Genomic DNA, 112,816 nt, shown 5'->3' with positions numbered 1-112,816 from the left:
CAGAGGATGGCGTATTCGAAATCGGGGCGCAGCGCCAGCGTGGCCTCGGCGGCCTGCGCGGCGTGCATGTCCACGGCCATCAGCGGGCTGTGCACCTGCGCCGGCGAGGCCTGGCCCAGCCACTCGCCGGCCAGCACCGTCATCGCCAGGCCCTGCTCCTGCATCTGCGGCAGCACCGGGTAGTGCTGGAAGCGCGGCGCCATCAGGCGCTCTTCGCGCGGCAGCGCGATCCACAGCTGCACGGCGTGGAAATCCGGGTGGCCCAGGCTCTCTTCGGAATGGGCGATGCCGCGACCGGCCGTCATCAGGTTGACCTGGCCGGGGCGGATCACCTGCTCGCTGCCCAGGCTGTCGCGGTGCAGCACCTCGCCGCGGATCATCCAGGTGAAGGTCTGCAGGCAGGTGTGCGGGTGCGGGCCGACCTGCATGCCCGGGCCGGACTCGAAATGCGCCGGCCCCGCGTGGTCGAGGAAGCACCAGGCCCCCACCATGCGCCGCCCCTTGGTGGGCAGGGCGCGCAGCACCGGGATGCCGCCGACATCGGCGATGCGGCTGGGGTACGAAACGGCGGTGGGGGATTCGGGCATGGCAGGCTCCTGTTCAAGCTGCCTGCAGTCTACCCCCGCGCGCTGGCGATCGCGTGGCGCTGCAGGGTCTTGCGCGCCAGGTGGATGACGGGTGCGTCCACCATGCGGCCATTGACCACGCAAACGCCGCCGTGGGCGGCCTCGAAGGCCGCGAGCACCTCGCGGGCGGATGCCACCTGGGCCTCGGTGGGGGCGAAGGCGGCGTTGACCTGGGCCGGCTGCATGGGGTGGATGCACAGCTTGCCGCCGAAGCCGCCACGCAGGCTGCGGTCGGCATCGGCGCGCACCACGCTGGCGTCCTGGGTGTTGACGGTCACGCCGTCGATGGGCGCGGGCAGGTGGGCGCGGCGCGAGGCCAGCACCACGGCCAGGCGCACCGGCACCAACTCGGTCTCGTCGGCCGCGCAGGCCATGCCGGCATCGACCTGGAAGTCGAGGTGGCCGAAGGCCAGGCGCAGCACGCTGGGGCCTTGCGCCACCGCGTCGATGGCATCGAGCCCGGCCACCGATTCGATGATGGGCACGACCACGCCGGCCGCGCCCAGCGCGGCATGCACCCGGGCCAGGGTCAGCGCGTCCTCGGCCTTGGGCAGCATGGCGCCGGCGCAGCCCTGGGCCACCAGGGCCTGCACCGCCTGCAGGTCCTGCGCGAACCATTCGGTGCCGCCGCTGTTGATGCGCACCAGGATGCGCGCGCGCTCGGCCGCCGAGAGGGCAGCGAGCGCCGCCGCCAGCCCGTCGCGCGCGGCGGGCTTGTCCTGCGGGGCGACGGCGTCCTCCAGGTCGACGATGACCCCGTCGGCGCCGCTGGCCAGGGCCTTGGCGATGCGCTCGGGGCGCGTGGCGGGAACGAACAGGAACGACGCGGCGGTGGCCAGCGGGTGGGCTTGGTGGCTCATGGATCTGGAGAGATGGCTAGAAACTACTGCTGCTCGACATGCGCCTCGCGCATCACCTTGCCCCAGCGCTGCACCTCGGTGGCGAGCTGCTGCTTCAGCGAGGCGGGCGTGGCCTTGTCGGGCGTGGCGAGGTCGGAGCTGAGTTCGGCGATGCGCTTTTTCACCGTCTCGTCCTTCAGCGCCGCGAGCAGCGCCTGGTTGAGTTTGGCGATCACCTCGGGCGGCGTGCCCTTGGGCGCGTACATGCCGTGCCAGACCTTCACGTCGAAGCCCTTGAGGCCCTGCTCGTCGAGCGTGGGCACGTCGGGCAGCGTGGACAGACGCTTGGGCGTGGTCACACCGAAGACCTTGACGCGCTTGCCATCCTGGATCACCGGCACGGTCTGCGTGGTCTGGTCGCACAGCAGGTCGACCTGGCCGCCCATCAGGTCGTTCATCGCCGGGCCCGCGCCCTTGTAGGGCACGGTGGTGAGCTTGACGCCCACCTGGTGCATGAACAGCAGGCTGCACAGCTGCGACACGGCGCCGGTGCCGGCATGGGCCATCGACACCTTCTCCTGGTGCTGCTTGAGGTAGTCGAGCAGCTCGGGCAGCGTGTTCGGCGGGAAGTCCTTGCGCGACAGCAGGGTCATGGGCACGTCGAGCACCTGGCCGATGTACTCGAAGTCCTTGAGCGGGTCGTAGGGCAGCTTCTTGTACAGCGCGGGCGCGGTGGCCATGCCCATGTGGTGGATCAGGATGGTGTAGCCGTCGGGCTTGGAGCGCACGATGCGCGCCGGCGCCAGCGTGCCGCCCGCGCCCACGGTGTTCTCGACGATCACCGTCTGCCCCAGCGACTGGCCCATGGGCACGGCCAGCAGGCGCGCCACCACGTCGGTCGGGCCGCCGGCAGAGTACGGAACCACCAGCGTGACCGGCTTGGCGGGCCAGGTCTCGGCGGGAGCATTCAGGTGCAGGCCCAGGGCGGACAGCCCCGCGAACAGGGCGGCGCCCAGGCGATGCCAGCGTTTTTGCATGTCTTGTCTCCTTGGTGGTTCTTGTCTCGGAATGCCGGGCCGCGGGCTCAGCGGGCCAGCAGCGTGCCTACACGCGGCCAGTCGCGCACCTGCCAGGCCGCGGCCACCGATTTTTCCATGCGCTCGGCGGCGACGGCGTTACTGAATGCACCCAGGCGCAGCGCCTTGTCGGTCAGCTCGGCGCGGCTCAGCGTGTTGCCCGGGTCGCCCTTGGGCTCGTCCACGCGGCCCTTGAAGACGCGGCCGTCGTTGGTGGTGACGGTGACCTTGCCGATCCAGCGCTGGGGGTAGGCGCCGTCCACCTCGGGGTCCAGCTCCATGCTGACCTTGTCGCGCAGCGCCATCGTGGCCTCGGCGCGGAAGTCGTTGTCGAACTCGGTCAGGCCGGCAAAGCCATGGCGCGCGGCCAGCGCCAGCACCGTGCCCATCGAGAACTTGCTCTGGTGCACCGTGCTCGGGTCGACCACGGGGCCCAGCACGTCGATCGCGCCCTGGTGCACGTGGGTGACCACCTGGGCGATGTCGCCGGCCTGCAGCTGGTTCAGCTGCATCACCTGCAGCAGCGCATCGGCCGCCGGGTGCGTGTGGCGGCACGAGGCATGCCACTTGAACGAGGTCTCGGCCGTGGCCCAGCGGGTGCCCAGACCGTCCGTCAGCTTGGCCGGGTTGGCGTCGGTGGACATGCCCGCCGCCAGGCCCTGCGGACCGCAGAAGATGTCGGCCGCGCCGGTAAAGCCGTCTTTCGCCAAATAGGCCGCCATCAGGCCCGCGCCAGCGGCGTGGGCGGTGTGCAGCTGCTTGCTGTCGGCGGCGGTGCGCAGAAACTCCCACAGGCCGGCCGACTGCGTGCCGGCCGAGCCGAAGGCGTGCAGCATCTGCGCCGCATCCAGCCCCAGCAGGCGGCCCACGGCGGCGGCCGCCGCCAGCGTACCGGCCGTGCCGGTGGTGTGGAAGATGCGGTAGTGCGAGCGGCCGAGGAATTCGCCGACGCGGATGCCGACCTCGTAGCCTGCGACCACGGCGGTGAGCAGGTCGCGGCCGCTGGCGCCCAGCGCCTGCGCCACGGCCACCGCCGGCGAGAACACCACGGTGGCCGGGTGGAAGACCGAGCCGTTGTGCACGTCGTCCTGCTCCACCACGTGCGACGCGGCCGCGTTGGCCATGGCCGCCGCATAGGGGCTGGTGGTGCGGGTGTCGCCGATCACCTCGCTGGGGCCGTCCTGCGGGCCCATGGCCAGCGCGAAGCGCGTGATGCACTGCACCGGCCGCGCATTGTGGCCGGCCACGGCGGAGCCGAACCAGTCGATCCACAGGTCCTCGGTCTTTTGCAGCACCGGCTCGGGGATGTCGCTGAACTGCAGCTCGGCCGCGAAGCGGGCGAGCTGGGCGGCGGCGGTGGTGGCGGTTGCGTTCATGAAGGGCTCTCTCGCGGTCATGGGGGTTCTCAGAAGTCGGAGGGCTTGTCGATCTGCGCCAGCTCGGCGGCGGACAGGCCCAGGTCGGCGAGGATGGCGCGCGTGTGCTCGCCCACGGCGGGCACCGCGTCCATGCGGTAGTCGTAGGCGCTGTTCACGCCCGGCGGCAGCAGCGCGGGCACCTCGCCCACGGGCGTGGCCACGTTGCGCCAGCGGTTGCGGGCCTGCAGCTGCGGGTGCTCCCACAGCCCGGCCATGTCGTTGACGCGGGCGTTGGCGATGCCGGCTTCGTCCAGCCGGCGCACCACCTGCGCGGCGCTCAGGCTGGCGAAGATGCGCAGGATCTCGTCCTGCAGTTCCTCGCGGTTCTCGTTGCGCTTGGCGTTGCTGTCGAAGCGCGGGTCGCCGGCCAACGCCGGCACCATCAGCACCTGGTCGCAGAAGGCCTTCCACTCGCGCTCGTTCTGCAGGCCGAGCATGACGGTGCCGCCATCGCCGGCCTGGAAAGGGCCGTAGGGGTAGATGCTGGCGTGCGAGGCGCCGGTGCGCGGCGGCGGCGGCGCGCCGTCGAAGGCGTAGTACAGCGGGTAGTTCATCCACTCGCCCATGGCTTCGAGCATGGACACATCGATGTGGCTGCCCGCGCCGGTCTTGCCGCGCAAGAGCAGCGCCGACAGGATGTTGCTGTACGCGTACATGCCTGCGGCGATGTCGGCCACCGAGATGCCGGATTTGCTCGGCGTCTCGGGCGTGCCGGTGACGGAGAGGAAACCCGCCTCGCTCTGGATCAGCAGGTCGTAGGCCTTCTTGTCGCGGTATGGGCCGTCGGCGCCGTAGCCGCTGATGTCGCAGACGATGAGGCGCGGGTTCAGCTCCTTGAGCGCCTCGTACGACAGCCCCATGCGCGCGGCGGCGCCGGGCGCGAGGTTCTGCACCAGCACGTCGGCGCCCGCCAGCAGCTGCTTGAGGGCCTTGAGCGCCACCGGGTTCTTCAGGTCCAGCGCCAGGCTTTCCTTGTTGCGGTTGAGCCAGGTGAAGTGCGAGGACTGGCCCCGCACCCGGCCGTCGTAGCCGCGGGCGAAGTCGCCGCTGCCCGGGCGCTCGACCTTGATGACGCGCGCGCCCAGGTCGGCCAGCTGCCGCGTGCAGAAGGGCGCCGCCACCGCGTGCTCCAGCGAGACGATGGTCAGGCCGTCCAGGGGTCGGGTCATGGGCATTCCTCTCGGTCAGTGGTTATCAAAAGCCATAGCTGCTGGCGCTCATCTGCAAATGATTTCAATGCGAAAACCATCTGAAATCCTTGCATACCGAGTGCCAACAGCTCACTTTTTAGAAGGAGCGCGGCAGGCCCAGCACGTGCTCGGCGACGAACGAATAGATCAGGTTGGTGGAGATGGGCGCCACCTGGTACAGGCGCGTCTCGCGGAACTTGCGCTCGATGTCGTATTCGCAGGCGAAGCCGAAGCCGCCGTGGAACTGCAGGCAGGCGTTGGCCGCCTCCCAGCTCGCCTTGGCCGCCAGGTACTTGGCCATGTTGGCCTGGGCGCCCATGGGCTCGTGCTTGTCGAACAGCTCGCAGGCCTTCCAGCGCATCAGGTTGGCGGCCTCGACCTCGATGTAGGCGTCGGCGATGGGGAATTGCACGCCCTGGTTCTGGCCAATGGGGCGGCCGAAGACCTGGCGGTCGCGCACGTAGCTGGTCACACGGTCGAGGAACCAGTAGCCGTCGCCGATGCACTCGGCGGCGATCAGCGTGCGCTCGGCGTTCAGGCCGTCGAGGATGTACTTGAAGCCCTTGCCCTCCTCGCCGATCAGGTTCTCCTCGGGGATCTCCAGGTCCTCGAAGAACAGTTCGTTGGTCTCGTGGTTGACCATGTTGGGGATGGGGCGCACGGTGAGGCCCTTCTTCTGTGCCTCGGCCAGGTCCACCATGAAGATGGACATGCCTTCGCTCTTCTTCTTCACGTCGGCCAGCGGCGTGGTGCGCGCCAGCAGGATCATCCAGTCGCTGTGCTGCACGCGGCTGATCCAGACCTTCTGGCCATTGACCACGTAGCGGCCGTCCTTCTTGACGGCGCTGGTCTTGATCTTGGTGGTGTCGGTGCCGGTGGTCGGCTCGGTCACGCCCATGGACTGCAGGCGCCATTCGCCCGAGGCGATCTTGGGCAGGTACTTCTGCTTCTGTGCCTCGGAGCCGTGGCGCAGCAGCGTGCCCATGTTGTACATCTGGCCGTGGCAGGCGCCCGAGTTGCCGCCCGCACGGTTGATCTCTTCCATGATGACGCTGGCCTCGGTCAGGCCCAGGCCCGAGCCGCCGTACTCCTGCGGGATCAGCGCGGCCATCCAGCCCGCCTTGGTGAGCGCGTTGACAAAGGCCTCGGGATAGGCGCGCTGCTCGTCCACCTTGCGGAAGTACTCGTCGGGAAACTCGGCGCACAGCGCGCGGATGGCGTCGCGGATCTCGGGGTAGTTGTTGGAGCTGGTTTGTTCGATCATGGTTTTTTCAGAAGAATGGGTGGCTGGCGCTTATGCAGCAAGCGCCAATAGCTATTGTTTTCAGAGCACCTTAGCCGTGGCCTGCATGGTGAGCCAGCCTTCGTGGTCGTGCGCCCAGAGGCGGATGGTCTTGCCGTCGCCCTCCGGCTGGCCGAGCACCGTGAACGGGTGCCGGTCGTAGGTGGGGCGCACCGCCTTGAAGGAGAAATCCGTCACCACCGCGCCCGGCGCATTGCGGCGCAGCAGGTCGATCAGCAGCGTGGCGATCAGCGGGCCGTGCACGACGAGGCCGGGGTAGCCCTCCTCCTGCGTGACGTAGCTGCGGTCATAGTGGATGCGGTGGCCGTTGAAGGTGAGCGCCGAGTAGCGGAACAGCATCACCGGATCGGGCGTGATATCGCGCTTCCACGCGGCGTTCTGCTCGGCCGCCGTGGGCTGGGGCGCGGGCTCGCCCGGCTGGGCCGCAGCGCGGTAGACGATGTCCTGCTCCTCGGTGATGGACACGCCGCGCGCATTGCCCGACTCGTGCCGCACCTGCACGAACAGCAGCTCGCCCGAGCGGCCCTTCTTGTGATCCACCGACAGGATGCGCGAAGTGCGCTGCACCGCCTCGCCCACGCGCAGCGGGTTCTCGGGGTTCCACTGCACGCGGCTGCCGGCCCACATGCGGCGCGGCAGCGGCACCGGCGGCAGGAAGCCGCCGCGCGCCGGATGGCCATCGGCGCCGAGCTGGCCCTGGCGCACCACATGGGCAAAGTTCATCCAGTGCCACAGCGGTGGCAGCTCGGTGCCGGCCGCGGGCAGCAGGTCGTCGTCGCGGTCCAGCGTGGCGGACATCCCGCCCACGGCATGGGCGGAAACCAGGTCGCCCAGCGACTCGGACTTGCCGATCCACGACTGCAGGTGTGCCACCTGCTCGGGCGTCAGCGAGGTCACGGGAGTGGAGGTATTGGATTGCATGGTCGGCATGCTCGCAGGCAATGCCGGGCCACGCAATCCGGGAAATTGAAACGGCTCCTTTGGCCGCCGTGAAGGCAGCTGCTGTTGAGAAACTGCAGACTGCGGGCTTTTCCTAGGACAGAGGCCGGGTCTCGCCCCGGCAGGCGACCTACTTTCTTGTGCGTACAAGAAAGTAGGCAAAGAAAACGCCCCGACTGTCTGCGACCCCAACGCCTTGCGTTGGGGCAACCTGCGGCGTGACGTTTGCGGGGTGCGCCGCAGAACTCTCTTCGCGCCGAAGGCGCTCCGTTCGGACAACCGCGGCGAGTCAGTTCACGAAGCATGCGCGCTCCGACGCGCATGCCCACCCCGCAAACGCCACGCCACAGGCGCAGGCAGAAGGGGGTGGGGAGACTGGTCGGGCCATCGCTACGCTCGGCCCCAATGGACTGCCGAGCGAAGCGATGGCCCGTGTGGCTGTGTCCTTCCCTTCTGTCCGTGCCGAGAAGCACAGGGCGCGGGGCCGCATGCGCGTCGGAGCGCGCATGCTTCGTGGTCTGACTTGCCGCTTCTGTCCGAGCGGAGCGCGCCTTGGCGCGCGGAGTCGAGTTAAGCGGCAGGCCCCGCGCCCGCGCATCGCAGGTTGCCCCAGCGCCTGCAGGCGCTGGGGTCACGGACAGCAGGGCGCGCTTCTTTTGCCTACTTTTCTTGCGCGCGCAAGAAAAGTAGGTCGCCCGCCGGGGCGAAACCCCGGCCTCCACCCTTAAAAAAGATAGCAACCCGAGGCCTCCATCCAAGCCCCTGAAGCCCCCGCTTCCATGTTCCCAAACACCATCCTTGCCAATCCCTAATTGGCAAGCGCAGCCTCCGGCGGCATCCTTGCGGGATTCCCTGAAACACACTCCCCCACATTTCCAAGGACACATCCATGAGCAAGATGCTTGAAGGCAAAGTAGTTGTAGTGACCGGCGCAGGCGGCGGCATCGGCCGTGACCTGGCCCTGGCCTGCGCGGCGCAGGGCGCCAAGGTCGTGGTCAACGACATCGGCACCTCCACCACCGGCGAAGGCTCGGATGCCGGCCCCGCCCAGAAGGTGGTCGAGGAGATCAAGGCCGCCGGCGGCCAGGCCGCGGCCAACACCGACAGCGTGTCGGACGCCGCCAGCGCCGAGCGCATCGTCAACTCCGCCGTGGACACCTTCGGCCGCATCGACGGCGTCATCAACAACGCCGGCATCCTGCGCGACCGCTTCTTCCACAAGATGAGCCTGGACGAGTGGGACGCCGTGATCAAGGTCCACCTGTACGGCAGCTACTACATGAGCCGCGCCGCCGCCAACCACTTCAAGGAGCAGAACAGCGGCGCCCTGGTGCACATGACCTCCACCTCGGGCCTGATCGGCAACCTGGGCCAGGCCAACTACAGCGCCGCCAAGCTGGCGCTGACGGCCCTGTCCAAGAGCATCGCGCTCGACATGGCCAAGTTCAACGTGCGCTCGAACTGCATCGCCCCGTTCGCCTGGAGCCGCATGATCGGCTCGATCCCCACCGACACGCCCGAGCAGCAGGCGCGCGTGGCCAAGATCCAGCAGATGACGCCCAACAAGATCGCCCCGCTGGCCGTGTACCTGCTGTCCGACCAGGCCAACGACGTGAACGCCCAGGTCTTCACCGTGCGCAACAACGAGATCTTCCTGATGAGCCAGCCGCGCCCCCTGCGCTCAGTGCACCGCGGCGAGGGCTGGACGCCCGAGGCCGTGGCCGAGCACGCCATGCCCGCGCTCAAGCGCTCGTTCGTGCCGCTGGAGCGCTCGGGCGACGTGTTCTCCTGGGACCCGATCTAAGCCATGGCGATCGACTACCAGCACCTGAAGCAGCGCCCCTTCGCACCGGTGCGCCAGCACTACAGCGAGCGCGACACCATGCTGTACGCGCTCAGCCTGGGCCTGGGCAATGACCCGCTCGACGCCGCCGCGCTGCCCTTCGTCTACGAAGGCGCGCAAGGCGGCCTGCGCACCCTGCCCACGCTGGCCGTGGTGCTGGGCTTTCCCGGGTTCTGGGCCAAGGAGCCCGACACCGGCATCGACTGGGTCAAGCTGCTGCACGGCGAGCAGCGCATGCGCATCCACCGCCCGCTGCCGGCCAGCGCCGACATCGTGGGTCTGAACCGGATCGAGCGCATCACCGACAAAGGCGCTGGCAAGGGCGCCATCATGGTGAACGAGCGCCGCGTCGAGACCAGCGGCGGCGAGCTGCTGGCCACGCTGCAGCAGGTGGTCTTTTTGCGCGGCGACGGCGGCTACAGCCAACTGAACGGCGGCCAGCCCAGCGACGAGCCCCTGCCCGCGCTGCAGCCCACGCCCGAGGACCGCGCCCCCGACTTCACCGACACGCAAGCCATCCGCCCCGAGGCCGCGTTGCTGTACCGCCAGATGGGCGACACCAACCCGCTGCATGCCGACCCCGCCGTCGCGCAGGCCGCCGGCTTCGAGCGTCCCATCCTGCACGGCCTGGCCACCTACGGCCTCGCCGCCTATGCGGTGCTGCGCCAGTGCGCCGGCAGCGATCCGTCGCGGCTCAAGGCCTTTGATGTGCGCTTCACCTCGCCGGTGTTCCCCGGCGAGACGCTGGAGACGCAGATCTGGCGTGTGCCCGGCCAGCCCCACCAGCTGCAGCTGCGCGCCCGCGTGGTCGAACGCGACAAGCTGGTGCTGAGCCACGGCTTCGTCGAACTGGCATGAGCGATCTGCCGTCCCAGCTGCAGGCACAACTGCAAGCACTTGTGCGCCCTGGCGACACCTTCTGGTGGGGCCAGGCCACGGCCGAGCCGCTCACCCTCACGCGCGCACTGGTGGAGCACCGCCATGCGCTCGCGCAGGGCGGGCGGCTGCGCGCCTTTGTCGGCATCGCCGCGTCGGACACCCTCAAGCCCGAACAGGCCGACGTGTTCGACTTCTTCGGCTACTCGGGCGGCGGCGCACACCGCAAGCTGGCCCAGGCCGGCGTGCTGGACATCGTGCCCAGCCACTACTCGCACCTGCCCGGGCTGATCCGCGCGGGCGTGCTGCCCGCCGATGTGGTGATGCTGCAGGTCTCGCCGCCCGACGAGCAGGGCCGCTACAGCCTCGCTACCGTGCACGAATACCTGCCCGCCGCCATCGAGCGGGCGCGCGTCGTCATCGGCGAGGTCAACCCCGACGTGCCGTGGACGCATGGCAGCGTCTACCTGCGGGCCGAGGACTTTGCGCTGCTGGTCGACGCCGAGCACCCGCCCTTGTCGCAGGCGCGCTCCGCGCCCGGCCTGGCGGAACAGACCATTGCCAGCCACATCGCCGCGATGGTCGAAGACGGCGCCACGCTGCAGGTGGGCGTGGGCAACCTGCCCGAGGCCGTGCTGGCCGCGCTGCGCAGCCACCGCGACCTGGGCCTGCACAGCGGCGCCGTGGGCGACGGCATAGCGCAGCTGGCCGAGGCCGGCGCGCTCACCAATGCCCGCAAGACGGTGGATACCGGCGTGGGCATCGGCGGCGTGCTGATGGGCAGCGAGCAGGTGCGCCGCTGGGCGCACCGCAACCCAGGCTTCGCGCTGCGCGGCACCGACTACACCCACGACCCCGACATGCTCGCGGCCAGTCACAAGCTGGTCGCGCTCAACTCCGCCATCGAGGTGGACCTCACCGGCCAGGTGAACGCCGAAGTCGCCGCCGGCACCTACATGGGTGCCGTGGGCGGCGCGGTGGACTTCCTGCGCGGCGCCGCGCGCAGCAAGGGCGGCCTGCCCATCGTGGCGCTGCCCGCCACCGCCAAGGGCGCGACCCGCATCGTCGCCCAGCTCTCGGGCCCGGTGAGCACGCCGCGCTCCGACGCGGGCCTGATCGTCACCGAACACGGCGTGGCCGACCTGCGCGGCCAGACGCTGTCGCAGCGCGTGCGCCGCATGATAGCCATCGCCGCGCCCGAACACCGCGCCGAGCTGGAGCGCCAGGCCCACGCCCTGTTGCGCCAGCAAGGCGCCGCTTTTCCTTCCTGATTCCCGAATCCTCTTTCCCCTAGGAGACCCCCCATGCGCCGAGCCGCCATCGTCACCCCCCTTCGCACGCCCGTCGGCACCTACGGCGGCAGCCTGCGCCCCGTGCCGGTCGAGGAGCTGGCCGCCATCACGGTGCGCGCCGTGGTCGAGAAGAGCGGCATCGACCCCGCCCGCATCGACGACGTGGTGTTCGCCCAGTCGTATGCCAGCAGCGAGACGCCCTGCGTGGGCCGCTGGGCCGCGCTGCAGGCCGGCCTGCCGGTCGAAGTGCCCGGCATGCAGCTCGACCGCCGCTGCGGCGGCGGCCTGCAGGCGATTGCCACCGCCGCGATGATGGTGCAAAGCGGCGCGGCCGACGTGGTGATCGCCGGCGGCGTCGAGAGCATGAGCAACATCGAGTACTACACCACCGACCTGCGCTGGGGCAAGCGCGCCGGCAACGTGACGATGTTCGACCGCCTGGACCGCGGCCGCGAGCGCTCGCAGCCGGTGAGCCGCTTCGGCGCCATCTCGGGCATGATCGAGACGGCCGAGAACCTGGCGCGCGACTACGGCATCACCCGCGAGGAGGCCGACGCCTTCGCGCTGCGCAGCCACCAGCGCGCCGCCGCCGCCTGGGCCGCGGGCAAGTTCGATGCCGAGACCGTGGCGGTGTCGGTGCCGCAGAAGAAGGGCGACCCCAAGCTCTTCACCCGCGACGAAGGCTACCGCGAGGACGCCACGCTCGAATCCCTGGGCAAGCTGCGCGCGCTGATGAAGGGCGGCACCGTGACGGCCGGCAACGCCAGCCAGCAGAACGACGCCAGCGCCGCCTGCCTGATCGTGGCCGAGGACAAGCTGGCCGAGCTGAACCTCACGCCCATGGGCGCGCTGGTGGGCTGGGCCGCGGCCGGCTGCGAGCCCTCGCACATGGGCATCGGCCCGGTGCCCGCCGTCAAGAAGCTGATGGCGCGCCTCAAGCTCAAGGTCGAGGACATGGACCTGGTCGAGCTGAACGAAGCCTTCGCCTGCCAGGCGCTGGCCGTGCTCAAGGGCTGGGAGTGGAACGACCGCGACGCCATCGAGCACAAGCTCAACGTCAACGGCTCGGGCATCTCGCTGGGCCATCCCATCGGCGCCACCGGCGTGCGCATCCTGGCGACGCTGCTGCACGAGCTGGATCGCCGCAAGGGCCGCTACGGCCTGGAGACCATGTGCATCGGCGGCGGCCAGGGCATTGCAGCCGTGTTCGAGCGTTACTGATAAACAAGCCACAGGAGACCGATATGCGCAAGCTCTCTCGCCGCATCCTCTGCCGCACCGGCCTCGCGGCCGCGGCCCTGGCCCTGTGCGGCCTGGCCCAGGCCCAGGGCGGCGCGCCCATGCGCCTGCTGGTGGGCTATTCGGCCGGCGGCCCCGTGGACCAGGCCGCGCGCCTGCTCTCGGTGGCCCTGGGCAAGGAGCTGAACCAGTCCGTGATCGTGGAGAACAAGCCCGGCGCCAACGCCACGCTGGCCGGCAACGAGGTGAGCCGCGCCAAGGCCGACGGCCTGACGCTGTGGTTCGCCGCCAGCCCCACCATCACCATCACGCCCAACGTGATGCGCAAGATGCAGTTCGACCCCGCCAAGGACCTGACGCCCGTCGCCCCCATCCTGAGCTACTACAACGTGCTCGTGGTCAACAACGACGAGCCGTACAAGACCACGCAGGAGCTGGTGAACTACGCCAAGGCGCACCCCGGCAAGCTGGCCTATGCCTCGGCCGGCGTGGGCGGCTCCAACCACCTGGGCGCGCTGCTGTTCGCCAAGCGCGCGGGCATCGAGATGAACCACGTGCCCTACAAGGGCAACGCCCCCGCGATGACCGACGTGATCGGCGGCCAGATCAACATGATGCTCGACATCATCAGCACCGCCAGCACCTACATCAACAGCGGCAAGGTGCGCGCCATCGCCGTGACCTCGCCCAAGCGCAACGCCTCGCTGCCAAACGTGCCCACGTTTGCCGAATCGAAGATCGACGGCCTGCAGGGCTTCGACGTGGGCGGCTGGTACGGCGTGTACGGCCCCAAGGGCATGGTGCCGGAGCTGGCCGCCAAGCTCAACAAGGCCATCAACGCCGCGCTGGCCCAGCCCGAGCTGAAGAAGAAGCTGGTGGACCTGGGCTACGACGACTGGACCGGCGCCCCGCAGCTGCTGGCCGACCGCGCCGCCAAGGAACGCGCCATGTGGTCCACCGTGACCCAAGGCATCGAGGTGGACTGACGCCCATGGCTGAACGCATCCACGAACTGCTGGACCGCTGGCTGGCCGAGGCGCCCGAGCGGCCCTTCATCCACCTGCCCGGCCGCACGCTGAGCTATGCCGACCTGGGCCGGCTGGTCGATGCGCTGGAGCAGGAGCTGCGCGCCGACGGCGTGCGCCCCGGCGACCGCGTGATGGTGGTGGCCGAGAACTGCCCCGAGCACGCGGCGCTGCTGCTGGCCGCGAGCCGCGTGGGCGCGTGGTCGTGCGGCGTCAACGCCCGCATGGCGCCCGGCGAGGTCAAGGCCTTTGCCGACAAGGCCGACGCGCGCATCATCTACTTCACCAACACGGTGTCGAGCGCCGCGGCCCAGCATGCCGAGCGCTACGCGGCGCGGCCCTCGTGCGTGGGCGGCCTGCTGCGCAGCCCGGTGTTTGCCGAGGCCCGCACCGAGCCCGATCCAAAACACGGAAATGAAAGCAAATCCGTGGCCGCCATCATCTTCACCTCGGGCACCACCGGCGCGCCCAAGGGCGTGATGATGAGCCACCGCGGCGTGCTGCATTTCGCCCGCGTGTCGGCCGAATCGCGCCAGCTCGGCCCCGCCGACAAGTCCTACGCCTTCGCGCCGATGACGCACATCTTCGGCCTGGGCACGGTGCTGCTTGCGTCGCTGCACGCCGGCGCCGCGCTGGAGATGCGCAGCCAGTTCGAACCCGCCGATGCGCTGCACGCGCTGGAGCACCTGGGCATCACCCAGCTGCAGGGCCCGCCCACGCTGTTTGCGCGCCTGCTGCAGCACTGCGAACAGCACGGCATCACCCAGCCCGCCACGCCCGCGCTGCGCTACCTGTACACCGGCGCAGGCCCGCTCGACCTCGTGCTCAAGCGCAAGGTCGAACAGCTCTTCGGCCAGACCCTGCACCACGGCTACGCGATGTCGGAATACGCCGGCTCGCTGCACCTGACGCGCCTGGGCGAGAGCCGCACCGATACCAGCGCCGGCTACGTGATCGAAGGCGCCGAGCTGAAGATCGTGGACCCGAGCACCGGCGCCACGCAGCCCACCGGCGAGCGCGGCGAGATCTGGGTGCGCGGCACCGGCCTGATGCCGGGCTATTTCCGCGATCCCGAGTCCACCGCGGCTGCGCTGCGTAACGGTGACAGTGGGGGCGGCTGGTACGCCACCGGCGACCTGGGCGAGCTGCATGCCGACGGCGCGCTCTTCGTCGTGGGCCGGCTCAAGGAAATGATCATCCGCTCGGGCTTCAACGTCTACCCCAGCGAGGTCGAGCACGCGCTGGGCAGCTTTCCGGGCATCCAGCGCTGCGCGGTCGTGGGCCAGAAGGAGGCCGACGGCAACGAGGCCGTGATCGCCTTCGTGGTGCACACGCCCGGCGCCACCATCGACGAGGCCGCGCTCAAGGCCCACCTGCGCGAGCACCTGGCGCCCTACAAGCGGCCGGCGCGCATCATCGCCATCGCCGAGCTGCCGGTCAACGCCAACGGCAAGGTGATGAAGCGCGAGCTGCAGCAGCGGCTGGAAGCCGAGTAGGCCCATAGCCCGCCACCGGTATTGCTCCCTCTCTCTCAGGGAGAGGGTTGGGGTGAGGGTCAGCGCAGGGTGAGGGCCTGCGGCGCCCACTATTCATCACAAAAACCATAGCTGCCAGCGCTCACCGGGTGGGCGCTGGCATTATTTTTTGCATGAAATCGCCCAGGCTGGCCACCGACAGCTCGCCCACGCGCACGCCCTGCAGCTGGCCCTGCGCGTCGTAGAACAAGGTGGTGGGCAGGGCCCGGCTGCCGGCGACCTCGCTCATCGCATTGCGCGGATCGAGCAGCACCTGCGCCTCGGGCAGTCCAAAGCCGCGCGCCGCCTGCAGGGCCACCTCGGGCTTTTCCTGCTGGTTGATCCACAGGAACTGCGCCTGCGGATGGCGCTGCTGCGCCTCGCGCAGCGCCGGCATCTCGCGCACGCAGGGCGTGCACCAGCTGGCCCACAGGTTGATGACCACCGGCTTGCCCTTGAACTGGTCCAGCGTGTGCGTCTTCGCATCGAGCGCCACCAGCGACAGCTGCGGCAGCGAACGCGCGCTGGCCGAGAAGCTGTTCACCAGCCCCAGCCCGCCCAGCCACACGGCGGCAAACAGCGCCGCTGCGCCCGCCAGCGGCTGGAACGCCGGCTTTTTGCGCAGCCACAGCCACCACAGGTAGACCAGCGCCACCGCCAGCGCCGCCCACGGCTCCCAGCCGCCATCGCGGATATTGAAGATCGACAGCGGCTGCGCCAGGTACTCATCCGCATACCGCGCCACAAACCCCAGCCGCGCCGCCACCAGCGCCAGCACCGGCAGCAGCCAGGCATGCGGCGCAACGGCTATCTCCCGCTTGCGCGCCCAGCGCACCAGCACCAGATCGGCCAGCACCCAGGCCACCAACAACACCAGCAAAGCCCAGGGCAAGGCAAACGGACCGATCTGCAGACTAGCGCTCATGCATGTTCTTTCTCTCAGGAAAAGGGAAAGGGGGCGGCGGAAGAAGTCCACGACACAAATGGCCTCGCACGGCCTTGCAGCAATTCCATTGTCTCCTGGCTACAAATGCAGTCATTAGAACATCGACATCATCACGTCTCTTTCTCTATTAAAAACATGAAATTTAGCGCCGAATTGTTTTTTTGCCTTGACCATTGCCAACTGAACTGAGGTGTCATGCGCTGGAAATCGAGAGCAAATTATTAAAAATCCCAACTTCCCATTCAAATAAGGACGGATTTTTTCATGTTTTGCCGCCGTAAATAATTGCTCGCATGCATGAGTCAGGTCCTTCCCCTTTAATTCCACAAAAACAAATTTTCCCTCGCCAGAGACAAAAAATCTGCACGAACCCCCTCTTTAATAAGACATTTGTCAATTCTACCCTTTTTATAAAGATTTTTTTCAGGATTAAGAAATATTGCTTTCTTCCCGAACTCCTCAACCTTTACTCTAGCATGTCTAATATTTTCAACACATTTATTTTCATCACACATCTCAAATAGTCTCCTCCAAATCCAGAAGATCAGAAAATTGTCCAGCAGTAATATTGGAAATTTCATCCAAAAATACCGCATCAATTAATTCTTCCGACTCATTTATAATAGATCCAACGACACCATTTTCTATTTTTAAAGCAGCCACATCATTCATTTGCAACCACCTTGATCTCTCAACAATTTCGCCCAATTCTTTATTTTTCTTCTTACGCCTAGAAATCTGCCCCGCCTTTAGCAACACATTTAATTTAGACATGATATATGGACTATGGGTCGTAATAATTAAACTTCGCCCTGTTTCTTGTCTCAAAACGACTTCCACCAAAATATCCAAAAGCATACTTTGTGCCTCTGGAAAAAGATGAGCCTCCGGCTCTTCAATGTAGATTAGCTGCCGCTCACGCTCACTCGAATTCTTTCTTGATCGATAAAAAGCCATCGAATCCTGGAGCATCAAATTATCCAGAAAGTACCAAATAGGCAGCAACTCTTGCTGGCCACTTGAAAGTGACGAAAACGGTACTACTCGACCATCTGACATTTCAATATACTCAGAATCTCGTTTAGCCAGCACCACCCCACCAAAGAGCTGCCTCATTATCTTATTTCGATTTCTACGATAATCCTCCATCCCTCCTATATGAGAGAAGTACGTATCAAGCTGATCACGCCAGTTAGCAAAGATTTTTGCAAATCGCAAAGTCGCTGGATCCAAATTTCCTGCGTGTTCGATACCAGCAACCAATCGACCAATACTTGTGAAAAAAGCTCTCCCCGCAGGAATAAAAGTCTGCGAAGAGATAATATCACCCCCCAACGCCTTACGAAATTTCAGCCACACCTCACGCCGAGTTCTCCACGCCATTTCCAAGCTATCATGCGTAAATGAGGCATCTGTTGCTTTAGTTTTCTCAAAATCTTTTCTCTTATACTCCGCAAATACCTTGACCGCAGCGTTATATGCATCTTCAAAATCACTGGAGAACTTAACAGTAACCTCATCAACAGGCTGCCCGCCTGCCGTTCTTCGCATCACCCTTACTGTTAAATTTTTATCAACATAATTAATTAGAAAACGTTCCCCACCCCATGCAGAAGGTGGAAACCAAATGGCAAAATTTTTTTCTATACGTTTTTTGTATTCGGAATAAGAAAATCCATCTTCAGCGCATCTTATTGCATCCTGATTAATATCAGAGAAAAAATATAGCAACTTTGTCGTTACACTTTTCCCCGCCCCCTGTGGGCCAATAATTACATTTAATCGCTTGAGCTCAATATTGGCCAGCTTTACACATGAGAAATTTTTAATCGATATTTCAGCCATATATCCTCGTAGTAATCACCTCTTCGAAGAGGTTCAGAAGATTTCACCCGATAATAGCGTAACCAAGAATCTTTTTGCAATCATAAGTTACCCTATCCGTCCCAACTGAGAGATCCGCTAATTCACCACCGCAGACGATTGCATACGAACCGTATTTGTTTTACTCTAGCATACACAGAATTGCTGCGCCAGCAACGCGCCGTCAGCATAGCAAGAGGACAAGCAGAGGCGATGCATAGTTGCGAATTTCTTCTCGTGTATAAGCCAAGATCATGAGCATATCCGAGGGTTGCCACATTCAGTCTGCAGAACAATGGCTGAATGATTAGAAAGCAGAGTATTTCAAGGTGATTTCAGAAGCCATGCCTAGTAGATAGTCTCAAAAAAACAATCAGCAATCGACCTATCCTAGAGATGAATATCATTTGGCGAGGGTCATTGTTTTAATCGGGGGGCGAATTCAGCTTCGATTTTCACAAATTCCTCAGCACCAGGAGAACTCTATCTGGCAAATATTCCCTAATTTCCCATCGCACCTCAAGCCGCTCACTAACCCCATGCTGGCTCGCATTTAGCAGTCGTAGGTAACTAAGCAAAGGGCAGGAAGACGGTTGAAGTTCCCCCGCAGGGCGGGCACTCTACAACAATGTGGCGTGCGAATAGCCGTCCCGCGCTAGCAGCAGAAGAGCTTCTGCCAATTCACTGAAATGCCACGGCTTTGAGCACGTTGCCTCACGGTGCTAGAGACGTCAGCGAAAACGATGTAGACGGTCTTCAGGACTTAGCAGTAATACACGCCAGCGAGCAGTAGAAACGGCGCATTGACTAAAAGACATTCAAAAAAAAGAGCTGCCAGCGCTTACCAATCAAGCATTTCAACCCTATTTCATATTGAAACGCCCAACAAACAATTGCCAGCAGCTCTTCTTTCAATAGCAATCCCTACTGATCCTCACTCACCAGCTTCACATTGCAATACGCCTGCAGCCCCTCCAGCCCGCACTCCGAGCCCCAGCCGCTTTCCTTGACGCCGCCGAACGGCGCCTCGGGCATGGAGATGTTCAGGCTGTTGATGCCGAGCATGCCGCTTTCCACGCCCTTGGCGAGGCGCTGGCGCACAGCGCTGTCCTGGGTGAAGGCGTAGGCCGCCAGGCCGTAGGGCAGGCGGTTGGCGCGGGCGATGGCCTCGTCCAGGCTCTGCACCGGGTTGATGAGGGCCACGGGGCCGAAGGGCTCCTCGTTCATCAGCGCGGCGTCCTCGGGCACCTTGCTCAGCACCGTGGGCTCCCAGAAGTAGCCGGGGCCGGCGATGGGCCGGCCGCCGGTGTGCAGCGTGGCGCCGCGCTCCTTGGCGTCGGCGATCAGGCGCGTGAGCGCGGCGATGCGGCGCGGGTTGGCCAGCGGGCCCATGTGGCTGGATTCGTCGAGGCCGTTGCCGACCCTGAGCTTTTCCACCCGTTCGACGAAGGCCTGCACGAAGGCATCGAAGCGGCTGGCATGCACGTAGAAGCGCGTGGGCGCGATGCAGACCTGGCCGGCGTTGCGGTACTTGCCGGCGACCAGCATGTCGGCGGCGCGGTCCACGTCGGCATCGGACCAGACGATGACCGGTGCGTGGCCGCCCAGCTCCAGCGTGGCGCGCTTCATGCTCTTGGCGGCGTGCGAGGCCAGCAGCTTGCCGACGGCGGTCGATCCGGTGAACGAGAACTTGGCCACCTCGGGCCGGTCGAGCAGGTAGCCCGAGACCTCGGCGGGCACGCCGAACACCATGTTGAGCACGCCGGCGGGCAGGCCGGCGTCGTGCAGCGCGCGCACCAGCTCCTGGCCGGTGGCCGGGGTTTCCTCGGCGGGCTTGAGGATGAGCGTGCAGCCCGCGGCCAGCGCGCCGGCGATCTTGCGTGCGGGGGTGATGGACGGGAAGTTCCACGGCGCGAAGGCTGCGCACACGCCCACGGGCTCGTGCAGCACCGAGATGCGCTGCGTGGGCGTCTTGCCGGGCACGATGCGGCCGTAGTTGCGCCGGCCTTCCTCGGCATACCACTCGTAGGTGTCGGCGGCGGCCAGCACCTCGGCGCGGGCCTCGCGCAGCGGCTTGCCCTGCTCCAGCGTCATGCAGCGGGCGATGTGGTCGGCGCGCTCGCGGATCAGCGCGGCGCCCTTGCGCAATAGGTCGGCGCGTACCAGCGGCGAGGCATCGCGCCACGCGGGGAAGGCCGCCTTGGCCGCGGCCAGCGCGGCCTGCAGGTCAGCCTCGCCGGCATGGGGCAGTTGCCCCAGCACGGCTTCGTCGGCGGGGTTGATGACGGGCTCGGTGGCGCGGCCGCCAGCGGCGAGCCATTCGCCGTTGATGTAGAGCTGGAGCTGTGGATAAGTCGATGCGCTCATGGGGTTCAACCTTTCTTCACCAGCGGGCACTTGCCGTCTTCCAGGGGGCGGAAGGCCTTGTCGCCGGGGATGGTGCCGATGATCCTGTAGTAGTCCCACGGGCCCTTGGATTCGGCGGGCGACTTGACCTGGGCGAGGTAGAGGTCGTGCACCATGCGGCCGTCCTCGCGCACCCGGCCGTTCTGGCTGAAGAAGTCTTCGAGCCTGGCGGACTTGAGGTACTTGGTGACGGCCGGGCCGTCATCAGAATTGATAGCTGCCACCGCTTTCAGGTATTGGGTTACGGCCGAATATGTGCCTGCATGCACCATCGAGGGCATGGTCTTCTTGCCCATGCGCTCGTGGAAGCGCTGCGCGAAGGCCCGGGTCTCGGGCGTGCGGTCCCAGTAGAAGGCGGTGGCGAAGGTCAGGCCCTGCGCGGTCTTGAGGCCCAGCGAGTGCACGTCCTGGATGAACATGAACTGCGGCGCCACGGTCTGGTTCTTCATCAGCCCGAACTGGTTGGCCGACTTGATGGCGTTGATGGTGTCGTTGCCCGCGCTCACCAGCGTGACGACCGGGGCCTTCGACTCCTGCGCCTGCAGCACGAAGGACGAGAAGTCGCTGGCGTTGAGCGGGAAGTTGGTGCGCCCGGTGACCTTGCCGCCGTTCTTGCTGACGATGTTGGTCACGGTCTCGGCGCCAGCCTTGCCGAAGGCGTAGTCCACGGCCATGATGTACCAGTCCTTCTTGCCCTGCGCCAGCAGCGCGTGCGCCACGCCGCTGGCCATGGCGTAGGTGTCGTAGGTGTAGTGGATGGCGGTGGGGATGCAGGCCTCGCTGGTCAGCGCGTCCGAGGCGCCGCCCGAGGTGAGGATGAGCTTGTTGCGCTCCTTGGCCAGGTTGTAGACGGCCATGGCCACGGCCGAGTTGTTCAGGTCGACGACCACGTCCACGCCGTCGGTGTCGAACCAGGTGCGCGCCTTGCTCGATCCCACGTCGGCCTTGCCCTGGTGGTCGGCGAACACGACCTCGATCTTCTTGCCGGCCACCGTGCCGCCGAAGTCCTCTACGGCCAGCTTCGTGGCCTCGACCGAGCCGCGGCCGGCGGTGTCGGCATAGGGGCCGGACATGTCGCTGAGCACGGCGATCTTCACCACGTCGCCGGAGATGCCCTGGGCCTGGGCGGGCAGGGCGGCGGCGAGGCTAGCAGTGGCGGCGGCAAGCAAGGTCAAACACTTCATGGCAGGTCTCCTCAGGATTTCTTCACCAGGGCACAGGTGGACTTGGACAGCGGGCGGAAGGCCTGGTCGCCGGGGATGGTGGACAGCACCTTGTAGTAGTCCCACGGGGCCTTGGACTCCTCGGGCTTCTTGACCTGCACCACGTACATGTCGTGCACCATGCGGCCGTCCTCGCGCACGTAGCCGTTCTGCGAGAAGGCGTCGTTGATCTTCATGCTCTTGAGCTGTTTGGCCACGGCGGGGCCGTCGTCGGTGCCGGCCGCCTGCACGGCCTGCAGGTAGGTCATGACGGCCGAGTAGTCGCCGGCCTGCACCATCGACGGCATCTTCTTCATGCGCTCGAAGTAGCGCCTGGACCAGGCGCGCGACTCGGGCGTGCGGTCCCAGTAGAAGGCGGTGGCGAAGGTCATGCCCTGGCCGTATTTGAGACCCAGGCCGTGGATGTCGTTGATGAACATCAGCTGCGGCACCAGGATCTGGTTCTTGGTCAGGCCGAAGTCGTTCGCGGCCTTGATGGTGTTGACCGTGTCGTTGGTGGCGTTGGCCAGCGTCACCACCTGCGCCTTCGAGGCCTGGGCCTGGGTCACGTACGACGAGAAATCGCTGGCGTTGAGCGGGTGCGCCACCTGGCCGGCGATCTTGCCGCCGCCGGCCTCGACGAACTCGGTCGCGGTGGCCGCCATGGCCTTGCCGGCGGCATAGTCCACCGCAATGATGAACCAGTCCTTCTTGCCCTGCGCCAGCACGCCGGTGACGGCGGCATTGGTCATGGCGTAGGTGTCGTAGGTGTAGTGCACCAGCGTGGCGCTGCAGTGCTCGTTGGTCAGCGCGGTGGAGACGGCGCCGGTGTTCATGATCATCTTGTTGCGCTCGCGCGCCAGGCCGTTGACGGCGATGGCGACGGCGGAGTTGTTCATGTTCATGACCATGTCCACGCCTTCGCTGTCGAACCACTGGCGCGCCCGGGTCGCGGCCACGTCGGCCTTGTTCTGGTGGTCGGCGAAGACGAGTTCGATCTTCTTGCCGAGCACCGTGCCGCCGAAGTCGGCAATCGCCATCTTCGCGGCCTCGACCGAGCCCTTGCCCGAGGTGTCGGCATACAGGCTCGACATATCGCTGAGCACGGCGATCTTCACCACGTCACCCGACACCCCCTGCGCCTGCGCCGCGATGGCCGCGGCCATGGCAGCGGCGCCCAACAGACCCTGAACTGGTTTCATTGGCTTGTCTCCATAGTTTTTGTTGAACCCACGCAAGGCACCGATGCTATGGATTTGCCTGCGGGCTGCTTTTGCTTTTGGCAAGCCCTCCCTTTGACAGAGCCAAAGCCATACAAACCCGCATCCACACCCATCCAGCTATGCATTCATCAAATGGTGCTGAAGGCCCCCTTTGCGATTGCCCAATTGCCTCGCCCCGCGAAATCCCCGATGCTGGCGGCCATTCACATCAAAAATGCGAGCATCCGGCGGCCCTGAGGCGCCCGCCGGCCGCCGCCCTCCGAGGACCACCCATCCATGACCCCTTCGATGTCGAGCTACTACCAGGCCGAGCTGGACGCCGGCCGCTTCCAGATCCAGCGCTGCAAAGGCTGCAGCCAGGCGATCTTCTATCCGCGCGAAATCTGCCCGCACTGCGGCAGCGACCAGCTCGCCTGGGAGGCGCCGTCCGGCCGGGGCACGGTGTACTCCACCACGGTGATCCGCCGCAAGGCCGAGGCCGGCGGCGACTACAACGTCGCGCTGGTCGACCTGGCCGAAGGCGTGCGCATGATGGGCCGCGTGGAAGGCACGGCGCCCGCCGACGTGAAGATCGGCCTGGCGGTCCGGGCAGAAGTGATCCAGCAGGGCGGCAAGGGCCTGGTGGTTTTCAAGGCAGCATTGGGGGCATGAGCATGGTGCAGATCCGAACGAACAGCAGCACCGGCCTGCAGGCCCTGCGCGGCAAGGCCGCCATCACCGGCGTGGCCACCTACGGCTGCGGCGAAGCCCCGGGCATGGACGACATGACCCTGCTGGTGCGCGCCGCCCACGCGGCCGTGGCCGATGCCGGCCTGACCATGCAGGACATCGACGGCCTGTGCACCGCCAGCGTCAACGCCACCATGTGGCCCATGCCGGTGATCGAGCACCTGGGCATCAACCCCAGCTACGTGAACGGCACCATGCTGGGCGGCTCGAGCTTCATCGCGCACCTGCTGCCGTCCATCATGGCGCTGGAGGCCGGCCAGTGCAACGCCGTGCTGGTGTGCTACGGCAGCGCCCAGCGCTCGGCCGTGTTCGGCCGCAAGGAATCGGGCGCGGCGCGCAAGTTCATGGACCCGCAGCCCTTCGAGCATCCGTATGAACCGATGATGCCGGTGGCCGCCTACGCGATGGCCGCCGCGCGCCACATGCAGCAGTACGGCACCACGCGCGAGCAGCTCGCCGCCGTGGCCGTGGCCGCACGCCAGTGGGCGCAGAAGAACCCCGAGGCCTTCATGCGCGACCCGCTGACCATCGAGGATGTGCTCAAGTCGCGCATGGTGGCCGACCCGTTCACCGTGCGCGACTGCTGCCTGGTGACCGACGGCGCCGGCGCCTTCGTGCTGACCCGCGCCGACCGCGCCAAGAGTGGCCCGCAGGCCCCGGTCTATGTGCTGGGCAATGCCACGGCCTGCTGGAACCGCCAGATTTCGAGCATGCCCGAGCTGACGGTGACGGCCGCGGCCCAATCCGGTGCCCAGGCCTTCGCGATGGCGGGCCTGAAACCCGCCGACATGGACGTGCTGGAGCTGTACGACGCCTTCACCATCAACACCCTGCTCTTCCTCGAAGACCTGGGTTTCGTGAAGAAGGGCGAGGCCGGCGCCTTCGTGGCCAGCGGCGCGATCGCCCCCGGCGGCAGCCTGCCGGTCAACACCAACGGCGGCGGCCTCTCGTGCGTGCACCCGGGCATGTACGGCATCTTCGCGCTGATCGAGGCCGTGCGCCAGCTGCGCGGCCAGGGCGGCGAACGCCAGGTGGCCGGCGCACAATTGGCGCTGGCCCACGGCAACGGCGGCACGCTGTCCAGCCAGGCCACGGCCATCCTGGGCACGGCCGCCACCCTGTAATCCTTCTCACCGAAACACCGACACCATGATCCGCGATCCCCAAATCCTGGAAGCGCTGCTCGACAGCGTGCGCCGCTTCGTCAACGAACGCCTCGTACCCGCCGAGAACGAAGTCGCCGAGACCGACTCCATCCCCGAATCCATCGTGCAGGAGATGCGCGAGTTGGGCCTGTTCGGCATGACCATCCCCGAGGATTTCGGCGGCCTGGAGCTGACCATGGAGGAGGAAGTGCGCGTGCTCTTCGAGCTGTGCCAGACCTCGCCCGCGTTCCGCTCCATCATCGGCACCACGGTGGGCATCGGCTCGCAGGGCATCCTGATGGACGGCACGCCCGAGCAGCAGGCCCAGTGGCTGCCCAAGCTGGCCACCGGCGAGGTGATCGCCTCGTTCGCGCTGACCGAACCCGAGGCCGGCTCCGACGCCGCCTCGCTGCGCACCACCGCCATCAAGGATGGTGACTTCTACGTGGTCAACGGCACCAAGCGCTTCATCACCAACGCGCCGCACGCCGGCATGTTCACGCTGATGGCGCGCACCGACCCGAGCAACAAGGGCTCGGGCGGCGTGTCCTCGTTCATCGTCGATGCCAAGTCGCCGGGCATCAGCTTCGGCAAGAACGACGCCAAGATGGGCCAGAAGGGCGCGCACACCTGCGACGTGATCTTCGACAACGTGCGCGTGCCGGCCGCCAACCTGATCGGCCTGAAGGAAGGCCAGGGCTTCAAGACCGCGATGAAGGTGCTGGAGAAGGGCCGCATCCACATCGCCGCCGTGGCCGTGGGCGTGGCCAAGCGCATCCTGCGCGACGCGCTGGCCTACTCGCTGGAGCGCAAGCAGTTCGGCCAGCCGATCTGCGAGTTCCAGCTGGTGCAGGCCATGCTGGCCGACAGCGAGGCCGAGATCTTCGCGGCCGAGTGCATGACCATCGAGGCGGCACGCCGCCGCGACGACAAGAAGAACGTCTCCACCGAGGCCTCGTGCGCCAAGATGTTCGCCACCGAGATGTGCGGCCGCGTGGCCGACCGCGCGGTGCAGATCCTGGGCGGCTCGGGCTACATGGCGGAATACGGCATCGAGCGCTTCTACCGCGACGTGCGCCTGTTCCGCCTGTACGAGGGCACGACGCAGATCCAGCAGATCATCATCGCGCGCAACATGATCCGCGAGGCCCGCGGATGACCGGCACGCACGAGCGCCCCAGCCAGCAGCGCCTGAGCATCGACGACATGAACAGCCGCGTGCCCTTCCTGCGGCTGATCGGCGCCTACCAGGACCCGAACTTCGAGGACGGCATCGTGCGCCTGCACCTCAAGGAGCTGCGCGAGGACCTGTGCAACCAGCTGCCCGCCGCGCACGGCGGCGTGCTGATGACGCTGCTGGACGTGGCCATGTCGCGCGCCGCGGTGCTCGCGCCCGGCGCGCCCGCCAGCACGGCCGTGACGGTGGAGATGTCCTCGCGCTTCATCCGCCCCGGCCGCGGCCAGCTCGTGGCCGAGGGCCGGGTGCTCAACCAGGGCCGGTCGCTGTGCACCTGCGAGGCCAACATCTACGACCAGGACCGCAACCTGCTGGCCACCGCGCAGGGCACCTTCAAGTACTGGATGGCGCACGCCTACGCGGATACAGCCAAATAAGCCTCCAGGGCATATGTAGCAAGCGCAAGCAGCTATATTTTTGGAAGCAAAAGAAAAGCGGCTCCAAGGAGCCGCTTTTTGCTGCGCAGGTGAGCGCCTACTTACTCGCCATCATCTCTGGCAGCTCGATCTTGACCTCCAGCACCTCCAGGTTGTCCTGGCGCTCGAGGTTCACGCGCACGTCGTCGGGGTTGATCGACACGTACTTGGCGATCACCGCCATCAGCTCCTTCTGCAGCGCGGGCAGGTAGTCGGGCTGGTTGTTGCTGCGGCCACCGCGCTCGTGGGCCAGGATGATCTGCAGGCGCTCTTTCGCCACCGAGGCGGTCTTCTTCTTTTCTCCAAGGAACAGGGACAGCAGGGACATGGCTTACCTCCCGAAGATGCGCTTGAAGAAGCCGGGCTTCTGCGCATCGATGAAGCGCATGGGCTTGTCTTCGCCCAGGAAGCGCGCCACCACGTCCTTGTAGGCCTCGGAGACGTCGGTGGTGGACAGGTTGATCGCCGGCGTGCCCTGGTTGGAGGCCTGCAGCACCGATTCGGACTCGGGGATCACGCCGATCAGCGGGATACGCAGAATGTCCTGGATGTCGGTCAGCGACAGCATCTGGCCGTCTTCCACGCGGTTGGGGTTGTAGCGGGTGATGAGCAGGTGCTCCTTGATCGGCTCGCTGCCCTCGATGGCACGCTTGGTCTTGGAACTGAGCATGCCCAGGATGCGGTCCGAATCGCGCACCGACGACACCTCGGGGTTGGTCACGACCAGCGCCTCGTCGGCAAAGTGCATGGCCATCAGCGCGCCGCTCTCGATGCCGGCGGGCGAGTCGCAGACCACGTAGTCGAAGCCCATGTCGGCCAGCTCCTTGATGATCTTCTCGACGCCTTCCTGCGTCAGCGCCTCCTTGTCGCGGGTCTGCGACGCGGCCAGGATATGCAGGTTGTCGAGCTGCTTGTCCTTGATGAGGGCCTGCTTGAGGTTGGCCTCGCCCTGGATGACGTTGATCAGGTCGTACACCACGCGGCGCTCGCAGCCCATGATCAGGTCGAGGTTGCGCAGACCCACGTCAAAGTCGATCACCGCGGTCTTGTGGCCGGCGAGTGCCAGGCCTGCCGAAAAGCTTGCGCTGGTGGTGGTCTTGCCGACACCTCCTTTGCCGGAGGTCACAACGACGATTTTGGCCATGTTTTCCAGTTTCCCTTCAAGGTTCCATTGAAGCCGTATGCCTGCCGCCGCTTCGGCGGCCCCGGGCTTACAGCGGCTCGATCACAATCTTTTCGCCTTCCAGCCGCACCATGGCGGGCTTGCCGGCAATGTCGGGAGGCAGTTCCGTCTCCACTGTACGGTAGATTCCGGCAATCGACACCAGCTGCGGCTCGAAGCAGGTGCAATAGATGCGTGCACTCACATCGCCGCGCGCGCCCGCCACGGCCCGGCCCCGCAGCGGGCCGTAGACGTGCAGGTTGCCGTCGGCGATCACCTCGGCGCCGTAGCTGACCATGCCCATCACGATGAGGTCGCCGCCCGGCGCATAGGCCTGCTGGCCGGAGCGCAGCGGCTTGTCCACCCGCATGGTGGGGCGGGCCGGCAGCTGCACCTCGCGCACGACTTCCACCTCGTGGATGACCTCCTGCACCACCGGCTCGGCTGCCGGGCGCGCCGGCGGCGCCTCGGGCGCGGCCACGAGGCCTGCGGCATGGGCCGCCGCCATCTGCAGCGCATTGCCGCCGCGCACGGCCACCGGCTGGGTGCGGTAGCGCCGCAGCAGCTGCACGATGGACTCGAAATCGATGTCGTCCTCGGCCTCGCGCACGGGCAACAGGTCGATCAGCACCGGGTCGTTGTCGAAGAAGGCCGAGGCATCGCCGAAACGCTGTGCGAACTCCTGCTCCAGCCCGGCCACATCGGTGGAGCGCAGCGCAAATGCCACCACGGGCAATTGGGCGCTCTTCATATCAAAACCGCTGCGGTGCGTCGTTTCGCCGGACATGGGGTGTTTTGCAAGGTACTTCGGGAGGAATCGCCGAAGTGTACCCTCCCCGGCCGATGCTGACTTGGGCTGCCATTATGGGGGGCCGGCCCAGCCGAAGATGCAACAGTTCTTAACCTTGCGCAATGAGTTGCTGCCGCTGCCAGTGCGCAAAAAGGGCGCCCGAAGGCGCCCCATTTCCCCATTCTGGAGCGGTTTTACCGGAGCTTGTGCCCGCAATGGCCACAGAACTGGTCATCCGGCCCCACGACCTGGGTGCAGGCCGGGCAGTGCGGCTGTGCCGCGGGGGCGGCCGGCGGCTCCACCACCGGAGGGGCGGAGACGGGCGGCGCGGATTCCGGGGCGGGCGGGGTCGCCTCGCCCGTAGCCGCCGCAGCTGCGGCGGTGCCGGCCTCGGCGGCGCCGGGGCGCTGCTGGCGCAGGCGCTCGGCCGCCTCGCGGGCCTTCTGCTGGGCCAGCTCCTGCGCCTGGCGGGCCTTTTCGCGGGCCAGCGCAATGCCGGCCTGCAGGCTGGCCTCGGAGGCTTCCTCGTCGAGGCCGTCGGAGACCATCAGGTAGATCAGGTTCGTGCCCATGAACATGACCTGGGCCAGCAGCGTCATGATGACCGCGAACATGATCACGGTGGACAGCGAGCCGGCGACCACATGGCCGCTGCTGTAGGCCGCGCCCATGCCGCCGCCCAGCGGCGCCAGCATGCTCGGGCCGATGATGCCGGCGGCCAGCCCCGTCATCGACGAGAAGCCGGGCACGAAGCCGCTGAGCAGGATCAGCGCGATCACGCCCAGCACGAAATACAGCGCCAGCAGCATCACCACCACCGGCACGATGCGGCTGCGCGCAATCGCCACCACCAGCGCCACCGCGCTGCGCAGCGAGCGCCCGTCCCAGATGGCGGGCGCCAGCAGCGGCGCGGCCACCCAGTACAACGCGATGAACAGCACCGAGGCCGCCACCACCAGCACCGGATGGGCAAAGAAGAACAGGATCGGCCCGACGATCGGCAGCTTGCAGACGAAGTAGACGATGGCCGCGACGAGGTACAGCACCAGCATCACCGCCACCAGCAGCAGCGCGAACAGGATGAACTTGGGCACGCAGCGCAGGCCGGCCGAGAACGCCTCGCCCACGCCGCGCGGCTCCAGGCCCTTGGCGCGGTCCTGCAGCAGGATGCCGACGGCCGAGATGCCGGCCGCGAACACCACGCCGGCGAGCAGCGCGAAGACCAGCCCCACGAACACGCTGCCCAACGCGCCGGCCAGCATCTGCCCCAGCGCCATGACCAGACCGCTCGCCATCCAGGTGACGAAGGACAAGCCCATGGCCCGCCACTGCGTCAGCCCCTCGGCTGCGCGCAGCAACTGGCTGAAGTCGATCGATTTCAAGATGGCCTTCGCTGTCATGCACTGCTCCTCTTATGGATGTATCGGTTCGGCCCCGCGCGGGCAGGGGCCTGGCTCCTGTGCCTCAGTCGAGCTTGCGCGGCAGGGCGGCGCCCTGGATGATGAAGCGCTCGATGCCCGCAGGCACCGCCTTGTCGGCGGCCTTCTTCACCTCGACCGGATGGCCGGCCTCGGTATCGGCCGTGCCGGCCTTGAGGTTCACGCGCTTGGCGCGCAGGTCGGTGGGCGAGACCATCACCTGGATCGTGGCGCTGCCGCGCTCGTCGGCCAGCAGCGTGGCGATGTCCTTGATCGCCACCATCGCGTTCTTGTGCTCGTCCCGGGCCTTGGCCGCGAGCGGCAGGTCGATGGCCACGGCATCGAGCACCTTCACGGACTGCACCTGGCCCGAGGCGGACTCGAACTGCTGCATGCGGGTGCGGGTTTCGCTCTTGTTGATGCGTTGCTTGGCGGGCAGCTCGGCCATGGCCTCGACGGCGCGCTGGCGCACGCCGTCGGCCGCATCGATCTCGGCGCCCATCTTGCCGCCGAACACTTCAAAGGGATTGGGCGGCACCGGCGCGGCGATCGGCGCCTTGGGCATGGGCTGCGGCTGCGGCTCGGGTGCCGGGGCAGCACAGCCTGCCAGGGCGGCGGCGATGAGCACGGCAGAGAGCTTGAAATAGGTCATGGTGGTTCCTCCATCAATCCAGTAATTCGTCGAGAGACCGCTTGTAGGCCGGAGGCCTGGCGGGACGCGGCTCGGCGGCGCGCTGTCGCGGCGCAGGGGGCGCAGGCGAGGCTGCGGCCGGAGCCATGTCCTGCACTATAGCGGCAGCAGGCGGCGCCACCGTGACGGGCTGTGCCGCGGTTTCCCCGGGCCGCGCCACGTCGGCCGCGGCCGCCTCCAGGGCCTCGCCAGGGGCCAGCGCCGCATCGGCGGGAACGGCATCGGCCGCCGCAGCACCGGCTGCCGCAGCATCGACCGCCGGGCCGGGATCTTCGGTGGCGGGCGCGGCCACGTCGGCGCCGGCGGCGGGCATGGCAGGCGCCGCCTCGCGCCCCGACCACCACCACCAGCCGACGCCGGCGGCCAGCAGCAGTGCCAGCAGCACGGCGCCCAGCCACAGGCCGGCGCCGCGCGAGGGCGGGGGTTCGTCGAACAGCGGCGGCAGGCCGGGCGCTGCGCCAGGCATGGCGGGCGGGCTGGCCACGGCCTCGGGCGCGTCCTGCACATTGCCGAACACGATCACCGCCGCGTCCTCGTCGGCGGGCGGGGCCGTGGCCGCCGTGGCCTGCAGCGCCTTTTCGTCGAAGCGGCAGCCGCAGCGCGTGCAGAACGGGGCCTGCGTGGCGCAGAGGTGGCCGCAGTCCGGGCAGGTGGTGTAGGTGGGCGCCACCGCGGGCGGCTGCTGGTCGCTCTGCCGGGCCCCGCACTTATTACAAAATTTTGCACTGGCAGCGAGCGCATGCCCGCAGACGACACAGTTCATGGCTGATCCCTCGGATGGCTGCGTTGGCGTCGAAAGTTGTCCACGCAATCGATTATTTCGCGCATTGTCCACCAACGGGGCATCCGCGCCGTTTCAGCGAGGCCGGCAGCTGCGCACCAGGGGGCCGCGCAGCACTACAACTTGCAACGATTTCACTATGATGCAGCACCTCCTCATTCGAACCCCATCATGTCCGACCCCCTGATCCCCCACTGGCGCGAAGTGCGCCCCGGCACCGGCGACGTCGTGGCGCCCGACGAGCGCCTGCCCTGGCCACAGACGACCATCATGGGCGTGCAGCACGTCATCGCCATGTTCGGCTCCACCATCCTCGCGCCCATCCTGATGGGGTTCGACCCCAACGTGGCGGTGCTGATGAGCGGCGTGGGCACGCTGCTGTTCTTCCTGCTCACCGGCGGGCGCGTGCCCAGCTACCTGGGCTCGAGCTTCGCCTTCATCGGCGTGGTGATCGCGGCCACGGGCTACGGCGGCAGCGGCGCCAACGCCAACATGGCAGTGGCGCTGGGCGGCATCATCGCCTGCGGCCTGGTGTACACGCTGATCGGCCTCATCGTGCAGGCCGTGGGCACGGGCTGGATCGAGCGCTTCATGCCGCCGGTGGTCACCGGCGCCATCGTCGCGGTGATCGGCCTGAACCTGGCCTCCGTGCCGGTCAAGAACATGGCGGCCAACAATTTCGAGAGCTGGATGCAGGCGATGACCTTCGTCTGCGTCAGCCTGGTCGCCGTGCTCACGCGCGGCATGGTGCAACGCCTGCTGATCCTGGTGGGGCTGATCGCCGCGTCCATCGTCTACGCGGTGCTGACCAACGGCATGGGCCTGGGCAAGCCGGTGGACCTGTCGGGCGTGGCCGCCGCCGCGTGGGTGGGCCTGCCGCACTTCGTGGCGCCGAGCTTCACCGCGCAGGCCACGGTGATGATCGTGCCGGTGGTCATCATCCTGGTGGTCGAGAATCTGGGCCACATCAAGGCGGTGACGGCCATGACCGGCCAGAACCTGGACCGCTACATGGGCCGCGCCTTCATCGGCGACGGCCTGGCCACCATGGTCAGCGGCAGCGCCGGCGGCACGGGCGTGACCACCTACGCCGAGAACATCGGCGTGATGGCGGCCACGCGCATCTACTCGACCGCGGTGTTCATGATGGCCGGCGTGATCGCGCTGCTGCTGGGCTTCTCGCCCAAGTTCGGCGCGCTGATCCAGGCGATTCCGCTGCCCATCATGGGCGGCGTGTCCATCGTGGTGTTCGGCCTGATCGCCATCGCCGGCGCCAAGATCTGGGTCGAGAACCGCGTGGACTTCTCGCAGAACAAGAACCTGCTGGTCGCGGCCATCACCCTCATCATCGGCACGGGCGACTTCACGCTGAAGTTCGGCGACTTCGCGCTCGGCGGCATCGGCACCTCGACCTTCTGCGCCATCCTGCTGTACCAGCTGCTGGATCGCCGCGGCTGATCTTCTCGCCATTAAAAAAGAGAGCTGCTCGCGCTTGTTGCCATTGGATTTCAAAGAAATTTCTTCTTGAAATCCTTGCACAACAAGCGGCAGCAGCTATCTTTAGGGGAGCAGCTAACCTCGCGTCGGCAGCCCCTGTTTCCTGGCTAGAATACGCGGCACCAAAGCTGGGGCCATCCAGCCTGCCGACCCGCTTCCCCGCGGGGCCCGCAGGCTTCAGGTAACGCCAGTCCCGATACCCAGCTGGATTTCTGCCGCTCTCGCGGCCCTCCCCGCGCATTCCGCGCACCCGCTTCTTCCCCGTCCCCCGACGCCAGGCCGCCCGCAGCGCAGCCGGCGCATGCTCGTCTTCGCCCCTGCCGGGAGCGGAAGGCCGTCGGCATGGGGAAGGCGGATTCCACCCCCTTCCCGGAAAGAGAACCCCCGACCATGATCATCCGTTTGTCCAAAATCTCCATGGTGCTGGCGATGGCCTTGTTTGCCTCGCTGGTCAGCTTCGGCAACATCACCGACTACGGCACCAACTTCGCCTTCGTGCACCACGTCTTCCTGATGGACACGACCTTCCCCGGCAACCAGATCATGTACCGCGCGATCGAATCGCCCGTGGTGCAGCACGCCGGCTACATCTTCATCATCGCGCTCGAAACCGCCACCGCCGTGCTTTGCTGGATCGGCGGCGTCAAACTGCTGAAGGCGCTCAGGGCCGACGATGCCACCTTCCGCCGCGCCAAGCGCTGCGCCATCGCCGGGCTGACGCTGGGCTTCCTCACCTGGCAGGTGGGCTTCATGTCCATTGGCGGCGAATGGTTCGGCATGTGGATGTCCAAGCAATGGAACGGCGTGCCCGACGCCAGCCGCTTCTTCACCACGCTGCTGCTGGTGCTGATCTATGTCTCGCTGGCCAACGACCAGGTGGACGCCTAGGCTGCAAAAAAATTCACGCATGGCCCGGGCCTGAAAAAACTTTCACTGGGCCGGGACAGCCCTTGCCCGCTACGATTTTCGCCAGGCGCTGCAGCCGCAGCGGCCCGCGATCTTCCCGAGGAGCTATCCCCCATGTCGTTGAACGACCGCGTCCGCTGCAGCGCGCTGCAGTCCCGCACCATGAGCGCCGCCGAGGCGGCCGCCCTGATCCCCGCCGGTGCCAACGTGGGCATGAGCGGCTTCACCGGCGCCGGCTACCCCAAGGCCCTGCCGCAGGCCATCGCGGCCCGCGCCCAGGCCGAGCATGCGGCGGGCCGGCCCTACCGCATCAACGTCTGGACGGGCGCCTCCACCGCCCCCGAATGCGACGGCGCGCTGGCCCAGGCCCACGCCGTGGGCCAGCGCCTGCCGTTCAACACCGACCCGGCCGCGCGCAAGGCCATCAACGCGGGCGAGATCGACTTCATCGACATGCATTTGTCGCACGTCGCGCAGCACGCCTGGTTCGGCTTCCTGGGCCGCATGGATGTGGCTGTGGTCGAGGTGCTGGGCGTGACCGCCGACGGCCTGCTGATCCCTTCCACCGCCGTGGGCAACAACAAGACCTGGCTGGAGATCGCCGACCAGGTGATCCTCGAGGTGAACACCCGGCTCCCCGCACGCATGGAAGGCATGCACGACATCTACTACGGCACGGCGATCCCGCCGCGCCGCGTGCCCATCGACATGACCGACGCCGACGACCGCATCGGCCAGCCTTACCTTCAGGTGGACCTCGGCAAGGTGGTGGCCGTCGTCGAAACTCACCAGGGCGACCGCGACAACGTGTTCGCCGCGCCCGACGCCCACTCCAGCACCATCGCCGCGTCCATCATCGACTTCCTCTCGCACGAGATGAAGATGGGCCGACTGCCCAAGGAGATGCTGCCCATCCAGTCGGGCGTGGGCAATGTGGCCAACGCAGTGCTGGCGGGCCTGCTGGCGGGGCCGTTCGACAACCTGCTGGGCTTCACCGAGGTGCTGCAGGACGGCATGCTCGACCTGCTGCGCGCAGGCAAGATGACGCGCGCCTCGGCCACGGCGATCTCGCTGTCGGGCAGCGCCTTCCGCGACTTCGAGCAGCACCTCGACTTCTACCGCGAGCGCATCATCCTGCGCCCGCAGGAGATCAGCAACCACCCCGAGCTGGTGCGCCGCCTGGGCGTGATCGCGATGAACTCCATGATCGAGGCCGACATCTACGGCAACATCAACTCCACCCACCTGATGGGCTCGAGCATGATGAACGGCATCGGCGGCAGCGGCGACTTTGCGCGCAATGGCTACCTGTCGTTCTTCGTCACGCCCTCGGTCGCCAAGGGCGGCAGCATCTCGTGCATCGTGCCCATGGTCTCGCACGTGGACCACACCGAGCACGACACGCAGATCATCGTCACCGAGCAGGGCCTGGCCGACCTGCGCGGCCTCTCGCCCAAGCAGCGCGCCAAGCTCGTCATCGAGCGCTGCGCCCACCCGGACTACCGGCCGATGCTGCACGACTACTTCGACCGCGCGCTGCGCCAATCGGCCGGCCTGCACACCCCGCATATCCTGACCGAGGCGCTGTCGTGGCACCAGCGTTACCTGGACACGGGCAGCATGCGCATGGCGTAGGCCGTCAGATCTGGAAATCCACCGACGCCACCTCGGCGGCCGCATCGCGCTGCTGCTGCGCCGGTTGCGGCGCGGGCTCGGGCTGTGGCCCGCCTCGGCGCAGCGCCACCGCGGCGTTCTCCAGCGCCTTGGCGCAGCTGGCCGCGAACAGCAGGATGGCCGACGAGAAATAGATCCACATCAGCAGCACCACCAGCGAGCCCGCCGCGCCATAGGCCGAGACCACGGCCGCGGTGGACAAATACCAGGCCAGCACCTGCTTGCCCACGGTGAACAGCAGCGCGCCTATGGCCGCGCCGGCGATCAGGTAGCGCAGCGTGGGCTTGGCGCCCGTGCCTATGCGCATCATGCCGACGAACAGCGTGACGGTGATGGCGAACGCCACCAGCTCGTTCACGCCGCCCAGCACCGGCGCGGGCGCCGGGATGTGCAGGTAGGTGCCGGCCCATTTCGCCGTGAGGTTGATCGCCGTGGTGATGACCAGCGAGATCAGCATCAGAAAGCCCAGCACCATGATGTAGCCCAGGCCGCGCATGCGCTGCACCAGCGAGTACCACCACGGCGTGCCATCCTTGGTGCCCGGCAGGCCGTGGTTCCACAGCCGCTCCAGCGAGTTCTGCAGCTCCACGAACACCCCGGTCGCGCCCGACAGCAGCATCACCAGGCCGGCGACCGATGCGATCCAGCCCTGCGACGGCGTCTTGGCGCTGATCAGCGCGCCGCGCACCACATCCGCCACCTGCGGGCCGATGACGGAGCGCACCTGCGCGACCAGGGTCGACTCGATGTAGTCGCGATCCAGCCACCAGCCCAGCAGGCCCACCAGCAGCAAGAGTAGCGGCGCCAGGCTGAGCATGCCGTAGAACGACATGGCCGCGCTCATGCGCAGGCCGTCGGCCTCCAGCCACAGCTGCACGGCTGAATAAAAGGGCCGCAGTGGATGCAGGCGGTCAAGCAGCCGCTGCCAGACGGGTGGGGACGAAACAGGCATGGCCCGATTCTGGCATCCCGGCCGGCCGCCGCCCTGTCAGCCGGCTCCGCAAAGATGTTTTACATCCTGCGCGACAGGCACATAGGGCACCAAGCCGGTAAATTAGCGCCACAAAACCACAACGAAGGAGACTCCATGCCCAGGCACCTGTCCGTTCCCGCGCGCATTTCGCTGCTCGCCCTCGCCGCCCTGCTGGCAGCCTGCAGCACCACCGGCCCCGGCAACGCCCCCTCCAGCCAGGCCAGCGTGCCGGGCCTGGCCCAGCCGGCCGAGTTGCTGATCGACCGCTGGGGCGTGCCGCACATCTACGCCGCCAACACCTACGACGCCTTCGTCGCCCAGGGCTATGCCGCCGCGCGCGACCGCCTGTGGCAGATGGACCTGTGGCGCAAGCGCGGCCTGGGCCAGATGGCGCAGGACTTCGGCCCCGCCTGGGCCGACAGCGACCGCGCCGCGCGCAGCGTGCTGTTCCGCGGCGACATGTACCGCGAGTGGCTGGCCTACGGCTCGGATGCCAAGCGCGTGGCCGAGGCCTTCGTGGCCGGCGTGAACGCCTTCGTCGCCGAGACCGAGCGCGATCCGTCGCGGCTGCCGATGGAATTCCGCCTCATGGGCTACAAGCCCGCGCGCTGGGCCGCCGAAGACCCGGTGCGCATCCGCCACCACGGCCTCACGCTCAACTTCAGCGGCGAGGTGGACCGCGCCGCCGCCTTCTGCAAGGGCCCGGACGGCGTGCGCGCCGACGCGCTGCGCCGCGAGACCGTGCCCGACACCACCGCCCAGGTGCCCGAAGGCCTGAAGCCCTGCGCCATCGACGGCGCGCCGCTCAAGCGCGCCTACAGCCTGGCCACGGCCGCGCCGCGCTTCACGCGGGAGAACACCAAGGTCGCCGTGCTGCCGCCGGACACCTCGCCCGATGCGCTGGAGAACGCGCAACTGCCCGACGCGCACACGCTGTCGAGCTACGGCAGCAACAACTGGACCATCGCGCCCAGCCTCACCAACACCGGCCGCCCCATCCTGGCCAACGACCCGCACCGCTCGCACGGCGCGCCCAGCCTGCGCTACATCAGCCATCTGTCGGCGCCGGGCATGGACGTGATCGGCGCGGGCGAGCCCTTTTTGCCCGGCATCTCCATCGGCCACAACGGCAAGATCGCCTTCGGCCTGACGCGCTTCTACATGGACCAGGAAGACCTGTACGTCTACGAGCTGAACCCGGCCAACCCGCACGAATACCGCTACCAGGGCCGCTGGGAGCCCATGGTGCGCGTGGTGGAAAAGATCGCCGTGAAGGGCGAGGCCCAGCCCCGCGAGGTGGAGAACTGGTACACCCGCCACGGCCCGGTGCTGCACAGCGACGGCAAGGCCACCGCGTATGCGCTGCGCGCCGCCTGGCTGGACCTGGGCATGGCGCCGTACTTCGGCTCCATGGACTACATGCGGGCGCAGAACTGGGACCAGTTCCGCGCCGCGATGAACCGCTGGGGCGCGCCAGGCGAGAACCAGGTCTATGCCGACGCGGCCGGCAACATCGGCTGGATTCCCGGCGGGCTCACGCCCATCCGCCCCAACTGGGACGGCCTGCTGCCCGTGCCGGGCGACGGCCGCTTCGAGTGGACGGGCTACCGCAACGGCGACGAGCTGCCGTGGGAGTTCAACCCCGCGCGCGGCTATGTCGTCACCGCCAACGAGAACAACGTGCCGCCGCAGCACCCACTGTTCCGCCACGGCATAGGCTACGAATGGTCCGATCCGGCGCGGGCCCAGCGGCTTCATGGTGTTTTCGAGTCCCAGGTGGCTTCTGGCAAGCGCTTCACGCTACAGGATTCGGAGCGCATGCAGAACGACACCATGGCCGTGCCCGCGCAGCGCCTGCTCGCGCTGCTGCGGCCACTGCAGGGCCAGGGCAACGCAGCGGCGGCGCTTGCTCTGCTGAAAGGCTGGGACGGCAATATGACAGCCGACAGCGCCGCCGCGGCGCTGTTCAACGTCTGGCTGATGGAAAGCCTGCACCCCGCCGTCGCGGCCGCCCTGCCCGAGGCCGTGCGCCCCGTGGTCAAGACCGAGTTCAGCATCGAGCGCCTCGTGGGCTGGCTGGAACAGCCCGAGCGCCACGGCATGGCGCCGGCGCAGCGCGACGCGCTGCTGCTCGCCAGCCTGTCGACCGGCTGGGACGCCGCGGCCAAGCGCCTGGGCGCCGATGCCGCCAAGTGGCAATGGGGCACCGTGCACCAGGCGCTGTTCAACCACCCGCTGGCCGCCGTGGCCGACGAGGCCACGCGCCAGAAACTCAACGTGAACGCCGGGCCCATGGGCGGCTCGCCGTCCACGCCGATGGCCGCCAGCTACAACGCCAACTACCAGCTCACCGCCGGCGCCTCCTTCCGCATGGTGGTGGACGTGGGCAACTGGGACGCGACCCGCGTGGTCAACACCCCCGGCCAGTCGGGCGACCCGGCCAGCCCGCACTACCGCGACCTGGCGCCGCTGTGGGTCAAGGGCGAGTACTTCCCGCTCGCCTACAGCCGCGCCGCCGTGGAACGCGTGGCCACCGAGCGCATCCGGCTGGAGCCGGCGAAGTAGACGGAACGGTCAGCCGATCCGCGCCAGCACCGCGCCAGCGGCCTGCATGCCGCCGGCCTGCGCCAGCAGGCGGATGGTGCCGGCGCGGTGCGCATGCACCTGCATCTCCATCTTCATCGCCTCCATCACCGCGATCAGGTCGCCGGCCTGCACCAGGTCGCCGTCGGCCACCTTCCAGGCGCTGAGGTTGCCGGCGGCCGGGGCGGTGACCGCCTGCTCGTCCACCGGCTCGGCGGGTGCAGCCAGCGCCACGCCTGCACCGGGCTGGGCCGAGGCCAGGCCGGCCAGCAGGCTGGCGGGCAGGCCGAGCTGCACGCGGCGGCCGTCGATCTCGATGGCCGTGCGCACCAGGCCGGCACTCGGCTCGGGCTCGGCGCGCGCGGCGGCGGCCAGCGCGCCCGCGAACTCGGTCTCGATCCAGCGCGTGTGCACCTTGAAGCCCTGTTCGCCGATGAAGTCGGCCTCGCCCAGCACCGCGCGGTGGAAGGGCAGCACCGAGGCCACGCCTTCGATGCGGAACTCGGCCAGCGCGCGCCGCGCCCGGGCCAGCGCCTGCTCGCGCGTGGCACCGCTGACGATGAGCTTGGCCATCATCGAATCGAAGCTGCCCGGCACCACCGAGCCGGCCCGCACGCCGGTGTCCAGCCGCACGCCGGGGCCGCTGGGCGCATCGAAGCGCGCCACCGGGCCGGGCGTGGGCAGAAAGCCCCGGCCCACGTCCTCGGCGTTGATGCGGAACTCAAACGCATGCCCGATCGGCGCCGGCGTGGCGCTGACGGACAGCGGCAGGCCATCGGCCACGCGCAGCTGTTCGATCACCAGGTCGATGCCCGTGGTCTGCTCGGTCACGGTGTGCTCGACCTGCAGGCGCGTGTTCACTTCCAGGAAAGAGATCGCGCCCGACTGGCTCAGCAGGAACTCCACCGTGCCCGCGCTCACGTAGTCGGCGGCGGCGCAGATGTCGCGCGCCGCGGCATGGATGCGCTCGCGCTGCGCATCGGACAGGAAGGGCGCGGGCGCCTCTTCCACCAGCTTCTGGTTGCGCCGCTGCAGCGAGCAGTCGCGCGTGCCGAGCACGACCACGTTGCCGTGCGTGTCGGCGATGACCTGGGCCTCGATGTGGCGCGGCTTGTCGAGGAACTGCTCGACGAAGCACTCGCCGCGCCCGAAGGCGGTGACGGCCTCGCGCACGGCCGAGGCGTAGAGCTCCTCGACCTCGTCCATGCGCCACGCGATCTTCATGCCGCGCCCGCCGCCGCCGAACGCGGCCTTGATGATGATGGGCAGGCCGTTGTCCTGGGCAAAGCGCAGCACTTCGCCGGCGTCCTGCACCGGGTCCTTGGTGCCGGCGACCAGCGGCGCGCCCACCTGCAGCGCGATCTTGCGCGCCGCGACTTTGTCGCCCAGCTGGGTGATGGTGGCGGGCCTGGGGCCGATCCAGGTCAGGCCGGCATCGATCACCGCCTGGGCGAAGCCGGCGTTCTCGGACAGGAAGCCGTAGCCGGGATGCACCGCATCGGCGCCGCTCTTTTGGGCCACGGCCAGCAGCTTCTCGATGTTCAGGTAGGTGTCGGCCGGCTTGTCACCATCCAGGCCGTAGGCCTCGTCGGCCATGCGCGCGTGCAGCGCGTCGATGTCGGCATTGGCATAGACGGCAACGGACTGCACGCCGTAGTCGGCACAGGCGCGGGCAATGCGGACGGCGATTTCGCCCCGGTTGGCAATCAAAACTTTTTTCATGACAGTCATCCTGCAATTTCGGCGAACGGCGCCAGCGGGTTGAAGCGGATCCATGCGCCCGGCGGGATCTGCCCGGCGAGGTCGAGGTGGTGCGGCGCCACGCAGCCGATCACCGGGTAGCCGCCGGTGAGCGGGTGGTCGGCCAGGAACAGCACCGGCTGGCCGCTGGCGGGCACCTGGATGGCGCCCAGGGCCGTGCCTTCGCTGGGCAGCTCGTGGGTGATGCTGCGGGCCAGCGCGGTGTCGCCCGCCAGGCGCAGGCCCACGCGGTTGGACTGCGCGGTGACCTGCCAGCGCTGCGCGGCCAGCAGGGCCAGGGCCTCGGGGGTGAACCAGTCGGTGCGCGGGCCCAGCACCACGTCGAGCGTGACGGTGTCGCCGGCCGCGGGCAGTGGCGGCAGCGCCGCGTCGGCCTCGCCGACGGCCGTGTGGGGCGCAGAGCCAATCGCCAGCCGCTGGCCCACGGCCAGCGCCGCCGGGCCGACCTTGGCCAGCGTGTCGGTGCTGGCGCTGCCGAGCACCGGCTCGACGACGAAGCCGCCGCGCACCGCGACGTAGCTGCGCAGGCCGGCCTCGGGCTCGCCCAGGGCGAGCACGTCGCCGTCGGCCAGCGCCACGGGCTGGTGGCGCGGCACGGCCCAGCGCCGGCCGTCGGCCGCGGTGAGGCTGAGCGCGCCGCTGGCGCCGGTGACGGCCACCACGGTGTCGCCGTGGCTGTGCAGCTGCAGCCCGCCGGCCAGGGCTTCGAGCACCGGCAGGCCGGCGGCGTTGCCGACCAGGCGGTTGGCGCGGCGCATCGCACCCTGGTCCATGGCGCCGGCGGCGGACACGCCCTGGCCGGCCTGGCCGAGGCGGCCGCCGTCCTGGAACAGGGTCTGCAGGCCGGTGGCGCGCACTTGCAAAACAGGAGCACCTGACGCTTGTTGCACGCCAGTTTCAATGGTATTTACAGCCACATTCGGCTCGGAATGAGCGCCAGCAGCTACGTTTGTAGTAGCGGCATCGACAAAGCGCACGCGCATGCCGGGCTGCAGCAGCGCGGGCGGATCGCGCCGCAGGTCCCACATGCGCACGGCCGTGGTGCCCAGCAGCTGCCAGCCGCCGGGGGTTTCGTCGGGGTAGACGGCGCTGAAGTTGCCGGCCAGCGCCACCGAGCCGGCGGGCACCTTGGTGCGCGGCGTGCTGCGGCGCGGGATCTGCAGGCTGTCGTGGCCGCCGCTCAGGTAGGCAAAGCCGGGCGCGAAGCCGGTGAAGGCGACGGTGTAGTCCTGTCCGGTGTGGCGGCGGATGAGTTCGGGCACCTCGATGCCGAGCAGCGTGGCCACCTCGGCCAGGTCCTCGCCGTCGTACTGCACGGGGATCTCGACACGCGCGCCGCCGCCGTCCTGCCGGGCGCCGATGCGCAGGCCCTCGATGGCCTGGCGCAGCGCGGCGGCGCTGGTCTGCCAGGGGTTGAAGTAGACCAGGATGGTGCGCGCGGCGGGCACCAGCTCGCTCACGCCGGCCAGCGGCGCCGCCTGCAGCGCGGCCAGCAGGTCGAGCGTGCGGGCCAGGTCGGGCAGCTCCACCAGCAGCGCGTTGCGGCTGACCGGCAGAAAGCGCATCGGGGTGGCGCTCATGCGGGCTCCATGAACGAGCGGATGGCCACGCCGCTAGCTTCGAGCCGCTGGCGCACCGCGCGCGCCATATCCACCGCGCCGGGACTGTCGCCGTGCACGCAGATGGAGTCGGCCTGCACGCGCACGGTGCTGCCGTCCACCGCCTGCACCGTGCCCTCGGTGGCCAGCTGCAGCATGCGTTGGGCGACGAGCGCCGGGTCGTGCAGCACAGCGCCGGGCTCGCGGCGCGACACCAGCGTGCCCTGCGGCGTGTAGCCGCGGTCGGCAAAGGCCTCCTCGACCACGCGCAGGCCGGCGCCGCGCGCCCATTGAACCAAGGGAGAGCCAGCGAGCACCACCAGGGCCAGGTCGCCCACGGCCTTGACCGCCTCGATGACGGATTTCGCCTGGCGCTCGTCCTGCGCGATGGTGTTGTACAGCGCGCCGTGCGGCTTGACGTAGCGCACCTCGCTGCCCGCCACGCGGGCCATGGCCTGCAGCGCGCCGATCTGGTAGATCACGTCGCCCACCAGCTCGGCGTGCGGCACGTCCATGGGGCGGCGGCCAAAGCCCACCAGGTCGCGGTAGGACACATGCGCGCCCACGGTCACGCCGTGCGCCTGGGCCTCGCGCAGCGTGGCCAGCATGACGACCGGATCGCCGGCATGGAAGCCGCAGGCCACGTTGGCGCTGCTGACGATGGACAGCATGGCGGCGTCGTCGCCCATGCTCCAGGCGCCCAGGCTCTCGCCCAGGTCGCTGTTGAGATCGATCGTGGTGGTCATGGTTGGTTTCCCCTCAACGGAACATCAGGAAGTTCAGCAGGAAGATATTGCAGATCAGGATGCCCAGCGCCGTCGGGATCTGGGCGCGGATCACCGCGTTCTGGTCGGGCAGCTGCAGCAGCGCGGCGGGCACGATATTGAAGTTGGCCGCCATCGGCGTCATCAGCGTACCGCAATAGCCCGAGAACATGCCGATGGCCGCCATCACCGCCGGATCGCCGTGGTACACGCCCACCAGCACCGGCACGCCGACGCCGCCGGTCATCACCGGGAAGGCCGCGAAGCCGTTGCCCATGATGACGGTGAACAGCGCCATGCCGACCACGTAGACCGCCACGGCCACGAAGCGCAGGTCCATGTTGATGTAGGTGGTGGTGACGTGCGCCACGGCCTTGCCCACGCCGGCATCGCTGAACACCAGGCCCAGCATGCCCAGCATCTGCGGCAGCACCAGGGCCCAGCCCAGCGCGTCGATCAGGCGGCGCGATTCGCGCAGGCCCTGCACCGGCGTCTCGCGCGTCAGCCAGCAGGCCAGCGCCAGGCCGATCACGCAGCCCAGGCCCAGGCTCACCAGCGTGGCGTTCTTGGGGTCGATCAGGAAGGCGCCGCCGAGCTTGAAGTCCTTGAGCAGCACGCTGCCGATCACCGTCACCACGGGAATGGTCAGCGCCGGCACGAAGAGCTTGTTGCCCAGGCGCAGCGCGCTGGCCTGGTAGTCGGCCTCGGGCCGCTCGACGTGCTTGCCCGAGCCCACGCCCTTGCCCAGCACGACCAGGGCCAGCAGCACCACGCCGGCGCCCACCACTTCGGGCGGCAGCTTGTCGCCGATGAGGAACATCGCCGCATACACGCCCCAGAACAGGCCGGTGCTCCAGCGCTTGGGGTTGCCCGCGTCCAGCAGGTTGAACAGCGCGGCGCAGGCCAGCAGGAAACCGGCCAGGTAGTACAGATGGTTGATGGAGAAAATCATCGCTGCCCCTGGTGGTTATTGGCCGTTGCCGGTGTTGGTCTTGTCGCCGCCGACGGCGGCGTTCTGGGCCTGCCAGGCACGCATGTCGCGGTCGATGGCGCGGTCCAGGCGGTGCAGGCGGAAGGAATGGATCAGGAAGGCGCAGATCGCGGTGGGAATGCCCCACAGCGCCACGTGCAGCGGCTCCACGTCGATGCCGGCCTCGTGCAGGAAGGTGGTCATCAGCACGATGGCGCCGAAGGCCACGAAGATGTCCTCGCCGAAGAACAGGCCCACGTTGTCGGTGGCGGCGCTGAAGGCGCGCAGGCGGTAGCGGATGGCGTCGGGCAGCTTGCCGTAGCGCGTCTCGGTCGCGCCCTCGGCCATGGGCGCCAGCAGCGGCCGCACCATCTGCGGGTGGCCGCCCAGGCTGGTCAGGCCGGCGGCGGCGGTCAGCTCGCGCGCCGCCAGGTAGACGATGAGCAGGCGGCCGGCCGTGGCCGACTTGACCTTGCCGATCCAGTTCTGCGCGTGCTGGCGCAGGCCGTGGCGCTCGAGCAGGCCGATCACCGCCAGCGGCAGCAGGATGATGAGCGGCAGGTTGCGCGTCTTCACGAAGCCGGTGCCGATGGTCGCCAGGACTTTCTGCACCGGAAAGCCCGCCACCGCCGCCGTCACCAGCGCGGTGACCACGACGACGACGAACGGGTTGAAGCGCAGCACGAAGCCGGCAATGATGACCGCCACGCCCACCAGGGGCCAGAGATTGACCAGTTGGGTATCCATATCCACTCCTGAACGCCGCGCGAGCCACGGCGCAATCACCAAGAAAGCAGAGGCCGCTGGCCTCCAGTTTTGTTCAACAAAGCACCTTGTGTGTTTGTTACACCCGTATTATTGTTGAACAATAACTGGATTTAGCCTGACAAAACACGGAAAATCATCAGCACAAACCCGTAAGCCGCCGTACCGAATCCACCCTTGGTCACCCGGGCGGCCGGCCGCCTGTGGGGCGCCGGTATGATGGCGGCGCACCCCGCGCGCCTTGCGGGCGCCCAGCCGTTTGCCCCATGTCCGCCTCACCCGCCACCACCCTGAATGACCGCGTTGCCGAACAGATCCGCCAGCAGATCGTGCGCGGCGAGTTCCAGCCCGGCCAGCGCCTGTCGGAGGTGGCGCTGAGCGAAAGCCTGGAGATCTCGCGCAACACGCTGCGCGAGGTGTTCCGCCTGCTGACCAAGGAAGGGCTGCTGCGCCACGTGCCCAACCGCGGCGTGTTCGTGGCCATCCCCAGCATGGCGTCGATCATGGACATCTACCGCGTGCGCCGCATCGTCGAGTGCCAGGCGCTGGCGCAGGCGATCCCGCAGCACCCGGCGCGCCAGCAGATGCGCGACGCGGTGGCCGAGCAGCGCCAGCTGCGCGACGCGGGCCGCTGGACCGAGGTGGGCACGGCGAACATGCGCTTCCACAAGGGCGTGGTGGCGCTGGCCGACAGCGAGCGGCTGGACACGCTGTTCTCGCACATCCTGGTGGAGCTGCGGCTGGCCTTCGGCATGCTGAGCAATGCCGAGTTCCTGCACGCGCCCTACATCGACATGAATGCCGCGATCCTCGAACGCTTCGAGGCCGGCGACATGGCCCAGGCCGCCGCGCAGATGCGCGACTACCTGAACCACTCGGAGCGCGTGGTGCTCAGCGTCTACGCGCGGCGCATGAGCGAGGCGGGCATGGAGCTGTGAGGCGGGGGACTTTTCCGCTCCTGAATGGATAGCTGTCAGCGCTTGCTAATCCATGGATTGGTATTGATTTCATATCAAATCCCCGGACAGTCAAGCGCCAGCAGCTATCCTTTTTGCATCAGATGACCTGCTCCCGGCGCAGCTGCGCCAGCTCCGCCTCGTCCAGCCCCAGCGCCCGATAGATGGCGGCGTTGTCCTGCCCGGTCTCGGGCCCCACGGCCGGCGTGGGCGCCGTGCGGCCGGTAAAGCGCGGCACGGCCGCCGGCGCGGCGAGGGGGCCCAGCACCGGGTCCTGCAGCGCGATGAAGCTGCCGCGCGCCGCGAAGTGCGGGTCCTGCAGCGCATCGGCCGCCGAATAGACCTTGCTGAACGGCACGTCCTCGGCCGCCAGGGCCGCCGCCACGGCGGCGAAGGGCCGGCCCCGGCACCAGGCGGCCACGGTGCCGTCCAGCGCCTGCAGGTTCCGCATGCGCGCGGCATTGTCGGCAAAGCGCGCGTCGGCCGCCAGCTCGCCGCGGCCCATGGCCCGGCACAGGCGCGCGAAGATGGCATCGCCCGTCGCCACGACGGTGATCCAGTCGCCATCGGCCGTCTGGTAGACGTTGGAAGGCGCGGTGTAGGTGGCGCACGAGCCCGCGCGGCCACGCGCCTGGCCGCTGAGCTGCGCCTCGGCCGCCAGCGGATCGAGCAGGCGCAGCATGGCCTCGGTGGCCGACAGGTCGATCTCCACGCCGCGCTGCTGCGCCAGCGGCTGGGCGTTGCGCTCGGCCAGCGCGGCCGCGATGGCGAAGGCGCCGAACAGGCCCGCCACCGCGTCGCCCAGCGGGTAGTTCATGTGCTGGGGCGGGCCGCCGGCCTCGCCGGTCAGGTGGGCGAAGCCGCTCATGGCCTCGAAGATGCGGGCAAAGCCGGGCCGCCCGGCGTAGGGGCCGGTCTGGCCGAAGCCGGTCACGCGCAGCACGATCAGGCGCGGGTTGTGGGCGTGCAGCGTGGCCAGGTCCAGCCCCCAGCGGTCCAGCGTGCCGGTGCGGAAGTTCTCCACCAGCACGTCGAAGTCGCGCACCAGCCGCAGCAGCAGTTCGCGGCCGCGGGGCTTGCGCACGTCCAGCGAGATGCCTTGCTTGCCGCGGTTGGCCGTCTTCCAGAAGACCGGCTGGCCCTGGTGCACCGGCGCCAGGCTGCGCAGGGTGTCGCCGCCCTGGGGCAGCTCCAGCTTGACGACCTCGGCGCCGAGGTCGCCGCACAGCGTGGCCGAGAAAGGCGCGGCCAGCACCGTGGCCATGTCCAGGATGCGCACGCCCTGCAGGGGATAGCCGCCAGCATGCATCACAGGCCTTTCAGGTCCACGCGCTTGAGCACCGGGTCCCAGGCCTGGCGGTCCTTCTGCACGCGCTGGCGGAAGGCCTCCACCGTGCCGGGCAGCGGCGTCGCCCCCAGCCGGGCCAGCTTGGCCCGGGTCTCGGGCTGGGCCACCACCTTGGCCAGCGCCTGGTTGATGGCGGCCACCACCTGCGCCGGCGTGCCCTTGGGCGCGACGATGCCCATCCACAGGCCGGCGTCCAGGCCGGACACGCCCAGCTCCTCGAAGGTCGGCACGTCCGGCGCCGCGGCGGAGCGCGCCTTGCCCGTCTGCGCCAGGATGCGGATCTGCCCGCCCTGCATGTACGGCAGGGTGCCGCCGAGGTTGTTGCACATCACCGGGATGTGGCCCGCCATCAGGTCGTTCACCGCCGGGGCGTTGCCCTTGTAGGGCAGGTGCTGCATCTGGATGCGCAGCTGGTGGTTCACCATCTCGCACACCAGGTGCGAGGGCGTGGCCACGCCGGCCGAGCCGAAGGACAGCGCGCCGGGCTTGGCCTGCTCGGCCGCCACCAGCTCGGCCAGCGTGCGGTAGGGCGTCTGCGCGCTCACGGCGATGACGTTGGGCAGGTCCGCCACCAGGCCGATGTACTCGTAGTCGGTGAGCGGATTCCACTTGAGCTGGCGGTGCACATAGGGCAGGAACACATTGGTCAGCCCGGCCATCAGCAGGGTGTAGCCGTCCGGTGCCGCGCGGGCCACCTGCTCGGAGCCCACCAGGCTGCCCGCGCCGGGCTTGTTCTCGACCACCACGGGCTGGCCCAGGGCCTGGCCCAGATCCACCGAGATGGCCCGGGTGACCAGGTCGGTGCTGCCGCCGGCCGGAAAGGGGACGATCAGCCGGATCGGACGGTCCGGGTAGGCGGCGTGGGCCGCAGCCATGGCGCAGCACAGCGCCAGCGCGGCCAGCCTTGGCATCGCGGTGGATTGCATGAGAGTGTCTCCTAGTGGGTCTTGAGAAAGCGCCGGCCCAGCGTGGCCCGGTGCAGCTCCGAGGCGCCGTCGTAGATGCGGAACGGCCGCAGCTCGCGCAGGATGGGCGCCAGCGGCGCGTCTTCGTCCATGCCGTAGGCGCCGCACAGCTGCGCCGCGCGGTCGGCGACGCGGTTGAGCGCCTCGGACACGAAGACCTTGGCCATCGCGGACTCGGTCTTGACCGACAGCCCGGCATCCATGCGCGCCGCGCAGTCGCGCACCATCAGGCGGCTGGCGTACAGGTCGATGTGCGAATCAGCCACCATGGCCTGGACCTGCTGCAGGTCGGCCAGCAGGCTGCCAAAGGATTGCCGCTGGTTGGCATAGGCCTGGGCGATTTCCAGCGCCCGCCGCGCGCGGCCCATCAGGCGCATGCAGTGCGACAGGCGCGCCGGCTCCAGGCGCTGCTGCGCGTATTCGAACCCGCGGCCGATGCTGCCCAGCACGGCCCCGGCGCCCACCCGGCAGTCCTCGAGGCGCAGCTCGCCATGCCCGCCGACGGCGAACGGGTCGCTGGAGCGGATCTCGCGCACCAGCCGGATGCCCGGGTTGTCCATGTCCACGATGAACTGCGTGGGGCCGTCCTCGGTCTGCGCCAGCACGATGGCAAAGCTGGCACCGACCGCGCCGGTGATGAACCACTTGTGTCCGTCGATCACCCAGCCGCCCGCCTCGCGGCGGGCCGTGCTGCGCAGCATGGCCGGGTCCGAACCCGCGCCCGGCGCCGGCTCCGTCATCGCGAAGCACGAGCGCAACTGCCCCGCGGCCAGCGGCGCCAGGTAGCGCTCCTGCTGCGCGGGCGTGCCCTGCAGCGCCAGGCTGATCATGTTGGGCTGGTCGGGCGCGGCGCAGTTCATGGCCGCCGGCCCCAGGTAGCTGCGGCCGGCCTCTTCCAGCAGCGCCGCCCGCGCCTCCCAGCCCAGGCCCAGTCCGCCGGAACGCACCGGCAGGTGGGGCAGGTACAGGCCATGGGCTTGCGCCAGCGGGCGCAGCTCGGCCAGCGTGGCATCCAGCGCCTGCGGATCGTGCAGGTGCCGGGCGCTTTCGCGCGGGATGCAGCAGGATTCCACGAACTCCCGCACCTGCTGGGGCGTGGGCGCGCTCATGCGCCGCTCCGCTCGCGCAGCGCCAGCTTGGCGATGTTCAGCTGGTGGATCTGGCTCGTGCCCTCGTACAGGCGGAACAGGCGCACGTCGCGGAAATAGCGCTCGATCGGGCTGAAGTCGGCCACATAGCCCGAGCCGCCGAACATCTGCACCGCGCGGTCCGCCACCCGCCCGCACATCTCCGAGGCGAAGTACTTGCACATCGACGCCGACAGCGCCACCTCCTCGCCACGGTCGCGCGCCCGCGCCGCCTCCAGGATCATGGACTGCGCCGCGAAGATCTCGGTGCGGCTGTCGGCGATCATGGCCTGCACCAGCTGGAAGTTCGCCACCGGCTGGCCGAACTGCTCGCGCCGGCTCACATGCTCCATGGCCAGGTCCAGCATGCGGATGGCCGGGCCGGTGCACAGCGCCGCCAGGTGCAGCCGCTGCTTGTTCAGCACCTTCATCACCGTCTTGAAGCCCATGCCCTCGCGCCCGCCGATGATCTGGCTGGCATGCACGCGGCAGTTCTCGAAATGCACGTCCGACACCGGCGAGCCGGCCTGCCCCATCTTGCGGTAGGCCGGGCCCGTGCTCAGCCCCGCCGAGCGCTCCACCAGAAAGGCGGTGAGCCCGTCGCTGCCCGCACTGCCGCCATCGGTGCGCGCGATCACCGTGAACACGTCGGCCAGCGGCGCATTGGTGATGAAGCGCTTGGTGCCGTTGAGCACATAGTGCTCGCCCTCGCGGCGCGCGGTGGTCTGGATGTTGGAGGCCTCCGAGCCCGCATCCGGCTCGGTCAGCGCCAGGCAGCCGGTCAGCTCGCCCCGCGCCATGCGCGGCAGCCAGCGCTGCTTCTGCTCCTCGGTGCCGTCGGCCACCAGCGCCTCGGAGCCTATTCCCGTGTTGGTGCCAACCCGCGCCCGCAGCGCCACCGAGGCCTGCGACAGCTCGAAGGCGCAGCGCACCAGCTCCTCGGTGCTCAACCCCAGGCCGCCATAGGCCTCTGGAATGCTCCAGCCAAAGTAGCCCTTGTCGCGCAGCATCTGCACCGTCGCCGGCGGGATGTCGTCCTCGCGGTCGATGCGCGCTTCGAGTGGGTGCCAGTGCTCGCGCACAAAGCTGCGGATGTCGGCCACCAGGGCCTGGAGTCGGGTGGGGTCTTGGATCATGCTTCGCACTGTAAAAAGCACGGCGCAAAAACCGAAACCAAGTTTCAAATATTGAAATATGGATTCAAATCCATCGCTCCTGCCCGCAGAATACCTGCATGAAAAAAGCCTCGCCCGTCCACCAGCTCCGCGACCTGCAGGACGTGCACCGCATCCGCGAGGACGACCCCTACTTCTCGGGCACCCTGGCCAAGGGGCTGATGATCCTGGAATGCTTCGTCCGCGACCCGCGCCCCCATGCCAACAGCGAACTGGCCCAGCGCCTGGGCCTGCCCCGGCCGACGGTGTCGCGCCTGTGCCGCAGCCTGCAGACCCTGGGCTACCTGGACCACGACGAGCGTCTGGACCGCTACTTCGTCGGCCCCGCCGCCGTCGCGCTGAGCTATCCGTATGCGATCAACACGCCCCTGCTCGGCCAGCTGCGCGCGCCCATGCAGGCCCTGGCCGACCGCGTGCAGGGCGCCGTGTCCGTCGGCGTGATCATGGACCTGGATGTGGTCTACGTGGAAACCTGCGCCTACCAGGACGGCACGCTCAAGCGCCCCGGCGTGGGCGCCGTGCGCGGCGTGCTGGAGACGGCCATGGGCCGGGCCGGCCTGGCGCAGCTGCCGGCACCGGCGCAAGGCCAGTTCCTGCGCCGCGCGCGCCGGCTGCGGCCCGAGGAGTATGCGCGCTGCATCGATGCCACCCGCGACAGCCTGGCCCACTATGGCAGTCGGGGGTTTTCCGTGAACCTGGGCGATACCGGCTTCGGGGTCTTCGCCGTGGGCGTCGCTTCGCGCATCCACTACGGGCCGCGCCAGCTGCTGTTCAACTGCGCCGTGCCCGGCATGCAGGTGCATGCCCGCGAACTGCTGGAGCAGGTCGGCCCCAGCCTGGCCCACCTGGTGGGCGTGGCCAACCGGCTCGCCACGAGCAAGTAAGAAACGTGTTTACGAGCTGAAGCGCTGGATCAGCGCACGCCGCACACCAGCATGCCCGGGTCGTTGGGCGCCAGCTCGCGCTCGTTCTTGGCCTGGCTCACGTCCACGTCGCGCGGCAGCGCGACGCCGTTCTTCACCGCGAGGATCTCGGCCATCACGCTGACCGCGATCTCGGGCGGCGTCTTGCTGCCGATGTAGATGCCGATGGGGCCACGCAGGCGCGCCAGGCTGTCCTCGGTCTGCTCGAAGTGCTCGATCATGCGCTGGTGGCGCGCCTCGTTGTTGCGGCGCGAGCCGATGGCGCCGACGTAGAAGGCCTCGGTCTTCAGCGCCTCGAGCAGCGCCAGATCGTCGAGCTTGGGGTCGTGCGTGAGCGCGACGACGCAGCTGCGCCGGTCGGGCCGGAAGGCCAGCACCACGTCGTCGGGCATGTCGGCCACCACGGTGGCGCCGGCCACGCTCCATGCGCCGCGGTATTCCTCGCGCGGGTCGCAGACCGTGACCGCGAAGCCCGAGAACAGCGCCATCGTGGCCAGGTATTCGGTGAGCTGGCCCGCGCCGATCAGCAGCATACGGTATTCGGGGCCGAAGGTGTTGACCAACTCGGCGTCGGTCAGCGCCAGCGCCTCGGGCGCGGCGGCCTCGGCCAGCTGCACCGCGCCGTCGGCGATGCGCACGCGGCGCTGCATCAGCCGGCCGGCCTCGAGCGAGCGCACCAGCTCGGCCAGGCTGGCCGCGTCGGGGTCGTATTCGAGCAGCAGCTCCAGCGTGCCGCCGCAGGGCAGGCCGAAGCGGTGCGCCTCGTCGGCGGTGATGCCGTACTTGACGAAGCCGGGCGCGCCCGAGGGCATGGCGTGGTCGCCATCGGCCGGGTTCGGCGCGGCCTGCGCATAGGCCTGGGTGAAGCGGTAGATCAGGTCGTCCTCGATGCAGCCGCCCGACACCGAGCCCACCACCGCGCCGTCTTCGCACAGCGCCATGATCGAGCCGATCGGCCGGGGCGACGAGCCCCAGGTGCGCACCACCGTGGCCAGCAATGCCCGCCGCCCGGCCTGCCGCCAGTCGCGCAGCTGGCGCAACACCATCACATCGAGGTTTTCCACGGCTTCACGTCTCCTTCTTGCCCAGGCCGATCTTCTTCATCAGGCCCGACATCATGCCAGCCTTGGCCTCGGCCTGCTCGCCGTCGCCCGGCTCACCCTCTTCGGGCTGCGGGCCATGGCGGCGCTGCATCTCCTGGTCGAAGCGCTTGAAGAAATCCTCGGCCAGCGACTTGGCCGCGCCGTCGATCAGGCGCTGGCCGAGCTGCGCCACCTTGCCGCCCACCTGGGCGCTGACGGTGTAGGCCAGCTCGCAGCCGGCGTCATTGGGCGTGAGCATGACCTGGGCGCGGCCTTTGCCGAAGCCGGCCGCGCCGCCCTGGCCGTCGAAGGCGATGGTATAGCTGCGGGGCGCCACGATGTCCGACAGCGTGATCCGGCCCGAGAATTTGGCCGACACCGGGCCGATCTTGAGCGCCATGCCCACGGCGTACTCGTGCTCGCCGCTGGCCTCGACCTTGTCGCAGCCGGGGATGCAGAGCTTGAGCACCTCGGGGTCATTGAGCGCATCCCAGGCCTGCTGTTGCGTGACGGCCAGCTGGCGGCTTGCTTGCATGTCCATGGTGGTGGTCCTTGTGGATAAGTGTCAGCGGGAGGCCAGCAGCCGCTGCAGGCTGCCGGCCAGGTCTTCGAGGCTGCCGAGGTTGTGCACGGCCAGCATGGCGTCGGCCTGGGCGTGCAGCGCGGCCGCGCCGCGCGCCAGCGGCGCGTAGCCTTCGTAGCGCAGCAGCGGGTTGAGCCACAGCAGCTGGCGGCTGCGCCGGCGCAGCCAGGCGAGTTCGGCCGCGAGCTGCGCGGGCTCGCCGGTGTCGAGGCCGTCGCTGATGAGCAGCACCAGCGTGCGCCGGCCGACGAGGCGGCGCGCATGCTGCTCGCGCAGCGTGGCCAGCGAGGCGCCGAGCCGGGTGCCGCCGCCGAAGTCGTCGATCCGCGCGCTGGTGGCGAGCAGCATCTCGTCCACGCCGTGCAGGCGGAAGGCGGGGGTCAGGTCGGTCAGGCCGGTGCCGAAGGCGAACACGTCGCGCCGCACGCGCTGGCCCTCCACGCTGTGCGTGGCGGCGTGCAGAAAGGCCAGCAGCAGCCGCGCGTAGCGCTCCATCGAGCCCGACACATCGACCAGCACCAACAGCGGCAGCGGCTGGCGCCGGCGGCTGAGGCGCGGCAGGCACAGCAGCTCGCCGCCGGTGCGCGCGGCCTGGCGCATCACGCCCGGCCAATGCAGGCGCGCGCCGCTGCCGCCGGGGCGGGTGCGGCGGCCGGGCAGCTGCGGCACGGGCAGCGCCAGCTCGCAGGCCTGGCGCTCGACCAGGCGGTATTCGCTGGCGCTCAACTGGTTGAAGTCGGCGTGCTTGAGGCGGCGCAGCTCGCTGGCGGTCATCGCGGCGTCGAACTGCAGCTCATCTTCGACCACTGCCTGCCGCCGGCGCGGCGGCGCCAGCGCCTCACTCACGCGCGGGCGGCGCTGCTCGGGTTCGGCGCCGGGCGCCTTGGGCAGCATCTGCGCCAGCAGCTTGTTGGCCAGCTCGGGGTTGCGGAACCAGGCGTCGAACAGCTCGCGGAACACGGCGCGATCGGGCTCGCGGCTGACGAGCACGGCCTCCAGCGCGGCACTGAGGTCATCGCGGTCGGCCACGCCCACGGCCAGCGCCGCATCCACGGCCAGCGCGAGGCGGCTGGCGTCGGTGCGCACGCCAGCGCGGCGCAGCGCGCGGCCGAAGCCGACGATATTGCCCATCAGCTTGCCGGTGCGCGCGTCGCCGAGCTGCATGGGATCACACGGGTTCAGGGGCGAACAGCTGCGCGGCCAGATCGCGGGTGAGCGCGGCCACGTCCTCGCGCTGCTTGAACAGCACGCCGGCGGTGCTTTCGACCAGCTCGGGGTCGAGCGCCAGCGTGTCCAGCGCCACCAGGGCCTTGGCCCATTCCACACTCTCGGCGATGCCGGGCGCGCGCTGGAAGGCGCTGGCGAAAGGCTGGCGCCGCAGCCGGCCGACGAAACCGGCCACCTGGGCCGACAGCGCGGCGCTGGCCTCGGGCACCTGGGCGCGCACGATGGCCAGCTCGCGTTCGCGCTCGGGGTAGTCGAGCCAGTGGTACAGGCAGCGGCGCTTAACGGCGTCGTGCAGCTCGCGCGTGCGGTTGCTGGTGAGGATGGTGACCGGCGCGGCGGCGGCGCGCACGGTGCCGATCTCGGGAATGCTGACCTGGTACTCGCCCAGGTATTCGAGCAGGAAGGCCTCGAAGGGTTCGTCGGCGCGGTCCACCTCGTCGATCAGCAGCACCGCACCCGGCGCCGGTGCCTGCAGCGCCTGCAGCAGCGGGCGGCGGATCAGGTAGCGCTCCTGGTAGACCTCGCGCTCTACGGCATCGGTGCTGGCATGCGTGGATTCAGACGCGCGCATGTGCAGCACCTGCGCGGCGTAGTTCCACTCGTACAGCGCCTCGCGCAGCTCCAGCCCGTCGTAGCACTGCAGGCGCAGCAGCGCGCGCTGCAGGGCCTGGGCCAGGGCCTTGGCCAGCTCGGTCTTGCCCACGCCGGGCTCGCCTTCGAGCAGCAGCGGGCGCTGCAGCTTCAATGCCAGGAAGACCGCGGTGGCCAGGCGCCGGTCGGCGTAGTAGCCCACGCCCTCCAGGGCCTGGGCCGTGGCGGCTATCGAATCAAAAGGTGCATTCATCAAAACCATAGCTTCTTGCGCTTGACTGGCAATGGTTCTCAATGGTTTTGATATTGAAAACCTTACCCATCAAGCGCCAGCAGCTCCTATTTTTGCAGCATCTGCGCCACGGCCCGCTGCGCCTGCACGCTGATCAGGTTGGCGCGGTAGGCGGCCGAGGCGTGGATGTCGCTGCTCAATTCGCTGTCATCGACAGGCACAGCCGCAGCCGCCTCTGGGGTGAAGTTCTGCGCCAGCGCGGCCTCCAGCCCCGCATGGCGGAACACGCCGCTGCCGCCGCCGGTGACCGCTACACGCACATTCGGCACGCCCTGCGCCGTCTGCGCCACGAAGACGCCGATCAGCGCAAAGCGCGAAGCCGGCTGCTTGAACTTGAGGTAGGCCGCGCGCCGCGGGATCGGAAAGCGGATCGCGGTGATCAGCTCGCCTTCTTCCAGCGCGGTGGCGAACATGCCCTGGAAGAAGTCGTCGGCCGCGATCTCGCGCTGCGTGGTGACCACGGTGGCACCCAGGCCCAGCACCGCGCTGGGGTAGCAGGCGGACGGGTCGTTGTTGGCCACCGAGCCGCCCAGCGTGCCCATGGCGCGCACCTGCTTGTCGCCGATGTGCGCGGCCAGGTCGGCCAGCGCGGGGATGGCGGCCTGCACCTCGGGGCTGGCGGCCACGTCGGCATGGCGCGCCATGGCGCCGATGACCAGCGCATCGCCGTCGCGGCGGATGCCGGCCAGCTCCTTGATGCCGCTGAGGTCGGCCAACGCCTCGGGGCTGGACAGGCGCAGCTTCATCGAGGCCAGCAGGGTCTGGCCGCCGGCCAGCGGCTTGGCATCGCCGGCGGCGAGCTTGGCGGCATCGGCCAGCGAGGCCGGGCGTTCGAAGGTGAATGCATACATGGCGATCTCCTCAGCGTGCGGCCTGGATGGCGGCCCAGACGCGGCCGGGCGATGCGGGCATGTCGAACTCCTTCACGCCCAGCGGGTGCAGCGCGTCGAGCACGGCGTTGATGACGGCCGGCGGCGAGCCGATGGCGCCGGCCTCGCCGCAGCCCTTGGTGCCCAGTGGGTTGTGCGTGCACGGCGTGCAGACGTGGCCGAGCTGGAAGGTCGGGAAGTCGTCGGCGCGCGGCATGGCGTAGTCCATGAAGCTGCCGGTGAGCAGCTGGCCCGTCTCGCGGTCGTAGACGCAGTTCTCCAGCAGCGCCTGGCCTATGCCCTGCACCAGGCCGCCATGCACCTGGCCCTCGACGATCATCGGGTTGATGATGGTGCCGAAGTCGTCCACCGCACTGAAGCGGTCCACCCGCACCTGGCCGGTGGCGGGGTCGACCTCGACCTCGCAGATGTAAGTGCCAGCCGGGTAGGTGAAGTTGGTCGGGTCGTAGAACGCGGTCTCGTTCAGGCCGGGCTCCAGCTTGTCCAGCGGGTAGTTGTGCGGCACGTAGGCGGTGAGCGCGATCTGCGCGAAGGGCAGCTTCTTGTCGGTGCCTTTCACGGTGAACTCGCCGCCCGCGAAGTCGATGTCGGCGTCGCTGGCCTCCAGCAGGTGGGCCGCGATCTTCTTGGCCTTGGCCTCGATCTTGTCCAGCGCCTTCATGATGGCCGCGCCGCCCACGCTGATCGAGCGCGAGCCGTAGGTGCCCATGCCGAAGGGCACGCGGCCGGTGTCGCCGTGCACCACGTCCACGTTCTCGACCGGTATGCCCAGCCGCGCCGCCACCACCTGGGCGAAGGTGGTCTCGTGCCCCTGGCCGTGGCTGTGCGAGCCGGTGAACACCGTCACGCTGCCGGTGGGGTGCACGCGCACCTCGCCGGCCTCGAACAGGCCGGCGCGCGCGCCTAAAGCGCCCGCCACGTTGCTGGGCGCGAGGCCGCAGGCCTCGATGTAGCTGCTGTAGCCGATGCCGCGCCTCAGGCCCTTGGCCTCGCTGGCCTGGCGCCGGGCGGCGAAGCCGGCCACGTCGGCCAGCTGCTCGGCCTGGTCCATGCAGGCGTGGTAGTCGCCCACGTCGTACTGCAGCGCCACCGGCGTCTGGTACGGGAACTGGGTGATGAAATTGCGCCGCCGGATCTCGGCCTGCGACAGGCCCAGCTCCCAGGCGCAGCGGCTCACCAGGCGTTCGAGCAGGTAGGTGGCCTCGGGCCGGCCCGCGCCGCGGTAGGCATCGACCGGCGCGGTGTTGGTGAACCAGGCATCGACCTCAACATGGACCTGCGGGCAGGTGTACTGGCCGGCCAGCAGCGTGGCGTAGAGGATGGTGGGGATCGCCGTCGAGAAGGTGGACAGGTAGGCGCCCAGGTTGGCGTCGGTGTGCACCCGCATCGCGAGGAACTTGCCGTCCTGGTCCATCGCCATCTCGGCGTGGCTGACGTGGTCGCGGCCGTGCGCGTCGCTCAGGAAGGCCTCGCTGCGGTCGGCCGTCCACTTGATGTTGCGGTTGAGCTGCTTGCTGGCCCAGGTGAGGGCCACGTCCTCGGCGTAGAGGTAGATCTTGGAGCCGAATCCTCCCCCCACGTCGGGCGCGATCACGCGCACCTTGTGCTCGGGCAGGCCGAGCACGAAGGCCGTCATCAGCAAGCGCTCCACATGCGGGTTCTGGTTGGCCACGTAGAGCGTGTACTCATCAGTGGCGCGGTTGTAGCTGCCGATGGCCGCGCGCGGCTCCATGGCGTTGGGGATGAGCCGGTTGTTGACCAGGTCGAGCTTCGTGACATGCGCGGCATTGGCGAACGCGGCATCGACGGCCGCCTTGTCGCCGATGGCCCAGTTGTAGCAGTGGTTGTCGGGTGCGATGTCGTGGAGCGCCGGGCCGTTTTTCGCGTCGCTCACCGCCACCGCGGCATCGAGCATCTCGTAGTCCACCTCGACCGCCTCGGCCGCGTCGCGCGCCTGCTGCAGCGTCTCGGCCACGACCATGGCCACGTGGTCGCCCACGTAGCGCACCTTGCCCTGGGCGAGGATGGGGTGCGGCGGCTCCTTCATGGGCTCGCCGTTGGTGGAGGTGATGAGCCAGCCGCAGGGCAGGCCGCCCATCTTGCCTTCCACGTCCTGGCCGGTGAAGACCCGGATGACGCCGGGCATCTCCGAGGCGAGCCGGGTCGATATGCCCTTGATGGCCGCATGCGCATGCGGCGAGCGCACGAACACCGCGTGCGCCTGGTGGGGCAGCACGATGTCGTCGGTGTACTGGCCCGCGCCGGTGAGGAAACGGTAGTCCTCCTTGCGCAGCACGGCCTCGCCGATGTACGGCAGCTTGGAAAAATCGGTGGCACCCATGGTGATTTCTCCTTTATTTGCCGGCCATCGCGGCCTGGCCCTGCTGCACGGCCTTCACGATGTTCTGGTAGCCCGTGCAGCGGCACAGGTTGCCCTCGAGCAGCTCGCGGATCTGGGCCTCGCTGGCCTGCGGGTGCTGGCGGCACAGGTCCACCGCGCTCATCACCATGCCCGGCGTGCAGAAGCCGCACTGCAGGCCGTGGCACTCCTTGAAGGCCGCCTGCATCGGGTGCAGCGTGCCGTCGGGCTGCGCCAGGCCCTCGATGGTGGTGATCTCGGCGCCCTCATGCTGCACGGCCAGCGTGTTGCAGGCCTTGATGGCGCGGCCGTTCACCACCACGGTGCAGGCGCCGCACTGGGCCGTGTCGCAGCCCACATGGGTGCCGGTGAGCTGCAGGTGCTCGCGCAGCGCGTGGACCAGCAGCGTGTTGGGAGGAACGTCGACGGTCTGCGCCTGGCCGTTGACGGTGAATCGCACTTGCATCGTGGGTCTCCTTTCGGGCGGCCTCTGGCGGGCCAGGAACCTGTTCATTGTTGAAGTGGGTGCGCCCAACCACGCCAGGGGAAACCCTAGGGCGATTGCGTCATACGCCTGAAATTCTCAAAATGGAACACTTCGCCCCATGCGACCCCACCACCCCGCCCCGATGAACCTCGCCACCGACGCATTGGCCCGGCAGCGCCTGCTGCAGATCGAGCGCGCGCGCCATGCGGTGATGGACGAAGGCGGCTCGCTGACCGACGCGCTGGTCGGGGCCTGGTATGCGCAGGCCCAGGCCGACCATGCCTGGATCACGCGCTCGTGGCAGCGCTGCCTGGCCCAGGGCCAGCGGCCCGGGCAGCGCGTGGCCTTCGATGTGGTGCCGGCCGCGGCCATGCGCCGCGCCGGGGAGGCCAACCACGCGCTGGTGCAGGCCGCGCGGCCGGTGATCGAGCACCTGTGCCGGGCCATCGCCAGCACGCGGTATTTCGCCATCCTCACCGACGCACAGGGCACGGTCATCGACGTGGGCGGGCCGGTGGACCGGTCGGACCCGCGCGCCGAGGCCATCGCCCGCGTGGGCGTCGACCTGTCGGAGCGCAGCATAGGCACCTCGGCCATCGCTGCGGCGCTGGCCGAGCGCCAGCCGGTATGGCTGCACCGCGGCGAACACTTCTTCGACGACACCTCGGCCTACAGCTGCGCCGGCGCGCCGCTGTTCGGCCCCGACGGGCACTGCGTGGGCATGCTGGACCTGACCGGCATCGAGACCGTGGAGCGGCCCGAGCTCAGGCACCTGGTGGCGCAGTCGGCCAGCAGCATCGAGAACGCGCTGCTGCTGGCCCGGCCGCACCGGCTGTTGCTGCAGCTGAACTGGCCGGGGCGCCTCGGGCCGCTCGGCGGCGCCAGCGCCGACGGCCTGGTCTGCCTCGACGCCGACGGCCTGGTGGCCGGCGCCAACCAGGCCGCGCGCCAGATGATCCCAGCGCTGGCGCCGGGCCAGGCGGCCACCGGTGTGCCGCTGCACTGCGACGAGCTGTTCGCCGCGCCGCACCAGATGCTGTTCGACGCGGCACGCCAGCATGGCGCCGAGGCACCGCCGCTCGATCTGCCGCTGTGGTCCGGCCTGCGCCTGCACGCCCGGCCGGTGCCGGCCGGCGCCGCGCCGGCACGCGCTGCCGGCAGCCGGGCAACCTTGGGCCACGCTCCGCTCAAGGACGTGGAGATCGCGCTGATCCGCCAGGCCGTGGCGGACGCGCGCGGCAACGTGATGGAGGCGGCGCGCACGCTGGGCATCAGCCGCGCCACCGTCTACCGCAAGCTGGGCCGCAAACCCTAACGCTGCTGGAACAGCTCCTGCACCAGCGCCCGCAGCCACAGGTTGGCCGGCTCCTGGGCGAAGCGCCAGCTCCAGTGCAGCGAGACATCGAAGCCCTTGCCGGGCAGGTCGGCCTCCACGGCCGCATAGCTGCCCTGGGCCACGAACGAAGCCGCTATCTCGGCCGGCATGACGACCGCCAGATCGGTCTGGCGCACGATGGACGGCACGGCCATGAAGTGCGCGGCCGACAGGCGCACGCGCTCCTGCAGGTCCAGCGCCTGCAGGATGCGCAGCGTCTCCGAATGCGAGCGCACGGCCACGAACTCCAGCCGGCGCAGCCGCGCCAAGCTCAGCCGCTGGGCCGCCAGCCCCTGCAGCAAGGGGTGGTCGCGCCGCAGCAGCACCTGGTAGTGGTCCGACAGCAGCACCGTCTGCTGGGTGCGCGTGACGCCCGGCAAAAAGCCGATGGCCATGTCCAGCGAGCCGCGGTCCAGCGCGTCCGCGATGTCGTGCATGGGCACGGGCAGGGTCTCGAGCTGCACGCGCGGCGCCCGCTCGCGCAGCGCCTGCATCAGCGGCGGCAGGAATCGCGCCTCGCCGATGTCGCTCAGGTGAAGGCGAAAGCGCTTTTCGCCCGCCTGCGGGTCGAAGTCGTGGGCCTCGGCCAGCGCCACCTCCAGCATGGCCAGCGCCGTCCGCACCGACTGCGCCAGCCGCTCGGCGCGCGGCGTGGGTCGCACGCCGCCGTGCATGCGCTCGAACAGCGGGTTGCCCAGCAACTGGCGCAGCCGCGTGATCGCCTGGCTGGCCGCCGGCTGCGACAGGCCCAGCTCATCGGCCGCGCGGCTGACGCTGCCGTGGCGGAACACGGCATCGAAGACGCGCAGCAGGTTAAGGTCCAGGCCCGATATATCCATGAGGTGAATATCTCTTAGATGGTTTATTCAATTGCTGGAAATTATGGCGCAACGCAAGATGCGCTCCATTGCATCCAGGAGACCGTCTTGCCCGCCCCCGCCAGCCCCCCACCGACCCATACCGTGCGCCACGCCGTCATCAACATGCTGCGCGAGCTGGGCATGACGCGCATCTTCGGCAATCCCGGCTCTACCGAGCTGCCGCTGTTCCGCGACTACCCCGAGGATTTCTCGTACGAGCTCGGCCTGCAGGAGGCCGTGGTCGTGGGCATGGCCGACGGCTACGCCCAGGCCACGCGCAACGCCAGCTTCGTGAACCTGCACTCGGCCGCTGGCGTGGGCCACGCCATGGCCAATATCTTCACGGCCTTCAAGAACCGCACGCCCCTGGTCATCACCGCCGGCCAGCAGGCGCGCTCGCTGCTGCAGCTCGATCCCTTCCTGCATTCCCGCGACGCCACCGACCTGCCCAAGCCCTATGTGAAGTGGAGCTGCGAGCCCGCGCGCGCCGAGGACGTGCCCCAGGCCCTGGCACGCGCCTACTACATCGCCATGCAGGAGCCGCGCGGCCCGGTCTTCGTCTCCATTCCCGCCGATGACTGGGACCATCCCTGCGAGCCCGTGGCGCTGCGCCACGTGGGCTTCGAGACCCGGCCCGATCCGCGCACCCTGGCCCTGGCCGGCGAGGCGCTGGATGCCGCCCGGCGCCCCGCCTTCGTGGTGGGCGCGGCCGTGGACCGCGGCCAGGCCTGGGATGCCGTGGTGGCGCTGGCCGAGCGCCACCAGGCCCGCGTCTTCGTGGCCCCCATGAGCGGGCGCTGCAGCTTCCCCGAGGACCACCCGCTGTTCGCCGGCTTCCTGCCCGCCATGCGCGAGCGCATCGTGCAGCAGCTGGACGGCCACGACCTGGTCTTTGCCGTGGGCGCCGCCGCCTTCACCTACCACGTGGAGGGCGCCGGCCCGTTCATCCCTGCAGGCACGCAGCTGTTCCAGCTCATCGAGGATCCGGCCATCGCCGCCTGGGCGCCCGTGGGCACGGCCGCCGTGGGCAATATCCGCATGGGGTTGGAGGAGCTGCTGCAGCGCCCGCAGGCCGTACAGCGCCCGGCGCCCCAGCGCAGGCCATCGCCGCCGGTGCCGGCCGCACCAGCAGCATCAGGTACCGGCGAGCGCATGTCGGTGGCCTTCGCCATGCACACGCTGGCCGGCGTGCGCGATCCGCACAGCATCATCGTGGAGGAGGCGCCCAGCTCGCGCCCCGTCATCCAGACCTACCTGCCCATCTTCCACAGCGCCACCTTCTTCACCATGTGCAGCGGCGGCCTGGGCCACAGCCTGCCCGCGGCCGTGGGCATTGCCCTGGCCCGGCCGGACGCCAAGGTCATCGCCGTGATCGGCGACGGCTCGGCCATGTATGCGATACAGGCGCTGTGGAGCGCCGCCAACCTGCGCCTGCCCATCACCTTCGTGATCCTCAAGAACCGGCGCTACGCGGCGCTGCAGGACTTCTCCCAGGTCTTCGGCTACCGCGACGGCGAGAAGGTCGAGGGCACGGAGCTGCCCGACCTCGACTTCGTGGCGCTGGCCCGGGGCCAGGGCTGCGACGGCGTGCACGTGGAAAACGCGGCGCAGCTGGCCTCGGTGCTGCGCGACGCCATCGCCCACCCCCGCCCCATCGTGGTCGAAATCGAAGTGGCTTGAGCGCGCCCGCGCCAGCAATATCAGGAGACACCCATGGCATCCATCCTTTTCCTCCGCCGCGGCCTGCTGGCCCTGCTCGGCAGCCTGCTGGCCGCGCCGGCCCTGGCCAGCGACCCGTGGCCGCAGCGCCCCATCCGCCTGGTCGTCAACTTCGCCCCCGGCGGCGCGGCCGACGTGATGGGCCGCGCGATCTCGCCCACCATGGGCCAGGCGCTGGGCCAGCCCGTGGTGGTGGACAACAAGCCCGGCGCCAACGGCAACATCGGCATCGCCGAGACCGTGCGCGCGCCCAAGGACGGCTATACGCTGCTGCTCAGCTCAGGCGGCGGCATCAGCATCAATCCGCTGATCTACGGCAAGCTGCCCTTCAACCCCGAGAAGGACCTGATCCCCGTGGCCGCCGTGGCCCGCGTGCATGTGTTCCTGGAGACCCACCCCAGCCTGCCGGTGAAGAGCGTGCAGGACTTCATCAAGCACCTGCAGGCCAACCCGGGCAAGCTGTCCTATGGCTCGCCGGGCCCGGGCAGCTCACCCCACCTGGCTGGCGAGATGTTCAAGCGCGCGGCCCAGGTCGATGCCATCCACGTGCCCTACAAGGGCGCCGGCCCGGCGCTGACGGATGTGCTCAGCGGCCAGCTGCAGTACTGGTTCGATCCGGGCCCGGGCCTCAAGCAGGTCGAGGCCGGCAAGCTCAGGCTGCTGGCCATCGGCAGCCCGCAGCGCTCGCCGCTGTACCCCCAGGTGCCCACGCTGGCCGAAAGCGGCCTGCCGGGCTTCGATGCCGACACCCTGTTCGGCGTCTATGCGCCGGCCGGCACGCCCGCGCCGGTGGTCGAGGCCGTGCGCGCCAGCGTGATCAAGGCGCTGGAGCAGAAGAACGTGGTCGAGGTGATCCAGGGCCTGGGCGCCACGCCCGAGCCGCGCATGGGCCGGCAGGATTTCGTGGACCACCATGCCCGGGAGCGCGCGCGCTTTGCGCCGCTGATCCAGGCCATCGGCCTGAAAGTGGATTGAAGGAACGAGGAGAACCCGCAATGATTGAACAGAACATGCTCATAGGTGGCCAGCCGTGCCAGGCTGGCAACGGCGCGAGCTTCGAGCGCAAGAACCCGCTCGACGGCTCGGTCGCCACCCGCGCGCCGGCCGCCACCGTGCAGGACGCGGTGCACGCCTGCGAGGCCGCGGCCGCCGCCTTTTCCGCCTGGTCGCAGCTCGGCCCTGGCGCGCGCCGCGCCCTGCTGATGAAGGCGTCGCAGGCGCTGGAGGCCAAGGGCGAGGCCATCGCCGCCGCCATGGCCGCCGAGACCGGCGCCTCCGGCATCTGGGCCGGCTTCAACGTGCACCTGGCCGCCGGCATGCTGCTCGAGGCCGCGTCGCTGACCACGCAGATCGGCGGCGAGGTCATCCCGTCCGACGTGCCCGGCAGCCTGGCCATGGCCGTGCGCCAGCCCGCCGGCGTGGTGCTTGGCATCGCGCCCTGGAATGCGCCGGTGATCCTCGCGGTGCGCGCCATCTCCACGGCGCTGGCCTGTGGCAACACCGTCATCCTCAAGGGCTCGGAGCTGTGCCCCGCCACCCACGGCCTGATCATCGAGGCGCTGCAGGATGCCGGCCTGCCGCCCGGCGTGGTGAACTTCGTGACCAATGCGCCCGAGGACGCGGGCGCCGTCGTCGAAGCCATCGTGGCCCACCCGGCGGTGCGCCGCGTCAGCTTCACCGGCTCCACGCGCGTGGGCCGCCTGATCGCGCAGACCTGCGCCAAGTACCTCAAGCCCGCACTGCTGGAGCTGGGCGGCAAGGCGCCCTTCCTGGTGCTCGACGATGCCGACCTCGATGCCGCGGCCCATGCCGCCAGCTTCGGCGCCTTCGCCAACTCGGGCCAGATCTGCATGTCCACCGAGCGCTTCGTGGTCGACCGCAGCGTGGCCGACGCCTTCGTCGCCAAGCTCGCGGCGCGCGCCCGCGCGCTACCGCTGGGCGATCCGCGCCGCGGGCCGGTGGTGCTGGGTTCGGTGGTCGACCGGGCCACCGTCGAGCGCTGCAATGCGCTGATCGACGATGCCCTGGCCCGCGGCGCCACCCTGGTCTGCGGCGGCAAGGCCGACAGCACGCTGATGCCCGCAACGCTGCTCGACAACGTGACGCCCGCGATGCGCATCTTCCACGAGGAGACCTTCGGCCCGGTCAAGGCCATCGTGCGCGTCAGCGGCGAGGAGGAGGCGATTGCCTGCGCCAACGACAACGAGTTCGGCCTGTCATCGGCGGTGTTCACGCGCGACACCGCGCGCGGCTGGCGCGTGGCCGCGCGCATCGAGGCCGGCATCTGCCACATCAACGGCCCGACCGTGCACGACGAGGCGCAGATGCCGTTCGGTGGCGTCAAGGCCTCGGGCTACGGCCACTTCGGCGGCCGCCAGGGCATAGACGCCTTCACCGACACCCGCTGGATCACCCTGCAGACCACCGAGCGCCACTATCCGTTCTGATCAGAACGCGTGGCCCAGCCCCACGCCGAACGCCGTGCGCGAGGGCTGCTGCGCATAGCGCTGGTGCCCCAGGCTGGCATAGGCCATGGTGCGCTTGGACAGCGCGTACTCCGCGCCGAGCGACACCATCTGGTTGGTCTCGCCGTTCAGGCGCTGGCGCCCATAGCCGGCCTTGAAGGTCGTCGATCCCATGGCGTAGGTGGCGCCCACGGCCACCAGGTTGGCCTTGTCCTGCGTATCGCCGCTGCGGGTGCGGTCGTAGGCGAGCATCAAGGCCGCCGCGCCCCAGCGGTACTTGCCGCCCAGGTACAGGTCGGTGTCACCGCTGCCATTGCGCTCGTGGGCCAGCATCGCGGCCACCGCGCCCTGGTCATAGTTCAGCGAGGCCGAGTACCCGCGCCCCTGGCGCCCCGGGGCCTCGGTGCGCTCGGTGGAGCCGCTCAGGTGCGCGGTGAAGCCGCCCACGGTGGGCGAGTCGTAGAACACGCCGTTGGACATGCGCCCAAACTCGGCCGTGCCGTTGTTGCTCGCGCGATCGGTGGGCGCCAGGTAATGCGCCATATGCCAGGCCGGCGAGGCGATGCGGTTGAAGTTGGCCCAGGGGTCGAACTGCCATTCCTGCGCCCACATGGCGCTGAGCGCGCGGCCCAGGCGCAACTGGCCCCAGCGGCCCTTCAGGCCCACGGTGGATTCGTCATGCCAGAAAGGCTTGAAGCCGTTGCCCTCGGGCGCGCCCGTGCCCATCTCCAGGCGCGTGCTCAGCCGGAACGTGGCCTGCAGCCCGCCGCCCAGGTCCTCGGTGCCGGCAAAGGCGAGGTTGCTGCGCTGGATGGTGCCCAGCTTGCTGGTGCGGTCGAAATCGCGGTACACACCGGCATCCAGGTAGCCGCTGACCGCGACCGTCGATTGGGCGGCGGCCGGCAAGGCAGCCACCGCGAGAGAACAACAAGCAAACGTCAAGCCATGGGAAAAACGCATCCGGAAAGATTCCTTTCAATGAGGGGGAAGGGATGGCAGACCACCGGTGCGCGGCACCGGCCAAAGCGCTGCCGCAGGCAGCGAAACGAAGGAACCGCAGCGCGTGCATGCGTGGACGGAACCTGGCGAGCGGCCCGGTGCAAGGGCATGGCAAGGCATGCGTGGTTTGCCAAGCGGCAAATGCGATCGGGCCAAGAACAAGGCCTGCGCAGCGGCAGGCCTGGGGGCATTGTAGAAAAGCCGATTGAGATTGGCTATGGGCACAGACCCTGAGGGCGCCCTGCGGCCGGCAGCGTGGCGCCAGCACAAAAGAATTTGATAGCTGCTCGCGCTTGCACTACAAGCACTTCAAAGGGATTTCCATTGGAAACCATTTGATACCAAGCGCCAGCAGCTCTCTTTTTTGATCAGGCCTCGGCCGGGTAGAACAGCCGGCGCGTGGGCGTGGACTGCACCGCCTTGGCGATGGCGCCGATGTGGTCGGGCGTGGTGCCGCAGCAGCCGCCGACGATGTTGACCAGGCCCTCGGCCGCGAACTCGTGCACCAGGCGGCTGGTGACCTCGGGGGTCTCGTCGAAGCCGGTGTCGCTCATCGGGTTGGGCAGGCCGGCGTTGGGGTAGCAGCTGATGAAGGTCTCGGGCGCGGCCTTGTGCAGCTCCTGGATGTAGGGGCGCATCAGCGCCGCGCCCAACGCGCAGTTCAGGCCGATGGACAGCGGCTGCGCATGGCGCACGCTGTGCCAGAAGGCGGTCACCGTCTGGCCCGACAGGATGCGGCCCGAGGCGTCGGTCACCGTGCCGCTGATGAGGATGGGCAGCACCTCGCCGGTCTGCTCGAAGGCCTCGTCCACCGCGAACAGCGCGGCCTTGGCGTTGAGCGTGTCGAAGATGGTCTCGACCAGGATCACGTCGGCGCCGCCCTCGATCAGCGCCAGCGTCTGCTCCAGGTAGGCCTGGCGCAGCTGCTCGAAGCTCACGTTGCGCGCGCCGGGGTCGTTCACGTCGGGGCTGATGCTGGCCGTCTTGGGCGTGGGGCCGAGCGCGCCGGCCACGTAGCGGCGGTGGCCGGGCGTGCTGTACTTGTCGCAGGCCGCGCGCGCGAGCCGGGCGCTCTTGAGGTTCATCTCATAGGCCAGCTCGGCCATGTGGTAGTCCTCCTGCGCGATGGTGGTCGCGCCGAAGGTGTTGGTCTCGATCAGGTCGGCGCCCGCGGCGAGGTACTTCTCGTGGATGTCGCGGATCACGTCGGGGCGGGTGAGCGACAGCAGCTCGTTGTTGCCCTTGACGTCGTAGGCGAAGTCCTGGAAGCGCTCGCCCGCGCCGTCGGCTCCGCCATAGCCCTCGCCGCGGTACTGGGCCTCGCCCAGCTTGAAACGCTGGATCATGGTGCCCATGGCGCCGTCGAGGATGACGAGGCGCTTGGCGAGGGTGTCGGGCAGATCTTGGGCTCGGGTGTAGTGCGGCAGGCTCATGGGCAGCGATTGTAAAAAGTATCGAGTGCCCGCGCCCCGGGCACGGCTTCGTCAGCCGGGCGGCCCTCCTTCCCAGCCACCCGCCAGCGCCTGGTACAGCGCCACGGCGGCGCGCAGGCCGCGCGCGCGGCTGTCGGCGGCGGCGTCCTGCGCGGCGTAGAGGTCGCGCTGCGCGTCCAGCACCTCGTACAGGCCCACGCTGCCCAGGCGGTAGCGGCGCTGGGCCAGCTGCTCGGCGCGGGCGCGCTGCTCGGCGGCCTGGGCCAGGTGGGCGTCCTCGGCGCGGGTGCGCGCCAGGCGCACCAGGGCGTTCTCGGTGTCCTCCAGCGCCAGCAGCACGCTTTGCTGGTACTGAGCCAGCGCGGCCTGGGCGCCGGCCTCGCTGGCAGCGATGCGGGCGCGCACCCGGCCCACGTCGAGGAAGGACCAGTCCACGCCCAGAAACACGCTGCGGCTGGCGCTGCCGGCCTCGAACAGCGCGCCGGTGCCGGGCGCCACGCTGCCCAGCAGGCCGCCCAGCGACAGGCGCGGGAACAGATCGGCCGTGGCCACGCCCACGCGCGCCGTGGCGGCCTGCAGGCGTGCCTCGGCGGCGGCCACGTCGGGCCGGCGGCGTAGCAGCTCGGCCGGCGTGCCGGGAGCGATGGCTTCAGGCAATTGCGGCAGCGCAGTCGGCGCGTCCAGCGCCGCGATCAGCGCCTCGGGCACCTGGCCGGTGAGCACGGCCAGCCGGTGCTGGGCCACGGCGATCTGGGCCTGCAGCGCGGGGATGCGCGAGCGCGTGGCTTCGAGCTGGGCCTGGGCGCGCGCCACGTCGAAATCGGTGCCGCTGCCATGCGCCAGCCGCAGTTGCACCAGGCGCAGCGTGTCGTGCTGGTTGGCGGCGTTGGCCTCGGCCAGCTGCAGGCGCTGCTGCCAGCCGCGCAGGTCGGCGTAGCTGGCCGCGACCTGGGCCGCGATGGCCACCTGCAACGCCGCCAGGTCGGCGGCATTGGCGCGCACGTCGGCGCTGCCGGCCTCGATGCTCCGGCGCACGCGGCCGAACAGGTCGATCTCCCAGCTCGCGGCGATGCCGGCGCTGTAGCTGCGCTGGCTGCGCGGCCCGCCCATGGCTTCGCTTTCGCTGCGCTTTTGCTGCAGCGCCTGGCCCGACATCGTGACCGTGGGCAACTGGTCGAGCCGGCTTTCGCGCAGCAGGGCCTGGGCCCCGTCCAGCCGCGCCAGCGCGCCGCGCAGGTCCTGGTTGGCCTGCAGGGCCTGCTCGACCAGCTGCGTGAGCTGCGGGTCGTGGAACTGGCGCCAGAAAGCGGCATCGGGGGCGGCCTGCGGCGCGGCGGAAGACGCCTCGGCCCGCGCGAACTGTGCGCCGGTTTCAGGCAGCGCGGGCGCGCGGTAGTCGGGGCCGGCGGCGCAGCCCGCGAGCAGGCTCGCGGCAGCGAGGGCTAGCGCGTGCAAGCGCAGGGGTTTGCGGATGTCAGACATGGCGGCTCTCCAGCAGGGCGGTCGCGGGCAGGGGCGCCGGCTCGTGCGCCACCAGCGGGCGGCCCGAGAGCCGGCGCAGCGCGACGTAGAACACCGGCGTGAGGAAGAGGCCGAACAGCGTCACGCCCAGCATGCCGGCGAATACCGTCACGCCCGTGGCCGCGCGCACCTCGCTGCCCGAGCCGCTGCCCAGCAGCAGCGGCACGGCGCCGGCAATGAAGGCGATGGAGGTCATGACGATGGGGCGCAGCCGCAGGCGGCAGGCCTGCAGCGCGGCCTGCACCGTGGCCACGCCGCGCAGCTCCAGCTCGCGGGCGAACTCCACGATCAGGATGGCGTTCTTGCAGGCCAGGCCCATCAGCACCACCAGGCCCACCTGCACGAAGACGTTGTTGTCGCCACCGGCCAGCCACACGCCGAACAGCGCCGCGCAGATGCACACCGGCACAATGAGGATCACGGCCAGCGGCAGGGTCCAGCTCTCGTAGAGCGCGGCCAGCACCAGGAAGACCAGCATCACCGCCAGCGCAAACACCACGGGCGCGGTGTTGCTCTGCTCGACCTGCTGGTAGCTCAGGTCCGTCCAGGCCAGTTCGATGCCGCGTGGCAGCGTGCGCTGCGCGATCTCCTTGAGCTTGGCCAGCACCTCGGCCGACGACAGCACGCGCGGATCGGCGTCGCCGATCAGGTCGGCCGCGGGAAAGCCGTTGTAGCGCACCACCGGGTCGGGGCCGTAGCTGGGCACCACGGTGACCATGGAGCCTATGGGCACCATCTCGCCGCGCGCATTGCGCGTGCGCAGCCGGGTAATGTCCTCGGCCGACTGGCGGTAGTCGGCATCGGCCTGCAGCATCACGCGCCAGACGCGGCCCAGCGCGTTGAAGTCGTTGACGTAGACCGAGCCCAGGTAGGTCTGCAGCGTCTGGAACAAATCGGACAGCAGCACGCCCTGGGCCTTGGCCTTGGCGCGGTCCACCTGCACCTCGAGCTGCGGGATGTTGGACTGGTAGCTGCTGACCGGGAAGCTCATGCCCGGCGTCTTGGCGATCTCGCCCTGGAAGGCGTTCAGCGCCTGCTGCAGCGCCGCGTAGCCCAGGCCCGCGCGGTCCTGCAGGTACAGCGAGTAGCCCGAGCCATTGCCCAGGCCCTGGATGGGCGGGGGCATCATCGCAAAGGCAAAGCCGCCGTCGATCTGCGCGAACTTGGCGCTCAGCTGGGCCTGGATGGCCTGGGCGCTGTGCTCGCGTTCGGCAAAGGGCTTGAGCATCACGAAGGCGGTGCTCAGATTGGGCGTGTTCGTGCCCTGCAGCGGGTTGAAGCCGGCGAAGGCCGCGATGGTCTCGGTGCCCGGCACGCTCTCGGCGGCATCGACCATCTGGCGCGTGACGGCGTCGGTGCGGTTCAGCGACGCGCCCTCGGGCAGCTTGGCGCCGGCAAACAGGTAGAGCTTGTCCTGCATGGGGATGAAGCCCGCGGGCACCACGTGGAACAGCAGCGCCGTGCCGGCCAGCAGGGCCGCGTAGACACCGAACACCACGCCGCGGCGCGCGGGCGAGGTGAGCGACTGCCGCACCGCCCCTTCGTAGCGGTGCGAGCTGCGCTCGAAGAAGCGGTTGAAGCCGCCGAACGCCCGCCCGAACACGCGCTGGATGCCGCGCCCCAGCGCATCGCGCGGCGCGCCGTGCGGCTGCAGCAGCTTGGCCGCGAGCGCGGGCGACAGCGTCAGCGAGTTGAGCGTGGAGATCAGCGTGGAGATGGCGATGGTCACCGCGAACTGCTGGTAGAACTGGCCGGTCACGCCGCTCAGAAACGCCATGGGCACGAAAACCGCGCACAGCACCAGCGCGATGGCGATGATGGGGCCGGAGACCTCGCGCATCGCCAGGTGCGCGGCCTCGCGCGGGGCGTGGCCCGCGGCGATGTGGCGCTCCACGTTCTCGACCACGACGATGGCGTCGTCCACCACGATGCCTATCGCCAGCACCAGGCCGAACAGCGTCAGCGTGTTGATCGAATAGCCCAGCAGGTACAGCCCCGCGAAGGTGCCGATGACGGACACCGGCACGGCCAGCAGCGGGATGATGGAGGCGCGCCAGGTCTGCAAGAAGACGATGACCACCAGCACCACCAGGAACACGGCCTCGACCAGCGTGCTCTGCACGGCCTTGATCGAGTCGCGCACGAAGACCGTGGGGTCGAACAGCTCCTTGAAGGCCACGCCCCGGGGCAGCTCGGGCGTGAGCCGCTTCATCGTGGCGTAGACCTGCTCGGCCACGCCCAGCGCATTCGCGCCCGGCGACAGGTAGATGCCGATGGCCGCGATATTGGCGCGGTTGCGCAGCGCGCGCAGCGTGTAGTCGCTGGCGCCCAGCTCGATGCGCGCCACGTCGGCCAGGCGCACCAGCTGGCCGCCCTCGCCGCTCTTGAGCACGATGGCGCCGAACTCCTCGGGCGTCTGCAGCCGCCCGCGCACGTTGATGGACAGCAGCTTATCGGACTTCTGCGCGCTGGGCTCGGCGCCGAGCTGGCCGGCCGAGACCTGCACGTTCTGCTCGCGGATGGCGGCGATCACCTCGCTGGTGGTGAGCTGGCGCGCCGCCACCTGGTGCGGGTCGAGCCAGACGCGCATCGCATAGTCGCCCGCGCCGTAGATGGCCACGTCGCCCACGCCGGGAATGCGCGCCAGCTCGTCCTTGATCCTGAGCGTGACGTGGTTGCGCAGGTACAGCGTGTCGTGCCCGCCATCCTCGGAGACCAGGCTCAGGTACATCAGCGCCGTGGCCGACTGCTTCTGCGTGGTCACGCCGAACTGGCGCACCTCCTCGGGCAGGCGGCTCAGGGCCTGGCTCACGCGGTTCTGCACGCGCACGGCGGCGGTGTCGGGGTCAGTGCCCTGGCGGAAGGTGGCCACCACCTGCAGGCTGCCGTCCGACGAGGCCACCGACTTCAGGTACATCAGGCCTTCGACGCCGTTGATGGCTTCCTCCAGCGGCACGGCCACGGACTCGGCCGCGGCCTTGGGGTTGGCGCCGGGGTAGGTGGTGCGCACCACCACGCTGGGCGGCACGACCTCGGGGTACTCGCCCACGGGCAGCTGCGGCAGCGCGATCAGCCCGACCGCGAAGACGATGATGGAGAGCACGACCGCGAAGATGGGCCGGTCGATGAAGAATTTGGAGAAGTCCATGGTCTTCTTCCCCTCATTGCGCCACGGCGGGCGCAGATGCCGTGGCCGCAGCCGTGGCCACCGGCTTGGGGTTGATCGGCATGCCCGGGTAGTAGATGCGCTGCACGCCGCCCACCACCAGCCGGTCGCCCGCGGCCAGGCCCTTTTCCACCACGCGCCGGCCGTCGACCATGCGGCCCAGCGCGAGGTCGCGGCGCTCGGCCACATTGCCTTCGCCCACCACGTAGACGTACTTCCGGTCCTGGTCGGTGAGCACGGCCTTGTCGTCGATCAGCAGCGCCTGCTGCTCGCTGCCCTGTTTTTCTGAACCGCTTTGCCCACTTTGCATTTGCACGCGGGCAAACAGGCCCGGCGTCAGCACCCGGTCGGGGTTGGGCAGGCGCGCGCGCAGGCGCATGGTGCCCGTGCCCGGCTGCAGCTGGTTGTCCGTGAAGTCCAGCGTGCCCGCATGCGCAAAGCCGCTGTCGCCGGCCAGGGCCACGCGCACCGCGCGGCCCTGGCGGCCCAGGCCGCCTGTCCCTTCGGCTTGCTGGTAGCGCAGAAAGCTGTGCTCGTCGGCATCGAAATATGCATAGACCGGGTCCTGCGAGACCAGGGTGGTCAGCACGCTCTGGTCGGCCTGGGCCATGTTGCCCACGGTGAGCAGTGCGCGGCCCGCACGGCCGGTGATGGGCGCGCGCACCTCGGTGAAATCGAGCTGCAGCCGGGCGGTGGCCAGATCGGCCTCGGCCGCGCGCACCTGGGCCGCGGCCTGGGCCAGCGTGCCGGCGCGCGTGTCGGCCTCCTCGCGCGAGACCGCATGCTCGGCCACGAGCTGACGCGCGCGCTGGTCCTGGGTCTGCGCCAGCGCGGCGGCGGCGCGGGCGCGTTCGAGCTGGGCCTGGGCGCTGGCCAGCGCCGCGCGGTAGGGCCGCGGGTCGATCACGAACAGCAGCTGGCCCCGCTTCACCTCCTGGCCTTCGCCGAAGGCGATGCGCTCGATATAGCCCGAGACGCGCGAGCGCAGCTGCACCGACTCAACGGCCTCGATGCGGCCGTTGAACTCGTCCCAGGGGCGGATGGCCTGCAGCGCGACCTCGGCCACCTGCACCTCGGGCGCGGGCGGCGGGCCGTTGCTGGCGTGGGCGTCGCCCGCGCCGGGGCGGCCGCAGCCGGACAGCAGGGCCAGCGCCGCGAGGGCGCCGGACAGCAGCAGGGGCCGCAGCGGCGGCGTGGGATGGACGGGCATGTGGACTCTCCTTCGATGAATGGGCCGGGCGGCGGGCCTGGCGGAACGGCCACCTCTACCCACAAGACGCAGGAGCAGCCCGGCTTGTGACAGCCCTGGGCCACGCTGGATGAGAGATTCAATAAAGATAGCTGTTGGCGCTTTATGCATGGTCATTTCAAATGCAAAAACATCTGAAACCCTTGATGAACCATCGCCAAAAGCTATCAATACAGAAGCACACCTGGCCAGCGGATGGGCCGGGGCGCTTGCGGCCCCGGCGGCTATCGCTCACAATGGCCTGCATTCTTCAAGTTCAAGTTAACTTGAAGTCAAGCAGCACGAAGGAAAGACACCATGAAAATTGAGGATGATCCGCTGATGGGCATCGGCGACTTCGCCCAGCGCGGCGGCGTCAACGCCTCGGCGCTGCGCTTCTACGAGTCGCTGGGCCTGATCGAATCGGTGCGCGGCGCCAGCGGCCGGCGCAGCTACCACCGCTCCAGCCTGCGCCGCATCGCCTACATCGTCTTTGCGCAGCGCGTGGGTTTCACGCTTGAAGAAATCGCCGAGCAGCTCGCGCGCCTGCCCACCCGGCAGGTGCCCACCGGCGGCGACTGGCAGAAGATGTCGCGCGTATGGCAGCTGCGGCTCGATGAGCGCATCGACGAGCTGCAGCGCCTGCGCGACAGCCTGAACCAGTGCATAGGCTGCGGCTGCCTGTCGCTGCGCCACTGCAAGCTGCACAACCCCGGCGACCTGTGCAGCCAGAACGGCCCCGGGCCCCGGCGCTGGCTCGGCGACCCGCCGCCCGGCACCTGCGCCCACCACGAAGACTGAGCGCCACGCCGCCCAGGCACAATCGCGCCATGGAGCCTTCCCTGCCGCCCGCCGCCCTGCAGCCGCCACCCGCCGCGCTGGCCGGCTGCGTGCGCGCCTACATCTGGCGCGACCTGGCGGCGCTGCCGCCCACGGCGCCGCGCGACACGCGCGTGCCGGCCGGCCCCTATCCGGGCCTGAGCTGGCTGGTGCGCGGCGCCGAGGTGCTGAACGAATGCGCGGGCCAGGCGGTGGAGCGGCCCTGGCCCGCGATCGCCGTCTCGGGCGCGCACCGCCATGCCTACCACTCGACGGCCGCTCCGGGCACCGACTTCTTCTGCGTCGCCTTCGAGCCCTGTGCGCTGGCCTGGCTGACCGGCCTGGACCTGCACCCGCTGACCGACGCCATGCAGGACGCGCCCGCCTGGCTGTCCGCGATGGAAGATGGCGACGACTGGCTAGCCTGGCTGCAGGCCATGCAGGACGCGGCCAGCCACAGCGCGCGCATGGCGCTGGCCGAGGCCTTTCTGCAGCCGCGCTGGGCCGCGGCGCAACAGCGCCATGCGGCCTGGCTGCCGCTGCTGGCGCAGGGCTTTCGCCGCGAGGCGCGGCAGGCTCTGGCCGAGCGCCTGGGCTGCACGCCGCGCCACCTGCAGCGGCAGGTGCGCAGCCTGACCGGGCTGCGCGCCGGCGAGGTCGAGCGCATGCTGCGCGTGGAACAGGCGCTGCTGGCCATGCGCGACGCCAACGCCACGGCGCTGGACGCCGCGCTGGGCAACGGCTATGCCGACCAGGCCCACTTCTGCCGCGAGGCCCGCGCGCTGTTCGAGCGGCCGCCCGCCTTGCTGCGCCAGCACATGCATGGCAGCGCGGCGCAGGCAGCGGATGCGCACTGGCTGCTGCGGCGGTAAGCGGTGCAGGCCAAGCGCTTGCAGCTCTTGCTTTTTGAAGCGATTTGTTTTGAGGGGAGAGGCCGAGCGCAGCGACGGCCCGAATGGAGCGTCCCCCCCTTCTGGCTGCGCCTGGGGCGTGGCGTTTGCGGGGTGGCATGCGCGTCGGAGCGCGCATGCTTCGTGGTCTAGCTCGCCGGGGTTGTTTGAACGGAGCGCCTTTGGCGCGGAGAGAGTTCCACGGCGCACCCCGCAAACGCCACGCCCCAGGTTGCCCCAACGCTCTAGCGTTGGGGTCGCAGACAGCAGGGGCGCTTTCTTTGCCTACTTTCTTGCGCGGGCAAGAAAGTAGGTCGCCCGCCGGGGCGACATCCCGGCCTCAGAATTCAAAAAGAATAGCTCCTTGCGCTCATCCACCAATGAATTCAACCATAAAAATACCAAAATCCATTTATCAACAAGCGCCAGCAGCTATCTTTTTTGATAACCCCATCGATCCACCCCACCCAGGTCGCTTTCATTCAAGACGCCCGGCGCGCCTTCGCCGAAGATGCCGTCCGCCGCATTGCACCGGCGCGGCAAATGGTCTTCGGGCCGTCCGCAAAATAGCCACTCCATGTTCCATCCCCCCTTTTCCCCCCGGCCCAGGCCCGCAGCGCTGGCCGTGCTGGCCGCTGCGGTGCTGGCCGGCTGCGCCATCCAGCGGCCGCCAGCCAGCATCGATGCGCCCATGCCCGCGCAGTGGCACACGGCGCAGCCGGCGGGCGATGTGCCGCATGCCGGCTCGGTGCCGGACCTGGCCCGCTGGTGGGCGCAGGCGGGCGATCCGGCGCTGGCCGCGTTCATCGAGGCCGCGCAGGCCGCCAGCCCCACCGTGGCCAGCGCGGCCGCGCGCATCGCCGAGGCCCGCGCCACCCAGGTGCAGGCGGGTGCGGCGCAGTTGCCCAAGCTCGATGGCAGCCTCTCGGCCTCGCGCGGCAACACCATGGCCACGGGCCTCAGCAGCAGCTCGGGCGCCTCGCCCGCCATCCCGGCCATGACCTCGCTGCAGGCCGGCCTGCAGGCCAGCTGGGAGATCGACCTGCTGGGCGGCGTGCGCGCCGGGCGCGATGCCGCCGATGCGCGCGCCGCCGGCGCCCAGGCCCGCTGGCATGACGCCCGCGTGTCGGTGGCCGCCGAGACCGCCCATGCCTACTACGCCGAGCGCGCCTGCGTGCGCCAGCTGGCGGTGGCCGAATCCGACACCCAGTCGCGCCAGCAGACCGCGCAGCTCACGCAGCTGTCCGCCGGCGCGGGTTTCACGGCGCCGGCCGATGCCGCGCTGGCCCGCGCCAGCGCCGCCGACGCCCGCGCCCGCCTGTCCCAGCAGCGCACCCAGTGCGCGGTGCAGCGCCAGGCGCTGGTGGCGCTGACGGGCCTGCCCGCCGCCGAGGTCGACCGGCAGCTGGGCCAGCGCCCGGCCAGCCTCGACCTGCCCGCGCCGCCCGCCGTGGACCGCGTGCCGGCCCGCGTGCTGGCCCAGCGCCCCGACGTGCATGCCGCCCAGCTCGCCGTGGCCGCCGCCAGCGCCGAGGTGGGCCAGGTCGAGGCGCAGCGCTATCCGCGCCTGTCGCTGTCCGGCTCCATCGCCGCCATGCAGCTGCGCGGCGCCGGCATCCAGCAGACGCTGGACACCTGGAGCATCGGCCCGCTGTCGCTGTCGGTGCCGCTGTTCGACGGCGGTACGCGCGCGGCCAATGCCGAGGCGGCGCGCGCCCGCTACGACGAGGCCGCGGCGCAGTACCGCGGCCAGGTGCGCCAGGCCGTGCGCGAGGTCGAGGAGGCCCTGCTCAACCTGCAGGGCACGGCCGACCGCGCCGCCGATGCCGACTTGGCCGTGCAGAACTACCAGGCCTCGTTCGACGCCGTGCAGGCCCGCCAGGCCAGCGGCCTGGCCAGCCTGTTCGAACTGGAGGATTCCCGGCGCACCCTGTTCACCGCGCAGACCGCGCGCGTGGGCCTGCAGCGCGAGCGCGCCCAGGCCTGGGTGGCGCTGTACCGCGCGCTGGGCGGCGGCTTCGAGCCGCCCGCATCACCGAACCCGACACCATCGCCATGACACGTACCAAGCGCTTCCTGTTCATCGCCCTGGCCCTCCTCGTGCTGGCCGCGCTGGCCGCCGCCTGGCTGCTGCGCCAGCCCACGCCGGCCGCCGAAGCCCCCTCAGCCCCTGCCGAAGCGCCCGCCACCCGCCCCGCGCTGGCGGTGACCGTCGCCGCGCCGCAGGCCATGGAGCTGGCGCAGACGCTGGCGGCCAACGGCAACGTCGCGGCCTGGCAGGAAGCCGTCGTGGGCGCCGAGTCGAACGGCCTGCGCCTGGCCGAGGTGCGCGTGAACGTGGGCGACACGGTGAAGAAGGGCCAGGTGCTCGCCGTCTTTGCCGGCGAGACCGTGCAGGCCGAGCTGGCGCGCCTGAAGGCCAACCTGGCCGAGGCCGAGGCCCAGGCCGCCGATGCCCAGGGCAATGCCGAGCGCGCCCGCACGCTGGAAAAGACCGGCGCCCTCAGCCAGCAGCAGATCAACCAGTACCTGACGGCGGCGCAGACCGCCAAGGCGCGAGTCGAGGCCGCGCGCGCCGCCGCCGCGGCGCAGCAGGTGCACAGCCGCAACACGCAGGTGCTGGCGCCCGATGCCGGCGTGATCTCGTCGCGCACCGCCACGGTGGGCAGCGTGGTCAACGCCGGGGCCGAGCTGTTCCGCTTGGTGCGCCAGAGCCGGCTGGAGTGGCGCGCCGAGGTCGCCTCGAGCGCGCTGGCGCGCATCGCCCCCGGCACGCCGGCCGTGGTGACGGCCGCCAGCGGCGAGCAGGTGCGCGGCACGGTACGCGTGGTGGCGCCCACGGTGGACCCGCAGACCCGCAACGCGCTGGTCTACGTGGACCTGCCCGATGCCCTGCGCCACGCCGGCATCAAGGCCGGCATGTTCGCCAGCGGCGAGTTCGCGCTGGGCCAGAGCCGCGCGCTCACGGTGCCGCTGGCCGCCGTGGTGCCGCGCGACGGCTTCAACCATGTGCTGCTGCTGCTGCCCGACAGCCGCGTGCGCCTGGCCAAGGTGCAGACCGGCCGGCGCGTGGGCGAGCGGGTAGAGATCACCTCCGAGCTGCCCGCGGATGCGCGCATCGTGGCGCAGGGCGCGGGCTTCCTGAACGACGGCGACCTGGTGCGCGTGGTCGAGGCTCCAGAGCCAAAATCGGCCTCAGCGACCGCCACGCCTGCGCAAGCCGCTACGAAATAAGGACCAGCGATGAACCTCTCCGCCTGGTCCATCCGCAACCCGATCCCGGCGCTGATGCTCTTCGTGCTGCTCACGCTGGCCGGGCTGTTCTCGTTCAAGTCCATGAAGGTGCAGAACTTTCCGGACATGGACCTGCCCATCGTCATCGTCACCGCCGCGCTGCCGGGCGCCTCGCCCACGCAGCTCGAGAGCGACGTGGCGCGCAAGATCGAGAACTCGATCGCCACGGTGCAGGGCCTCAAGCACGTCACCAGCACGCTGACCGACGGCTCGGCCACCATCGCGGCCGAGTTCGTGCTCGAAAAGCCCATCCAGGAGGCGGTGGACGACGTGCGCTCGGCCGTGAGCCGCGTGCGCTCGGACATGCCGGCCGACCTGCGCGACCCCATCGTCACCAAGCTCGATCTCGCGTCCCAGCCCATCCTGGCCTTCGCCATCGCGTCCGACCGACTCGACGGCGAAGGCCTGTCGTGGTTCGTCGACGACACCGTGGCGCGCCGCCTGATGGCCGTGCCTGGCGTGGGCGCGGTCAACCGCGTGGGCGGCGTCACGCGCGAAGTCCGCGTCTCGCTCGACCCGGCGCGGCTGCAGGCGCTGAACGCCACCGCGGCCGACGTCTCGCGCCGGCTGCGCCAGGTGCAGCTCGAGAGCGCGGGCGGCCGCACCGACCTGGGCGGCAGCGAGCAGCCCGTGCGCACCATCGCCACCGTGCAGTCGGCCGACGAGCTGCGGCAGATGCAGATCCCGCTGGCCGACGGCCGCCGCATCGCGCTGGCCGACGTGGCCAAGGTGGAAGACACCGTGGCCGAGCCGCGCGCCGCCGCGCTGCTCAACGGCCAGCGCGTGGTGGGCTTCGAGGTGGCGCGCAGCCGCGGCGCCAGCGAGGTCGAGGTGGGCGCCGCCGTCGAGAAGGCACTGGCGCAGCTGCAGAAGGACCACCCCGACATCCACCTCACCCGCACGCTGGACTTCGTGAAGATCGCGTCCGAGGAGTACGCCTCGTCGATGCAGCTGCTGTACGAGGGCGCGGTGCTGGCGGTGCTGGTGGTGTGGCTGTTCCTGCGCGACTGGCGGGCCACCATCGTCTCGGCCGTGGCGCTGCCGCTGTCGGTGATACCGGCCTTCATCGGCATGTACCTGCTGGGCTTCTCGATCAACATCATCACGCTGCTGGCGCTGTCGCTGGTGATCGGCATCCTGGTGGACGACGCCATCGTCGAGGTGGAGAACATCGTGCGCCACCTGCGCATGGGCAAGACGCCGTACCAGGCCGCGATGGAGGCGGCCGACGAGATCGGCCTGGCGGTGATCGCCACCACCTTCACGCTGATCGCGGTCTTCCTGCCCACGGCCTTCATGAGCGGCGTGGTGGGCAAGTTCTTCAAGCAGTTCGGCTGGACGGCCTCGCTCGCGGTGTTCGCGTCGCTGGTGGTGGCGCGGCTGCTGACGCCGATGATGGCGGCCTACCTGCTCAAGCCGCTGGTCAAGCCCGAGAAGGAGCCGGTCTGGCTGGCCTGGTACATGCGCGCCGCGCAGGCCTGCCTCAACCACCGCTGGCGCACCATGATCGGCGCCACGCTGTTCTTCTTCGGCTCGCTGGCGCTGATCCCGCTGCTGCCCTCGGGCTTCATCCCGCCGGACGACAACGTGCAGACCCAGGTGCGCGTGGAGCTGCCGCCCGGCTCGCGGCTGGAGCAGACCGTCGCCATGGCAGAGCAGGTGCGCCAGCGGCTGCTGAAGATCGAGCATGTCGGCGACATCTACACCGCCATCGGCGCCGGCAGCGCGGGCGCCGATCCGTTCTCGGGCAACTTCGTCGAGGCGCGCAAGGCCACGCTCACGCTGCAGCTCGCGCCGCGCGGCACGCGGCCGAAGAAGCAGGTGATCGAGCAGCAAATCCGCCAGGCGCTGGCCGACCTGCCCGGCGTGCGCTGGGGCGTGGGCCTGGGCGGCTCGAACGACAAGTATGTGCTGGCCCTTTCGGGCCAGGACCCGCACGCGCTGCGCCAGGCCGCCACCGACGTGGAGCGCGAGCTGCGCACCATCCCCGGCATCGGCAACGTCAGCTCGCTGGCCGGCCTGGTGCGGCCCGAGATCGTGGTGCGGCCCGACTTCGCCCGCGCCGCCGACCTGGGCGTGACCTCGCAGGCCATCGCCGACACGCTGCGCGTGGCCACGCTGGGCGACTACGACAACCAGCTGCCCAAGCTGAACCTGGCCGAGCGCCAGGTGCCCATCATGGTGCGCCTGCAGGAGAACGCGCGCCAGGACCTGGACCTGCTCGCCCGCCTGGCCGTGCCCGGCGCGCGCGGGCCGGTGCGCCTGGGCGAGGTGGCCACGCTCACGCTGGCCGGCGGCCCGGCCGTCATCAGCCGCTACGACCGCGCGCGCAACATGAACTTCGAGATCGAGCTGGGCGAGCGCGGCCTCAACGACGTGACCGAGGCCGTGCGCAAGCTGCCCGCCGTCAAGGCGCTGCCGGCCAGCGTGCGCATCATCGACGTGGGCGACGCCGAGGCCATGGGCGAGCTGTTCACCGGCTTCGGCCTGGCGATGCTGACCGGCGTGGTCTGCATCTACATCGTGCTGGTGCTGCTGTTCAAGGACTTCCTGCAGCCCACGACCATCCTCGCGGCGCTGCCGCTGTCGCTGGGCGGCGCCTTCGTGGGCCTGCTGCTCGCGGGCAAGAGCTTCTCGATGCCGTCGCTGATCGGCCTCATCATGCTGATGGGCGTGGCCACGAAGAACTCCATCCTGCTGGTCGAGTACGCCATCGTCGCGCGCCGCGACCGCGGCATGAACCGCTGGGATGCGCTGCTCGACGCCTGCCACAAGCGCGCCCGCCCCATCATCATGACCACGCTGGCCATGGGCGCGGGCATGCTGCCCATCGCCGTGGGCTGGGGCTCGGCCGACGCGAGCTTCCGCTCGCCAATGGCCACCGCGGTGATCGGCGGCCTGATCACCTCCACCGTGCTCAGCCTGCTGGTGGTGCCGGCCGTGTTCACCTACGTGGACGACGTGGAACAGTGGCTGCGCCGCAGCGCGCGGCGCCTGCGCCGGCAGCCGGCCGAGCCGGCGCCCGCGCTTTCTGCGCCCCGGGAATAAACACATGGCGCCAGGGCATGAGGCACTGGTCACAATACCGGTTTCACGTACCTTACGCCTGCCGCCATGTCCCTCCTGCGCCCCACCTTCGCCCGCCGCCTGCTGTGTACCGCGCTGACCGCCGCCGCCCTGGGCGCGGCCCTGCCCCCGGCCGCCATGGCGGCCAGCGGCGATGCCGCCGGCTACCCCAAACAGCTCATCACGCTGGTAATGACATTCAACGCCGGCTCGGGCGTGGACGTGGTGGCGCGCCTGGTCCAGGAGCCGCTGGCGAAGGAGCTGGGCCAGCCCATCGTCATCGACTACAAGCCCGGCGCGGGCGGCAACATCGCCAGCGAGTACGTGGCGCGCGCCAAGCCGGACGGCTACACGCTGGTCTTCGGCACCGCCGCCACGCACGGCGTGAACGCGGCGCTGTATAGGAACCTGCCGTTCGATGTGGAAAAGGACTTCGTGCCGGTGGCGCCGGTGGTGGACGTGTCCAATGTGCTCACCGTCAACCCCAAGGTGCTCGATGTGAACAACCTCGCCGAGTTCGTGCGCGAGGTCAAGGCGCATCCGGCCAAGTACAACTTCGCCTCCACCGGCAACGGCACGGGCACGCAGATGGCGTTCGCCGAGTTCAACCACCGCCTGGGGCTGGACATGATCCACGTGCCCTACAAGGGCGGGCCGGAGGCCATCCTCTCGGTGGTGCGCGGCGAGACCTGCTGCATCATGAACCAGGTGCAGACCGTGCTGCCGCACGCCAAGGAAGGCAAGGTGCGCCTGCTGGGCGTGACCACGGCCAAGCCGGTGGCGGCCGTGCCCGAGGTGCCAACCATCGCCGCCAGCGGCCTGCCCGGCACGCGCGGCTTCGACAGCTCGATCTGGTTCGGTATCTTCGCCCCCAAGGACACGGATGCGGCCATCGTGGCCCGGCTCAATGCCGCCGTGCAGAAGGTGCTGCAGCAGCCCGAGGTCAGGCAGCGGCTGGAGCAGATGGGCAATACCGTGCGCCTGGAGAACCCGGCGCAATTCAAGCAGACGGTGCATGACAACCGCCAGAAGTGGGCCGAGGTGGTGAAGGCCGCCAACATCAGCATCCAGTAGCCCACCAATGGAAAAGGGCGCCCCCGCCCAATGCGGAAGGCGCCCCGGGGAGCGGGATCAGCGCGTGCCTGCGGCTGCGCCGGCCCCTACCTGGCCCTGTGCCCGCACATTGGCGGCAGCGCCGGCGGCACCCGTGGCCGCGCCGGCGGCGGAACCGGCCGTGCCCATCGCGGAACCTGCGGCAGAGCCCGCGGCGTCCGTGGCAGCACCTGCCGCGCCGCGCAGGCGGGCCTGGCCGCGCTGCGCCGCGCCGGCAGCCTGGTGGCCGGCCTGGGACGCTGCCTGGCCGGTCGCCGAAGCGGCGCCGCCCACGGCCGAGCCGACTCCGCCGACCGCCGAACCCACGCCGGTGCTGCCGCGGGTTTCAGCAGCCGCCGAGCCCTGGCCCTCAGCGCCCGCACCGGCCTGGTCCGTGGCGCGGACCCGCGTATCGGACTGGATGCCGGCGTTGGCGCCCAGGCTGACGCCGGCTCCCCCGGCATTCACTCCCGCGCCGGCCCCGGCTCCCACGCCCAGGCCCAGACCGGCCGCATGGGCCGCACCGCCCGCCACTGCCGTGGCCAGCAACATCACCGCAGGAATGGAACGCAGAGAAAACTTCGTCATGTATAGCTCCTAAGCTGTTGAACACGACCGCAGTCTAGCCAGCGAGCCTGTTACATCAACGTCCCCCGTGCAGACCTTGTAACCAAGTTTCGTTCCCCCAGGGGGCGCCCACACTTGTTTACTCTATCGCGACCTTTGCGTCCTTCACCAGTCGCGCAAAGCGCTCGGTATCGCCCTGGATCTGGGCCGCCATCTGCTGCGGCGTATTGCCGATGGGATCGGCGCCGATCTCGTCCATGCGGCGGCGGAACTCGGGCGTGTGGATGATGCGCACCAGCTCGGTGTTGAGCCGCGTGACCACCTCCCTGGGCGTGGCCGCCGGCGCCAGCACGCCGAACCAGGTGCCCATGTCGAAGCCCTTGAGGCCGGACTCATCCAGCGTGGGCACATCGGGCAGGGCCACCGAGCGCTTGGCGGTGGTCACTGCCAGCGCGCGCAGCTTGCCGGCCTTGATGTGTGGCAGCACCGGCGTGACGGTGTCGAACGACATGCTGATCTGCCCGCCCAGCAGGTCGGTGGTCAGCGGCCCGCTGCCCTTGTAGGGCACGTGCAGCAGCCTGACGCCGCCCATGCCCTCGAACTGCGCGCCGATCAGGTGCTGGCCGGTGCCGTTGCCGTTGGAGCCGTAGGTGAGCTTGCCGGGCTGCTCCCTGGCCAGCGCCAGCAGCTCCTGCACGGTCCTGGCCGGCACCTGCGGGTTCACCACCAGCACGTTCGGCACCAGGGCCACCGTGCTCACCGGCGCGAAGTCCTTCTGGAAGTCGTAGGGCAGCTTGCGGTACACGCTGGTGGCGATGGTGTGGTGCACCGCGCCCATCAGCAGCGTGTAGCCATCGGGTTTGGACTTGGCCACGTAGTCGGCACCCAGCGTGGCGCCGGCGCCGGGCTTGTTCTCCACCACCACGGGCTGGCCCAGGCTCTTGCCCAGCTCCTGGCCCAGCGCGCGCGCCAGCACGTCGGTGGTGCCGCCGGCCGGGAAGGGCACGACCAGGCTGATTGGCCTGGCGGGCCAGGCCTGGGCCGAGGCGCCGCCGGCAGCCAGCGCCGCCAGGCAGGCCAGGGTGCGCAGCGTGTGGCGCCGGTGATTCGTTCTTGTCATGCTTGTCTCCTTGGCTGCGGGCTTCAGCGGCGTGCGAGCTGCTCGCACACCGCCTGCGTCACCTGCGCGGTGGTGGCCTGGCCGCCCAGGTCGCCGGTGTGGAGCCGGGGGTTGGCGGTCACGCTCTCGACGGCGTGCATCAGGCGCTGCGCGGCGGCGTCCTCGCCCAGGTGCTCGAGCAGCATCACGCAGCTCCAGAAGGTGCCCACGGGGTTGGCCAGGCCCTTGCCCATGATGTCGAAGGCCGAGCCGTGGATGGGCTCGAACATGCTGGGGTAGCGGCGCTCGGGGTCGATGTTGCCCGTGGGTGCGATGCCCAGGCTGCCGGCCAGCGCGGCGGCCAGGTCGCTGAGGATGTCGGCATGCAGGTTGGTGGCGACGATGGTGTCCAGCGTGGCCGGGCGGTTGACCATGCGCGCCGTGGCGGCGTCCACCAGCTCCTTGTCCCAGGTCACGTCGGGGAACTCGCCGCTGATCTGCACGGCGATCTCGTCCCACATCACCATCGCGTGGCGCTGGGCATTGCTCTTGGTGATGACGGTGAGCAGCTTGCGCGGCCGGGACTGCGCCAATTTGAAGGCGAAGCGCATGATGCGCTCGACGCCGGCGCGGGTCATCATGCTCACGTCGGTGGCCGCCTCGATGGGGTGGCCCTGGTGCACACGGCCGCCCACGCCGGCATATTCGCCCTCGGAGTTCTCGCGCACGATGACCCAGTCCAGGTCCTGCGGGCCGCAGCGCTTGAGCGGCGCGTCGATGCCGGGCAGGATGCGCGTGGGCCGCACGTTGGCGTACTGGTCGAACCCCTGGCAGATCTTCAGGCGCAGGCCCCAGAGCGTGATGTGGTCGGGGATGTGCGGGTCGCCCGCCGAGCCGAACAGGATGGCGTCCTTGTCCCTGAGCGCGTCGAGGCCGTCCTCGGGCATCATCGCGCCATGCCGGCGGTAGTAATCGCCGCCCCAGTCGAAGTCCTCGAACTCGAAGCGAAAGCCCGCACCCTGTGCGGCCAGCGCCTCCAGCACCTGGCGGCCGGCCGGCACCACTTCCTTGCCGATGCCGTCGCCGGGGATGGTGGCGATCCTGTATGTCTTCATGGCAGCTCCTCAATCACGGTTGGATGGGGTGATTCTGGGTGGCCACCCGGGTTTTGGATCGGCGCTAGAGTTAAACCATCTTCAACCTCCAGTTAAGGCCCGCATGAGCACCGCTCCCGCCATCCAGCCCTCGGAACTGGGCTTCTTCGTGGCCGTGGCCCGCGCCGGCAGCCTGAGCGCCGCCGCGCGCGACCTGGGCGTGAGCACGGCCGCCGTCAGCAAGCGCATCGCGCAGATGGAGGCGCGCCTGGCCATGCCGCTCCTGGTGCGCACCACGCGGCGCATGGGCCTCACGCCCGAGGGCGAGATCGTGCTGGAGCGTGCGCGCCGCATCCTCGGCGAGATCGACGACCTGCAGCAGCTGCTGACCCAGGCCCAGGGCAGCCCCAGCGGCCTGCTGCGGGTGAACGCCACGCTGGGCTTCGGCCGCATGCACGTGGCGCCGGTGATCGCCGAGTACTGCCGCAAGCACCCCGGCGTGGACGTGCAGCTGCAGCTGTCGGCCGACCCGCCCGCGCTCAGCGACGATGCCTTCGACGTCTGCGTGCGCTTCGGCGAACCGCCCGACGCGCGGGTGATCGCGCGCTTTCTCGCGCCCAACCGCCGCCTGCTGTGCGCCGCGCCGCGCTACCTGCGCGAGCACGGCACGCCGCAGGCGCCGGCCGAGCTGCGCCGCCACAACTGCATCGGCATCCGCCAGGGCAGCGACGCCTATGGCGTGTGGCGGCTCACGTCCACCCGGGCCGGCAAGCCGCACACCGAGGCGGTGCACGTGCGCGGCAGCCTCACCACCAACGACGGCGAGATCGCCGTCAGCTGGGCTCTGGCCGGCCACGGCATCGTGATGCGCGCCGAGTGGGACGTGGCCCGCTACCTGGCCAGCGGCCGCCTGGTGCGGGTGCTGCCCCAGCACGCCACGCCCGAGGCCAACATCTACGCCGTCTACCCGCAGCAGCACCAGATGTCGTCGCGCGTGCGCCTGTTCGTCGAGTTCCTGGCGGCCAAGTTCCAGGGCCTGCAGCCCGATGCAAAGATAATCGGGGGATGACCGAGCTCGAACTCTTCTACACCCTGTCGTCGCCCTGGGCCTATTTCGCGGGGCCGCGCATCGAGGACCTGGTGCGCCGCCACGGCGTGAAACTGGTGCTCAAGCCCTACGACTTCCAGGAGGTCGTGCCGCAGACCGGCGGCATTCCGCTCAAGACCCGGCCCGAGGCGCGCCGCAGCTACCACGCGCTGGAGCTGGACCGCTGGCGCCAGCACCTGGGCATGCCGCTGAACCTCGAGCCCAGGTACTACCCCAAGGGCGTGCCCACCGATCCCGCGTGGAACAAGAAGCCCGGCTGGATGGTGATCGCCGCGCAGAACCAGGGGCTCGACGCCCAGCCGCTGTCGCAGGCGCTGCTGCGCGCGCTGTGGGCCGACGAGCAGGACACCTCGCAGGCCGAGGTGCGCATCGCCGTCGCCAACGCCGCGGGCTACGACGGCGCCGCGCTGCAGGCGCTGGAGAACGCGGCCGAGACCCAGGCCAGCTACCGCCGCTACAGCGACGAAGCCGTGGCCACGGGCATCTTCGGTTCGCCGATCTTCGTGCTGGACGGCGAGCGCTTCTGGGGCCAGGACCGGCTCGACTTCGTGGATCGGGCGCTGGCGCGGCGCTGAAACGGCCTTTCTTCAATTTTAAATAAAACAGGCCTTCAGCGCTTGATACACAAGCGCAGACAGCTATCAATTCATGAGTAAATCACTGGCCCACACCGTCCTGCAGGATGCCTTCGGCTACGAGCATTTCCGCGGCCCGCAGCAGGCCATCGTGGAGCACCTGGTGACCGGCGGCGACGCGCTGGTGCTGATGCCCACCGGCGGCGGCAAGAGCCTGTGCTACCAGGTGCCCGCCATCGTGCGCCAGCAACAGGGCCTGGGCGTGACCCTGGTGGTGTCGCCGCTGATCGCGCTGATGCACGACCAGGTCAGCGCCATGCACGAGATCGGCGTCGAGGCGGCCTACCTGAACTCCACGCTCAGCTACGAGCAGACCCGCGACGTGGAGCTGCAGCTGATGAGCGGCGGCCTCACGCTGCTGTACGTGGCGCCCGAGCGGCTCAACACCCCGCGCATGCTGGGCCTGCTCGACGAGCTGCTGGCCATGGGCAAGCTGTCGCTGTTCGCCATCGACGAGGCGCACTGCGTGAGCCAGTGGGGCCACGACTTCCGCCCCGAGTACCGCGCGCTGACCGTGCTGCACGAGCGCTATGCCAGCGTGCCGCGCATCGCCCTCACCGCCACGGCCGACGCGCTCACGCGCGCCGACATCGTCGAGCGGCTGCAGCTCGAGGACGCGCGGCAGTTCGTCAGCAGCTTCGACCGGCCCAACATCAAGTACACCATCGTCGAGAAGAAGGACGCCGCCACGCAGCTGCTGCGCTTCATCGAGCGCGAGCACGAGGGCGAGGCCGGCGTGGTCTACTGCCAGTCGCGCAAGCGCGTCGAGGAGGTGGCGCAGCTGCTGGCCGATGCCGGCCTGTCGGCACTGCCCTACCACGCGGGCCTGCCCAGCCACGTGCGCCAGCTGCACCAGGACCGCTTCCTGCGCGAGGAGGGCATTGTCATCGTCGCCACCATCGCCTTCGGCATGGGCATCAACAAGCCCGACGTGCGCTTCGTCGCCCACCTGGACATGCCCAAGAACATCGAGGGCTACTACCAGGAGACCGGCCGCGGCGGCCGCGACGGCCTGGCCGCCGATGCGTGGATGGCCTACGGCCTGTCGGACGTGGTCAACCAGCGCCGCATGATCGACGAGAGCCCGGCCGAGGACGGCTTCAAACAGGTCATGCGCAGTAAGCTCGACGCGCTGCTGACGCTGGCCGAGGCCATCGACTGCCGCCGCGTGCGGCTGCTGGACTATTTCGGCGAGACCTACGGCATGGGCGGCGACCAGGACTCGGCCCACCCCGAGAACGACCCCGGCGCCGGCAAGGCGCCCCGCTACCAGTGCGGCAACTGCGACAACTGCCTGCAGCCGCCCACCACCTGGGACGGCACCGACGCCGCGCGCAAGCTGCTGTCCACCATCTACCGCGCCCACGAGGCCAGCAACATCACCTTCGGCACCGGCCACATCCTCGACATCGTGCGCGGCAAGGAGACCGACAAGGTGCGCCAGTTCCAGCACGACAAGCTCTCCACCTTCGGCCTGGGCAGTGCCTACAGCGAGGCCCAGTTGCGCGGCGTGCTGCGCCAGCTGCTGGCCGTGGGCGCGCTGCACAGCCAGAAGGTCGAGACCGAGGCCGGCTACAGCTTCGAGACGCTGGCGCTGTGCGAGGGCTCGCGCGCCGTGCTGCGCGGCGAGCAGACGGTGCTGCTGCGCCAGGCCACGGCCGAGCGCGGCAGCCGCAAATCCGGCCGCACGGCCAAGCCGGCCATCGCCGCGGCCAACCTGGGGCCGGACGAGCAGGTGCGCTTCATCAACCTCAAGGCCTGGCGCACCGAGGTGGCCAAGTCGCACAACGTGCCCGCCTACGTGGTGTTCGCCGACGCGACGCTGGCCGCCATCGCCCAGCGCAACCCGGGCACGCTGGACGACCTGCACGGCATCAGCGGCATAGGCGCGAAGAAGCTCGAGGCCTACGGCGACGAGGTGCTGCGCGTCTGCGCGATGGACTGAGCTAGCGCACCGTGCGGCGCAGCACCTCGGGCATCACCTCGTTGGCGATGCGGTGCATGGAGTCGTGCACCAGGCGCGAATCGAGCACGCCGAAGTTCTGCAGGAACATCACGTGGTCGATGCCCATCTCGCTCAAGCCCACCAATTGGTCGGCCACGGTGCGCGGCGAGCCGAACATGCCCAGGCCGGCGTTCACCACGGTGTCGTAGGTACGGCGGGTGTCGTAGAACAGGCGCGTGTCCAGGTACAGGTTGAAGGCCTCTTCCGCATTCAGCTTGGCCTGCTCGTCGGTCTCGGCCACGTGGCAGTGGAAGGCCAGCACCGCGCTGCCTTCGCCGGGCGCGCCGGACTCGCGGTAGCCCTTGCGGTAGTCCTCGACCAGGCCGCGGATCTCCTCGAACGAAGTCAGGCACGAATACGGCAGCGAGAAGATGTTGCGGCCCTGGCGGCCCACGTGGTAGGCGGCCTCGCGGCGCTGGATGGCGACGTGGATGGGCAGCCTGTCCTTTTGCAGCGGCTGCACGTTGAGCGCCACGCCGGGCAGGTCGTTGTACTTGCCCTGGAAGTGCACGGGCTCGCCGGTCAGCGCCTGCACCATGACCTGCAGGTTCTCGTCGAAGCGCTCGCGCTTTTCCTCGGGCGAGACGCGGTGGCCCTCGAACTCGTGGCGCAGGTAGCCCGAGCCCACGCCCAGCGTGAGGCGGCCGCCCGAGAGCATGTCCACCATCGCATAGTCCTCGGCGATGGTCAGCGGGTTGTGGATGGTGATGTTGGACACCGCCACGCCCAGGCGGATCTTCGTCGTCTCGCGCGCCAGCGCGGCCAGGAACACGGCGGGGTTGGGCACCGAGCCGCACTCGTGGAAGTGGTGCTCGGCGACGAAGAAGGTGTCGTAGCCCAGCGATTCGGCCAGCTTGGCCTCGGCAATGACCTGCTCGTAGAGCTGGGCCACCGAGCGGTGCAGCGAGGGATGGTGGTCCTGGACGGAAAAGATGGAATAACGCATTTAGCTGGCCCGGCGGATGCGTTCGATGCTGTCGGCACCGAACTGCTGGTTGAAATTCTTGTAGCTGGCTTCGAGCGCCGCGACGAACGGCGCCTTGTCGATCTGCTCGACCACGGCCATGCCGTGCTGCTTGAGGTTGCGCACGCCCGACTGCTCGTCGGCCGCCACGCGGCGGCGCATGGCCGCGGCGCCGGCGCGCGCGGCGGCGCGGAAGGCCTCCTGGTCCGCCTTGGACAGCTTGCCGAACAGCGCCGGCGACACCAGGAACAGCGCGGGCGAGTACAGGTGCTGGGTCAGCGACAAATACTTCTGCACCTCGTAGAGCTTGGCGGCCTCGATCACCGAGATCGGGTTGTCCTGCCCGTCCACCGTGCGCTGCTGCAGCGCCATGAAGGTCTCGGGCCAGTTGATCGGCGTGGGGCTGGCGCCCAGGCCCTTGAAGGCCGCGATGTGCATGGGATTTTCCTGCGTGCGGATCTTGAGGCCACGCAGGTCCTGCGGCTGCACGATGGGGCGCTTGTAGTTGGTGATGTGGCGGAAGCCGCCCTCGCCCCAGGCCAGCGCCATCAGGCCGCGCGCCGGAAAGCGCTGCAGCATCTCGGCGCCGATGGCGCCGTCGAGCACCGCATGGGCGTGCGCGTAGTCGCGGAACAGGAAGGGCAGGTCGAAGATCGTGACCTGCGGCACGAAGTTGCCGATGGCGCCGGTGGACACCAGGGCCAGGTCCTGGCTGCCGAGCTGCACGCCCTCGATCATCTCGCGCTCGCCGCCCAGGGCGCTGGACGGGAACTGCTGGATGCCGAAGCGGCCGTCGGTGAGCTTGCCCAGCTCCTCGGCAAAGGCAGCGGCCGCCGCGCCGAACTGCGAGTTCTGCGGCAGCGGGTAGCCAAGCTTGAGCTGGGTGGTGGTGGCGTGGGCGGGACGGGTGAAAAGAGGGGGCAGGGATGCAACCGCAGCCGCGGCCATGAAGGCTCGGCGGCTGGAAGTGGGCGAATGCATGCGGAAATCCTTGAAGAATCCTGGGCTGGGAGTGGCGGGCACCAGGAACCACATGGCCGCTTTGCTGGACCATCGCTCCCGGGGGCGAAGCCGGGATTTTAAGGCCGCAGTGCCCGTTTCAGCGCCCGTTTCAGCGCCCGTGCCAGGGCAGCAGCCAGCGCTCCAGCCGGCGCAGCAGCGCATCCAGCGCCAGCGCGATGGCGCCGATCACGAAGATGCCCATGACCACGATATCGGTGCGCAGGAAGTTCGAGGCGTTGAGCACCATCTGCCCCAGGCCCTGCGTGGCGGCCACCATCTCGGCGGCGACCAGCGTGGTCCAGGCAAAGCCCATGGCGATGCGCAGGCCGACGAGGATGTCGGGCAGCGCGGCGGGCGCGATGGCATGGCGCAGCAGCTGCCAGCGCGTGGCGCCCAGCGAGCGCAGCGCGTTGATCTGCTCGGCGCTGGCATTGCGCGTGCCGGCTCGCGCGGCCAGCGCCATGGGCGCGAAGCAGGCCAGGTAGATCAGCAGCCACTTCGACGCCTCGTCGATGCCCAGCCAGATCACCACCAGCGGCAGGTAGGCCAGCGGCGGCAGCGGGCGGTAGAACTCCAGCACCGGGTCGAGCAGCGCCTGCGCCCAGCAGTTGACGCCCATGGCCATGCCCACGGGCACGGCGGTGAGCATGGCCAGCACGAAGGCGCCGAACACGCGCAGGCTGCTCCACTGCGCATGCACCCACAGCGCGTCGCCGCCCTGGATGTCGCCGCGCCAGGCCTGGCCGAAAGCCTTGAGCACGGCCTCGGGCGGCGGCAGGAACAGCGGCGGCACCCAGCGCAGCTCGGTGGCCAGCCACCACAGCGCCAGCCAGCCGGCCACGCACAGCAGGCTCCACCAGCGTTTGGGGCTGGGCCGGTGGGCGCGAAACGGCGCGACGGCGGGGATATCCCCAGGCGGCGGCGCCAGCGGTGCTGCGGGCGCCGCCTGCAGGGGTGCGGATTCGAAGGTGGTAGCAGTCATGGCATCAAAACAGGCTACAGCGCTTATCCATCAAGCGCCAGCAGCTATCATTTTCACAATCAAGCAGGCACGGGCGCGGCGCCGGCGATGGCTTCCATCAACCGCTCGCGCATAGCGATGAAGGCCGGCAGCGACTTGACGGCGCGGGCCGATTCGCCGGCCAGGTAGCGGCGGCCGAAATCCACGCGCAGGCTGTCGCTGATGCGCCCCGGCCCGGGCCGCATGACGATGATGCGCGTGGCCAGGAACAGCGCCTCCTCCACGTCGTGGGTGATGAAGAACACCGTGCGCGGAACCGCACGCTCGCCGGCCCACAGCCGCAGGATCAGCTCCTGCAGCGACTCGCGCGTGAACACGTCGAGCGCGCCCAGCGGCTCGTCCATCAGCAGCAGGTCGGCATCGCCGGCCAGCGCCCGCGCCATGCCCACGCGCTGCTGCATGCCGCCCGACAGCTGCCACGGATAGGCCCCGGCGCGCTGCGCCAGTCCCACCCGGGCGAGCTGCTCGCGTGCGATGCGCTGGCGCTCGTCGCGCCCCACGCCGCGCAGGCGCAGGCCCAGCGCCACGTTGTCGATCACGCTGAGCCAGGGCAGCAGCGCGTGCTTCTGGAACACCACGCCACGCTCGGCGCCCGCATCCAGCACCGGCTGGCCGCGCCAGGCGATGCTGCCCGCCGATGGCGCCGTGAAACCGGCGATGCAGTTGAGCAGCGTGGTCTTGCCGCAGCCCGAGGCCCCGACCGCGACCACGAACTCGCCGGGTGCGATGTCCAGGCTCAGGTCGTGCAGGGCCAGCGCCCGCACATCCCCGGCCGGCGCGCCCTCGTAGCGCACCGACAGGTGGCGCACGGCCAGGCCGGCCCCGGCGTCACTGCTGCGCGGCACGGCGCACCCAGCGGTCGTTCACGCCCACCGCATAGTCGGGCAGCACCTGCTGCACCGAGCCCTGCGCCTGCAGGAACTGCGCCGTGGCCGCCAGCGACTGCGCCACCACCGAGGCCTTGCCGCCGCCCAGCCACTGCGCGCTGGCCTGCTCGGCCGGCGGGATGAAGGCATAGAGCTTCAGACTGTCGGGCACGCTGGCAGCCTCGGCGCCCGACCACTTGGCCACGGCCTTGACCTCGACCGAGTCCGCCGTCCACGCGCCGGGGTTGGCGGTGTAGCGCTGGTCGGCCTCGGCCAGCACCTTCACGAACTGGCCCAGGAACTCGTCGTGGGCCTGGGCGAAGTCGGTGCGCACGGCCAGTGCGTCGAAGGTGGCCTTGCCGGTCTGGGCGGCGATCTGGCCCGAGGTGGCCAGCACCTGGCCGCTCTGCTTGATCCTGGCCAGCACCGGGTCCCAGACGAAGGCCGCGTCGATGTCGCCGCGCTCCCAGGCCGCCAGGATCTCGGGCGGACGCAGGTTGAGGATCTTCACGTCCTTGGGATTGATGCCCGCGGCCTGCAGCGCCACCAGCGCATGGAAGTGGCTGGTCGAGACATAGGGGATGCCGATCTTCTTGCCCTTGAGGTCGGCCAGGGTCCTGGCATTGCTGCCGTTGCGGGCCACCAGCGCCTCGGCGTTGTGGATGTTGTCGGCCACCCAGAATACCTGTAGGGGCACGCCCTGCGACAGCGCGGCGGCAAAGGGCGAGGAGCCGGCCTCGCCGATCTGGATCGCGCCGCTGGCCAGCGCGCGCGTGACCTCGGCGCCGCTGCCCAGCTTGCGGTAGCTGATCTTGTAGCCGGTGACCTTTTCCACGGCCTGGGTTTCCTGGGCAAAGCGCCAGGGCAGCACCATGTCCTGGTAGCCGATCACGACCTCGCGGGGCGCGGCCTGCGCGGGCAGCGCGGCGGCGCCGAAAGCGGCGGCCAGGGCCAGGGAGAAAGCGCGGCGGGTGTGTTTGTGCATGGCGGAGCCTGGATCGTTGGGATGCCGGCCAGTCTAGGAAGATCGGCGCGTGCTGCATGCGCGCAATCCGCATGTGCTCATGCGAAAAACGCGCATGCCGCGCCCGCTGCGGGCGCCACCTAGAATGGGGTTCTGCAAGATTGCGGGAGCCTTGCCATGCCCTTGTCGCCCGGTGGCGCCGCCGACAACCAGTTCGACGAACTCCGCAGCTACCACCTGCTGGACACCGACCCTGCGCTGCAGGCGGCGCTGGCGCGCGCCGGCGCCGATGCCTGGCTGCCGGGGCTGCGCGAGCAGGGCCGCGCGCTGGGCGAGGCCGACAGCTGGCGGCAGGCCGAGCTGGCCAACCGCCACACCCCCGAGCTGCACCGCTACGACGCGCGCGGGCGCCGCATCGACCAGGTGGAATTCCACCCGGCCTGGCACCGCCTGCTGGAGCTGTACCGCGCACCCGGGCTGATCGATCGCCCCTTCGCCGACGAGGCGCCCGGCCGCTGGACGGCCTGGGCCGCGGGCTTCTACCTGCACGGCCAGCTCGAACCCGGCAGCCTGTGCCCCGCGACGATGACCACCGCCAGCATCCCCGTGCTGCGCCGCGAGCCCGCGCTGTGGGCCGGGGTGCAGGCCGCGCTCACCAGCGCCAGCCACGATGCGCGCGACGCGCCCATCGCGCACAAGCAGGCGCTGTGGGTGGGCATGGGCATGACCGAGAAGCAGGGCGGCTCCGACGTGCGCGCCAACACCACCACGGCCTGGCCGGTGGATGCGGGCGGGCGCGGCGGCGCCTACCGCCTGCGCGGCCACAAGTGGTTCTTCTCGGTGCCCATGGCCGATGCGCACCTGGTGGTGGCGCGGCAGGCGGCCTCCGCCGCCGACGATGGCTTCGACGCCCCGCTGGCCTGCTTCTGGGTGCCGCGCTGGCGGCCCGACGGCACGCGCAACGCGGTGCAGGTGCTGCGCCTGAAGGACAAAGTCGGCAACCGCAGCAATGCCAGCAGCGAGGTCGAGTTCGACGACGCCCATGCCGTGCTGGTGGGCGAGCCCGGGCGCGGCATCGCCACCATCATGGAGATGGCCACCATCACGCGCCTGTGCTGCGTGCTGGGCAGCGCGGCGCTGCTGCGCCAGGCCGCGGTGCAGGCGCTGGCCTATGCGCGCCGGCGCCAGGCCTTCGGCCGCCCGCTGGCGCAGCACCCGGCCATGCAGGCCGTGCTGGCCGACCTGGCGCTGGAGAGCGAGGCCGCGCTGCTGCTGGGCCTGCAGCTGGCGCAGGCCTTCGAGCATGCCGGCGACCCGGCCGATCCGGCGTCGCAGGCCTGGCAGCGCATCATGACGCCGGCCGCCAAGTTCTGGGTCTGCAAGCGCGCCATCGCCGCCAGCGCCGAGGCCATGGAGGTGCTGGGCGGCAACGGCTACGTCGAGCCCTCGGTGCTGGCGCGGCTGTACCGCGAGGCGCCGGTCAACTCGATCTGGGAAGGCTCGGGCAACCTGATGTGCCTGGACGTGCTGCGCGCGCTGCAGCGCGCCCCCGAATCCTGGACGCCGCTGCGCGCCTCGCTGCTGGCGCTGGCCCAGGGCGACGGGCGCATCGCCGCCGCCGTGGAACAGCTCACCCTGGGCCTGCAGGCCGGCGCCGCGGCGCTGGAGACGCAGGCCCGGCTCTGGGTGCAGCAGCTGGTGCTGGCCGCCCAGGCCGGGCTGATGCGCACGCACGCCCCCGTCGATGTGGCCGAGGCTTTCATCACATCCCGCCTGGCGCCGGGCGCGCGCCTGGCCGTCATCGGGGCGCTGCCGGCCGGCGGCGCCCTTCCCTCCATCCTGCAACGCGCTTTTCCGGAGTAAGCATGGCCGTCAGCGTTTTCGACTTGTTCAAGATCGGCATCGGGCCGTCCAGCTCGCACACCGTGGGGCCGATGCGCGCCGCGCGGGCCTTCGTGCAGCGCCTGGCGCGCGCCGGCGTGCTGGCGCAGGTGGCGCGGGTGCGCTGCCAGCTCTACGGCTCGCTGGGCGCCACCGGCGTGGGCCACGGCAGCGACCGCGCCGTGCTGCTGGGCCTGGAGGGCCAGGCGCCCGACACGGTGGACGTGGACACGGTGGATGCCATGGTGGCGCGCATCACGCAGCAGCGCCGGCTGGCGCTGGAAGGCGGCCCCGCCATCGCCTTCGACCCCGCCACCGACCTGCTGCTGGTGCCCCAGACCACGCTGCCGCTGCACGCCAACGGCATGCGCTTCGAGGCCATGGACGCCGGCGGCGCGCTGCTCGACGGGCAGGTCTACTACTCGGTGGGCGGTGGCTTCATCGTCAGCGAAGAGGCGGCGCAGGAAGCCGCCCGCAATGCCGAGCGCCAGCAGGCCATCGCGCCGGACACCACCATCCTGCCGCTGCCCTTCCACAGCGGCGCGCAGCTGCTGGCGCAGACGCAGGACGCGGGCCGCTCCATCGCCGGGCTGATGCGCACCAACGAGCGCCACTGGCGCAGCGATGCCGAGATCGACACCGGGCTGCTGGCCATCTGGCGCGCGATGCAGGACTGCATGGAGCACGGCTGCCGCGCCGACGCCATCGGCGGCACCCTGCCCGGGGGCTTCCATGTGCGGCGGCGCGCGCCGGCGCTGTACCAGGCGCTGACCACGAACGCGCCCGACCCGGCCAGCGACCCGCTGCAGATCATCGACTGGGTGAACCTGTTCGCGCTGGCCGTCAACGAGGAGAACGCCGCCGGCGGCCGCGTGGTGACGGCGCCCACCAACGGCGCGGCCGGCATCGTGCCTGCGGTGCTGCACTACTACTGGCGCTTCGTGCCCGGCGCCAATGAGGCGGGCGTGGTCGACTTCCTGCTCACCGCCGGCGCCATCGGCATCCTGTACAAGGAGAACGCCTCGATCTCGGGCGCCGAGGTCGGCTGCCAGGGCGAGGTGGGCGTGGCCTGCTCCATGGCCTCGGCCGGGCTGTGCGCGGTGCTCGGCGGCACGCCGGCGCAGGTCGAGAACGCGGCCGAGATCGGCATGGAGCACCACCTGGGCCTGACCTGCGACCCGGTGGGCGGGCTGGTGCAGATTCCCTGCATCGAGCGCAATGCGCTGGCGGCCGTGAAGGCCATCAACGCCGCGCGCATGGCGCTGCGCGGCGACGGCACGCACATGGTCAGCCTGGACCAGGTGATCGCCACCATGCGCGCCACCGGCGCCGACATGATGACCAAGTACAAGGAGACCTCGCTGGGCGGCCTCGCGGTGCATATTGTGGAGTGCTAGCTGCACAAACGGTGGGCAACTGGCGCTTTGATGTGGATAACTCTAACCGGAAACGCCAGAACGCCCCCCTACAATCACGCCCATGGCAATGCATTTTGATTTGGTCGACCTGCGCCTGATGGTGCATGTCGCGGACGCGAACAGCATGACGCGGGGCGCGGAGCTGTCCTTCATCTCGCTGCCCGCGGCCAGCACGCGCATCAAGAACCTCGAAGAGAGCATGGGCGTGAAGCTGCTGTACCGCACCAGCCAGGGCGTGACGCTGACGCTGCCCGGCCAGGCCTTCGTGCAGCATGCGCGCACGGTGCTGGGGCAGATCGAGTACCTGCGCGGCGACATGCAGGAATACGCGCGCGGCATCAAGGGCCATGTGCGGGTGTTCGCCAACACCACGGCTCTGGGCGAGTTCCTGCCGCCGGTGCTGCGCAGCTACCTGCGCATGCACCCGGACGTGGACATCGACCTGCGCGAGCGCCTGTCGCACGACATCGTGCGCGCCGTGGGCGAGGGCCAGACCGACATCGGCATCGTCGCCGGCCAGGTGCGCACCGAGAACCTGGTCGCCATGCCCTACCGCAAGGACCAGCTGGTGCTGGTGGTGCCCGCCGAGCACGCGCTGGCGGCGCGCAAGAAGGTGGCCTTCGCCGACACGCTGGGCTACGACTACGTGGGCCTGCACGAATCCAGCGCCATCCACGCCTTCCTGCGGCTGCACAGCGACCAGCTGCACCGCCCGATCAAGCAGCGCATCCAGGTGGGCAACTTCGAGGCCGCCTGCCGCATGATCGAGGCCGGCGTGGGCATAGGCGTGCTGCCCGAGTCGGCCGCGCGCCGCCATGCCAAGAGCATGGAGATCCGCATCATCGGCATCTCGGACGAATGGTCGAACCGCGAGATGCAGATCTGCGTGCGCAACCTCGAGTCGCTGCCGTCGTTCGCCCGCGAGCTGGTCGAGCTGCTGGTCGAGGATGCGGCGCGGGCCGCCGACGGCGCCAGCGACACCGACGCCGGCCCCATATCCACCAGCAATTAAGAGCCAATCAACAGGTTATCCACAACATGCCATCCATCTGGAAGAAAGACATCACGCTGGAGCTGCTGCGCGCCAGCGCCAGGAACACCGCCATCGAGCACCTGGGCATCGAGTTCGTGGAGATCGGCGACGACTACCTCGTCGGCCGCGTGCCGGTGGACCACCGCACGCGCCAGCCCTTCGGCCTGCTGCACGGCGGCGTGAGCGTGGTGCTGGCCGAGACCCTGGGCTCGGTGGGCGCGGTCTATGCGTCGCCACCCGGCTGGCGCGGTGTGGGGCTGGACATCAACGCCAACCACCTGCGCGCCGCCACCAGTGGCTGGGTGACCGGCACGGCGCGCGCCGTGCACGTCGGCCGCAGCACCCAGGTGTGGCAGATCGACATGAAGAACGGCGCCGGCCAGCTGACCTGCGTCTCGCGCATCACCATGGCGATGCTGGAAAGCTCCTGAAAAAAGAGCTGCTAGCGCTCATCAGATAAGGATTTCAGGCAGTTTTCCACTTGAAATCCACATCCAGCAAGCGCCAGCAGCTCTCTTTTTTATCCAACAGCTATCCACAGCAGGCTGTGGATAAGCATCGTCAGGTCGCCGGCTTGTCGCTCATCGCGGTCAGGTTGTCCTTCAGCTCCTGGCTCATGGGCAGGCCCAGCGCCTGGCTCTTGGGCGGGATGGGCTGCAGGAACCACTTGTCGTAGAGCTTGGTGAATTCGCCGGACTTCATCATGCCGCCGATCACGCCGTCCACCAGTTTCTTGAAGGCCGCATCGCCCTTGGGCAGCATGCAGGCATAGGGCTCGACCTGCAGCGAGTCGGCCACCACCTCGTAGGCGTTCGGGTCCTTGGAGTTGGCCTTCAGGCCGAACAGCAGGATGTCGTCCATCGCAAAGGCCACGGCGCGGTCCGCCTCCATCAGCAGGAAGCCGTCGGCATGGTCCTTGGCCAGCGTGATGTTGATGTCGAGCTTGTTGTCGGCGCTGTACTTGCGCACCACGGGCAGGTTGGTGGTGCCGGTGGTGATGGCCACGGTCTTGCCCTTGAGGTCGGCCCAGTTCTTGACGCCCGCGGTCTTCTTCACCACCGCGCGCGTGCCGGTGTAGAAGTAGTTGATGGCGAAGTCCACGTCCTTGCCGCGGGCGCTGTTGTTGGTGGTGGAGCCGCACTCCAGCGCCACGGTGCCGTTCTGGATCAGCGGGATGCGGTTCTGCGAGGTCACCGACTGCCACTCGACCTTCAGGTCGGGCTTGTTGATCTCCTTGCGCATGGCCTCGGCCACCTTGTTCGAGATCTCCACCGAGAAGCCGATCGGCGTGTTGGGCCCGCCCAGGTAGCTGAACGGCACCGACGACTCGCGGTAGGCCATGGTGACCTTGCCCGTCTCCTTGGCCTTGGCCAGTACATCGGCATGCACGGCGGGCACGCAGGCCAGCGCGGCGGCTGCGCAGACGGCGGATGCAAAAAACTTCATGGGGAGCTCCTTTCACAATCGACTTCGGTGCGGGGCAGTGTAGGAACAGCGTCGCGCACGCAACAATACCTTTTGCAGTCAAGACCATAACGTATGGTTATGCGCCGCCGCCGACAGGGTAAGCCCCCGGTGCGGCGCCCATGCCCAAAGCGCATGGATGCCGCGCATCTTGCTATGGCCGCGCCCGCGGCGCCGCCGGTATATTCAGCGGCCAGTCAAGCAAGGGTTAACACATATGCACGTTTGCATTCTCGGCGCCGGCATCGTGGGCCTGGCCGCCGCCTACGAGCTGCTGCAGGCGGGGCACGAGGTCACCGTCGTGGACCGCGCGCCGCACGGCGGCCTGGGCACGAGCCTGGGCAACGGCGCGCAGCTGAGCTACTCCTACGTGCAGCCGCTGGCCGACCCGGCGATCTGGAAGCAGCTGCCCAAGCTGCTGCTGGAAAGCGACTCGCCGCTCAAGTTCCGCCTGCAGGCCGATCCGCAGCAGTGGCGCTGGGGCCTGGCCTTCCTCGCGGCCTGCAACGGCGGGCGCTCGCTGCAGAGCACGCGCGAGCTGCTGGCGCTGGCCGCCGCCAGCCGCCTGGCCTTCGAGGCCATGCAGGGCGTGGTGCAGCCCGCGTGCGACTTCCTCATGCCCGGCAAGCTGGTGCTCTACCCCGGCGCGGCCGGCGTCGAGGCCGCCCGCCGCCAGCTCGACATGCAGGCGCAGCTCGGCAGCGCGCCGCAGCGCATCGTCACCACCGACGAGACCATCGCCATCGAGCCCGCGCTGGCCGGCTACCGCCCGCAGATCGCCGGCGCGGTGTTCACGCCCAGCGAATGCGTGGCCGACTGCCACCAGGTCTGCCTGGCGCTGGAAGCCTGGCTGCGCGCGCAGGGCGTGCGCTTCGTGATGGGCGCCGAGATCCGCGCACTGCGGCGCGAGGGCCAGCGCATCGTCGCCGTATCGACCGCGCAGGGCGACCTCCAGGCCGACCAGTACCTGGTGGCGCTGGGCACCGGCAGCGTGGGCCTGTGCGCGCCGCTGGGCGTGCGCGTGCCGGTCTACCCGCTCAAGGGCTACAGCCTGACGCTGGATGTCTCGCAGGCGCCCGACCAGGCCCCCACCGTCAGCATCACCGACAGCGCCCGCAAGGTGGTCTTCGCGCGCCTGGGCCAGCGCCTGCGCGTAGCCGGCATGGTGGAGCTGGTGGGCCATGGGCTGGACATTCCGGCCGACCGGATCGAGAGCCTGCGCCACTCCACCGAGGCGGTGTTCCCCGGCTGCGACACGGGCGGCGACCTGTCGCCCTGGGCCGGCCTGCGGCCCGCCACCCCCACCGGCGTGCCGATCGCCGAGCGCGCTGGCGCGAGCAACCTGTGGCTCAACACGGGGCATGGGGCGCTGGGGTTCACGCTGGCTTTCGGTACGGCGAAAGCGCTGCTGGGGCAGATGGAAGCTGCGGCTTAAAAAACAGGGGCCGAGCAACGCGACGGCCCGAATAGCATCCCCACCCCCTTCTGTCTGCGCCTGTGGCGGGGCGTTTGCGGGGTGGCATGCGCGTCGGAGCGCGCATGCTTCGTGGTCTGACTCGCCGGGGATGTCCGAGCGCAGCGCCTTCGGCGCGGAGTCGAGTTCCACGGCGCACCCCGCAAACGCCCCGCCACAGGTTGCCCCAACGCCTTGGCGTTGGGGTCGCAGACAGTCGGGGCGCTTTCTTTGCCTACTTTCTTGCGCGCGCAAGAAAGTAGGTCGCCCGCCGGGGCGAATTCCCGGCCTCTGCCGCTAAAACAGAGGCTCTGTGTCGCCAGCCCTCAAGCCAACTCCGCCACCACCTTCTGCAGTTCGCGCGTGATGGCCTTCACCAGCACCGAGTTCGGCCGCCCCGTCAGCCGCAATGCATTCACCGGCACGCGCAGCGCGGGCGCCAGCGGCAGCACGTCGACCCGGTCCGGCTTGGCCGACAGCGTGGTGCAGGCATCGACGATGGCCACGCCCAGCCCATGGTGCGCCATGGCCAGCGCCGTGTGGTAGGTCTGCACCGTGACGAAGGACTGCAGGCCCACGCCCGACTCGCGGCCGAGCTGGCTCAGCAGCACGCCCACCGGGTCCTGTGCGTCGAGGTGGATGACGGGCACCTCGGCCAGGTCCGCGAGCTGCAGGCTGCCGGCGCGCAGCTTGTAGGGCGGCAGCAGGCCCTTGGGCACCACGCACATCATCGGCACCTCGGCCAGCAGGTCCTGCTGCAGCGCGGGCTGCTGCACGTGGCTGAGCACAAAGCCCACGTCCGCCTCCTGCAGCAGCAGCGCCGAGACGATCTGCGGCGAATGCAGCGCCTGCAGCGTGACCTGCACGCCCGGGTGCTTGCGCTGGAACTGCGCCAGCGCGCGCGGCAGGATCTCGTGCCCCATGGCCAGCACGCAGAGGATGCGCAGCTCGTCGCTGGCCTGGCCGCGGCGCAGGCTGCCGGCGAGGCGCTCCACCTCCTCCAACTGGCCGAAGAGCTTCTCCATGTGCGGCCACAGCGTCAGCGCCTCGGTGGTGGGGATCAGCCGCCCCTTGCTGCGCTGGAACAGCGCAAAGCCCAGCTGCAGCTCGGCATGCTGCAGCGTGCGGCTCACGGCCGGCTGCGAGATGTTGATCAGCCGCGCCGCCGCGCTCACGCTGCCGGTGTGCATGACGGCGTTGAAGACCTCGATGTGCCTCAGGCGCATGCTCAGTCCGCGCCGGCGTCGTCGGCCTGTATGCGCGCCAGGCGCTCGCTCTTCCAGTACACGTCGTCGCCGCCGTCCACGCGGTTGAGCACGCGCGCCAGCACGAAGAGCAGGTCGGACAGGCGGTTGAGGTACTGGCGCGGCGCGGCGCGCATGGTCTCGGCCGCCTGCAGCGCCACCACGGCGCGCTCGGCGCGGCGCGCCACGGTGCGGCAGACATGGGCCTGCGAGGCAGCGCGCGTGCCGGCCGGCAGGATGAACTCGGCCAGCCGCGGCAGGCCGCCGTTGTAGTGCGCGAGCGCGTTGTCGAGCTGCAGCAGCGCATCGTCCTTGAGCAGCTCGTAGCCGGGCATGGACAGCTCGCCGCCCAGGTTGAAGAGCTGGTGCTGGATGTCGCCCAGCAGCACGCGCACGTCGTCCGGCAGCGGCTCGCACAGCAGCAGGCCGAGGTGCGAATTCAGCTCGTCCACGTCGCCCATGGCGTGCGGGCGCGGGCTGTGCTTGGAGACGCGGGTGTTGTCGCCCAGCCCGGTGGTGCCATCGTCGCCGGTGCGCGTGGCGATTTGTGAAAGTCGGTTAGCCATGTGAAGTCCCTGTATAGCAACGCCTGTGATTATGTTGCCGCAGCAACATGGGGCAAAAGTGCTGGCCTTGCCGGCAGGGTTGCGCTGCAATCGACACCTGTTCGATTGCGAAACGCGAAAGGAGGTCCCCGTGCCCCTGTTCACCAAGCCCGGCGCCTGCCTGCATCCCTTCGATGCGCGCAGCGTGCTGCTGTTTGCGTCGATGGCCGTCAGCTCGGCGATGGCGCAGACGCCCGTGGCCGCGCCGTCGCCGGCGGCGCGCCTGGCCGCTCCGGCCAGCCAGTCGCGCCTGCCGCTGCCCATGGGCCAGGCCCACCAGTGGCCCGGCCCGCGCCGACCGCGCAGCGAGCCCTAGTGCGCCCTACAACCCCAGATCGCGCCGCAAGCGCGGGCTGAGCTGGCGGGCCAGCTCGCGCACCAGCTCAGCCTGTTGCCGCGCTGCCCGCTGCTGCCGCCGCGCTTCGCGGCGCCGGGCCAGGCGTGTGCATACCGCCGCCACGGCCCACAGCGCGCGGGCGATGGGGTCGGCGCCATCGCCTGCCTGGTGGATGGCAGGCAGATCGGCCCGGGGGTGCATCGCAGGTATCGGCATGCTGGAAGCATAGAGCGTCCATTTCATGCCATCCAGCGCGCATTTCTGCCCATGCTGGTCGATTTTTCTAACCAATCCAGAGACAGAGCCACTACCATGGCAGGCATGCGCGCCCTGCCTTTAGACACCTTGCCCACCTTTGCCGCCGTGGCGCGCCAAGGCAGCATGCGCGCCGCTGGCGAGCACTTGCACCTGACGCACAGCGCCGTCAGCCAGCAGATTCGCCTGCTGGAGCAGCGCCTGGGCTTTGCGCTGTTCCACCGCCAGGGGCGGCGGCTGGTGCTGACCGATGCAGGCCGGCACATGCTGGCGGCCAGCGAAGCTGCGCTGGCCCAGCTGGAGACGGCGCGCCGCGAAGCCCAGGCGCAGGCCGATGGCGGCGGCCAGCGCTTGCGCCTGGCGATCTTGCCGTCGTTTGCGCAGCGCTGGCTGGCCCCGCGCCTGCCGCGCTGGCGGCAGGCGCATCCGGGCATTCACCTGGAGCTGGTGGCCTCGCAGCACACGGCCGATCTGCAGCAGGAAGGGCTGCACGCCGCCGTCCGCCAGGGCGCGGGCCACTGGCGCCAGCTGCGGGCCGAGCGCCTGTTGCACTCGCCCTATGTGGTGGTCGGCTCGCCCCGCGCCGCCGCCCGGTTGGCCGCTACCGCCGACAACGCGCTGCTGCATGAGCCGCTGCTGGGCAATACCGCGCTGTGGCAGGCCTGGCTGGCACAGGCGGGCATGGCGGCTGCGCGCGTTGCGCCGGTGGCGGCCTTTAACGACGCGGGCCTGCTGCTGCAGGCCGCCGAGGCCGATGTCGGCCTGGCCCTCGTGCGCGAGGTCTTGGCGGCCGATGCCTTGCTGGACGGGCGGCTGGTCAAGCTCTCGCCCATTGCCCTGGCTGAATCTGCAGCCGTGGCGCACCACGACCTGACGGCTTCGTACTGGCTGGCCTACCCCGAGGGCCAGGAGCATTGGCCACCGATCGTGGCGCTGCGCGACTGGCTGCACAGCGAGCTGGCCGCATCGGCGCACGCCTTGCAACAGCAGGCCGCCCGCGCGGCGACAGACGTACACTCGATGCCGATCTGACAAGGAACCCGCCATGAATGCCCCCCACACCCCGCACCTGTATTCCGAATCCGACCAGCGCGCCATCCCGTCCGCCTTCCTCGACGCCCTGCAGCAGCGCTTTGGCGCGCAGTGCTCGGTGGCGCTGGCCGTGCGCGAGCAGCATGGCCGCGACGAGGGCTCCATCCAGGCGCCGCCGCCCGCGGCCGTGGTGTTCGCCGAGAGCACGCAGGACGTGGCCGACGCGGTGAAGCTGGCCAGCCAGCATGAAGTACCGGTAATCCCCTACGGCGCGGGCTCGTCGCTCGAAGGCCATCTGCTGGCCATCCAGGGCGGCATCAGCCTCGACGTGAGCCGCATGAACCGCGTGCTCGCCATCAACGCCGAGGACCTGACGGTGACGGTGCAGCCCGGCATCACGCGCAAGCAGCTCAACGAGGCCGTCAAGGACACGGGCCTGTTCTTCCCCATCGACCCCGGCGCGGACGCCAGCATCGGCGGCATGACCTCGACCCGCGCCAGCGGCACCAATGCCGTGCGCTACGGCACCATGCGCGAGAACGTGCTGGCGCTGGAGTTCGTCACCGCGGCCGGCGAGGTGATCCGCACCGGCACGCGCGCCAAGAAGAGCAGCGCGGGCTACGACCTCACGCGGCTGATCGTCGGCAGCGAGGGCACGCTGGGCGTGGTGACCGAGATCACCGTGCGCCTGTACCCGCTGCCCGAGGCGGTGTCGGCGGCCATCTGCTCCTTCCCCAGCATCGCCGACGCGGTGCACACGGTGATCCAGACCATACAGCTGGGCGTGCCGATCGCGCGCGTGGAGCTGATCGATGCGAACTCGGTGCGCATGGTCAATGCGCACAGCAGGCTGAGCCTGCGCGAGGAGCCGCTGCTGCTGATGGAGTTCCACGGCACGCCGCACGGCGTGCAGGAGCAGGCCGAGACGGTGCAGTCCATCGCCAGCGAGCACGGCGGCCAGTCCTTCGAGTGGGCCAGCACGCCCGAGGAGCGCACGCGGCTGTGGACGGCGCGGCACAACGCCTATTTCGCCGCGGTGCAGAGCCGTCCGGGCTGCCGCGCCATCAGCACCGACACCTGCGTGCCCATCAGCCGGCTGGCAGACTGCCTGCTCGAATCGGTGGCCGAGGCCGATGCCAGCGGCATCCCATACTTCCTGGTCGGCCACGTGGGCGATGGCAACTTCCACTTCGGCTACCTGATCGACCCGAACGACGCGCAGGAGCGCGAGACCGCCGAGGCCCTGAACCACCGCCTGGTGGCGCGCGCGCTGTCCATGGGCGGCACCTGCACCGGCGAGCACGGCGTGGGCATCCACAAGATGGACTTCCTGGTCGAGGAAACCGGCGCCGGCGCGGTGCAGATGATGCGCGCGATCAAGCTGGCGCTGGACCCAAAGCACATCATGAACCCGGGCAAGATCTTCCGCGTCTAGATATTCCAAGCATGGCGTGCAGTGCTTGATGCACAAGCACTCAGGCCCAATACCGGTGCAGGGCACGGGGCGTATGCGGTTTCCACATATGCCTCGTCGAATTTCTTCGTTTCCAGCGCGGCGGGGCGCCTCCAACAATGGCCGCCTGATCCGTTCCGAAAGCCCGTCCATGAGCACCCCGCCCACCACGCAAGACCCCGAACAGCTCGCCCGCCATGCGCTGGCCCGCGCCGCGGCCTCGGCCGCATCGGCCCGCAAGGCCCCGGCGCTGCCAGTGATCGACCTGAACGAGCTGCGCAACCCCGGCACCCGTGCCGCCGCGCTGCACCAACTGGCCGCCACGGCGCGCGACATCGGCTTCTTCTACCTCATCGGCCACGGCATCGCCGCGCCGCAGTGGCGCGGCATCCAGCAGCAGGCGCGGGCCTTCTTCGACCTGCCCCAGGGCGACAAGGCGCAGCTCGCCATGGCCAACAACCGGCACTTCCACGGCTACACGGCGCTGAACGGCGAGATCACCCGCCACCGGCCCGACCGCCGCGAGCAGATCGACTTCGGCGAGGAGCTGCCCGCCATCGAGCCCGGCCCCGGCGTGCCCGCCTGGGCCGGCCTGCAGGGCCCGAACCAGTGGCCGGCCGCACTGCCCGGCTTCCGGGCCGAGGTGCAGGCCTGGCTGGACAGCAGCCGCGCCGTGGCGCTGGAGCTGCTGCGCCACTTCCTCGCCGCGCTGCAACTGCCCGAGAATGCGTTGGACGACTTGGTGAACGGCGACCCGGCGCACCGGCTCAAGCTCATCCACTACCCCGGCGACCAGCCTTCCGAGGCGGGCCAGGGCGTGGGCGCGCACAAGGACGGCGGCATCCTCTCGCTGCTGCTGCAGGACAGCGTGGGCGGGCTGCAGGTGGAGACCGCGCAGGGCTGGATCGACGTGGCGCCGCTGGCCAACGCCTTCGTGGTGAACATCGGCGAGATCCTGGAGCTGGCGACCAACGGCTACCTGCGCGCCAACGTGCACCGCGTGCAGGTGCCGCAGGCCGGCGAGGACCGCTACTCGGTGGCCTACTTCCTGGCGCCGCGCCTGGACGCGGGCCAGATCCCGCTGCTGCGGCTGCCGCCGGCCCTGGCGGCGCTGGCCACCGGGCCGGAGAGCGATCCCGAGAACCCGCTGCTGCGCCATGTGGGCGAGAACGCCCTCAAGGGCCGGGTGCGCTCGCACCTGGACGTGGCCGAGCGCTTCTACCCCGAGCAGTTCGCCCGGCTGCAGCAGCAGGCCGCCGAGCGCGGCCAGGCGCTGCGTGCCAGCGCGTATTGAGATTTCAAGCCAAATCAGCCTCCAGCGCTTATGCGACAAGCGCTGATAGCTATGATTTTTACGCCATCTGCGCCTTGCGTGCCGCCACGCCCGCGCCCACGAAGCCGGCGGACACCACGCTCAGCGCCAGCGCCACGGCCGAGCCCATGAAGACGCCAGCATTGAGCTGGTGGTCGAGCATGTAGCCGAACACCGGCGCGCCCAGGCAGAAACCCAGGTCCAGCCCCGAATACACCGTGCCGTACACGCGCCCGGTGGCGCCGGGCGGCGCGGCGCGCTTGACCAGCATGTCGCGCGACGGGCCGGCCAGGCCGGTGCCGAAGCCCGCCACCGCGGCCACCGCCAGCGCCGCCATGCCCGGCAGCCAGCCGGTGCCGACGATGAACAGCAGCGCCGCCGAGCCCAGCAGGCTCACCGAGATCAGCTTTTCGAGCCGCTCGACCTTGCCCACGGCAAAGCCGCCCAGCACCATGCCGGCCGCGCCGAACAGCATGTAGCCGGTGACCACCAGCGCGGTCCACTTCACGTCCAGGCCGTACAGGCGCTGCAGCGCCGGGCTGGCGAAGGACTGGATGGCGCTGAGCGCGCAGGTGGTCCAGAAGAAGAACGAGAAGCACAGCCACACCGACGGCAGGCGCAGGAAGGCCATCGGGTGCTCGGGCTTGCCACCCACGGCGGCAGCGGCCTTGGCGGGGCCCGCGCCGGGCACGGCCGCGCGGTCGTCCAGCGCCTCGCGGTTGATGACCATGACGGCCAGCACGATGGCCGCCAGTGCCGCGCCGCACAGGCACGCCAGGCGCCATGAGCCAAAGGCCGAGGTGATGCCGGCCATGAACACCGGCGCCGTGGCCCAGCCCAGGTTGCCCGCCAGCCCGTGCACCGAGAAGCCGTGGCCCAGCCGCGCCTGCGAGACGCGCTTGTTCAGGATGGTGAAGTCCACCGGGTGGAAGGGCGCATTGCCCAGCCCCGCGAACACCGCCGCCAGCACCAGGCCGCTGAAGCCCTGGGCCACGCTGGCCAGCACGCCGGCCACCACGAAGCTGGACAGCGCCGCGAACAGGATGGGCCGCGCGCCGATCTTGTCGACCACGAAGCCGGCCAGCGCCTGGCCGGTCATCGAGATCACGAAGAACACCGACACCAGCACGCTCAGCTCCGAGTAGCTGTAGCCGAAGTCGGCGATCAGCCACGGGAACAGCGGCGGCAGCAGCAGATGGAAGAAGTGCGAGGAGCCGTGGGCCAGCCCGATCAGGCCGATGGTGCGGGTATCCTGGCGCAGGCTGCCGATGCCATCGGCGGGCGCCACAGAAGCGGTGGTGTCAGTCATGGTGCCGATGGTAAAGAAATACCCTGCGGCCGGTATGCGACAGCAGGCCAATTACTATCGCCAATGCGCCAACCCTTGGAGCAGCGGCGGGACAGGAGGCAGGCATGGCGGTGATTTCGCTGGACGACGTGCGGGCGCGCAGCTACGTGGATTCGCTCACGCCCCACCTCTTCGTGCCGACGCGCGAGCGCCCGGTGCGCGCCAAGCTGCGCCTGCTGGACAAGAACACCCAGGTGCGCCCGCACAGCCATCCCTGGGCACAGCTGGCCATGTCCACCACCGGCACGATACGGCTGCGCGTGCCGCAGGCCACCTTCATCGTGCCGCCGGGCCGGGCGCTGTGGATTCCGCCGCAGGTGGAGCACGCGGTGACCATGGTGGAGAGCGCCGAGCTGCGCACGCTCTACATCCACCGGCCGCCGGGCCGCTACGGGCCGGGGGGCTCGCGCGCCGACGACGCCCACTGGCAGCACTGCCGCGTGCTGGAGATGTCCGACCTGATGCGTGCGCTGGCGCAGGACCTGTCCACCGTGCCCGACGGCCCGGAGCCCCCGGGCGCGGCTCAACTGCGCCGCGAGCGCCATGTGAGTGCGCTGCTGCTGGACGAGCTGGGCCGCGCCACCGTGCTGCACCTGCGCGTGGACATGCCGCGCGACAAGCGCCTGCAAAGCCTGTGCGAGGCCGTGCTGGAGGACCCCACGGCCGAGGACACGCTGCAGGCCTGGACGCACAATACCGGTGCCAGCCCGCGCACCGTGGCCCGTCTGTTCCGCCAGGAGCTGGGCTGCACCTACACGCAGTGGCGCCAGCAGGTCATACTCGCCTGGGCCGTGCAGCTGGGCGCCCAGGGCCTGTCCATCCGCCAGATCGCCGCCGAGCTGGGCTACACGCCCAGCGCCTTCAGCGCCATGGTGCACAAGGCCGTCGGCCTGTCGCCGGCGCGCTTCCTGGTTCACCGGCCTGAGGCACACTCGACACCGATTGCATCCACGACCCACCATGACTGAAGCCATCCATTCCTACGCCCCCCAAGACGGCCACGGCCTGCCGCACGACCCGTTCAACGCCATCGTCGGCCCGCGCCCGATCGGCTGGATCTCCACGCTGAGCGCCACCGGCGTGCGCAACCTGGCGCCGTACAGCTTCTTCAATGCCTTCAACTACGTGCCGCCGATCATCGGCTTCGCCAGCATCGGCCACAAGGACACGCTGAGCAACATCGAGGCCACCGGCGAGTTCGTCTGGAACCTGGCCACCGAGCCGCTGGCCCAGCCCATGAACCAGAGCTGCGCCGCCGTGCCGCCCGAGGTGGACGAGTTCGAACTGGCCGGGCTGACGCCGCAGGCCTCGCTGCAGGTCAAGCCGGCCCGCGTGCAGGAAAGCCCGGTGACCATGGAATGCCGCTGCACGCAGATCATCCAGCTGCAGACGGCGGCAGGCGCCACCGTGCCGACCTGGCTGGTGCTGGGCGAGGTGGTGCAGGTGCATATCGCGCAGCGGCTGCTGCAGGATGGCATCTACCAGACCGCGCTGGGCCAGCCACTGCTGCGCGCCGGCGGACCGGGGGACTATTTCACCATCAGCGCCGAAGGCAGCTTTGTGATGCGCCGGCCGCGCTGAAGCTGCACACACCGAACCAACAGGCAGCCACCAGGGTATCCACAGACTTGTTCACAGGCTGTCCAGGTTCATGCGGGTGGCCTGGGCGAAGCTGCCCAGGGTCCAGCCCCGGCCGAGCAGGAACATGCGGGTCGGCAGGGCGCCCAGCACCTCGGGCTCCACCTCGGCGCCCAGGTAGCGCAGCCGCTTGTCGCGCAACTCGACGAAGCCCAGGCGGTAATCCCGCGCCAGCGCGCGCCATAGCGCATGCGCCCCGGGCGACTGGCGGGCGCCCGTCACCAGGCACAGGCCGGCATCCAGCGCCCAGCGGTAGATGCACGAGGCCAGGCCCTGGCGCTGGTAGGCAGCAGAAAATTTGGAATGCGGCCCGCGTAGATAGCGGTCCGCGCGGCGATCGACCTCGACCAACCGGTTGAAGACGGTGAACCCGGCAATGCGGTGCGCGTGCGTGTCTTCGACATAGACATAGAACTCGCCATCGGCTTCGCGCCAGCGGATGGCAAAACGGGGATCGGACAGCGGAATCTCCGGAATCCCGTGCAGCCGGTCTCCCGGCGTGTGGATGCGATCGTGGATGGAGGCGCATTCGCCCTCCAGCTGCCGGGGCGGAATCGGGCTCACATCGATGCGCAATTCCGCCGGCCGGTACAACCAGGATGCCCAAAAGGGCGGCATGGCCATGTTCATGGCTTCATCTCCTTCATCGGGCTCCTCGCCCGCAGTGGACAAAGCGGTCCATGCTAGCGGCCCCCCCGATACCGCACGCCACTGGTGCGGCTCTTGGCACGGTTCGCAGCCACCCCCCTGCCATGTGTCCCCATGTATACTTTTTGACTTTCGAGGTCGCAAATGCATTCAAAGGATTGATATGTATAAGCTTTTGTCTGTGGTATCCCTGGGGTCGGCAGTACTGGCCGGATGCGTTGCGCAGACCCCGGCCGAACAGTTGGCGCCGCGCCAGGAAATGGTGCGCGTCTGCAATGGCAACAACTGCGTGGACCAGCACCGCAGCGTCGCCACCTTCCAGGGCACGCCTGCCAACCCCGAGGCCGAGCGCCGCCAGCAGGCGCTGGAGGCCCTGGCGGAGCGCAATCCCAAGGCAGCCTACGACCTGGGCCTGCGCTTGCTGCGCGGCGACGGCGTAGAGCAGAACGGCTACCAAGCCATCCAGTGGATGCGCAAGGCCGGCGACGCCGGCATGGTGGAGGCCCAGTTCGCGCTGGGCCGCATGTACCTGCTGGGCTTCCAGGAAATGGGCCCGGACCCGGCGGAAGCCGAAGCCTGGCTCACCCGTGCGGCCGGCAAGGGCCACAAGGAGGCCAAGCGCCTGCTGCCGCAGGCCCAGGCCGCCAAGCAGAGCGAGCACCAGGCCTACCAGGAGCGCGAGGCCGACCGCAAATCGCTGGGCCAGTGGGTCATCAGTACACCTTATTACTATTCCTGGGGCTCCTCGGGCTGGTATCCCCGGTAAAGCTCCGTTGCCGGGCAGGCCGGATCAGTGTTATTTTCCCTATCCCTTTTTATTCATCCATTGAGAGAGAGCTACTTCATGTCCAAGACCTCCCTATCCCTTCGCGGCGCTGCGCTGGCCGCAACGGTTGCCCTCGCAGGCTGCGTCACCCCAGGAGGCGGTCAGATCACCACCGGCAACAGCGCCACGGCAGCCACGGGCGCTGCAGGCGGCGCCACCAGCGTGAACGCCAATCCGGAACTGCAGAAGTGCGATGCCCCGCTGGGCACGCTGGCGGTGGACGACGGCCGCGGCAAGGAGTGGTATGCCAGCTTCGGCGCCACCACCAAGATCACCACCATCGAGCCGCTGATCCGCCTGGCCGTGCAGCAGTCCAACTGCTTCGTGATCACCTCGGTGGGCAACAACCGCACCGAGAGCAAGATCTCCTCCATCACCGACAAGCAGCGCAACTCGGGCGAGTTCCGCGCCGGTTCGCGCCAGGAAAAGGGCCAGCGCGTGGCGGCCGACTACTACATGGAGCCGTCCATCGTGATCGACAACGATGCCACCGGCCAGATGGCTGCCGGCGTGGGCGGCCTGTTCGGCAGCGTGGGCGCGCTGGTCGGCGGCGCCATGCAGAGCAAGGTGTCGGTGGTGACGCTGAGCATGTTCGACATCCGCTCGGGCGTGCAGATCTCGATCTCCGAAGGCAATGCCACCGCCACCAACTTCGGTGCGGCCGTGGGTGCCCTGGGCGGTGCGGTCGGCGGCGGCATGGCCGGCTTCTCGCGCACCCCCGAAGGCAAGGCCACCGTAGCAGCCTTCATGGATGCCTACAACAACATGGTGATCTCGCTGCGCAACTACAAGGCGCAGGAAGTCAAGGGCGGCCTGGGCCGCGGCGGCCAGCTCAAGGTCGGCAAGTAAGCTGCCCTGCCCCCACAAGAAAAAAGCCCCGGCAACGGCAATGCCAGTCAGATAACGCTGACTGGCATTTTTTTCGTTGGGAA

97 protein-coding genes (1 of these 97 cut by a window edge) are annotated in these 112,816 nt (G+C 69.3%); 42 read left to right on the top strand and 55 right to left on the bottom strand.

Annotation, left to right across the window (positions count from 1 at the left end; translation table 11 throughout):
* From ACYVKR_RS20680 to ACYVKR_RS20650, 7 genes are all read right to left on the bottom strand, one after another.
* Window positions 1-587, bottom strand: partial view of a pirin family protein gene (locus ACYVKR_RS20680; RefSeq protein ID WP_460482858.1) — the 5' portion only. It extends 316 nt beyond the left edge of the window; only the first 587 of its 903 coding nucleotides appear in the window; its start codon is at window positions 585-587; its stop codon lies off the left edge, out of view.
* Between the two features lie 29 nt (window positions 588-616).
* Window positions 617-1,486, bottom strand: coding sequence for an HpcH/HpaI aldolase/citrate lyase family protein (locus ACYVKR_RS20675; protein WP_460482857.1), 870 nt, complete (start codon window positions 1,484-1,486; stop codon window positions 617-619).
* A 23-nt stretch (window positions 1,487-1,509) separates the two neighbouring features.
* Complete coding sequence (locus tag ACYVKR_RS20670) at window positions 1,510-2,502, bottom strand: type 2 periplasmic-binding domain-containing protein (protein ID WP_460482856.1); 993 nt, start codon at window positions 2,500-2,502, stop codon at window positions 1,510-1,512.
* Window positions 2,503-2,549: 47 nt separating this feature from the next.
* The gene (locus ACYVKR_RS20665) at window positions 2,550-3,917 is read right to left on the bottom strand and encodes an MmgE/PrpD family protein (RefSeq protein WP_460482855.1); all 1,368 of its coding nucleotides are present in this window, start codon (window positions 3,915-3,917) and stop codon (window positions 2,550-2,552) included.
* Window positions 3,918-3,946: 29 nt separating this feature from the next.
* The gene (locus tag ACYVKR_RS20660; protein WP_460482854.1) at window positions 3,947-5,128 is read right to left on the bottom strand and encodes a CaiB/BaiF CoA transferase family protein; all 1,182 of its coding nucleotides are present in this window, start codon (window positions 5,126-5,128) and stop codon (window positions 3,947-3,949) included.
* A gap of 118 nt (window positions 5,129-5,246) precedes the next feature.
* Window positions 5,247-6,413 (bottom strand): acyl-CoA dehydrogenase family protein, encoded by a 1,167-nt coding sequence (locus ACYVKR_RS20655; RefSeq protein WP_460482853.1) that lies wholly within the window; start codon window positions 6,411-6,413, stop codon window positions 5,247-5,249.
* A 60-nt stretch (window positions 6,414-6,473) separates the two neighbouring features.
* Window positions 6,474-7,373 carry an HTD2 family dehydratase gene (locus ACYVKR_RS20650; RefSeq protein WP_460482852.1) on the bottom strand — a complete coding sequence of 300 codons (900 nt, stop codon included), beginning with the start codon at window positions 7,371-7,373 and terminating at the stop codon, window positions 6,474-6,476.
* A gap of 916 nt (window positions 7,374-8,289) precedes the next feature.
* Here ACYVKR_RS20650 and ACYVKR_RS20645 point away from each other — a divergent pair.
* From ACYVKR_RS20645 to ACYVKR_RS20620, 6 genes are read left to right on the top strand one after another with little or no spacing between them, the layout of a single operon-like run.
* Window positions 8,290-9,195 carry an SDR family NAD(P)-dependent oxidoreductase gene (locus ACYVKR_RS20645; protein WP_460483192.1) on the top strand — a complete coding sequence of 302 codons (906 nt, stop codon included), beginning with the start codon at window positions 8,290-8,292 and terminating at the stop codon, window positions 9,193-9,195.
* Window positions 9,196-9,198: 3 nt separating this feature from the next.
* Window positions 9,199-10,092, top strand: coding sequence for a MaoC family protein (locus ACYVKR_RS20640; RefSeq protein ID WP_460482851.1), 894 nt, complete (start codon window positions 9,199-9,201; stop codon window positions 10,090-10,092).
* Window positions 10,089-11,381: an acetyl-CoA hydrolase/transferase family protein gene (locus ACYVKR_RS20635; RefSeq protein WP_460482850.1), complete on the top strand. Its 1,293-nt coding sequence runs from the start codon at window positions 10,089-10,091 to the stop codon at window positions 11,379-11,381. Before ACYVKR_RS20640 ends, ACYVKR_RS20635 begins: the two co-directional genes overlap by 4 nt.
* Window positions 11,382-11,414: 33 nt before the next feature.
* Window positions 11,415-12,623: an acetyl-CoA C-acetyltransferase gene (locus ACYVKR_RS20630; RefSeq protein WP_460482849.1), complete on the top strand. Its 1,209-nt coding sequence runs from the start codon at window positions 11,415-11,417 to the stop codon at window positions 12,621-12,623.
* 23 nt (window positions 12,624-12,646) lie between these two features.
* Complete coding sequence (locus tag ACYVKR_RS20625; RefSeq protein ID WP_460482848.1) at window positions 12,647-13,627, top strand: Bug family tripartite tricarboxylate transporter substrate binding protein; 981 nt, start codon at window positions 12,647-12,649, stop codon at window positions 13,625-13,627.
* A 5-nt stretch (window positions 13,628-13,632) separates the two neighbouring features.
* Window positions 13,633-15,162 (top strand): class I adenylate-forming enzyme family protein, encoded by a 1,530-nt coding sequence (locus ACYVKR_RS20620; RefSeq protein ID WP_460482847.1) that lies wholly within the window; start codon window positions 13,633-13,635, stop codon window positions 15,160-15,162.
* A gap of 121 nt (window positions 15,163-15,283) precedes the next feature.
* Here the strand turns inward: ACYVKR_RS20620 and ACYVKR_RS20615 are convergent, their stop codons facing one another.
* The 5 genes from ACYVKR_RS20615 to ACYVKR_RS20595 form a co-directional block, all read right to left on the bottom strand.
* Window positions 15,284-16,105 (bottom strand): TlpA family protein disulfide reductase, encoded by an 822-nt coding sequence (locus tag ACYVKR_RS20615; RefSeq protein WP_460482846.1) that lies wholly within the window; start codon window positions 16,103-16,105, stop codon window positions 15,284-15,286.
* A gap of 537 nt (window positions 16,106-16,642) precedes the next feature.
* Window positions 16,643-17,971 carry an AAA family ATPase gene (locus ACYVKR_RS20610; RefSeq protein ID WP_460482845.1) on the bottom strand — a complete coding sequence of 443 codons (1,329 nt, stop codon included), beginning with the start codon at window positions 17,969-17,971 and terminating at the stop codon, window positions 16,643-16,645.
* A 942-nt stretch (window positions 17,972-18,913) separates the two neighbouring features.
* Window positions 18,914-20,356 (bottom strand): NAD-dependent succinate-semialdehyde dehydrogenase, encoded by a 1,443-nt coding sequence (locus ACYVKR_RS20605; RefSeq protein ID WP_460482844.1) that lies wholly within the window; start codon window positions 20,354-20,356, stop codon window positions 18,914-18,916.
* Between the two features lie 5 nt (window positions 20,357-20,361).
* Window positions 20,362-21,579 carry an ABC transporter substrate-binding protein gene (locus tag ACYVKR_RS20600; protein ID WP_460482843.1) on the bottom strand — a complete coding sequence of 406 codons (1,218 nt, stop codon included), beginning with the start codon at window positions 21,577-21,579 and terminating at the stop codon, window positions 20,362-20,364.
* Between the two features lie 11 nt (window positions 21,580-21,590).
* A complete protein-coding gene (locus ACYVKR_RS20595) occupies window positions 21,591-22,799 on the bottom strand; it encodes an ABC transporter substrate-binding protein (RefSeq protein ID WP_460482842.1) in 1,209 nt (402 codons plus the stop codon).
* A gap of 297 nt (window positions 22,800-23,096) precedes the next feature.
* On the opposite strand from ACYVKR_RS20595, the gene ACYVKR_RS20590 reads away from it, so the two are divergent.
* Genes ACYVKR_RS20590 through ACYVKR_RS20575 form a run of 4 tightly spaced genes read left to right on the top strand, consistent with a single transcriptional unit; the run spans window position 23,097 to window position 26,308 of the window.
* Window positions 23,097-23,471 (top strand): Zn-ribbon domain-containing OB-fold protein, encoded by a 375-nt coding sequence (locus ACYVKR_RS20590; protein WP_460482841.1) that lies wholly within the window; start codon window positions 23,097-23,099, stop codon window positions 23,469-23,471.
* Window positions 23,468-24,673 (top strand): thiolase, encoded by a 1,206-nt coding sequence (locus ACYVKR_RS20585; RefSeq protein WP_460482840.1) that lies wholly within the window; start codon window positions 23,468-23,470, stop codon window positions 24,671-24,673. The genes ACYVKR_RS20590 and ACYVKR_RS20585 overlap by 4 nt, the downstream gene beginning before the upstream one ends.
* A gap of 25 nt (window positions 24,674-24,698) precedes the next feature.
* The gene (locus ACYVKR_RS20580) at window positions 24,699-25,853 is read left to right on the top strand and encodes an acyl-CoA dehydrogenase family protein (RefSeq protein ID WP_460482839.1); all 1,155 of its coding nucleotides are present in this window, start codon (window positions 24,699-24,701) and stop codon (window positions 25,851-25,853) included.
* Window positions 25,850-26,308, top strand: a complete 459-nt coding sequence (locus ACYVKR_RS20575) for a PaaI family thioesterase (RefSeq protein ID WP_460482838.1) — start codon at window positions 25,850-25,852, stop codon at window positions 26,306-26,308. The genes ACYVKR_RS20580 and ACYVKR_RS20575 overlap by 4 nt, the downstream gene beginning before the upstream one ends.
* 97 nt (window positions 26,309-26,405) lie before the next feature.
* Here the strand turns inward: ACYVKR_RS20575 and minE are convergent, their stop codons facing one another.
* The 6 genes from minE to ACYVKR_RS20545 all read right to left on the bottom strand — a co-directional run bounded on the left by minE (window position 26,406) and on the right by ACYVKR_RS20545 (window position 31,171).
* Complete coding sequence (gene minE, locus ACYVKR_RS20570) at window positions 26,406-26,675, bottom strand: cell division topological specificity factor MinE (RefSeq protein WP_460482837.1); 270 nt, start codon at window positions 26,673-26,675, stop codon at window positions 26,406-26,408.
* Between the two features lie 3 nt (window positions 26,676-26,678).
* Entirely contained in the window at window positions 26,679-27,491 is an 813-nt protein-coding gene (minD, locus tag ACYVKR_RS20565) for a septum site-determining protein MinD (protein WP_460482836.1), read from the bottom strand.
* A 67-nt stretch (window positions 27,492-27,558) separates the two neighbouring features.
* Window positions 27,559-28,296, bottom strand: coding sequence for a septum site-determining protein MinC (gene minC / locus ACYVKR_RS20560; protein ID WP_460482835.1), 738 nt, complete (start codon window positions 28,294-28,296; stop codon window positions 27,559-27,561).
* 197 nt (window positions 28,297-28,493) lie between these two features.
* Window positions 28,494-29,699, bottom strand: coding sequence for a hypothetical protein (locus ACYVKR_RS20555; RefSeq protein ID WP_460482834.1), 1,206 nt, complete (start codon window positions 29,697-29,699; stop codon window positions 28,494-28,496).
* A 64-nt stretch (window positions 29,700-29,763) separates the two neighbouring features.
* Window positions 29,764-30,369 (bottom strand): hypothetical protein, encoded by a 606-nt coding sequence (locus ACYVKR_RS20550; RefSeq protein WP_460482833.1) that lies wholly within the window; start codon window positions 30,367-30,369, stop codon window positions 29,764-29,766.
* Between the two features lie 13 nt (window positions 30,370-30,382).
* Window positions 30,383-31,171 carry a zinc ribbon domain-containing protein gene (locus tag ACYVKR_RS20545; protein ID WP_460482832.1) on the bottom strand — a complete coding sequence of 263 codons (789 nt, stop codon included), beginning with the start codon at window positions 31,169-31,171 and terminating at the stop codon, window positions 30,383-30,385.
* Between the two features lie 189 nt (window positions 31,172-31,360).
* Here ACYVKR_RS20545 and ACYVKR_RS20540 point away from each other — a divergent pair, with 189 nt between their 5' ends.
* The 3 genes from ACYVKR_RS20540 to ACYVKR_RS20530 all read left to right on the top strand — a co-directional run bounded on the left by ACYVKR_RS20540 (window position 31,361) and on the right by ACYVKR_RS20530 (window position 35,227).
* Complete coding sequence (locus ACYVKR_RS20540; protein WP_460482831.1) at window positions 31,361-32,647, top strand: permease family protein; 1,287 nt, start codon at window positions 31,361-31,363, stop codon at window positions 32,645-32,647.
* 429 nt (window positions 32,648-33,076) lie between these two features.
* Complete coding sequence (locus tag ACYVKR_RS20535) at window positions 33,077-33,574, top strand: DUF2165 family protein (protein ID WP_460482830.1); 498 nt, start codon at window positions 33,077-33,079, stop codon at window positions 33,572-33,574.
* 132 nt (window positions 33,575-33,706) lie between these two features.
* Entirely contained in the window at window positions 33,707-35,227 is a 1,521-nt protein-coding gene (locus ACYVKR_RS20530; RefSeq protein WP_460482829.1) for an acetyl-CoA hydrolase/transferase family protein, read from the top strand.
* A 4-nt stretch (window positions 35,228-35,231) separates the two neighbouring features.
* Here ACYVKR_RS20530 and ACYVKR_RS20525 read toward each other — a convergent pair whose 3' ends face one another.
* Entirely contained in the window at window positions 35,232-36,218 is a 987-nt protein-coding gene (locus ACYVKR_RS20525; RefSeq protein ID WP_460482828.1) for a YihY/virulence factor BrkB family protein, read from the bottom strand.
* A gap of 135 nt (window positions 36,219-36,353) precedes the next feature.
* On the opposite strand from ACYVKR_RS20525, the gene ACYVKR_RS20520 reads away from it, so the two are divergent.
* Entirely contained in the window at window positions 36,354-38,804 is a 2,451-nt protein-coding gene (locus tag ACYVKR_RS20520; RefSeq protein WP_460482827.1) for a penicillin acylase family protein, read from the top strand.
* A gap of 9 nt (window positions 38,805-38,813) precedes the next feature.
* On the opposite strand, the gene ACYVKR_RS20515 is transcribed toward ACYVKR_RS20520, so the two are convergent.
* The 5 genes from ACYVKR_RS20515 to ACYVKR_RS20495 are packed head-to-tail and all read right to left on the bottom strand — an operon-like array spanning window position 38,814 to window position 44,662.
* A complete protein-coding gene (locus ACYVKR_RS20515) occupies window positions 38,814-40,544 on the bottom strand; it encodes an acetyl/propionyl/methylcrotonyl-CoA carboxylase subunit alpha (protein ID WP_460482826.1) in 1,731 nt (576 codons plus the stop codon).
* Between the two features lie 5 nt (window positions 40,545-40,549).
* On the bottom strand, window positions 40,550-42,148 hold the full coding sequence (locus ACYVKR_RS20510) for a 5-oxoprolinase subunit B/C family protein (protein ID WP_460483191.1): 1,599 nt from the start codon (window positions 42,146-42,148) through the stop codon (window positions 40,550-40,552).
* Between the two features lie 11 nt (window positions 42,149-42,159).
* Window positions 42,160-42,927 (bottom strand): LamB/YcsF family protein, encoded by a 768-nt coding sequence (locus tag ACYVKR_RS20505; protein WP_460482825.1) that lies wholly within the window; start codon window positions 42,925-42,927, stop codon window positions 42,160-42,162.
* A 13-nt stretch (window positions 42,928-42,940) separates the two neighbouring features.
* Entirely contained in the window at window positions 42,941-43,897 is a 957-nt protein-coding gene (locus ACYVKR_RS20500) for a DUF979 domain-containing protein (protein ID WP_460482824.1), read from the bottom strand.
* A gap of 15 nt (window positions 43,898-43,912) precedes the next feature.
* Complete coding sequence (locus tag ACYVKR_RS20495) at window positions 43,913-44,662, bottom strand: DUF969 domain-containing protein (protein ID WP_460482823.1); 750 nt, start codon at window positions 44,660-44,662, stop codon at window positions 43,913-43,915.
* 284 nt (window positions 44,663-44,946) lie between these two features.
* Here ACYVKR_RS20495 and ACYVKR_RS20490 point away from each other — a divergent pair, with 284 nt between their 5' ends.
* On the top strand, window positions 44,947-45,618 hold the full coding sequence (locus ACYVKR_RS20490) for a GntR family transcriptional regulator (RefSeq protein WP_460482822.1): 672 nt from the start codon (window positions 44,947-44,949) through the stop codon (window positions 45,616-45,618).
* Between the two features lie 118 nt (window positions 45,619-45,736).
* On the opposite strand, the gene ACYVKR_RS20485 is transcribed toward ACYVKR_RS20490, so the two are convergent.
* From ACYVKR_RS20485 to ACYVKR_RS20470, 4 genes are read right to left on the bottom strand one after another with little or no spacing between them, the layout of a single operon-like run.
* Window positions 45,737-46,945: a CaiB/BaiF CoA transferase family protein gene (locus tag ACYVKR_RS20485; protein WP_460482821.1), complete on the bottom strand. Its 1,209-nt coding sequence runs from the start codon at window positions 46,943-46,945 to the stop codon at window positions 45,737-45,739.
* Window positions 46,945-47,910 (bottom strand): Bug family tripartite tricarboxylate transporter substrate binding protein, encoded by a 966-nt coding sequence (locus ACYVKR_RS20480; protein ID WP_460482820.1) that lies wholly within the window; start codon window positions 47,908-47,910, stop codon window positions 46,945-46,947. Before ACYVKR_RS20480 ends, ACYVKR_RS20485 begins: the two co-directional genes overlap by 1 nt.
* Window positions 47,911-47,921: 11 nt before the next feature.
* Window positions 47,922-49,058, bottom strand: a complete 1,137-nt coding sequence (locus ACYVKR_RS20475) for an acyl-CoA dehydrogenase family protein (RefSeq protein ID WP_460482819.1) — start codon at window positions 49,056-49,058, stop codon at window positions 47,922-47,924.
* Window positions 49,055-50,212, bottom strand: a complete 1,158-nt coding sequence (locus tag ACYVKR_RS20470) for an acyl-CoA dehydrogenase family protein (RefSeq protein WP_460482818.1) — start codon at window positions 50,210-50,212, stop codon at window positions 49,055-49,057. Before ACYVKR_RS20470 ends, ACYVKR_RS20475 begins: the two co-directional genes overlap by 4 nt.
* A 98-nt stretch (window positions 50,213-50,310) precedes the next feature.
* Here ACYVKR_RS20470 and ACYVKR_RS20465 point away from each other — a divergent pair, with 98 nt between their 5' ends.
* Window positions 50,311-51,135, top strand: coding sequence for an IclR family transcriptional regulator (locus ACYVKR_RS20465; RefSeq protein ID WP_460482817.1), 825 nt, complete (start codon window positions 50,311-50,313; stop codon window positions 51,133-51,135).
* A gap of 29 nt (window positions 51,136-51,164) precedes the next feature.
* Here ACYVKR_RS20465 and ACYVKR_RS20460 read toward each other — a convergent pair whose 3' ends face one another.
* From ACYVKR_RS20460 to ACYVKR_RS20430, 7 genes are all read right to left on the bottom strand, one after another.
* Window positions 51,165-52,238 carry an XdhC family protein gene (locus ACYVKR_RS20460; protein WP_460482816.1) on the bottom strand — a complete coding sequence of 358 codons (1,074 nt, stop codon included), beginning with the start codon at window positions 52,236-52,238 and terminating at the stop codon, window positions 51,165-51,167.
* Between the two features lie 4 nt (window positions 52,239-52,242).
* On the bottom strand, window positions 52,243-52,797 hold the full coding sequence (locus tag ACYVKR_RS20455; RefSeq protein WP_460482815.1) for a CoxG family protein: 555 nt from the start codon (window positions 52,795-52,797) through the stop codon (window positions 52,243-52,245).
* A gap of 24 nt (window positions 52,798-52,821) precedes the next feature.
* Window positions 52,822-54,003, bottom strand: coding sequence for a vWA domain-containing protein (locus tag ACYVKR_RS20450; RefSeq protein ID WP_460482814.1), 1,182 nt, complete (start codon window positions 54,001-54,003; stop codon window positions 52,822-52,824).
* Between the two features lie 4 nt (window positions 54,004-54,007).
* Window positions 54,008-54,910, bottom strand: coding sequence for an AAA family ATPase (locus tag ACYVKR_RS20445; RefSeq protein ID WP_460482813.1), 903 nt, complete (start codon window positions 54,908-54,910; stop codon window positions 54,008-54,010).
* 86 nt (window positions 54,911-54,996) lie between these two features.
* Window positions 54,997-55,800 carry an FAD binding domain-containing protein gene (locus tag ACYVKR_RS20440; protein ID WP_460482812.1) on the bottom strand — a complete coding sequence of 268 codons (804 nt, stop codon included), beginning with the start codon at window positions 55,798-55,800 and terminating at the stop codon, window positions 54,997-54,999.
* Window positions 55,801-55,810: 10 nt separating this feature from the next.
* On the bottom strand, window positions 55,811-58,180 hold the full coding sequence (locus tag ACYVKR_RS20435; RefSeq protein ID WP_460482811.1) for a xanthine dehydrogenase family protein molybdopterin-binding subunit: 2,370 nt from the start codon (window positions 58,178-58,180) through the stop codon (window positions 55,811-55,813).
* 13 nt (window positions 58,181-58,193) lie between these two features.
* Window positions 58,194-58,664, bottom strand: a complete 471-nt coding sequence (locus ACYVKR_RS20430; protein WP_460482810.1) for a (2Fe-2S)-binding protein — start codon at window positions 58,662-58,664, stop codon at window positions 58,194-58,196.
* A gap of 139 nt (window positions 58,665-58,803) precedes the next feature.
* Between ACYVKR_RS20430 and ACYVKR_RS20425 the strand changes: the two genes are divergently transcribed.
* Entirely contained in the window at window positions 58,804-60,000 is a 1,197-nt protein-coding gene (locus tag ACYVKR_RS20425) for a sigma-54-dependent transcriptional regulator family protein (RefSeq protein ID WP_460482809.1), read from the top strand.
* Here the strand turns inward: ACYVKR_RS20425 and ACYVKR_RS20420 are convergent.
* Window positions 59,997-60,899 carry a LysR family transcriptional regulator gene (locus tag ACYVKR_RS20420; RefSeq protein WP_460482808.1) on the bottom strand — a complete coding sequence of 301 codons (903 nt, stop codon included), beginning with the start codon at window positions 60,897-60,899 and terminating at the stop codon, window positions 59,997-59,999. The genes ACYVKR_RS20425 and ACYVKR_RS20420 overlap by 4 nt on opposite strands.
* Window positions 60,900-60,986: 87 nt before the next feature.
* Here ACYVKR_RS20420 and mdlC point away from each other — a divergent pair, with 87 nt between their 5' ends.
* Genes mdlC through ACYVKR_RS20405 form a run of 3 tightly spaced genes read left to right on the top strand, consistent with a single transcriptional unit; the run spans window position 60,987 to window position 65,086 of the window.
* Window positions 60,987-62,600, top strand: coding sequence for a benzoylformate decarboxylase (gene mdlC, locus ACYVKR_RS20415; RefSeq protein ID WP_460482807.1), 1,614 nt, complete (start codon window positions 60,987-60,989; stop codon window positions 62,598-62,600).
* A gap of 33 nt (window positions 62,601-62,633) precedes the next feature.
* On the top strand, window positions 62,634-63,614 hold the full coding sequence (locus tag ACYVKR_RS20410) for a Bug family tripartite tricarboxylate transporter substrate binding protein (protein WP_460482806.1): 981 nt from the start codon (window positions 62,634-62,636) through the stop codon (window positions 63,612-63,614).
* A 20-nt stretch (window positions 63,615-63,634) separates the two neighbouring features.
* Window positions 63,635-65,086, top strand: coding sequence for an aldehyde dehydrogenase (locus ACYVKR_RS20405; RefSeq protein ID WP_460482805.1), 1,452 nt, complete (start codon window positions 63,635-63,637; stop codon window positions 65,084-65,086).
* Here ACYVKR_RS20405 and ACYVKR_RS20400 read toward each other — a convergent pair whose 3' ends face one another.
* From ACYVKR_RS20400 to ACYVKR_RS20380, 5 genes are all read right to left on the bottom strand, one after another.
* The gene (locus tag ACYVKR_RS20400; RefSeq protein ID WP_460482804.1) at window positions 65,087-66,064 is read right to left on the bottom strand and encodes a porin; all 978 of its coding nucleotides are present in this window, start codon (window positions 66,062-66,064) and stop codon (window positions 65,087-65,089) included.
* Window positions 66,065-66,471: 407 nt separating this feature from the next.
* On the bottom strand, window positions 66,472-67,536 hold the full coding sequence (locus tag ACYVKR_RS20395) for a homocysteine S-methyltransferase family protein (RefSeq protein WP_460482803.1): 1,065 nt from the start codon (window positions 67,534-67,536) through the stop codon (window positions 66,472-66,474).
* A gap of 51 nt (window positions 67,537-67,587) precedes the next feature.
* A complete protein-coding gene (locus ACYVKR_RS20390; protein WP_460482802.1) occupies window positions 67,588-69,018 on the bottom strand; it encodes an outer membrane factor lipoprotein domain-containing protein in 1,431 nt (476 codons plus the stop codon).
* Window positions 69,011-72,205: an efflux RND transporter permease subunit gene (locus ACYVKR_RS20385; protein ID WP_460482801.1), complete on the bottom strand. Its 3,195-nt coding sequence runs from the start codon at window positions 72,203-72,205 to the stop codon at window positions 69,011-69,013. Before ACYVKR_RS20385 ends, ACYVKR_RS20390 begins: the two co-directional genes overlap by 8 nt.
* Window positions 72,206-72,218: 13 nt before the next feature.
* Entirely contained in the window at window positions 72,219-73,433 is a 1,215-nt protein-coding gene (locus ACYVKR_RS20380) for an efflux RND transporter periplasmic adaptor subunit (RefSeq protein ID WP_460482800.1), read from the bottom strand.
* 336 nt (window positions 73,434-73,769) lie between these two features.
* Here ACYVKR_RS20380 and soxR point away from each other — a divergent pair, with 336 nt between their 5' ends.
* The 6 genes from soxR (at window position 73,770) to ACYVKR_RS20350 (ending at window position 82,594) form a co-directional block, all read left to right on the top strand.
* Window positions 73,770-74,252 carry a MerR family transcriptional regulator gene (gene soxR, locus ACYVKR_RS20375; protein ID WP_460482799.1) on the top strand — a complete coding sequence of 161 codons (483 nt, stop codon included), beginning with the start codon at window positions 73,770-73,772 and terminating at the stop codon, window positions 74,250-74,252.
* A gap of 29 nt (window positions 74,253-74,281) precedes the next feature.
* On the top strand, window positions 74,282-75,142 hold the full coding sequence (locus tag ACYVKR_RS20370) for a helix-turn-helix transcriptional regulator (RefSeq protein ID WP_460482798.1): 861 nt from the start codon (window positions 74,282-74,284) through the stop codon (window positions 75,140-75,142).
* 595 nt (window positions 75,143-75,737) lie between these two features.
* The gene (locus tag ACYVKR_RS20365) at window positions 75,738-77,219 is read left to right on the top strand and encodes an outer membrane factor lipoprotein domain-containing protein (RefSeq protein ID WP_460482797.1); all 1,482 of its coding nucleotides are present in this window, start codon (window positions 75,738-75,740) and stop codon (window positions 77,217-77,219) included.
* A complete protein-coding gene (locus ACYVKR_RS20360) occupies window positions 77,216-78,394 on the top strand; it encodes an efflux RND transporter periplasmic adaptor subunit (protein ID WP_460482796.1) in 1,179 nt (392 codons plus the stop codon). Before ACYVKR_RS20365 ends, ACYVKR_RS20360 begins: the two co-directional genes overlap by 4 nt.
* A gap of 9 nt (window positions 78,395-78,403) precedes the next feature.
* Window positions 78,404-81,502 carry an efflux RND transporter permease subunit gene (locus ACYVKR_RS20355; protein ID WP_460482795.1) on the top strand — a complete coding sequence of 1,033 codons (3,099 nt, stop codon included), beginning with the start codon at window positions 78,404-78,406 and terminating at the stop codon, window positions 81,500-81,502.
* A 66-nt stretch (window positions 81,503-81,568) separates the two neighbouring features.
* Entirely contained in the window at window positions 81,569-82,594 is a 1,026-nt protein-coding gene (locus ACYVKR_RS20350; protein WP_460482794.1) for a Bug family tripartite tricarboxylate transporter substrate binding protein, read from the top strand.
* A gap of 57 nt (window positions 82,595-82,651) precedes the next feature.
* Here the strand turns inward: ACYVKR_RS20350 and ACYVKR_RS20345 are convergent, their stop codons facing one another.
* From ACYVKR_RS20345 to ACYVKR_RS20335, 3 genes are all read right to left on the bottom strand, one after another.
* Window positions 82,652-83,200, bottom strand: a complete 549-nt coding sequence (locus tag ACYVKR_RS20345; protein WP_460482793.1) for a hypothetical protein — start codon at window positions 83,198-83,200, stop codon at window positions 82,652-82,654.
* 118 nt (window positions 83,201-83,318) lie between these two features.
* Window positions 83,319-84,299: a tripartite tricarboxylate transporter substrate binding protein gene (locus tag ACYVKR_RS20340; protein WP_460482792.1), complete on the bottom strand. Its 981-nt coding sequence runs from the start codon at window positions 84,297-84,299 to the stop codon at window positions 83,319-83,321.
* 23 nt (window positions 84,300-84,322) lie between these two features.
* Window positions 84,323-85,393: an isocitrate/isopropylmalate dehydrogenase family protein gene (locus tag ACYVKR_RS20335; protein WP_460482791.1), complete on the bottom strand. Its 1,071-nt coding sequence runs from the start codon at window positions 85,391-85,393 to the stop codon at window positions 84,323-84,325.
* Between the two features lie 103 nt (window positions 85,394-85,496).
* On the opposite strand from ACYVKR_RS20335, the gene ACYVKR_RS20330 reads away from it, so the two are divergent.
* From ACYVKR_RS20330 to ACYVKR_RS20320, 3 genes are all read left to right on the top strand, one after another.
* Window positions 85,497-86,441, top strand: coding sequence for a LysR family transcriptional regulator (locus tag ACYVKR_RS20330; protein ID WP_460482790.1), 945 nt, complete (start codon window positions 85,497-85,499; stop codon window positions 86,439-86,441).
* Window positions 86,438-87,055, top strand: coding sequence for a 2-hydroxychromene-2-carboxylate isomerase (locus tag ACYVKR_RS20325; protein ID WP_460482789.1), 618 nt, complete (start codon window positions 86,438-86,440; stop codon window positions 87,053-87,055). The genes ACYVKR_RS20330 and ACYVKR_RS20325 overlap by 4 nt, the downstream gene beginning before the upstream one ends.
* A gap of 73 nt (window positions 87,056-87,128) precedes the next feature.
* Window positions 87,129-89,060 carry a RecQ family ATP-dependent DNA helicase gene (locus ACYVKR_RS20320; RefSeq protein WP_460482788.1) on the top strand — a complete coding sequence of 644 codons (1,932 nt, stop codon included), beginning with the start codon at window positions 87,129-87,131 and terminating at the stop codon, window positions 89,058-89,060.
* Window position 89,061: 1 nt separating this feature from the next.
* On the opposite strand, the gene ACYVKR_RS20315 is transcribed toward ACYVKR_RS20320, so the two are convergent.
* The 5 genes from ACYVKR_RS20315 to tauA all read right to left on the bottom strand — a co-directional run bounded on the left by ACYVKR_RS20315 (window position 89,062) and on the right by tauA (window position 93,958).
* Window positions 89,062-90,066: an LLM class flavin-dependent oxidoreductase gene (locus ACYVKR_RS20315; protein ID WP_460482787.1), complete on the bottom strand. Its 1,005-nt coding sequence runs from the start codon at window positions 90,064-90,066 to the stop codon at window positions 89,062-89,064.
* Window positions 90,067-91,065: a TRAP transporter substrate-binding protein DctP gene (gene dctP / locus ACYVKR_RS20310; RefSeq protein ID WP_460482786.1), complete on the bottom strand. Its 999-nt coding sequence runs from the start codon at window positions 91,063-91,065 to the stop codon at window positions 90,067-90,069.
* 130 nt (window positions 91,066-91,195) lie between these two features.
* Window positions 91,196-92,068, bottom strand: coding sequence for an ABC transporter permease (locus ACYVKR_RS20305; RefSeq protein ID WP_460482785.1), 873 nt, complete (start codon window positions 92,066-92,068; stop codon window positions 91,196-91,198).
* A 59-nt stretch (window positions 92,069-92,127) separates the two neighbouring features.
* On the bottom strand, window positions 92,128-92,952 hold the full coding sequence (locus ACYVKR_RS20300; protein ID WP_460482784.1) for a taurine ABC transporter ATP-binding protein: 825 nt from the start codon (window positions 92,950-92,952) through the stop codon (window positions 92,128-92,130).
* On the bottom strand, window positions 92,936-93,958 hold the full coding sequence (gene tauA / locus ACYVKR_RS20295) for a taurine ABC transporter substrate-binding protein (RefSeq protein ID WP_460482783.1): 1,023 nt from the start codon (window positions 93,956-93,958) through the stop codon (window positions 92,936-92,938). The genes ACYVKR_RS20300 and tauA overlap by 17 nt, the downstream gene beginning before the upstream one ends.
* A gap of 156 nt (window positions 93,959-94,114) precedes the next feature.
* Here tauA and ACYVKR_RS20290 point away from each other — a divergent pair, with 156 nt between their 5' ends.
* The 4 genes from ACYVKR_RS20290 to ACYVKR_RS20275 all read left to right on the top strand — a co-directional run bounded on the left by ACYVKR_RS20290 (window position 94,115) and on the right by ACYVKR_RS20275 (window position 98,700).
* Window positions 94,115-95,800 (top strand): acyl-CoA dehydrogenase family protein, encoded by a 1,686-nt coding sequence (locus ACYVKR_RS20290; protein WP_460482782.1) that lies wholly within the window; start codon window positions 94,115-94,117, stop codon window positions 95,798-95,800.
* 2 nt (window positions 95,801-95,802) lie between these two features.
* Entirely contained in the window at window positions 95,803-97,215 is a 1,413-nt protein-coding gene (locus tag ACYVKR_RS20285) for a serine dehydratase alpha family protein (RefSeq protein WP_460482781.1), read from the top strand.
* 82 nt (window positions 97,216-97,297) lie between these two features.
* Window positions 97,298-98,248 carry a LysR family transcriptional regulator gene (locus ACYVKR_RS20280; protein ID WP_460482780.1) on the top strand — a complete coding sequence of 317 codons (951 nt, stop codon included), beginning with the start codon at window positions 97,298-97,300 and terminating at the stop codon, window positions 98,246-98,248.
* A gap of 26 nt (window positions 98,249-98,274) precedes the next feature.
* The gene (locus ACYVKR_RS20275) at window positions 98,275-98,700 is read left to right on the top strand and encodes a hotdog family protein (protein ID WP_460482779.1); all 426 of its coding nucleotides are present in this window, start codon (window positions 98,275-98,277) and stop codon (window positions 98,698-98,700) included.
* A gap of 130 nt (window positions 98,701-98,830) precedes the next feature.
* On the opposite strand, the gene ACYVKR_RS20270 is transcribed toward ACYVKR_RS20275, so the two are convergent.
* Window positions 98,831-99,715, bottom strand: coding sequence for an amino acid ABC transporter substrate-binding protein (locus ACYVKR_RS20270; protein ID WP_460482778.1), 885 nt, complete (start codon window positions 99,713-99,715; stop codon window positions 98,831-98,833).
* Window positions 99,716-99,950: 235 nt separating this feature from the next.
* Here ACYVKR_RS20270 and ACYVKR_RS20265 point away from each other — a divergent pair, with 235 nt between their 5' ends.
* Entirely contained in the window at window positions 99,951-101,168 is a 1,218-nt protein-coding gene (locus tag ACYVKR_RS20265; RefSeq protein ID WP_460482777.1) for an FAD dependent oxidoreductase family protein, read from the top strand.
* Window positions 101,169-101,512: 344 nt separating this feature from the next.
* Here ACYVKR_RS20265 and ACYVKR_RS20260 read toward each other — a convergent pair whose 3' ends face one another.
* Complete coding sequence (locus ACYVKR_RS20260) at window positions 101,513-102,412, bottom strand: LysR family transcriptional regulator (protein WP_460482776.1); 900 nt, start codon at window positions 102,410-102,412, stop codon at window positions 101,513-101,515.
* A 2-nt stretch (window positions 102,413-102,414) separates the two neighbouring features.
* Entirely contained in the window at window positions 102,415-102,996 is a 582-nt protein-coding gene (locus tag ACYVKR_RS20255) for an ATP:cob(I)alamin adenosyltransferase (protein WP_460482775.1), read from the bottom strand.
* Between the two features lie 130 nt (window positions 102,997-103,126).
* On the opposite strand from ACYVKR_RS20255, the gene ACYVKR_RS20250 reads away from it, so the two are divergent.
* Window positions 103,127-103,351 carry a hypothetical protein gene (locus tag ACYVKR_RS20250; RefSeq protein ID WP_460482774.1) on the top strand — a complete coding sequence of 75 codons (225 nt, stop codon included), beginning with the start codon at window positions 103,127-103,129 and terminating at the stop codon, window positions 103,349-103,351.
* A gap of 6 nt (window positions 103,352-103,357) precedes the next feature.
* Here the strand turns inward: ACYVKR_RS20250 and ACYVKR_RS20245 are convergent, their stop codons facing one another.
* A complete protein-coding gene (locus ACYVKR_RS20245; protein ID WP_460482773.1) occupies window positions 103,358-103,615 on the bottom strand; it encodes a hypothetical protein in 258 nt (85 codons plus the stop codon).
* A 69-nt stretch (window positions 103,616-103,684) separates the two neighbouring features.
* Between ACYVKR_RS20245 and ACYVKR_RS20240 the strand changes: the two genes are divergently transcribed.
* From ACYVKR_RS20240 to ACYVKR_RS20230, 3 genes are all read left to right on the top strand, one after another.
* On the top strand, window positions 103,685-104,659 hold the full coding sequence (locus tag ACYVKR_RS20240) for a LysR family transcriptional regulator (protein WP_460482772.1): 975 nt from the start codon (window positions 103,685-103,687) through the stop codon (window positions 104,657-104,659).
* A 13-nt stretch (window positions 104,660-104,672) separates the two neighbouring features.
* Window positions 104,673-106,094 carry an FAD-binding oxidoreductase gene (locus tag ACYVKR_RS20235; protein WP_460482771.1) on the top strand — a complete coding sequence of 474 codons (1,422 nt, stop codon included), beginning with the start codon at window positions 104,673-104,675 and terminating at the stop codon, window positions 106,092-106,094.
* A 169-nt stretch (window positions 106,095-106,263) separates the two neighbouring features.
* The gene (locus ACYVKR_RS20230) at window positions 106,264-107,406 is read left to right on the top strand and encodes an isopenicillin N synthase family dioxygenase (RefSeq protein WP_460482770.1); all 1,143 of its coding nucleotides are present in this window, start codon (window positions 106,264-106,266) and stop codon (window positions 107,404-107,406) included.
* A gap of 58 nt (window positions 107,407-107,464) precedes the next feature.
* Here the strand turns inward: ACYVKR_RS20230 and ACYVKR_RS20225 are convergent, their stop codons facing one another.
* The gene (locus tag ACYVKR_RS20225; RefSeq protein ID WP_460482769.1) at window positions 107,465-108,733 is read right to left on the bottom strand and encodes an MFS transporter; all 1,269 of its coding nucleotides are present in this window, start codon (window positions 108,731-108,733) and stop codon (window positions 107,465-107,467) included.
* Window positions 108,734-108,837: 104 nt separating this feature from the next.
* Here ACYVKR_RS20225 and ACYVKR_RS20220 point away from each other — a divergent pair, with 104 nt between their 5' ends.
* Window positions 108,838-109,740, top strand: coding sequence for an AraC family transcriptional regulator (locus ACYVKR_RS20220; RefSeq protein WP_460482768.1), 903 nt, complete (start codon window positions 108,838-108,840; stop codon window positions 109,738-109,740).
* Window positions 109,733-110,353 (top strand): flavin reductase family protein, encoded by a 621-nt coding sequence (locus tag ACYVKR_RS20215; protein ID WP_460482767.1) that lies wholly within the window; start codon window positions 109,733-109,735, stop codon window positions 110,351-110,353. The genes ACYVKR_RS20220 and ACYVKR_RS20215 overlap by 8 nt, the downstream gene beginning before the upstream one ends.
* A gap of 51 nt (window positions 110,354-110,404) precedes the next feature.
* Here ACYVKR_RS20215 and ACYVKR_RS20210 read toward each other — a convergent pair whose 3' ends face one another.
* Window positions 110,405-111,040 (bottom strand): N-acetyltransferase, encoded by a 636-nt coding sequence (locus tag ACYVKR_RS20210; protein WP_460482766.1) that lies wholly within the window; start codon window positions 111,038-111,040, stop codon window positions 110,405-110,407.
* A gap of 199 nt (window positions 111,041-111,239) precedes the next feature.
* Between ACYVKR_RS20210 and ACYVKR_RS20205 the strand changes: the two genes are divergently transcribed.
* Together ACYVKR_RS20205 and ACYVKR_RS20200 are read left to right on the top strand one after the other, a co-directional pair.
* Window positions 111,240-111,824: a tetratricopeptide repeat protein gene (locus ACYVKR_RS20205; protein WP_460483190.1), complete on the top strand. Its 585-nt coding sequence runs from the start codon at window positions 111,240-111,242 to the stop codon at window positions 111,822-111,824.
* A gap of 78 nt (window positions 111,825-111,902) precedes the next feature.
* Window positions 111,903-112,733 (top strand): hypothetical protein, encoded by an 831-nt coding sequence (locus tag ACYVKR_RS20200; RefSeq protein WP_460482765.1) that lies wholly within the window; start codon window positions 111,903-111,905, stop codon window positions 112,731-112,733.
* The last annotated feature ends 83 nt before the right edge of the window (window positions 112,734-112,816 follow it).

It is taken from the genome of Comamonas humi, from assembly GCF_054782535.1.
This window is presented reverse-complemented; position numbering and strand designations above follow the sequence as displayed.

Coding starts and splice junctions, on each gene's coding strand:
- ACYVKR_RS20600 (WP_460482843.1), bottom strand. CDS start 21,579: ATGAAGTGTTTGACCTTGCTTGCCGCCGCCACTGCTAGCCTCGCCGCC.
- ACYVKR_RS20520 (WP_460482827.1), top strand. CDS start 36,354: ATGCCCAGGCACCTGTCCGTTCCCGCGCGCATTTCGCTGCTCGCCCTC.
- ACYVKR_RS20665 (WP_460482855.1), bottom strand. CDS start 3,917: ATGAACGCAACCGCCACCACCGCCGCCGCCCAGCTCGCCCGCTTCGCG.
- ACYVKR_RS20645 (WP_460483192.1), top strand. CDS start 8,290: ATGCTTGAAGGCAAAGTAGTTGTAGTGACCGGCGCAGGCGGCGGCATC.
- ACYVKR_RS20390 (WP_460482802.1), bottom strand. CDS start 69,018: ATGTCTGACATCCGCAAACCCCTGCGCTTGCACGCGCTAGCCCTCGCT.
- ACYVKR_RS20675 (WP_460482857.1), bottom strand. CDS start 1,486: ATGAGCCACCAAGCCCACCCGCTGGCCACCGCCGCGTCGTTCCTGTTC.
- ACYVKR_RS20290 (WP_460482782.1), top strand. CDS start 94,115: ATGCCCTTGTCGCCCGGTGGCGCCGCCGACAACCAGTTCGACGAACTC.
- ACYVKR_RS20455 (WP_460482815.1), bottom strand. CDS start 52,797: ATGGACATGCAAGCAAGCCGCCAGCTGGCCGTCACGCAACAGCAGGCC.
- ACYVKR_RS20515 (WP_460482826.1), bottom strand. CDS start 40,544: ATGAAAAAAGTTTTGATTGCCAACCGGGGCGAAATCGCCGTCCGCATT.
- ACYVKR_RS20380 (WP_460482800.1), bottom strand. CDS start 73,433: ATGCCCGTCCATCCCACGCCGCCGCTGCGGCCCCTGCTGCTGTCCGGC.
- ACYVKR_RS20555 (WP_460482834.1), bottom strand. CDS start 29,699: ATGACAGCGAAGGCCATCTTGAAATCGATCGACTTCAGCCAGTTGCTG.
- ACYVKR_RS20660 (WP_460482854.1), bottom strand. CDS start 5,128: ATGACCCGACCCCTGGACGGCCTGACCATCGTCTCGCTGGAGCACGCG.
- ACYVKR_RS20435 (WP_460482811.1), bottom strand. CDS start 58,180: ATGGGTGCCACCGATTTTTCCAAGCTGCCGTACATCGGCGAGGCCGTG.
- ACYVKR_RS20265 (WP_460482777.1), top strand. CDS start 99,951: ATGCACGTTTGCATTCTCGGCGCCGGCATCGTGGGCCTGGCCGCCGCC.
- ACYVKR_RS20210 (WP_460482766.1), bottom strand. CDS start 111,040: ATGAACATGGCCATGCCGCCCTTTTGGGCATCCTGGTTGTACCGGCCG.
- ACYVKR_RS20365 (WP_460482797.1), top strand. CDS start 75,738: ATGTTCCATCCCCCCTTTTCCCCCCGGCCCAGGCCCGCAGCGCTGGCC.
- minD (WP_460482836.1), bottom strand. CDS start 27,491: ATGGCCAAAATCGTCGTTGTGACCTCCGGCAAAGGAGGTGTCGGCAAG.
- minC (WP_460482835.1), bottom strand. CDS start 28,296: ATGTCCGGCGAAACGACGCACCGCAGCGGTTTTGATATGAAGAGCGCC.
- ACYVKR_RS20620 (WP_460482847.1), top strand. CDS start 13,633: ATGGCTGAACGCATCCACGAACTGCTGGACCGCTGGCTGGCCGAGGCG.
- ACYVKR_RS20385 (WP_460482801.1), bottom strand. CDS start 72,205: ATGGACTTCTCCAAATTCTTCATCGACCGGCCCATCTTCGCGGTCGTG.
- ACYVKR_RS20590 (WP_460482841.1), top strand. CDS start 23,097: ATGACCCCTTCGATGTCGAGCTACTACCAGGCCGAGCTGGACGCCGGC.
- ACYVKR_RS20235 (WP_460482771.1), top strand. CDS start 104,673: ATGAATGCCCCCCACACCCCGCACCTGTATTCCGAATCCGACCAGCGC.
- ACYVKR_RS20585 (WP_460482840.1), top strand. CDS start 23,468: ATGAGCATGGTGCAGATCCGAACGAACAGCAGCACCGGCCTGCAGGCC.
- ACYVKR_RS20450 (WP_460482814.1), bottom strand. CDS start 54,003: ATGCAGCTCGGCGACGCGCGCACCGGCAAGCTGATGGGCAATATCGTC.
- ACYVKR_RS20340 (WP_460482792.1), bottom strand. CDS start 84,299: ATGACAAGAACGAATCACCGGCGCCACACGCTGCGCACCCTGGCCTGC.
- ACYVKR_RS20445 (WP_460482813.1), bottom strand. CDS start 54,910: ATGAATGCACCTTTTGATTCGATAGCCGCCACGGCCCAGGCCCTGGAG.
- ACYVKR_RS20490 (WP_460482822.1), top strand. CDS start 44,947: ATGTCCGCCTCACCCGCCACCACCCTGAATGACCGCGTTGCCGAACAG.
- ACYVKR_RS20500 (WP_460482824.1), bottom strand. CDS start 43,897: ATGATTTTCTCCATCAACCATCTGTACTACCTGGCCGGTTTCCTGCTG.
- ACYVKR_RS20325 (WP_460482789.1), top strand. CDS start 86,438: ATGACCGAGCTCGAACTCTTCTACACCCTGTCGTCGCCCTGGGCCTAT.
- ACYVKR_RS20355 (WP_460482795.1), top strand. CDS start 78,404: ATGAACCTCTCCGCCTGGTCCATCCGCAACCCGATCCCGGCGCTGATG.
- ACYVKR_RS20320 (WP_460482788.1), top strand. CDS start 87,129: ATGAGTAAATCACTGGCCCACACCGTCCTGCAGGATGCCTTCGGCTAC.
- ACYVKR_RS20465 (WP_460482817.1), top strand. CDS start 50,311: ATGAAAAAAGCCTCGCCCGTCCACCAGCTCCGCGACCTGCAGGACGTG.
- ACYVKR_RS20350 (WP_460482794.1), top strand. CDS start 81,569: ATGTCCCTCCTGCGCCCCACCTTCGCCCGCCGCCTGCTGTGTACCGCG.
- ACYVKR_RS20240 (WP_460482772.1), top strand. CDS start 103,685: ATGGCAGGCATGCGCGCCCTGCCTTTAGACACCTTGCCCACCTTTGCC.
- ACYVKR_RS20630 (WP_460482849.1), top strand. CDS start 11,415: ATGCGCCGAGCCGCCATCGTCACCCCCCTTCGCACGCCCGTCGGCACC.
- ACYVKR_RS20575 (WP_460482838.1), top strand. CDS start 25,850: ATGACCGGCACGCACGAGCGCCCCAGCCAGCAGCGCCTGAGCATCGAC.
- ACYVKR_RS20430 (WP_460482810.1), bottom strand. CDS start 58,664: ATGCAAGTGCGATTCACCGTCAACGGCCAGGCGCAGACCGTCGACGTT.
- ACYVKR_RS20255 (WP_460482775.1), bottom strand. CDS start 102,996: ATGGCTAACCGACTTTCACAAATCGCCACGCGCACCGGCGACGATGGC.
- ACYVKR_RS20550 (WP_460482833.1), bottom strand. CDS start 30,369: ATGACCTATTTCAAGCTCTCTGCCGTGCTCATCGCCGCCGCCCTGGCA.
- ACYVKR_RS20360 (WP_460482796.1), top strand. CDS start 77,216: ATGACACGTACCAAGCGCTTCCTGTTCATCGCCCTGGCCCTCCTCGTG.
- ACYVKR_RS20625 (WP_460482848.1), top strand. CDS start 12,647: ATGCGCAAGCTCTCTCGCCGCATCCTCTGCCGCACCGGCCTCGCGGCC.
- ACYVKR_RS20535 (WP_460482830.1), top strand. CDS start 33,077: ATGATCATCCGTTTGTCCAAAATCTCCATGGTGCTGGCGATGGCCTTG.
- ACYVKR_RS20420 (WP_460482808.1), bottom strand. CDS start 60,899: ATGGATATATCGGGCCTGGACCTTAACCTGCTGCGCGTCTTCGATGCC.
- ACYVKR_RS20225 (WP_460482769.1), bottom strand. CDS start 108,733: ATGACTGACACCACCGCTTCTGTGGCGCCCGCCGATGGCATCGGCAGC.
- tauA (WP_460482783.1), bottom strand. CDS start 93,958: ATGCACAAACACACCCGCCGCGCTTTCTCCCTGGCCCTGGCCGCCGCT.
- soxR (WP_460482799.1), top strand. CDS start 73,770: ATGAAAATTGAGGATGATCCGCTGATGGGCATCGGCGACTTCGCCCAG.
- ACYVKR_RS20270 (WP_460482778.1), bottom strand. CDS start 99,715: ATGAAGTTTTTTGCATCCGCCGTCTGCGCAGCCGCCGCGCTGGCCTGC.
- ACYVKR_RS20580 (WP_460482839.1), top strand. CDS start 24,699: ATGATCCGCGATCCCCAAATCCTGGAAGCGCTGCTCGACAGCGTGCGC.
- ACYVKR_RS20605 (WP_460482844.1), bottom strand. CDS start 20,356: ATGAGCGCATCGACTTATCCACAGCTCCAGCTCTACATCAACGGCGAA.
- ACYVKR_RS20440 (WP_460482812.1), bottom strand. CDS start 55,800: ATGTATGCATTCACCTTCGAACGCCCGGCCTCGCTGGCCGATGCCGCC.
- ACYVKR_RS20635 (WP_460482850.1), top strand. CDS start 10,089: ATGAGCGATCTGCCGTCCCAGCTGCAGGCACAACTGCAAGCACTTGTG.
- ACYVKR_RS20395 (WP_460482803.1), bottom strand. CDS start 67,536: ATGAGCCTGCCGCACTACACCCGAGCCCAAGATCTGCCCGACACCCTC.
- ACYVKR_RS20480 (WP_460482820.1), bottom strand. CDS start 47,910: ATGCAATCCACCGCGATGCCAAGGCTGGCCGCGCTGGCGCTGTGCTGC.
- dctP (WP_460482786.1), bottom strand. CDS start 91,065: ATGCATTCGCCCACTTCCAGCCGCCGAGCCTTCATGGCCGCGGCTGCG.
- ACYVKR_RS20505 (WP_460482825.1), bottom strand. CDS start 42,927: ATGACCACCACGATCGATCTCAACAGCGACCTGGGCGAGAGCCTGGGC.
- ACYVKR_RS20330 (WP_460482790.1), top strand. CDS start 85,497: ATGAGCACCGCTCCCGCCATCCAGCCCTCGGAACTGGGCTTCTTCGTG.
- ACYVKR_RS20285 (WP_460482781.1), top strand. CDS start 95,803: ATGGCCGTCAGCGTTTTCGACTTGTTCAAGATCGGCATCGGGCCGTCC.
- ACYVKR_RS20495 (WP_460482823.1), bottom strand. CDS start 44,662: ATGGATACCCAACTGGTCAATCTCTGGCCCCTGGTGGGCGTGGCGGTC.
- ACYVKR_RS20650 (WP_460482852.1), bottom strand. CDS start 7,373: ATGCAATCCAATACCTCCACTCCCGTGACCTCGCTGACGCCCGAGCAG.
- ACYVKR_RS20400 (WP_460482804.1), bottom strand. CDS start 66,064: ATGCGTTTTTCCCATGGCTTGACGTTTGCTTGTTGTTCTCTCGCGGTG.
- ACYVKR_RS20200 (WP_460482765.1), top strand. CDS start 111,903: ATGTCCAAGACCTCCCTATCCCTTCGCGGCGCTGCGCTGGCCGCAACG.
- ACYVKR_RS20640 (WP_460482851.1), top strand. CDS start 9,199: ATGGCGATCGACTACCAGCACCTGAAGCAGCGCCCCTTCGCACCGGTG.
- ACYVKR_RS20545 (WP_460482832.1), bottom strand. CDS start 31,171: ATGAACTGTGTCGTCTGCGGGCATGCGCTCGCTGCCAGTGCAAAATTT.
- ACYVKR_RS20615 (WP_460482846.1), bottom strand. CDS start 16,105: ATGAGCGCTAGTCTGCAGATCGGTCCGTTTGCCTTGCCCTGGGCTTTG.
- ACYVKR_RS20370 (WP_460482798.1), top strand. CDS start 74,282: ATGGAGCCTTCCCTGCCGCCCGCCGCCCTGCAGCCGCCACCCGCCGCG.
- ACYVKR_RS20305 (WP_460482785.1), bottom strand. CDS start 92,068: ATGACTGCTACCACCTTCGAATCCGCACCCCTGCAGGCGGCGCCCGCA.
- ACYVKR_RS20315 (WP_460482787.1), bottom strand. CDS start 90,066: ATGCGTTATTCCATCTTTTCCGTCCAGGACCACCATCCCTCGCTGCAC.
- ACYVKR_RS20410 (WP_460482806.1), top strand. CDS start 62,634: ATGGCATCCATCCTTTTCCTCCGCCGCGGCCTGCTGGCCCTGCTCGGC.
- ACYVKR_RS20610 (WP_460482845.1), bottom strand. CDS start 17,971: ATGGCTGAAATATCGATTAAAAATTTCTCATGTGTAAAGCTGGCCAAT.
- ACYVKR_RS20470 (WP_460482818.1), bottom strand. CDS start 50,212: ATGATCCAAGACCCCACCCGACTCCAGGCCCTGGTGGCCGACATCCGC.
- ACYVKR_RS20280 (WP_460482780.1), top strand. CDS start 97,298: ATGGCAATGCATTTTGATTTGGTCGACCTGCGCCTGATGGTGCATGTC.
- ACYVKR_RS20510 (WP_460483191.1), bottom strand. CDS start 42,148: ATGCGCTTTCTGCCGGTCAGCCGCAACGCGCTGCTGGTGGAGCTGCCC.
- ACYVKR_RS20540 (WP_460482831.1), top strand. CDS start 31,361: ATGTCCGACCCCCTGATCCCCCACTGGCGCGAAGTGCGCCCCGGCACC.
- ACYVKR_RS20485 (WP_460482821.1), bottom strand. CDS start 46,945: ATGCATGCTGGCGGCTATCCCCTGCAGGGCGTGCGCATCCTGGACATG.
- ACYVKR_RS20245 (WP_460482773.1), bottom strand. CDS start 103,615: ATGAAATGGACGCTCTATGCTTCCAGCATGCCGATACCTGCGATGCAC.
- ACYVKR_RS20230 (WP_460482770.1), top strand. CDS start 106,264: ATGAGCACCCCGCCCACCACGCAAGACCCCGAACAGCTCGCCCGCCAT.
- ACYVKR_RS20530 (WP_460482829.1), top strand. CDS start 33,707: ATGTCGTTGAACGACCGCGTCCGCTGCAGCGCGCTGCAGTCCCGCACC.
- ACYVKR_RS20405 (WP_460482805.1), top strand. CDS start 63,635: ATGATTGAACAGAACATGCTCATAGGTGGCCAGCCGTGCCAGGCTGGC.
- ACYVKR_RS20275 (WP_460482779.1), top strand. CDS start 98,275: ATGCCATCCATCTGGAAGAAAGACATCACGCTGGAGCTGCTGCGCGCC.
- ACYVKR_RS20220 (WP_460482768.1), top strand. CDS start 108,838: ATGGCGGTGATTTCGCTGGACGACGTGCGGGCGCGCAGCTACGTGGAT.
- ACYVKR_RS20670 (WP_460482856.1), bottom strand. CDS start 2,502: ATGCAAAAACGCTGGCATCGCCTGGGCGCCGCCCTGTTCGCGGGGCTG.
- ACYVKR_RS20425 (WP_460482809.1), top strand. CDS start 58,804: ATGCGACCCCACCACCCCGCCCCGATGAACCTCGCCACCGACGCATTG.
- ACYVKR_RS20595 (WP_460482842.1), bottom strand. CDS start 22,799: ATGAAACCAGTTCAGGGTCTGTTGGGCGCCGCTGCCATGGCCGCGGCC.
- minE (WP_460482837.1), bottom strand. CDS start 26,675: ATGTCCCTGCTGTCCCTGTTCCTTGGAGAAAAGAAGAAGACCGCCTCG.
- ACYVKR_RS20655 (WP_460482853.1), bottom strand. CDS start 6,413: ATGATCGAACAAACCAGCTCCAACAACTACCCCGAGATCCGCGACGCC.
- ACYVKR_RS20215 (WP_460482767.1), top strand. CDS start 109,733: ATGACTGAAGCCATCCATTCCTACGCCCCCCAAGACGGCCACGGCCTG.
- ACYVKR_RS20525 (WP_460482828.1), bottom strand. CDS start 36,218: ATGCCTGTTTCGTCCCCACCCGTCTGGCAGCGGCTGCTTGACCGCCTG.
- ACYVKR_RS20260 (WP_460482776.1), bottom strand. CDS start 102,412: ATGCGCCTGAGGCACATCGAGGTCTTCAACGCCGTCATGCACACCGGC.
- ACYVKR_RS20475 (WP_460482819.1), bottom strand. CDS start 49,058: ATGAGCGCGCCCACGCCCCAGCAGGTGCGGGAGTTCGTGGAATCCTGC.
- ACYVKR_RS20345 (WP_460482793.1), bottom strand. CDS start 83,200: ATGACGAAGTTTTCTCTGCGTTCCATTCCTGCGGTGATGTTGCTGGCC.
- ACYVKR_RS20335 (WP_460482791.1), bottom strand. CDS start 85,393: ATGAAGACATACAGGATCGCCACCATCCCCGGCGACGGCATCGGCAAG.